Source organism: Paenibacillus sp. FSL R7-0331 (assembly GCF_000758645.1).
Classification (GTDB): Bacteria; Bacillota; Bacilli; order Paenibacillales; family Paenibacillaceae; genus Paenibacillus_AQ; species Paenibacillus_AQ camerounensis.
Map to the genome: position 1 here is coordinate 3,404,966 of NZ_CP009284.1, position 115,343 is coordinate 3,520,308.

At 50.2% G+C, this 115,343-nt stretch carries 101 protein-coding genes, 1 pseudogene and 1 other annotated feature (2 of these 103 running past the window's edge); of the genes and pseudogenes, 81 read left to right on the forward strand and 21 right to left on the reverse strand.

Features of this window, described 5'->3' with window-relative positions; genetic code table 11:
• From R70331_RS14295 to R70331_RS14315, 5 genes are all read left to right on the forward strand, one after another.
• Positions 1-216: the 3' end of a Gfo/Idh/MocA family protein gene (locus R70331_RS14295; RefSeq protein ID WP_042176566.1), read on the forward strand. It extends 873 nt beyond the left edge of the window; the window shows 216 of its 1,089 coding nt (coding positions 874-1,089); its start codon lies off the left edge, out of view; the stop codon is at positions 214-216.
• Between the two features lie 44 nt (positions 217-260).
• On the forward strand, positions 261-1,295 hold the full coding sequence (locus tag R70331_RS14300; RefSeq protein WP_042176568.1) for a Gfo/Idh/MocA family protein: 1,035 nt from the start codon (positions 261-263) through the stop codon (positions 1,293-1,295).
• A gap of 80 nt (positions 1,296-1,375) precedes the next feature.
• The gene (gene msrA, locus R70331_RS14305; protein ID WP_042176570.1) at positions 1,376-1,888 is read left to right on the forward strand and encodes a peptide-methionine (S)-S-oxide reductase MsrA; all 513 of its coding nucleotides are present in this window, start codon (positions 1,376-1,378) and stop codon (positions 1,886-1,888) included.
• Between the two features lie 215 nt (positions 1,889-2,103).
• Positions 2,104-3,462 (forward strand): glycoside hydrolase family 64 protein, encoded by a 1,359-nt coding sequence (locus R70331_RS14310; RefSeq protein ID WP_042176571.1) that lies wholly within the window; start codon positions 2,104-2,106, stop codon positions 3,460-3,462.
• 77 nt (positions 3,463-3,539) lie between these two features.
• Entirely contained in the window at positions 3,540-3,965 is a 426-nt protein-coding gene (locus tag R70331_RS14315) for a MaoC family dehydratase (RefSeq protein ID WP_042176573.1), read from the forward strand.
• Between the two features lie 71 nt (positions 3,966-4,036).
• Here the strand turns inward: R70331_RS14315 and R70331_RS31105 are convergent, their stop codons facing one another.
• Entirely contained in the window at positions 4,037-4,483 is a 447-nt protein-coding gene (locus R70331_RS31105) for a GNAT family N-acetyltransferase (protein ID WP_081947619.1), read from the reverse strand.
• A gap of 313 nt (positions 4,484-4,796) precedes the next feature.
• Between R70331_RS31105 and R70331_RS14325 the strand changes: the two genes are divergently transcribed.
• Both R70331_RS14325 and R70331_RS14330 read left to right on the forward strand, forming a co-directional pair.
• Positions 4,797-5,504, forward strand: coding sequence for a response regulator transcription factor (locus tag R70331_RS14325; RefSeq protein ID WP_197071432.1), 708 nt, complete (start codon positions 4,797-4,799; stop codon positions 5,502-5,504).
• A complete protein-coding gene (locus R70331_RS14330; RefSeq protein WP_042176576.1) occupies positions 5,501-6,916 on the forward strand; it encodes a sensor histidine kinase in 1,416 nt (471 codons plus the stop codon). Before R70331_RS14325 ends, R70331_RS14330 begins: the two co-directional genes overlap by 4 nt.
• Before the next feature lie 39 nt (positions 6,917-6,955).
• On the opposite strand, the gene R70331_RS14335 is transcribed toward R70331_RS14330, so the two are convergent.
• The gene (locus R70331_RS14335; RefSeq protein WP_042176578.1) at positions 6,956-7,441 is read right to left on the reverse strand and encodes a DUF6803 family protein; all 486 of its coding nucleotides are present in this window, start codon (positions 7,439-7,441) and stop codon (positions 6,956-6,958) included.
• Positions 7,442-7,587: 146 nt separating this feature from the next.
• Here R70331_RS14335 and R70331_RS14340 point away from each other — a divergent pair, with 146 nt between their 5' ends.
• From R70331_RS14340 to R70331_RS14385, 10 genes are all read left to right on the forward strand, one after another.
• Entirely contained in the window at positions 7,588-8,262 is a 675-nt protein-coding gene (locus tag R70331_RS14340) for an HAD family hydrolase (protein ID WP_042176580.1), read from the forward strand.
• 438 nt (positions 8,263-8,700) lie between these two features.
• Complete coding sequence (thrS, locus tag R70331_RS14345) at positions 8,701-10,614, forward strand: threonine--tRNA ligase (RefSeq protein ID WP_042176581.1); 1,914 nt, start codon at positions 8,701-8,703, stop codon at positions 10,612-10,614.
• A gap of 186 nt (positions 10,615-10,800) precedes the next feature.
• Entirely contained in the window at positions 10,801-11,397 is a 597-nt protein-coding gene (locus R70331_RS14350; RefSeq protein WP_156131128.1) for a GNAT family N-acetyltransferase, read from the forward strand.
• 245 nt (positions 11,398-11,642) lie between these two features.
• On the forward strand, positions 11,643-13,151 hold the full coding sequence (locus R70331_RS14355; RefSeq protein WP_042176582.1) for a hypothetical protein: 1,509 nt from the start codon (positions 11,643-11,645) through the stop codon (positions 13,149-13,151).
• Positions 13,152-13,162: 11 nt separating this feature from the next.
• Positions 13,163-13,921, forward strand: coding sequence for a DUF6063 family protein (locus R70331_RS14360; protein ID WP_042176583.1), 759 nt, complete (start codon positions 13,163-13,165; stop codon positions 13,919-13,921).
• A complete protein-coding gene (locus tag R70331_RS14365) occupies positions 13,908-18,389 on the forward strand; it encodes a coiled-coil domain-containing protein (RefSeq protein WP_042176584.1) in 4,482 nt (1,493 codons plus the stop codon). The genes R70331_RS14360 and R70331_RS14365 overlap by 14 nt, the downstream gene beginning before the upstream one ends.
• Before the next feature lie 235 nt (positions 18,390-18,624).
• Entirely contained in the window at positions 18,625-20,133 is a 1,509-nt protein-coding gene (locus tag R70331_RS30505) for a TPM domain-containing protein (protein ID WP_052419057.1), read from the forward strand.
• 183 nt (positions 20,134-20,316) lie between these two features.
• Complete coding sequence (locus R70331_RS14375; protein WP_042176586.1) at positions 20,317-21,465, forward strand: phosphodiester glycosidase family protein; 1,149 nt, start codon at positions 20,317-20,319, stop codon at positions 21,463-21,465.
• 85 nt (positions 21,466-21,550) lie between these two features.
• Positions 21,551-22,483, forward strand: coding sequence for a LysR family transcriptional regulator (locus R70331_RS14380; protein ID WP_042176588.1), 933 nt, complete (start codon positions 21,551-21,553; stop codon positions 22,481-22,483).
• Positions 22,484-22,498: 15 nt separating this feature from the next.
• Positions 22,499-23,617, forward strand: a complete 1,119-nt coding sequence (locus R70331_RS14385) for a 5-methyltetrahydropteroyltriglutamate--homocysteine S-methyltransferase (RefSeq protein ID WP_042176590.1) — start codon at positions 22,499-22,501, stop codon at positions 23,615-23,617.
• Positions 23,618-24,050: 433 nt separating this feature from the next.
• On the opposite strand, the gene R70331_RS30510 is transcribed toward R70331_RS14385, so the two are convergent.
• Positions 24,051-24,788, reverse strand: a complete 738-nt coding sequence (locus R70331_RS30510; protein WP_052419058.1) for a thermonuclease family protein — start codon at positions 24,786-24,788, stop codon at positions 24,051-24,053.
• A 153-nt stretch (positions 24,789-24,941) separates the two neighbouring features.
• Here R70331_RS30510 and R70331_RS14395 point away from each other — a divergent pair, with 153 nt between their 5' ends.
• The 8 genes from R70331_RS14395 to R70331_RS14430 all read left to right on the forward strand — a co-directional run bounded on the left by R70331_RS14395 (position 24,942) and on the right by R70331_RS14430 (position 31,289).
• Entirely contained in the window at positions 24,942-25,298 is a 357-nt protein-coding gene (locus R70331_RS14395) for a hypothetical protein (RefSeq protein WP_042176593.1), read from the forward strand.
• Positions 25,299-25,357: 59 nt separating this feature from the next.
• Positions 25,358-25,625 (forward strand) — a binding site (T-box leader).
• Positions 25,626-25,685: 60 nt separating this feature from the next.
• Positions 25,686-27,245: a lysine--tRNA ligase gene (gene lysS, locus R70331_RS14400; RefSeq protein WP_042176596.1), complete on the forward strand. Its 1,560-nt coding sequence runs from the start codon at positions 25,686-25,688 to the stop codon at positions 27,243-27,245.
• 92 nt (positions 27,246-27,337) lie between these two features.
• Positions 27,338-28,054, forward strand: a complete 717-nt coding sequence (locus R70331_RS14405) for a YebC/PmpR family DNA-binding transcriptional regulator (protein ID WP_039873029.1) — start codon at positions 27,338-27,340, stop codon at positions 28,052-28,054.
• A gap of 61 nt (positions 28,055-28,115) precedes the next feature.
• Positions 28,116-28,295 (forward strand): hypothetical protein, encoded by a 180-nt coding sequence (locus R70331_RS14410; RefSeq protein ID WP_039873030.1) that lies wholly within the window; start codon positions 28,116-28,118, stop codon positions 28,293-28,295.
• Between the two features lie 86 nt (positions 28,296-28,381).
• Positions 28,382-28,816 carry an NUDIX hydrolase gene (locus R70331_RS14415; protein WP_042176600.1) on the forward strand — a complete coding sequence of 145 codons (435 nt, stop codon included), beginning with the start codon at positions 28,382-28,384 and terminating at the stop codon, positions 28,814-28,816.
• Between the two features lie 64 nt (positions 28,817-28,880).
• Positions 28,881-29,645, forward strand: coding sequence for a TSUP family transporter (locus R70331_RS14420; RefSeq protein ID WP_042176603.1), 765 nt, complete (start codon positions 28,881-28,883; stop codon positions 29,643-29,645).
• Positions 29,646-29,668: 23 nt separating this feature from the next.
• Positions 29,669-30,127, forward strand: coding sequence for a GNAT family N-acetyltransferase (locus R70331_RS14425; RefSeq protein WP_042176606.1), 459 nt, complete (start codon positions 29,669-29,671; stop codon positions 30,125-30,127).
• On the forward strand, positions 30,120-31,289 hold the full coding sequence (locus tag R70331_RS14430) for an alanyl-tRNA editing protein (protein WP_042176609.1): 1,170 nt from the start codon (positions 30,120-30,122) through the stop codon (positions 31,287-31,289). Before R70331_RS14425 ends, R70331_RS14430 begins: the two co-directional genes overlap by 8 nt.
• Before the next feature lie 211 nt (positions 31,290-31,500).
• Here R70331_RS14430 and R70331_RS14435 read toward each other — a convergent pair whose 3' ends face one another.
• Positions 31,501-32,025, reverse strand: coding sequence for a YfiT family bacillithiol transferase (locus R70331_RS14435; RefSeq protein ID WP_042176612.1), 525 nt, complete (start codon positions 32,023-32,025; stop codon positions 31,501-31,503).
• Between the two features lie 81 nt (positions 32,026-32,106).
• On the opposite strand from R70331_RS14435, the gene R70331_RS14440 reads away from it, so the two are divergent.
• The 6 genes from R70331_RS14440 to R70331_RS14465 all read left to right on the forward strand — a co-directional run bounded on the left by R70331_RS14440 (position 32,107) and on the right by R70331_RS14465 (position 39,004).
• Positions 32,107-34,458 carry an ABC transporter permease gene (locus R70331_RS14440; RefSeq protein WP_042176615.1) on the forward strand — a complete coding sequence of 784 codons (2,352 nt, stop codon included), beginning with the start codon at positions 32,107-32,109 and terminating at the stop codon, positions 34,456-34,458.
• A gap of 16 nt (positions 34,459-34,474) precedes the next feature.
• Entirely contained in the window at positions 34,475-35,251 is a 777-nt protein-coding gene (locus R70331_RS14445) for an ABC transporter ATP-binding protein (RefSeq protein ID WP_042176618.1), read from the forward strand.
• A gap of 61 nt (positions 35,252-35,312) precedes the next feature.
• Positions 35,313-35,999 (forward strand): response regulator transcription factor, encoded by a 687-nt coding sequence (locus R70331_RS14450; RefSeq protein ID WP_042176621.1) that lies wholly within the window; start codon positions 35,313-35,315, stop codon positions 35,997-35,999.
• Positions 35,986-37,266, forward strand: a complete 1,281-nt coding sequence (locus R70331_RS14455) for a sensor histidine kinase (RefSeq protein WP_052419059.1) — start codon at positions 35,986-35,988, stop codon at positions 37,264-37,266. Before R70331_RS14450 ends, R70331_RS14455 begins: the two co-directional genes overlap by 14 nt.
• Positions 37,263-38,216 (forward strand): class I SAM-dependent methyltransferase, encoded by a 954-nt coding sequence (locus tag R70331_RS14460; RefSeq protein WP_052419060.1) that lies wholly within the window; start codon positions 37,263-37,265, stop codon positions 38,214-38,216. Before R70331_RS14455 ends, R70331_RS14460 begins: the two co-directional genes overlap by 4 nt.
• 206 nt (positions 38,217-38,422) lie before the next feature.
• Complete coding sequence (locus R70331_RS14465) at positions 38,423-39,004, forward strand: GNAT family N-acetyltransferase (protein ID WP_042176624.1); 582 nt, start codon at positions 38,423-38,425, stop codon at positions 39,002-39,004.
• Between the two features lie 383 nt (positions 39,005-39,387).
• Here R70331_RS14465 and R70331_RS14470 read toward each other — a convergent pair whose 3' ends face one another.
• On the reverse strand, positions 39,388-40,407 hold the full coding sequence (locus R70331_RS14470) for a hypothetical protein (protein WP_042176626.1): 1,020 nt from the start codon (positions 40,405-40,407) through the stop codon (positions 39,388-39,390).
• 144 nt (positions 40,408-40,551) lie between these two features.
• Here R70331_RS14470 and R70331_RS14475 point away from each other — a divergent pair, with 144 nt between their 5' ends.
• The 4 genes from R70331_RS14475 (at position 40,552) to R70331_RS14490 (ending at position 44,151) form a co-directional block, all read left to right on the forward strand.
• Positions 40,552-42,522: an elongation factor G gene (locus R70331_RS14475; RefSeq protein ID WP_042176629.1), complete on the forward strand. Its 1,971-nt coding sequence runs from the start codon at positions 40,552-40,554 to the stop codon at positions 42,520-42,522.
• Positions 42,523-42,625: 103 nt separating this feature from the next.
• Positions 42,626-43,027: an NUDIX hydrolase gene (locus tag R70331_RS14480; protein ID WP_042176631.1), complete on the forward strand. Its 402-nt coding sequence runs from the start codon at positions 42,626-42,628 to the stop codon at positions 43,025-43,027.
• 169 nt (positions 43,028-43,196) lie between these two features.
• Positions 43,197-43,622 carry a DMT family transporter gene (locus tag R70331_RS14485; protein ID WP_042176633.1) on the forward strand — a complete coding sequence of 142 codons (426 nt, stop codon included), beginning with the start codon at positions 43,197-43,199 and terminating at the stop codon, positions 43,620-43,622.
• A gap of 25 nt (positions 43,623-43,647) precedes the next feature.
• Positions 43,648-44,151 carry a DMT family transporter gene (locus R70331_RS14490; protein WP_042176635.1) on the forward strand — a complete coding sequence of 168 codons (504 nt, stop codon included), beginning with the start codon at positions 43,648-43,650 and terminating at the stop codon, positions 44,149-44,151.
• Positions 44,152-44,987: 836 nt separating this feature from the next.
• On the opposite strand, the gene R70331_RS14495 is transcribed toward R70331_RS14490, so the two are convergent.
• Both R70331_RS14495 and R70331_RS14500 read right to left on the reverse strand, forming a co-directional pair.
• Positions 44,988-46,043: an anthranilate phosphoribosyltransferase gene (locus R70331_RS14495; RefSeq protein WP_042176637.1), complete on the reverse strand. Its 1,056-nt coding sequence runs from the start codon at positions 46,041-46,043 to the stop codon at positions 44,988-44,990.
• 12 nt (positions 46,044-46,055) lie between these two features.
• On the reverse strand, positions 46,056-46,652 hold the full coding sequence (locus R70331_RS14500; protein ID WP_042176639.1) for an ANTAR domain-containing response regulator: 597 nt from the start codon (positions 46,650-46,652) through the stop codon (positions 46,056-46,058).
• Positions 46,653-46,995: 343 nt separating this feature from the next.
• On the opposite strand from R70331_RS14500, the gene nirB reads away from it, so the two are divergent.
• The 5 genes from nirB to R70331_RS14525 all read left to right on the forward strand — a co-directional run bounded on the left by nirB (position 46,996) and on the right by R70331_RS14525 (position 51,895).
• On the forward strand, positions 46,996-49,428 hold the full coding sequence (nirB, locus tag R70331_RS14505) for a nitrite reductase large subunit NirB (protein ID WP_042176641.1): 2,433 nt from the start codon (positions 46,996-46,998) through the stop codon (positions 49,426-49,428).
• 19 nt (positions 49,429-49,447) lie between these two features.
• Positions 49,448-49,759 carry a nitrite reductase small subunit NirD gene (nirD, locus tag R70331_RS14510; RefSeq protein ID WP_042182698.1) on the forward strand — a complete coding sequence of 104 codons (312 nt, stop codon included), beginning with the start codon at positions 49,448-49,450 and terminating at the stop codon, positions 49,757-49,759.
• A gap of 31 nt (positions 49,760-49,790) precedes the next feature.
• Positions 49,791-50,666 carry a formate/nitrite transporter family protein gene (locus R70331_RS14515; RefSeq protein ID WP_042176644.1) on the forward strand — a complete coding sequence of 292 codons (876 nt, stop codon included), beginning with the start codon at positions 49,791-49,793 and terminating at the stop codon, positions 50,664-50,666.
• A complete protein-coding gene (cobA, locus tag R70331_RS14520; protein WP_042176646.1) occupies positions 50,663-51,433 on the forward strand; it encodes a uroporphyrinogen-III C-methyltransferase in 771 nt (256 codons plus the stop codon). The genes R70331_RS14515 and cobA overlap by 4 nt, the downstream gene beginning before the upstream one ends.
• A gap of 129 nt (positions 51,434-51,562) precedes the next feature.
• Entirely contained in the window at positions 51,563-51,895 is a 333-nt protein-coding gene (locus R70331_RS14525) for an iron-sulfur cluster biosynthesis family protein (protein WP_042176648.1), read from the forward strand.
• Between the two features lie 93 nt (positions 51,896-51,988).
• On the opposite strand, the gene R70331_RS14530 is transcribed toward R70331_RS14525, so the two are convergent.
• Positions 51,989-52,747, reverse strand: a complete 759-nt coding sequence (locus tag R70331_RS14530; protein ID WP_042176650.1) for an SDR family oxidoreductase — start codon at positions 52,745-52,747, stop codon at positions 51,989-51,991.
• A 148-nt stretch (positions 52,748-52,895) separates the two neighbouring features.
• Here R70331_RS14530 and R70331_RS14535 point away from each other — a divergent pair, with 148 nt between their 5' ends.
• The 10 genes from R70331_RS14535 to R70331_RS30515 all read left to right on the forward strand — a co-directional run bounded on the left by R70331_RS14535 (position 52,896) and on the right by R70331_RS30515 (position 60,988).
• Positions 52,896-54,893 (forward strand): sedoheptulokinase, encoded by a 1,998-nt coding sequence (locus R70331_RS14535; protein ID WP_052419061.1) that lies wholly within the window; start codon positions 52,896-52,898, stop codon positions 54,891-54,893.
• Between the two features lie 166 nt (positions 54,894-55,059).
• Positions 55,060-55,515: a Crp/Fnr family transcriptional regulator gene (locus R70331_RS14540; protein WP_197071434.1), complete on the forward strand. Its 456-nt coding sequence runs from the start codon at positions 55,060-55,062 to the stop codon at positions 55,513-55,515.
• Between the two features lie 68 nt (positions 55,516-55,583).
• Positions 55,584-56,171 (forward strand): NAD(P)H-dependent oxidoreductase, encoded by a 588-nt coding sequence (locus R70331_RS14545; protein WP_042176652.1) that lies wholly within the window; start codon positions 55,584-55,586, stop codon positions 56,169-56,171.
• A gap of 300 nt (positions 56,172-56,471) precedes the next feature.
• Positions 56,472-57,227 carry a carboxymuconolactone decarboxylase family protein gene (locus R70331_RS14550; protein WP_042176654.1) on the forward strand — a complete coding sequence of 252 codons (756 nt, stop codon included), beginning with the start codon at positions 56,472-56,474 and terminating at the stop codon, positions 57,225-57,227.
• Positions 57,228-57,268: 41 nt separating this feature from the next.
• Positions 57,269-58,138 carry an aldo/keto reductase gene (locus tag R70331_RS14555; RefSeq protein WP_042176656.1) on the forward strand — a complete coding sequence of 290 codons (870 nt, stop codon included), beginning with the start codon at positions 57,269-57,271 and terminating at the stop codon, positions 58,136-58,138.
• Between the two features lie 14 nt (positions 58,139-58,152).
• Positions 58,153-58,560 (forward strand): cupin domain-containing protein, encoded by a 408-nt coding sequence (locus R70331_RS14560; RefSeq protein ID WP_042176658.1) that lies wholly within the window; start codon positions 58,153-58,155, stop codon positions 58,558-58,560.
• Positions 58,561-58,686: 126 nt separating this feature from the next.
• Positions 58,687-59,205, forward strand: coding sequence for a GNAT family N-acetyltransferase (locus R70331_RS14565; protein WP_042176660.1), 519 nt, complete (start codon positions 58,687-58,689; stop codon positions 59,203-59,205).
• A 44-nt stretch (positions 59,206-59,249) separates the two neighbouring features.
• Positions 59,250-59,843 (forward strand): DUF2441 domain-containing protein, encoded by a 594-nt coding sequence (locus R70331_RS14570; protein WP_042176663.1) that lies wholly within the window; start codon positions 59,250-59,252, stop codon positions 59,841-59,843.
• Between the two features lie 36 nt (positions 59,844-59,879).
• Positions 59,880-60,431 carry a dihydrofolate reductase family protein gene (locus R70331_RS14575; RefSeq protein WP_042176664.1) on the forward strand — a complete coding sequence of 184 codons (552 nt, stop codon included), beginning with the start codon at positions 59,880-59,882 and terminating at the stop codon, positions 60,429-60,431.
• A 131-nt stretch (positions 60,432-60,562) separates the two neighbouring features.
• The gene (locus R70331_RS30515) at positions 60,563-60,988 is read left to right on the forward strand and encodes a VanZ family protein (protein WP_052419062.1); all 426 of its coding nucleotides are present in this window, start codon (positions 60,563-60,565) and stop codon (positions 60,986-60,988) included.
• Between the two features lie 97 nt (positions 60,989-61,085).
• Here the strand turns inward: R70331_RS30515 and R70331_RS14585 are convergent, their stop codons facing one another.
• The gene (locus R70331_RS14585; RefSeq protein ID WP_042176665.1) at positions 61,086-62,327 is read right to left on the reverse strand and encodes an MFS transporter; all 1,242 of its coding nucleotides are present in this window, start codon (positions 62,325-62,327) and stop codon (positions 61,086-61,088) included.
• Between the two features lie 114 nt (positions 62,328-62,441).
• On the opposite strand from R70331_RS14585, the gene R70331_RS14590 reads away from it, so the two are divergent.
• Positions 62,442-64,223 (forward strand): SgrR family transcriptional regulator, encoded by a 1,782-nt coding sequence (locus R70331_RS14590; protein WP_042176666.1) that lies wholly within the window; start codon positions 62,442-62,444, stop codon positions 64,221-64,223.
• Between the two features lie 62 nt (positions 64,224-64,285).
• Here R70331_RS14590 and R70331_RS14595 read toward each other — a convergent pair whose 3' ends face one another.
• Complete coding sequence (locus tag R70331_RS14595; RefSeq protein WP_042182704.1) at positions 64,286-64,738, reverse strand: hypothetical protein; 453 nt, start codon at positions 64,736-64,738, stop codon at positions 64,286-64,288.
• 299 nt (positions 64,739-65,037) lie between these two features.
• A complete protein-coding gene (locus R70331_RS14600; protein WP_042176669.1) occupies positions 65,038-68,148 on the reverse strand; it encodes a beta-galactosidase, LacZ type in 3,111 nt (1,036 codons plus the stop codon).
• Between the two features lie 108 nt (positions 68,149-68,256).
• Here R70331_RS14600 and R70331_RS14605 point away from each other — a divergent pair, with 108 nt between their 5' ends.
• Positions 68,257-69,075 (forward strand): helix-turn-helix transcriptional regulator, encoded by an 819-nt coding sequence (locus R70331_RS14605; protein ID WP_042176671.1) that lies wholly within the window; start codon positions 68,257-68,259, stop codon positions 69,073-69,075.
• Positions 69,076-69,139: 64 nt separating this feature from the next.
• Here R70331_RS14605 and R70331_RS32495 read toward each other — a convergent pair whose 3' ends face one another.
• Positions 69,140-69,364, reverse strand: coding sequence for a DUF6199 family natural product biosynthesis protein (locus R70331_RS32495; protein WP_052419063.1), 225 nt, complete (start codon positions 69,362-69,364; stop codon positions 69,140-69,142).
• 187 nt (positions 69,365-69,551) lie between these two features.
• Between R70331_RS32495 and R70331_RS14615 the strand changes: the two genes are divergently transcribed.
• From R70331_RS14615 to R70331_RS14625, 3 genes are all read left to right on the forward strand, one after another.
• Complete coding sequence (locus R70331_RS14615) at positions 69,552-70,475, forward strand: NAD(P)/FAD-dependent oxidoreductase (protein WP_042176673.1); 924 nt, start codon at positions 69,552-69,554, stop codon at positions 70,473-70,475.
• Positions 70,476-70,585: 110 nt separating this feature from the next.
• Positions 70,586-71,191: a GNAT family N-acetyltransferase gene (locus R70331_RS14620; RefSeq protein ID WP_197071334.1), complete on the forward strand. Its 606-nt coding sequence runs from the start codon at positions 70,586-70,588 to the stop codon at positions 71,189-71,191.
• A 133-nt stretch (positions 71,192-71,324) separates the two neighbouring features.
• A complete protein-coding gene (locus R70331_RS14625) occupies positions 71,325-72,992 on the forward strand; it encodes a DUF6138 family protein (RefSeq protein ID WP_042176675.1) in 1,668 nt (555 codons plus the stop codon).
• On the opposite strand, the gene R70331_RS14630 is transcribed toward R70331_RS14625, so the two are convergent.
• From R70331_RS14630 to R70331_RS14640, 3 genes are all read right to left on the reverse strand, one after another.
• Positions 72,993-73,418: a MarR family winged helix-turn-helix transcriptional regulator gene (locus R70331_RS14630; protein ID WP_042176677.1), complete on the reverse strand. Its 426-nt coding sequence runs from the start codon at positions 73,416-73,418 to the stop codon at positions 72,993-72,995.
• Positions 73,419-73,508: 90 nt separating this feature from the next.
• Positions 73,509-74,147 (reverse strand): nitroreductase family protein, encoded by a 639-nt coding sequence (locus R70331_RS14635; RefSeq protein WP_042176679.1) that lies wholly within the window; start codon positions 74,145-74,147, stop codon positions 73,509-73,511.
• A gap of 258 nt (positions 74,148-74,405) precedes the next feature.
• Positions 74,406-74,993: a P-loop nucleotide/nucleoside kinase family protein gene (locus R70331_RS14640; protein ID WP_042176681.1), complete on the reverse strand. Its 588-nt coding sequence runs from the start codon at positions 74,991-74,993 to the stop codon at positions 74,406-74,408.
• A gap of 126 nt (positions 74,994-75,119) precedes the next feature.
• On the opposite strand from R70331_RS14640, the gene R70331_RS14645 reads away from it, so the two are divergent.
• Both R70331_RS14645 and R70331_RS14650 read left to right on the forward strand, forming a co-directional pair.
• Positions 75,120-75,596, forward strand: coding sequence for a GNAT family N-acetyltransferase (locus tag R70331_RS14645; RefSeq protein WP_042176684.1), 477 nt, complete (start codon positions 75,120-75,122; stop codon positions 75,594-75,596).
• Positions 75,597-75,616: 20 nt separating this feature from the next.
• Positions 75,617-76,183: a 5' nucleotidase, NT5C type gene (locus R70331_RS14650; RefSeq protein WP_042176686.1), complete on the forward strand. Its 567-nt coding sequence runs from the start codon at positions 75,617-75,619 to the stop codon at positions 76,181-76,183.
• 91 nt (positions 76,184-76,274) lie between these two features.
• On the opposite strand, the gene R70331_RS14655 is transcribed toward R70331_RS14650, so the two are convergent.
• Together R70331_RS14655 and R70331_RS14660 are read right to left on the reverse strand one after the other, a co-directional pair.
• Positions 76,275-77,996, reverse strand: a complete 1,722-nt coding sequence (locus R70331_RS14655) for an ABC transporter ATP-binding protein (protein WP_042176688.1) — start codon at positions 77,994-77,996, stop codon at positions 76,275-76,277.
• 151 nt (positions 77,997-78,147) lie between these two features.
• A complete protein-coding gene (locus R70331_RS14660) occupies positions 78,148-79,200 on the reverse strand; it encodes an ArsR/SmtB family transcription factor (RefSeq protein ID WP_042176690.1) in 1,053 nt (350 codons plus the stop codon).
• Positions 79,201-79,405: 205 nt separating this feature from the next.
• Between R70331_RS14660 and R70331_RS14665 the strand changes: the two genes are divergently transcribed.
• Both R70331_RS14665 and R70331_RS14670 read left to right on the forward strand, forming a co-directional pair.
• Positions 79,406-81,259: a glycoside hydrolase family 13 protein gene (locus R70331_RS14665; RefSeq protein WP_042176692.1), complete on the forward strand. Its 1,854-nt coding sequence runs from the start codon at positions 79,406-79,408 to the stop codon at positions 81,257-81,259.
• A 40-nt stretch (positions 81,260-81,299) separates the two neighbouring features.
• Positions 81,300-83,561 (forward strand): amylo-alpha-1,6-glucosidase, encoded by a 2,262-nt coding sequence (locus R70331_RS14670; RefSeq protein WP_052419064.1) that lies wholly within the window; start codon positions 81,300-81,302, stop codon positions 83,559-83,561.
• Positions 83,562-83,671: 110 nt separating this feature from the next.
• Here the strand turns inward: R70331_RS14670 and R70331_RS14675 are convergent, their stop codons facing one another.
• Positions 83,672-84,160 (reverse strand): hypothetical protein, encoded by a 489-nt coding sequence (locus R70331_RS14675; protein WP_042176694.1) that lies wholly within the window; start codon positions 84,158-84,160, stop codon positions 83,672-83,674.
• Between the two features lie 374 nt (positions 84,161-84,534).
• On the opposite strand from R70331_RS14675, the gene R70331_RS14680 reads away from it, so the two are divergent.
• The 12 genes from R70331_RS14680 (at position 84,535) to hydF (R70331_RS14735) (ending at position 99,935) form a co-directional block, all read left to right on the forward strand.
• Complete coding sequence (locus R70331_RS14680; RefSeq protein WP_042176696.1) at positions 84,535-84,783, forward strand: hypothetical protein; 249 nt, start codon at positions 84,535-84,537, stop codon at positions 84,781-84,783.
• 78 nt (positions 84,784-84,861) lie between these two features.
• On the forward strand, positions 84,862-85,527 hold the full coding sequence (locus tag R70331_RS14685; RefSeq protein WP_052419065.1) for a hypothetical protein: 666 nt from the start codon (positions 84,862-84,864) through the stop codon (positions 85,525-85,527).
• A 420-nt stretch (positions 85,528-85,947) separates the two neighbouring features.
• The gene (hydE, locus tag R70331_RS14690) at positions 85,948-87,024 is read left to right on the forward strand and encodes a [FeFe] hydrogenase H-cluster radical SAM maturase HydE (protein ID WP_042182710.1); all 1,077 of its coding nucleotides are present in this window, start codon (positions 85,948-85,950) and stop codon (positions 87,022-87,024) included.
• A 12-nt stretch (positions 87,025-87,036) separates the two neighbouring features.
• A complete protein-coding gene (locus R70331_RS14695) occupies positions 87,037-88,029 on the forward strand; it encodes a 2-oxoacid:acceptor oxidoreductase family protein (RefSeq protein ID WP_042176701.1) in 993 nt (330 codons plus the stop codon).
• Positions 88,030-88,051: 22 nt separating this feature from the next.
• Positions 88,052-90,343, forward strand: coding sequence for a thiamine pyrophosphate-dependent enzyme (locus R70331_RS14700; RefSeq protein ID WP_042176704.1), 2,292 nt, complete (start codon positions 88,052-88,054; stop codon positions 90,341-90,343).
• Positions 90,344-90,367: 24 nt separating this feature from the next.
• Positions 90,368-90,868, forward strand: coding sequence for an NADH-quinone oxidoreductase subunit NuoE (nuoE, locus tag R70331_RS14705; RefSeq protein WP_081947622.1), 501 nt, complete (start codon positions 90,368-90,370; stop codon positions 90,866-90,868).
• A gap of 40 nt (positions 90,869-90,908) precedes the next feature.
• Positions 90,909-92,786: an NADH-quinone oxidoreductase subunit NuoF gene (gene nuoF / locus R70331_RS14710; protein WP_081947623.1), complete on the forward strand. Its 1,878-nt coding sequence runs from the start codon at positions 90,909-90,911 to the stop codon at positions 92,784-92,786.
• An 8-nt stretch (positions 92,787-92,794) separates the two neighbouring features.
• Positions 92,795-94,540: an NADH-dependent [FeFe] hydrogenase, group A6 gene (locus R70331_RS14715; RefSeq protein WP_231576510.1), complete on the forward strand. Its 1,746-nt coding sequence runs from the start codon at positions 92,795-92,797 to the stop codon at positions 94,538-94,540.
• A 20-nt stretch (positions 94,541-94,560) separates the two neighbouring features.
• Positions 94,561-95,994 carry a [FeFe] hydrogenase H-cluster radical SAM maturase HydG gene (hydG, locus tag R70331_RS14720; RefSeq protein WP_042176707.1) on the forward strand — a complete coding sequence of 478 codons (1,434 nt, stop codon included), beginning with the start codon at positions 94,561-94,563 and terminating at the stop codon, positions 95,992-95,994.
• Positions 95,995-96,018: 24 nt separating this feature from the next.
• Positions 96,019-97,218: a [FeFe] hydrogenase H-cluster maturation GTPase HydF gene (hydF, locus tag R70331_RS14725; RefSeq protein WP_042176708.1), complete on the forward strand. Its 1,200-nt coding sequence runs from the start codon at positions 96,019-96,021 to the stop codon at positions 97,216-97,218.
• 12 nt (positions 97,219-97,230) lie between these two features.
• The gene (locus R70331_RS14730) at positions 97,231-98,652 is read left to right on the forward strand and encodes an aspartate ammonia-lyase (RefSeq protein ID WP_197071335.1); all 1,422 of its coding nucleotides are present in this window, start codon (positions 97,231-97,233) and stop codon (positions 98,650-98,652) included.
• Entirely contained in the window at positions 98,652-99,935 is a 1,284-nt protein-coding gene (hydF, locus tag R70331_RS14735) for a [FeFe] hydrogenase H-cluster maturation GTPase HydF (RefSeq protein WP_042176712.1), read from the forward strand. The genes R70331_RS14730 and hydF (R70331_RS14735) overlap by 1 nt, the downstream gene beginning before the upstream one ends.
• 326 nt (positions 99,936-100,261) lie before the next feature.
• Here hydF (R70331_RS14735) and R70331_RS14740 read toward each other — a convergent pair whose 3' ends face one another.
• Positions 100,262-100,783, reverse strand: a complete 522-nt coding sequence (locus tag R70331_RS14740; RefSeq protein ID WP_042176713.1) for a hypothetical protein — start codon at positions 100,781-100,783, stop codon at positions 100,262-100,264.
• A 198-nt stretch (positions 100,784-100,981) separates the two neighbouring features.
• On the opposite strand from R70331_RS14740, the gene R70331_RS14745 reads away from it, so the two are divergent.
• Positions 100,982-101,494 (forward strand): sigma-70 family RNA polymerase sigma factor, encoded by a 513-nt coding sequence (locus R70331_RS14745; protein WP_156131131.1) that lies wholly within the window; start codon positions 100,982-100,984, stop codon positions 101,492-101,494.
• Positions 101,495-101,507: 13 nt separating this feature from the next.
• Positions 101,508-102,965: a DUF4179 domain-containing protein gene (locus tag R70331_RS14750; protein ID WP_042176715.1), complete on the forward strand. Its 1,458-nt coding sequence runs from the start codon at positions 101,508-101,510 to the stop codon at positions 102,963-102,965.
• Positions 102,966-103,300: 335 nt separating this feature from the next.
• Here the strand turns inward: R70331_RS14750 and R70331_RS14755 are convergent.
• Positions 103,301-103,822 (reverse strand): annotated as a pseudogene (locus R70331_RS14755) (C40 family peptidase); the annotation flags it as partial.
• Between the two features lie 276 nt (positions 103,823-104,098).
• Here R70331_RS14755 and R70331_RS30520 point away from each other — a divergent pair.
• Positions 104,099-105,769, forward strand: a complete 1,671-nt coding sequence (locus R70331_RS30520; RefSeq protein WP_052419066.1) for a polysaccharide deacetylase family protein — start codon at positions 104,099-104,101, stop codon at positions 105,767-105,769.
• Positions 105,770-105,901: 132 nt separating this feature from the next.
• On the opposite strand, the gene R70331_RS14765 is transcribed toward R70331_RS30520, so the two are convergent.
• Entirely contained in the window at positions 105,902-106,759 is an 858-nt protein-coding gene (locus R70331_RS14765; RefSeq protein WP_042176716.1) for a helix-turn-helix transcriptional regulator, read from the reverse strand.
• Positions 106,760-107,021: 262 nt separating this feature from the next.
• Between R70331_RS14765 and R70331_RS14770 the strand changes: the two genes are divergently transcribed.
• The 7 genes from R70331_RS14770 to R70331_RS14800 all read left to right on the forward strand — a co-directional run.
• Positions 107,022-108,221 carry an MFS transporter gene (locus R70331_RS14770; protein ID WP_042176717.1) on the forward strand — a complete coding sequence of 400 codons (1,200 nt, stop codon included), beginning with the start codon at positions 107,022-107,024 and terminating at the stop codon, positions 108,219-108,221.
• 103 nt (positions 108,222-108,324) lie between these two features.
• The gene (locus tag R70331_RS32310) at positions 108,325-109,146 is read left to right on the forward strand and encodes a methyl-accepting chemotaxis protein (RefSeq protein ID WP_042176723.1); all 822 of its coding nucleotides are present in this window, start codon (positions 108,325-108,327) and stop codon (positions 109,144-109,146) included.
• 173 nt (positions 109,147-109,319) lie between these two features.
• Positions 109,320-112,001 carry a sensor histidine kinase gene (locus tag R70331_RS14780; RefSeq protein WP_042176726.1) on the forward strand — a complete coding sequence of 894 codons (2,682 nt, stop codon included), beginning with the start codon at positions 109,320-109,322 and terminating at the stop codon, positions 111,999-112,001.
• Positions 111,994-112,713: a response regulator gene (locus R70331_RS14785; RefSeq protein ID WP_042176729.1), complete on the forward strand. Its 720-nt coding sequence runs from the start codon at positions 111,994-111,996 to the stop codon at positions 112,711-112,713. The genes R70331_RS14780 and R70331_RS14785 overlap by 8 nt, the downstream gene beginning before the upstream one ends.
• Positions 112,714-113,261: 548 nt before the next feature.
• Positions 113,262-113,435, forward strand: a complete 174-nt coding sequence (locus tag R70331_RS31545) for a hypothetical protein (protein ID WP_156131133.1) — start codon at positions 113,262-113,264, stop codon at positions 113,433-113,435.
• A gap of 310 nt (positions 113,436-113,745) precedes the next feature.
• The gene (locus R70331_RS14795) at positions 113,746-115,227 is read left to right on the forward strand and encodes an Lsa family ABC-F type ribosomal protection protein (RefSeq protein ID WP_042176734.1); all 1,482 of its coding nucleotides are present in this window, start codon (positions 113,746-113,748) and stop codon (positions 115,225-115,227) included.
• Positions 115,228-115,328: 101 nt separating this feature from the next.
• Positions 115,329-115,343, forward strand: the 5' end (the start) of a protein-coding gene (locus R70331_RS14800; RefSeq protein WP_042176736.1) for a Cof-type HAD-IIB family hydrolase. Its footprint extends 843 nt past the window's final position; only the first 15 of its 858 coding nucleotides appear in the window; its start codon is at positions 115,329-115,331; its stop codon lies off the right edge, out of view.

Consider the following 115,343-nt stretch of genomic DNA (forward strand, 5'->3'; position numbering starts at 1 on the left):
ACGGAATCAGATCATGTCTATTGGGTTGACAGCGAGGGGGAGCATTACGAGCATGTGGCAGGTAAAGTGGGTTATCCGTTCTTCGGTGAGCTGATTCTCGATTGTCTGCACCGGACTGAAAAGGCAATGTCCCAGGAGCATGTATTCAAAGCTGCGGAGCTGTGCCTGATCGCCCAAGCCTCGGCATTGAATCTTACCCCGGAAACACTGAAGTAGGCTGAAAGTCAAACAGATGTGTAAAAAGAACGGATGGTGTTAACATGACTGCACTCGGAGCAGCAATCATCGGCTGCGGGGCAATAGCTCCGCTTCATGCCAATGCAATTGCTGCTATGGAAGGGGCACGGCTAGTCGCTGCAGCGGATAGTAATGACGCACAGGCGGCAGCCTTCAGCACACTGTACGGCTGTGAGACCGTGCCGGACTATCATGAGCTTTTGGAGCGGAAGGATATTGATGTTGTTCATTTGTGTACCCCTCATTATCTGCATGCGCAGATGGCGATCGACTGTCTGAATGCCGGCAAGCATGTCCTGACCGAAAAACCGCTGGCTGTTGATGTAGCTGCCGCCCGGCGGATTACTGAAGCAGCGGACCGCAGTAAGGGGCAGTTAGGGGTTGTATTTCAGAACCGTTATAATGAGCCCTCACAGAAGATAAGGCAGATTATAGTTAGCGGTGAGCTTGGACCGCTGTTGTGCATGAAGGCGGTTGTGACCTGGCACCGCAGTGAGCAGTATTACACAGAAAGCGGCTGGAGGGGCAAATGGGCTACCGAAGGCGGCGGGGTGCTGATTAACCAGACAATTCATACACTGGATCTGCTGCAATGGTTCGGCGGCGAAATAACATCCGTCAAAGGTAAGGTGAGCACAGATGTGCTGGATGACGTTATTGAGGTTGAAGACAGCGCGCACGCCTGCATTACTTTTGCTGATGGAGTCAAAGGGCTTTTCTACGGTACGAATGCTTATCCGGTAAATTCGCCTGTTGAGCTTGAGCTGGTGTTTGAGCAGGGGACGCTGCTGCAGCGCCGGGACTGTCTGTACCTGTGGCAAGACGGCCGTGAGAAGCTGCTGTGTGAGCCCGGTACCGTAACGAACGGCGGTAAATCTTACTGGGGTACGGGACATCAGCTGCTGATCAAGGATTTCTACCAGCATCTCCGGGATGGGCGTAAGTTCTGGCTGGATGGGCGGGAAGGCATCAAGGCGCTGGAGATCATTGCAGATATATACCGTTCATCGGACAGCAGAAAGCTTCCCGTAACCGCAGCTGCCATTCTCTCAAATTGACTTTACGGATAATTAGCCTTATCTTCATAACATGTGCTTTTATGATCTGCAGATGAGAGATAGGGAGAGGGAATGGGAGAATGGAACAGGCAATGTTTGCAGGAGGCTGCTTCTGGTGCATGGTTACTCCGTTTGAGGAGCTGCCGGGAATTCACGGAATCGTATCAGGCTATGCCGGCGGTACGGTGAAGAATCCGAGCTACGAGCAGGTTAAGACAGGAACAACCGGACATTATGAGGTCGTACAGATTACCTTTGATCCGCAGCTTTTCCCGTACGAGACTCTGCTGGAGCTGTTCTGGCCGCAGATTGATCCTACGGATGACGGCGGGCAATTTCAGGACCGGGGAAGCCAGTACCGGACAGCGGTATTCTACTATAATGACAGCCAGCGGCAGGCGGCAGAGGCCTCCAAGGAGCAGGTTGCGTTAAGCGGGAGATTTGAGGGGTCGGTCGTAACTGAAATTTTGCCGGCGCCGGTATTCTACCGTGCTGAGGAATATCACCAGGATTATCATAAAAAGAATCCCAAGCATTATAAAGAGGACCGCGAGCAATCGGGACGCGATACGTTTATATCAAAGCACTGGTAATGTTACGCTAATGTGAAGCCTTATTTCTTCTGACTTCTGGAGAAATAAGGCTTTTTGATTTTTTTGCAGCAAACCGTTTCACCCCAAATTTTGGGTGCGAAAACCGAAAATCTGCGCCTATAAAATAGGCCGAACCAAGCTTATAATCAGTGTTGAAAACGTAACCATAATTGGTTCGTGATTGATTATAAACCATAAAATGGAGGAAAAATGCGATGAGGAAAAAATGGCTTATGTCTGTGCTCATGCTTGTGCTCCTGCTCTCCTGTCTACCGTTGTCTGGTTCCAAAGCTTCCGCTGCCGATTATACTCAAGGTGCCAGTCTGTCAGGAGCAACGGCAACAATCTGGTTCAAATCTGCAGTCAGCACCTCATGGGTCGATGTACATTATAAAGTTAACAACGGTACACAGTTTAACTACCGTATGACCTACAACAGCAGTACAGCACGTTATGAGCAGGCAGTGAGCGGAATTCCAGCCGGAACAGCGATCAGCTATTTTTTCACATACAACAATGGCACTCCGGCATACGATACAGGCTGGTTTACCTGGACGGCCTCAGGCACAACACCAACCACACCGCCTAATTCTTCGAATTCCATCTATTCCATCACCGCAGCCTCCATACCTACAGCTCCAAACGGCTCGATGTCCCTCAAAGTAATGAACGGAACAGGTGGCACTTATCCCGATAACCAGATTTACTGGGGAGTTATCGGAATCAATCCGGCAAACGGTAAATGGAGCTATCTGGATCTAAGCGGCAATCTGCTGCCGATTTCAACTGCGCTTAATGATGCTTCCGGGCACCTGACTAAAAACGGGGTTAACTATGCCAACATTTATCACACCGTAAGCCAGGCCTCCTGGGTCAACCTGCCCAAAATCACCTCCGGGCGGATGTTCCTCAGTGTCGGCACCCCGCTCTATATCAAAACCTATGATGACGGCTTTGCCGGTCCGGATATCAACAATCCGACTGATCCGAACCGCAATATCTACTTTGATTTCATAGAGTTTACCGTTGATGCAACCGGCTACCATGGCAATACTACCCGCGTGGATGCCTTTGGATTCCCGATCCAGCACCGGCTGGTCAATACCAGCGGCTCCTTCGACCAGACTGTCGGTGAGCTGGAGTCAGAGACACGGGCTGGAATCTTCACGAAATACTCAAATGAAGTGCCTGCGGCATTTAAACCGCTTGCTACCCTCCAGGCTCCATACCGGATTGTTGCACCGATTTACGGGTCTTTTGCAGCCGGTGGTGCGAACGCCAATTATTTTGCCGGATATTCCAGCTACAGCACGCAGGATATTCTCCGCTGTGACGGTGCTCTCACCGATGCCGCTACCGCTGCTGCAATCAACCGCCATGTCTATACCACCAGCAACTGGAACAATGTAGCGAATTACTATAATGCAGCTCCAGCTAATTACTATGCGAAATTCTGGCATGACCATAGTATAAACGGTCTGGCTTACGGCTTTCCTTATGATGATGTCAACGGCCAGGCGGCATACCTGGAGTCCGGCAATCCCAAAGGCCTGATTATCCGCGTAGCCTGGTAAACTTAGCTCAAGTCTTGCTTCATTCTATCACCTTGATCTAATATAGTTACATACACAGACAACCAAGAGGTGGAAGAATGAAGTTTCATGAATTTAGCACCGGCCAGACCTTTAGAACGAATTCATTAAGTATAACTCCTGAGAATGTTAAGAGCTTTGCTGCAGAATTTGATCCGCAGTATATGCATCTGGACGAAGAACGGGCGAAGCAGGGGAGATTCGGCGGTATCATCGCATCGGGCATTCAGACCCTGGCCGTTTCCTTCAAGCTTTGGGTCGAAACCGGCACCTATGGTGAGGATATTGTAGCGGGGACAGCGATGAATAACATCCGGTTTATCAAACCCGTATTACCGGGAGATGAATTATATTGCATTGTGGAAGTAATAGATCTGGCCGAAAAGAAGAATGAGACAGGTCTTGTCACGGTAAGGCTGTCAACGTTCAATCAGACAGAGGTTAAGGTGTTTGAGGGCGAATTGACGGTGCTGGTGCAGAAGTAGAAGAATATCTGAAATGAAAAAACGGCAGTCCGGATCTTTAGAATCCGGCTGCCGTTTTTTGTCACATCATGTTAACTAATTTGCAGCAGACGTATGATTTCACCGTCTATTCCTTCTTCACTGACTTTATTAAACCCCAAGGATTCGTACAGCCTCCCCGCAGCCAGATTGTCCGGCCGGTGTCCGATCATGATCCGGGTACAATTGGAACTGCTCATAAGCTGAATCAATGCGTTCATTGCCGCTTTGCCCAAACCGTTACCCTGATGTTGTTCGTCGATCATAACGGCGGGAATCCAACAGTTACCGTCTTGATCCGGCTTCATACAAAATACGAGAAATCCGACCAAGGCCCCTTCTAAGTAAACGGCACGCAGTTCAAAGTCAGCAACATATTTCGATTCCGCGATCCAATAAACCACAGGTGCAGGAAAGATGTCCAACTGTCCGGGTTTGACTTTAAGCTTGGTGCATGCGTACCAGTTATCAGCCGTTACAGGCTTCAATTCAACGTTCATTTGATTGACCTCCCGAATGTAAATTCGCAGAGGAGCCCGTCCTCCGCAATTATGGTGCAATTCCTCTCGTATCAACAACTACATGGATATTCTTCATACCACATCACTCCTCTCGAAATGGAACCTACTGGTTATAGTATTCGCTTGTTAGGATTAAACCTCCTCTTACGGTTTGATTCCACATGCTTTCTACATATTTATGGGCTAAACTGCAGCTAGTGAACTACACAATGGAGCTGCTGCCGGCTTGTGCTTTTATTAAGGTATAATAAAAGAAAAGTGTAGTTCAGTACAATCACAAAGGGTGAATAGCTTGACGAAGCAGCAAGTACTGATCGTTGACGATGAATGGAATATGCGGAATCTGCTGCGGATTTATTTGCGCAGGGCAGGTTTTGACACAGAGGAAGCAGCCACAGGCCATGAAGCACTGCAGAAGATAGAACAGCAGGCGTTCAGTTTAGTGCTGCTGGATGTCATGATGCCGGATATGGACGGGTGGCAGGTCTGCAAGTCGGTCCGGGCCCGAAGTGATGTGCCCATCATTATGCTTACAGCACGATCAGAGACTAGAGATAAAGTGCTCGGGCTCGGGATTGGCGCTGATGATTATTTGTCCAAGCCGTTCGAGCCGGAGGAGCTGCTGGCCCGGATTCATTCTTTGCTGAGGCGTTCTATGTTAAATCGTACGGCTGTGCCGCAGAAGGAGGTTCTGAGCTTCCCGGAGCTGAATATTTATCCGGAAGCCCGCGAGGTGGAAATTAAGGGGGAGAAGGTTGTTTTTACGCTGAAGGAGTTTGATTTGCTTGCTGCGCTTGCCCGCGGCGGACAGCGTGTATATACCAGAGAGGAACTGGTTGAGCAGCTGTGGGGGAATGATTACGGAGGAGAAACACGGGTGGTGGATACCCATATCAAGAATATCAGAGAAAAGCTGCAAAAAGCGGAGCTTCCCTATCATCCGGTGCAGACGGTATGGGGTCTGGGCTATAAATTTCAGGCACCGGAGCATGCGGAATGAGGGGCAACAGAATTGGTTTTAAGCTTGGTCTGGCGATTATGTCCCTCTTTCTAGTCGTACTCCTGTCGCTGGGTGTGATGATCGACCGGATGTTCAGCAGCTTTTATTACCGGGAAATGCGGACTCAGGCCATGGAGCTGGCCTCACATTTTACAGCCATGGCTGAATCCGGCGATACGACCAATGAGCTGATGATGGGGTCTTTTGCAGAATTCACGGATGTCAGTATCTTTAATATTTCCCGGGACGGCAATGTAGAGCTTCACTCTGGTCTACATGATGCTGCGGACCGTACGTTTATACAAGACGAGGACCTTGAGCATATTTTTGCCGGAGCGGATAGCAGCTTTGTCTATTCTGATCCCGTCGGTCACCGTTATTTCGTTACGGCCCAGCCTATTAAACAGGGAACCAGCATCATTTCTGCGTTATATGTTATGTCCTCGATGGAGAATATGGATCAGACCCTTGCGGCTGTAAGGGATATTCTGCTGCTGGCAGGCGTTAGTGCCTTTGTGCTTGCATTGCTGATTACGCTGGTTATCGCCAGGATTTTGTCGCGTCCGCTTGTGCAAATGCAAAAGGCTACCCGCAAAATTGCAGCAGGTGAGCTGGAGACGAGGCTTACGATCAGCAGTAACGATGAAATTGGATCGCTGGCAGGAGCAATCAATGATCTTGCTGTCGATCTGCAGCGGTTCAGGGATACACGCCAGGAGTTTCTCGCTAACATTTCACATGAATTACGCACTCCTGTCACCTATCTGCAAGGCTATGCGAAGGTGGTACGGGATGGACTGTACGAAACCGAAGAGGAGCAGCAGCTGTACCTGAATATCATTCATCAGGAGGCGCACCGTATCCAGCATCTGGTGGACGATTTGTTCGAGCTGGCCAAAATGGAAGAGGGACAGATTCCGCTGCATATCGGACCGGTGGATTTTTCCGGCATAGCCGGACAGGCAGTCCGCAAGCTGGAGCTTACAGCCAGAGATAAGGGGATCAGGCTTCTTTTTAACGTAAGCGGAGCGGCTGCTCCTATACCCGGGGATGCGAAACGGATGGAACAAATTGTAATGAATATACTGGAAAATGCTGTCCGCTACACGGACGAGGGAGAGGTCCGGGTCCTGCTGCAGTATGATAGTGATAAGGTTAGTTTCATTGTGGAGGATACCGGGATTGGTATTCCTGAGGAAGAGCTTCCCTTTGTGTTTGAGAGATTCTACCGGGTGGAGAAATCTCGCTCACGGCAGTACGGCGGAACCGGGCTCGGTTTGTCCATTGTGCATAAGCTGGCGGGGCTATTAGGAGGAACGGTGAGTATATCCAGCAAGCCGGGGGCGGGCACGAAATGTGAGGTTGTATTTGAAAAAACAGATAAAACTCAAAAAGCAGAGCTTGTCCGGTAACCGGAGCTCTGCTTATTTGAGTGTTGTCAGGTCAGGCCATCAGTGGTTCATCCCGGCCATCCCGCTGATAATTTCCGGATTGATCATACCAAAGATCATCGCAATATGCGCTACCACCAGGAAACCGCTGACCAGCAGAAAATGGAGCTTCAGCTTGTCCTCTTCCGTACGCTTGCGGGCAATCAGGCCGAGATCGAGCAGCGCCAGCGGCAGGAGGAACAGAACTCCGCTCAGGTAGAAGCCTACAGCAACAACATCAACCCAGGTATGCCATTCACCGTTAACAGTAAGCGGTACAAAGGCGGTCGGGAACAAATAGAGAAAGATTCCGGTGAAATAAAGACCGGCGAGAATACTGCATACCCGGTTAAAGGCTCTCAGCGGGCCGTTCAGTTTTTTGGTGAACAGAATAAAGAATTCGGTTACAGTAATCGTCTCTGCGAAAATAACCGGAATCGCCATAAAAAATATCAGGTTCCATGGCTGATTGTCCGCCAGCAGCGACATGTAGTGTGTCATTGTCATGTTACATCCTCCAATAGCAAAATAACTTACTCCGAAATATTAATAGATAAGTGTGTGGAAAGTATGTAGAAACAGGGGTATGATGGAACGAGCTGTGCGGTTAAGCACCGGTGAGTAACAATACATATTGCGGGAGGAGCAGCAAGATGAATGGAGAGCTGAAGCATATTTTATTTGACCTGGACGGTACACTGACTGATCCGAAAGAGGGGATTACCCGGTGTGTGGAATATGCACTGAACAAGTTCGGAATAACGGTGGAGCACCTGGACCTGCTGCTGCCGTATATCGGGCCGCCGCTGTATGACTCTTTTGTGCAGATTCAGGGGTTAACGGAGGAGCAGGCCGCGCAGGCGGTAATCTATTACCGTGAACGCTACAGCACTGTCGGGATGTTCGAGAATGCCGTCATTCCCGGAATTCCTGAGCTGCTGGAGGCTCTGCAAGCCAAGGGTTACACCTTGTATGTGGCTACGTCCAAGCCTACGGTATTCGCAGAACAGATTCTTAAGCATTACGGGCTGGATAAGTATTTCCGGCATGTAGGCGGCAGCAATCTCGATGGCACCCGCTCCAAAAAGGCTGAGGTGATCCGCTACGTGCTGGAGCAGGGAGGTATTACACCTGAGGAGGCTGTAATGATCGGCGACCGGGAGCATGACATTATCGGGGCAAAAGCCTGCGGCGTAGCCTCTATCGGCGTACTGGTCGGCTATGGCTCAGAAGCGGAGTTGTCCGCCAGCGGCGCGGATTATATAGCAGCAACCGTTGAGGAAATCGGACAGATTATTACACGGATCGGTGTGCCGGCTGCCGGTTGACCTTACCGGGTGTTTGAATTATTTTTTATAATGGCTATTGACTTATCAGATTGTCATTGAGTAATATGTAACCATCAACACCAAGCAACATCATAACCAAGGCATTGACCAAAGACAGGATATCCTCCAAGGACTGACCAGAGAGAGAAGTGAGTGGTGAGAGCTTCTTACAGAGACCGGCCGGATGTTACCCCTTTGCAGCCGTGGCACTGAACCCTCCCTGCTGTCAGGGCGGCTGTAAATGCCACCGACTTATCCCCGATACCGGATACCATGAGGATTATGCGACTTAGCTTCCGCCTGACAGCAGGGGGTTGTTACAGCGCAGGTCAAACTAGGGTGGAACCACGAGCTTAAGCGCACTCGTCCCTTTTCGGGAGAGATGCGTTTTTTTGCGTTCAAATGTTCAATTACCTTAAAGAGACGGAGGCTATAATCATGGAGATCAAAGTAAAACTGCCGGATGGACAAATAAAAGGGTATTCGTATAACACTGATATTAGTGCAGTAGCAGAATCTATTAGTCCCAGTCTGAAGAAAAATGCAGTGGCAGGCAAAGTAGACGGAAAGCTCGTTGACCTGCATCATCCGCTTGTTAAGGACAGCCGGGTTGAGATTGTGACACTGGACAGCAAGGAAGGCCAGGACGTACACCGGCACAGCACTGCACATCTGATGGCCCAGGCCATTAAACGGATCTACGGCGGCAAAAAGGTGAAGCTGGGCATCGGTCCGGTCATCGAAGACGGCTTCTACTACGATGTTGATATCGAGCAGCCGTTGTCGAGCGAGGATCTGGCGGCAATTGAGCAGGAGATGAATGCCATCGTTAAGGAAAATCTGCCGATCGTCCGCCGGGAAGTCAGCCGTGATGAGGCGGTTAACCTATTCGCAGATTTGGAGGAGCCGCTCAAGCTGGAGCTTATCCGTGATCTGCCGGAGGAGGCCGTAATCAGCATTTATGATCAAGGGGAATTCTCCGATCTGTGCCGCGGCCCACACTTGGCTTCAACTGGCCAAATCAAGGTGTTCAAGCTCATGAGCGTGGCGGGAGCCTACTGGCGCGGGGATTCGAATAATAAGATGCTGCAGCGGATTTATGGTGTGGCTTTCCTGAAAAAAAACCAGCTCGATGAGCATCTGCACATGCTGGAGGAAGCCAAGAAACGGGATCACCGCAAGCTCGGCAAGGAGCTGGAGCTGTTCATGTTCTCCGAGGAATCACCAGGCATGCCGTTCTATTTGCCCAAAGGGATGATTATCCGCACAGAACTGGAGGATTTCAGCCGCGGACTACAGCGCGAGCGGGATTACAGTGAGGTCCGTACACCTCTGATGATGAACAACCGGCTGTGGGAGCAATCCGGTCACTATGATCACTACAAGGACGATATGTATTTCACTCAGGCGGACGAAGCAAAGTTTGCGCTGAAGCCGATGAACTGTCCCGGGCATATGCTGATCTTCAAAAATAGCCTGCACTCCTACCGGGAGCTGCCGATCAGGCTGGCCGAATTCGGGCAGGTGCACCGCAACGAGTCCTCCGGCTCGCTGAACGGGATGATGCGTGTCCGCACTTTTTGCCAGGATGATGCCCACCTGTTCGTGCTGCCTGAGCAAATTGAAGCTGAGATCGGCCATGTGCTGGACTTGATCGACCATATCTATAATGTGTTCGGCTTCGAATACAAGGTGGAGCTGTCCACTCGTCCGGCAGATTATATGGGTGAGGAGTCACTCTGGGATCAGGCGGAGGCTGCGCTGGAAAAAGTGCTGCAAAACCGCGGCCTGCCGTACCGGATCAATGCGGGAGACGGCGCTTTTTACGGGCCGAAAATTGACTTTCATATCCTCGATGCGCTAAAAAGGAGCTGGCAGTGCGGCACAGTGCAGCTTGATTTCCAGATGCCGCAAAAATTCGACCTGACTTATGTCGGCGAAGACGGCCAGAAGCACCGTCCGGTAGTCATTCACCGCGCGGTATACGGCTCGATCGACCGTTTTATCGGGATTCTGACTGAGCATTTCAGCGGCGCTTTTCCGGTATGGCTGTCTCCGGTCCAGGTGAAGCTGCTTCCAGTATCGGTGAATCATGCAGACTATGCCTTCGAGGTGAAGCAGGCGCTGGCAGCTGCCGGAATCCGGGTAGAAGCGGATGTGCGTAATGAGAAGCTTGGACTGAAGATCCGGGAAGCCCAGCTGGAAAAGGTGCCTTATATGCTCGTGCTTGGTGACAATGAGCGTAATTCCGGCACAATCTCTGTGCGGAAGCGGGACGGTGGAGATGCCGGTTCAATGAGTATTGATGAGCTGGCCCGGCTGATTGCCGCAGAGATTGCCGAGCGGAAATAAAAAGTTTCTTCATTAATATGTAACAGCTCCGTTTTTACACAAACGGGGCTGTTTTTTTATCAAAACCATACAGACAGAGGACAGGCAGATCGTTTACAATTTAAGGGCAGCTGATCTTTTAAGTGGAGATCGGCGTTTAGTTATGCAGCGTGCTTTGAACTCATCCGCATCTTAGGAGGCAATTGTGTGATCTCGGAGAACATCAGACCTTTAAACGGCACGTACATTCAAATGGTTCCCATGGAGGCAGCGCATAGGGCGGAGCTTACAGCGATTCTAAGCAACCCGCAAATCTGGGAATTTACCTGGAGAAAAATCACCTCCGCCGCACAGGTAGAGCAGCTTATCGATACGGCGCTTATGAACAAAGACAAGGGTCACGATCTGCCGTTTGTTATGCTGGACCGTTCTACCGGACGGATTGCCGGGACCTCGCGGATTATGCATATTGATCATGCCCACCGCAACGCGGAAATCGGCTGTACCTGGATTGCCCCTGAATACTGGAGAACACCGGTGAATACAGAAGGCAAAGCGCTGCTGCTGAAGCACTGCTTCGAGGAGCTTGGACTGCTCCGGGTGAATTTTACAATTGTCCGCGGCAACCTGCGGTCACAACGAGCGATTGAACGCATAGGTGCCACAAAAGAAGGTATCCTCCGCAAGCACCGGATCAGCTCTGATGGTAGTGTAGTCGATAATGTGCTGTACAGCATCATTGATGAGGAGTGGCCGGGGGTAAAGGCGAATTTGCATTATCTTTTGCAGGAGAAATATATCTAAAGTCATTAATGTAGTATTGATTGCAACGGGCTCTGCTTCCAGCGGAGTCCTTTTTAACGTCATCGCGGAATCCTCCACAAGGATCATAGCCAACTCTTTATTTCATTGTTATAATAGAAACATATATTCGTAAGGAAAATGTTAGTTATCTGTGATTGCTAACCCATATTTCCCTCTTTGGGCTGATATGGGTTATGTTTTTTTGTCACCAATTATGAAGTGATGGCGGGGTTGGCTTATACATTATGAACTGGTCTGATTTTGGGGAACGGAACAAGCGGCTTAATCCGCTGTGGAGCCTTGGCGCGGGGATGAATCTCGGTGAGCTTCAGCCGTACAAGGAAATGATCGCACTCAGTGTGCTCCTGCAGGTCTACTATCTGGAGCTGGAATCGAATGAGCAGCGGTCCAAGGAGGATATCGTCGGTCTGGCCTGGAGCTCACTGGAGCGCTTTAAGATCACCGGGCTGGGAACCGCAGAATCGGTGGAACGCCTGGTGGACGGATTACTCTGGAGCGGCAACGGCGGCGATTTTGAGGCGGTATATTACGATGACCACACGCGGCAGATGACCATGCAGAAATATAAGTATTTTACCGTGGACGAGGATGCCACACGCAGCAGCTGGGAAGAGAGCGGAACCACTATCTACCGGCTCTCCGAGCATGCGATGGAGCTGATCTTCATGAGCCACGAGATTATTGAGGAATTCCAGATCAGCATCAAGCTGCTGGAGATTCAGATGCATATCAAGCATGGCCGGGTAACGCGTGCGCTGCAGGATGTGAATGAGCTGATCTCACGTGTACGCAAAATGACCCAGCAGCAGCAGGAGTACCGGAACGCGCTGCGCCGTAATCCAAAGCATATGTTCAGCGAATACGGGGTGATGCGCCATCAGCGGCTGGAGGAAATCCACCAGCAGTTTGACGAGGAACGCAGGCACTTTGACAGTATTCACCGCTCGCTGGCGCGGCTGGTTAATGACGAGAAGGATCTGATCGATTTCAACGAGCTGCGGCTGCTGTCTGAACGGGTGGAGCTGTCACGGAAAGTCCATGATGAGCTGGCCGAGGTGGTGCTGGGCATTTTTGAGGCTGAAACGAATCTGCGGCTGAACTTCCCTGAGCTGTTCTGGGGGGCGGCCGGCTTTAACTTCCGGATCAATGTATGGGAGGAATGGGTCAAAAGTGACGGGCTTCCTTCCGGGGACAGTCTTGAGCTGCTTGTAGGCGGCTTGTTCGCACCGCAGCAGGATTTCATTTATCCGCTCGCCTGGGCATGGGAGGAGCAGGAAACCGGATTCTTGCCTGAAGAATGGCTGGAGGAGCCGGAGGATACCGGTGAAGAGCCGGAAGAAAGCTATATTCCCAAAACGATACCCTGGCCGGAGATTGCCGGGCTGTGGCTTCCCGTATTTGCGGGGCTTGCAGCAGAAGGCAGGTTCACCTTTGCTGCAGAGGCTTTTACTGAAGAAGAAAAGCTTGGCTGGACGAATAACCCTAATGCGGTTGATTTATGGGCACAGTTTTTTCATGCTGAGGTGAAGGTACAGGAAGCCGGTGAAGAGAATACGGCTGGAACAGATGAATGCCAGAGACTCATTCAATACCTGCTGGACAAGCACCCTGAGCTGGAGGTTCTGCGGGGCAAGGTGCTAAGAACAAAAATTAGCGGTACCGGGCAGCAGCCGGCAGTTAAGTGGCCGGGGCTAGAGATGAGTCCGTACACTATTACTATAGAAGAAAGATGAGTGGTCCGAACATGAGTTATACATTGGAACAACTGCAGCAGGCGTCACGGCTGTTCTTTGACCTGCTGCGGCGGAAGGTCATTTCGCTGGATGATCCGGCGGCAGCGGAGTGTCTGCAGGACACTGGCGCTTATGATGCACTGCAATATCTGGCTAAAGAGGGAGGCTGCCGGATCATGAACTCCGGTCACCGCCTGCATCTGCTGGTCAATCCGTTAGGGTCGGGCTTTGCGACTAACTTCACCCAGCTGCGCAATAAATATTCGCGGATTGAGCGCAAGACGCATTTACATATCATCAACGTCATCATCCTGGTGTTTTTGGCAGAAATGGATCAGGACGAGCAGCATTTCAAACCCGGGCAGGATAGTATGTCTTACATCCAGCTGGCTGATCAGGTGTCGGCTGTTTTGAAGGCCTGGTATGAAATGGATGAAGAGGGCAGGTTCAGCAAGCAGTGGCGTCTCGACATTCAGGCAATGTACAAGGTGTGGGCCAGCCTGTATATGCAGACCAAAAGCCAGGAGGATGCCGACACACTGTCCAGAGGCTCCGGTTCACGGATCGGGCTGATCCATGAAGGGATGAAGCTGCTGGAGGATGAGCATCTGGTATTCATTTCCGAGAATGAAAAACGGATTTTCCCGCGGGAGGAATTGTACGAACGGATGCGCTACCTGTATCACGATGTAGAACGCTACAAAGAGCTGAAGGCGCTCATCGGCAGCACACTGGCGGAGAAGGAGGGGGACGCCCATGCCGCGCATTGAACGGATCCGGATCGCCGGACTGAAGTATGAGAAAATGCTCAAGAAATACGACGATATGGTGCTTGACCTGTGTAATGAGGAGGGGCCGGCAAATACCCTGATTACCCTGATGAACGGCGGCGGGAAAGGGGTGCTGCTGCAGTCGATTTTTCAGCTCCTGATTCCAAAGACTTCATGGGGGAAGGATAACGAGAATCAGGTTGAGGCCTTTTTCCATAATCATAAAAAACAGCTGAAGCCCTACACCTTCCACGTCGCCATTGAATGGAAGCTGGACTCCGGTGACCGTAATGAATATATTACGACCGGGATTGCCATGACAGCCCATAGCTCGGCAGATCAGCTTGAGATTAAGGTCGATTATCTGCTGTACACACTGACCGATTACGATGAGCATGCGGACCTAACGTTATCTACGCTGCCTCTCTACAATGCTGAGGAGGGCGGTCCGGCAAGCTTTGAGGCGATTCAGCAGTTTGTTCGGGAACGGCGCAGTGAGATCATCTACTACGGAAGCAGCCAAGCGGAGCTGAAGAAATATTATGCGTTCCTGGCCGGACGGGATATCCATATCGGCGAATGGCGTAATATGAAGAAGATTAACGGTGAAGAGGGCGGGATCAAGGGCTATTTTCAGAAAAATGATGCCTTCACGAACCACAATCTGTTCGAAAAGCTTATCATTCCGGAAATCGGCTCCAGCCTGAATGACGGGTCGCGTGAGGAGGACGGTTCACTTCAGCGGATGTTCACCGATACGGCAACGGTAGCCCAGCGGCTTCCGATGCTGGAGCAGCGGGAGAAGGCTTTTGCCGAGTTCACGGCGCTTGCTGCTCCGCTGCATGAGCTGGTCAAGCAGGGCGCGGAAGCGGAGCGGAGCTTTCAGGAGACGGAGCTGCTCGGCCGGCAGATTTATACGGTCATTTATGACGAGCTAAGATCAGCCGAAGACAACCGGGGCAGACAAGCAGACGAGCTGGTCCGGCTGCAGTCTGAGGCGCGGCAGCTGCGCTTTGAGGCGGATAACCTCAGCTATCTGCGCGGCAAAGAGGAGCATGATCAGAAGCAGGAAGAGTTCAAGTCCATCAGTGATAATCAGGGGCGGGCGCGTTCGCGGCTTGATGAGTCCAAAGAGCAGGAGAAACGGCTGGAAGTGGCGCAATATCTGGCCAAACGCCAGGTGCATCAGCGGGAAATCGGCCAATGGCAGAAGGAGATCGAAGCGATCGAAGGCTCACTTGAAATGAAGGAGCGCCAGGAGGTTATCCAGAGTGCCAAGGTGGAGCTGCGCTCTCAGTGGGATCAGGTTTTCCGGCTGTGGCAGCAGGAGCTTGCCGGCTTCGCAGGACGCCAGCAGACACTCTCAGCTGAAGAAGCCGGGCTGCGTAAAGAACGGGAAAGTTATGTTCTGGAGCTGGGCGGACTGGAGAGCCGGATTAATGAGCTTACCGGCTCCATTCGTCAGTTTACCGAGGAAGCAGGCGTGTTCGGCTCCCGGCATGGACAGGAAGCAGCCAGTGCGCCTGGGCCGGCGCTGCAGCGGACGCTACTTGCCGCCAACTCTATTGCAGATTCCATTGCAGACCGCGCCTGTCTGCGTAGCCAGGGGGAAGCGCGCAGGCTTAGCCTGCGCACAAACCTGGCGGAGCTTCAGGCTAAGCTTGCCGCTGAACGGCGCCAAAAGGGTGAACTGAACAATCAGCTGGAAGCGCAGATAGGCCGGGAATCGCAGCTGTGGTCACAGCTTGTTGTGCTGCTTGAGCTATACGAAGAGCATCAGATCCTGGGGGCAACAGCGCTGTTTGAAGCAAAAGCTTTGATTCAGGAGCGGTTCATCCGTAGACTGGATGATACAGAGCAGCAGACCAAGCGGCTGCGCAGAGAGTATTATCATCAGCAGCTGGACGTAGAGCTGCAGCAGGAAGCTTATTGGCTGCCTAATGCGGATGTGCTTGCCGTTAAGGACAGGCTGGATGCACTTAAGATCAGCTCCATGCCCGGCAGCTCCTATCTGAATGATCTTAGTTATCTGCAGCGTGAGGAAGAGCTCGGACGTCATCCGCTGCTCCCTTACGGACTAATCGTCACACAGCGTGAGGCGGACAAAATCCCGCCGGATGCACTGAAGAATGTCATTCTCAAATCGGCGGTTCCGGTCTTTATCCGTGAGGAGATGGGGGCAACAGCGGTGGAGCCGTTCCTCCTGCTGGCCAATCAGGGGCCGCAGATGGTTCTGCAGCCGGAGCAATTCCACGACTGGAAGCGCGGGATTGCCTCCCGGCTGAAGGAGCAAGAAGAAGAGCTGCAGGATGCTGAGAATTACATGTCCAAGCTGAAAACAGCCCGGCAGGAGTTTGAGCGGCTGTTCCAGACTGAGCATACGGTAATTTTGAAAGCCAAGTCCCGTGAGCTGGAGCTGGTTGTGAACGAGCTGGATGGAGCCGTTGCCGGTCTAAAGACAGAGATCAGTGAGAATGAAGAGCTGCTTGCTTCCATTCAGAAGGAGCTTAATGAATATGAGCAGGAAAAGACCGGACTGGAGCAAAGAGCCCAGGCCCTGCGGCTGTGGGAAGAGCGGACCCGGAAGCAGGAGCAGGATTACAAGGATAAGCAGAGAGCGGTAGACCGCAGACAGGCGCTGGTTAAGGAAATCTCTGTTAAAGACCAGGGGCTGGTTCAGCTGAAGTCGGAGATGGAAAGCGCAGCACAACTGCGGGAGCAGTGGATCGGGGATACCCGTTATTCTCTGTTCCCAAGGCTGCAGAGCTGGTTCCCGGAGCTTCTATTTCCAAATGACCGTCAGAGTGAAATTGGCGCGGCAGAGGAAGAACTGAACCTGGATGCCCAGAATAAAATGCTGCAGCTGCTCAGTACAGTGGAGAGTCTGCAGCAATCGCTGACCCATAATGAGCTGGAAATCCGTACTCGTCAGGGTAACATCAAGCGTGCAGGTGAACAGCTGAGAGAGCTTGAGGCTGCTGTCTATCAGGTTGACCGTGACTGGCATGGCGCGCCTGAGCCGCAGGATTCACCTGAAGCAATAACGGCAGCGCGGGCACGGCAGAAGAATGAGACGGTATATCTGGAGGAGGATTACCAGAGCGTACGCGAATCGTACATCCGCTGCCAGACGATCCTTGAGAATCTGCAGAAGGATCTGCGCAAAACCGAAAAGTCAATCAAAGAGAAGCATGAACGGCCTGTGGAATTATGGACCGACGCGCTCTCTGTCAAAGAGCAGGAGATCTCGGAAGATACCCGTGAGAACGAACGGCAATTAAGCCTATGTAAACAACGTCTCACTGCGGTAGATCAATGGCTCCAGACGCTGGGCAATCAGAGACAGATTCTCGACACGCATGTCGAAGGCCGGGTTCAGCTCCGTGATGTGCCGGAGGAAGTGCAGCAGCAGGTGAGAGAAAGCTGTGAGCGTACAGTCTCTGACTGGCTGCTGCAGAGTAAAGAAAGCCGTGCACAGCGTACGGAGCTTACCCGTAAAGTGAAGGAAGAGAAAAATGACTTGAGTGCCAAGCTGGCCAAGTGCGGCTGGAGCAGCGAGCTGGAGACCAAAATCCAGGAGCGGCTGAATACCGTGCACTGGGAGGACTTCTCCATTGCCGGGCAGGTGCTGGATTCGATGCTGCAGAGCTCGCGCGATCAGATTGAGAGCATCCGCAGCGACAAAGAGAGCATGGAGCTCTCGCGTAAGCTGTGGGTCGGACGTGCGGCCAAGCGGGTCGTGCAGATTACGGATATCCTGAAGCGCATGGAACGGCGGATGATTATTCACAACGAGAACGGTCATGCTTTTCCGCTGGTGAAGCTGAATTACAAGCATATTACTGTTCCCAAGACGACGGATGATATCGAGCCACTGGTCAGCGACTATTTCAACCGCTGCATCAGCAGCCTGCTGGAGAAATATCCGAAGATTGAGCAGGTGCCGGCGGCAGCGGTCAAAGATCTGATCAATGACGGCAAACTCGTGTACGCAGCCATGCAGAACCGCTTCCCTGTGCTTCAGGTGTACAAGCCGGTTACAGAGAATTATTTCCTGTATGCGGCACCTGAGGAATTCCACTACTCCGATTGGGAGGTCATCAACCGGGGTGCGCTTGACGAAGCTGTCGGCAGCGGCGGCCAGCGCCAGTCGGTGCAGCTGCTTGTGGCAATGATGATCATGACCCATAAGCGGGTTAACCGTGAGAACAAGGGCTGGACCGTCTTCCTCTACGACAACCCGTTCGGTGAGATGGTCTCCAACAACGTGCTTGATCCCGTCTTCGAAATCTCCAAGGCGCTAAGGTTCCAGTGGCTGATCGTGACTCCGCCGGAGCTGGTAAAGAATGATGTCAGTGTGCGCTTCGGCGTCTACTGGCAGCTGTACTTTGGCGGGGACAAAGGTGAGATGCTGGAGTCTACGCTGGTAAAAGGCGGCAGAAAGATGATCCCGGCATCGTTATTCTAGTTGTAACTTAAAAAGGACCCGTCTGGCAGATGCCTGGCGGGTTTGTTTTGAGTTAGGGTGAGCGGGAGAAGGAGATCATAGGGATTAATATTAGTAATGAGTAATAGAATACAGCATATAATTAGTAGCAGATAGTCTCGCAGAATTCATCAGCCCACTAGAAATTGTAGAATTTTAACAATGACCGCAGGCAAAGCCGATATTAAGACTAGAATAGACAAGCAGGGGGATTTATATGAAGCACAAAGGTATCATAGTTATGCTGGTTGCGATGCTGCTGAGTGTTATGCTGCTGCCGGAGGTAAGCCGGGCCAAGCCGGCCGTGCCGGAGCATACGGATGCTTTTTATGTGAATGACTTTGCCGGGGTTATTGACTTGAAAGCAGAGAATTATATGGTTAACTACGGTGTTAAGCTGCATCAGGAGACGGGAGCACAGGTAGTGCTGGTTACGGTAGATTCCACCGGTGGAGCTACCATGGAGGAGTATGCGAAGACGCTGTTTAACAGCTGGGGAATCGGCTCGGCGGATAAGGATAATGGTGTGCTGCTGCTGCTCTCCATCAAGGATGATGATTACTGGGTGCTGCAGGGAGACGGTTTAAAAAGCTCGCTAACCGACAGCATGCTGTCGCAGATTCTCGCCCAGTCGCTGGAGCCGGATTTTGCCCGTAAGGAATATGCAGCCGGGGCACGCAAGACCTACGGTGCATTGATTGAAAGCCTGGGCGGGGTATGGACGGAGCCGCTCGGGACGCGGAATTTTGTAGCCGACAATGCCGGTGTGCTTCCGCAGGTTACCCGACTCTATCTCAACCAGTCCAGCAACCGCTACAAAACAACGACCGGCAGCGGCGTTTACTTCGTAACGGTTAAGAATTCCGGCAGCAGGACGCTGCAGGATTATACCTATGCCAAATACGCCTCGGTCGGTGCAGGACCCAGGGATGTTATGCTGGTGCTCGATATTGAAGGCGACAATTATCATGTGCTGCAAGGCAAGGATGTAGATACTACCCTGACGAATGAAGTGATCGGAGATATACTCAGCAGGGCATTAGAGCCTCAATTCGCAGCCCAAAAATATGCAGCAGGCGTTACGGCAGCAGCCAATGAGATATTCAGCTTCTTTTTGGCCAGAGCCGATCACAGTCCGGCAGCTATTGCGCCTCAGGAGGCAGCTGGCACTGCAGCGGCCGGAGTTGCAGGAGGTGTTACGAATAAAGCTGTTGAGTCTGGTGAAGCCGTTGTGAAGGTACCGGAGCGCATTTCCAGAGGCAAGGGCTTTGCGGTAATAGGTATTTTTCTGGGCATTGTTGGCTTGATCAGCCTGGCAGCATCCCGGCGCAACAGTTACATCGCCCGCTATGGATTGCCTGTTAATCCTTATAGCCGGCGTAACATCCGCCGCTACGGGGTATGGCAGGGCCAGCCTGGATACGGCTACGGCAGCCGCTGGTACAACCGCCGGCATCGCCCACGCCGCAGCTCAGCCTCTCATCGGCGTAGCAGCTTCTGGGAGACTAATCACGGAGGCGGAGGTTCGAGCAGTGGAGGCGGAGCCGGACGCTACACCGGGAGTGAAACGAATCATGGAGGCGGAGGCTACAGCAGCGGCGGCGGAAGCGGACGGCATTCGTCACGAAGCAGCAATGAGGACCGATCCTCAAGCTCTTCCAGTGGAAGCTCCTCCGGCGGCGGAGGAAATGCGAGCCGCGGAGGCGGAGTTGGAAGGCACAGCTAGGCTGATGCTTTTCATCCCGTAATTAAGCCCTCTTTTTTTAAGAGGGTTTTCTTTTTTTTGTTACATATTATGGATAATAAAATGAAAATACTGAAACCTTTGCCTTTGGAAGATCGTCTATCATGGGAGAATATGAGACTATTACATTTTGCATGAGATGCATGACCAGGGAGGAACTTAGCAGTGAGCACTTCATCATATCCCCAGCGCAACGGCGCTCGCAAGAAGAAGCCTGTCAAAAAGAAACGCAAGAAAGTAAGCTTTCTGCGCAGACTCACCAGAGTGTTTATGTTCTGCTTATTCATGCTGACTATTGGAATGGGCTGGCTGTATTTTGCACCGTCTGCTAATAACTTTCGTTATCTGATTGCAGATACATTAATTACGACACAGCATCGCTATATGGCCAAGTATATTATCGGCGAAGATGAACTGAAGAACAGGGTTGCAGAATATAACCAGCGTTTTGATAATATGGGGGACGAGCTGGATACCCATACTATTGCAGCACCTAACCCTGAAGCTGATGCGGACTCGGACGCAGAAGCTGCAGCAGTGAAACCCCTTGTGGAGATTGAAAAAGTCACCGGAACCGGCTATTCGGGTTACATAATGATCGTCAATGATCCGACCAAAGTACGGCTCGGCATCCCGGATAAAGTAGGCTCAGGCGAAAAGGTATCCAGCATGGTAAAGCGTACCGGAGCAATTGCCGGAGTGAACGGCGGAGGCTTCGCAGATCCGGAATGGAAGGGTAACGGATTTAAGCCGATCGGACTGGTCATTTCCCAAGGAAAGCTTTTTTACAACGGGCTTGGGGGAAAGGATTCAACACAAATTGTCGGGCTTGATAAGCATGGCAAAATGATTGCAGGCAACTATACGCTGGGAGAGCTGAGCAAGCTCGGGGTACAGGAAGCCGTTTCCTTTCAGCCGCGGATTATCGTTAACGGCAAGGGGCTGATCAAAAATGCAGCCGAAGGCTGGGGAATCGCCCCAAGAACGGCTATGGGCCAGCGCGCAGACGGCGCTCTGCTGTTCGTAGTGATTGACGGGAGACAGCCGGGCTATAGCATCGGTGCCAATCTGTATGATGTCCAGCAGATTATGCTTAAGCATGGTGCGGTGATCGCTGCCAATCTGGACGGAGGCTCATCCACGGTGCTTGTAAAGGACAATGAGATCGTCAACAAACCGTCTTCGCAATACGGCGAACGTTATTTGCCGACAGCCTTTCTGGTGTTCGAGCATCCGGAAGAGGCACAGATCATGAATATCTGGGAAGGGCTTGACCCCTCACAGATCGACGCCGCAAAAAAGCGGACGCAGTAGACACCGGACCGGAATTAAAGGTATTCTACTAACTAGAAGCCAGAAACGTAGAGGGCGGCAGCCTTTGGTAAGAGGAGGAACAGGTTTGACATTGCAGCAGCTCCGCTATGCCATTGAGATTGCGAACAGCGGCTCGATGAATGAGGCGGCAAAACGGCTTTTTGTGTCACAGCCCAGTCTCTCCAATGCGATTAAGGAGCTGGAGAACGAGCTGGGAATTACTATTTTTGAACGGACCAACCGCGGAATCAGCATATCAGCCGAAGGCGTTGAGTTTCTCGGCTATGCCCGGCAGATCATCGAGCAGACCGAGTTCATGGAGAACCGGTATACCGGGAAGAAGCGCAGTCCGGTTTATTTTTCCGTGTCTACCCAGCACTATGCCTTTGTTGTAGATGCCTTTGTACACCTGATGAAGGAGCGGCAGCTTGCCGAATATAATTTCAGTCTGCGGGAGACCCAAACGTATGAGATCATTGAGGATGTGCGTACCCTGCGCAGTGATCTGGGCATCCTGTATATTAATGAGAGCAATTACAAGGTTATGAATAAGCTGTTCAGTGACGGAAATCTGAAATTCACACCGCTGTTCAACACGAACCCGCATGTCTATGTCAGAGCCGCCCATCCACTGGCTGCAAAAGAAATCATTGTGCTGGAAGACATCCTGCCGTTTCCGTACATTACATTTGAGCAGGGGGATAACAACTCACTGCATTTCTCGGAAGAGATGCTTAGCTTCACGCAGATTGAGAAAAATATAAAGGTAACGGACCGGGCAACGCTTACTAACCTGCTGCTCGGCAGTGATGCTTATACGATCGGGACCGGCATAATGGCTTCCGAACTGAACGGCAACGGTATGCTGACCATTCCTTATGAGAGCAACGAAGTGTTTACCGTCGGCTGGATTGCCCATAAGGACCGTAAGCCGAGTGAAATTATGTCCGCTTTTATCGATCTGCTGAACGATCTGGTTGCCAGCAGCTATTTTGATATGAACCAATTCTTACTATAACAGCAGGAGGGTCGTATGATCAGTCCAATTACCGGTTCCGCCAGAAACGCCCCGCCCTTTCGTTATGATATTGTAGGCAGTTTTTTGCGCAGTGAGGGTATTAAGGCAGCGCGCAGTCAGTTTGAACAAGGTGAATTAACCTCAGCACAGCTGGGTGAGATTGAGAATAAAGAGATTGCTGAGCTGGTGAAGCACGAGAAGGCTCTGGGGCTGAAGGCTATTACCGACGGCGAATTCCGCCGCTCCTGGTGGCATCTTGATTTCTTTCTTGGTATAACGGGTACACAGAAAATCATTCTAAACCAGGGAAGCGGCTCAGCCAAGGAAAATACGCAGCGGGCGGAGAGCTTTAAGATTACGGGGAAAATATCGTTCGGGGATCACCCGATGTTAGCTGATTATATGAAGCTGCAGCAGCTGGCCGGTGACACGTTGGCTAAAATGACGATTCCCGCCCCGTCGTTGTTCCACTTTGTGCAGGATTATAACGGAAATGAGATCTATCCTGACCGGGATCAGCTGTTCCAGGATATTATTGCGGTGTACCGTTCAGCTATCCAGGCATTTTATGATGCGGGCTGCCGCTATCTGCAGCTGGATGATACGACCTGGGGGACCCTGTCGAGCGGCAGGCACCGGGCACATCTCCGGAGCAGAGGCGTTGATCCGGATCAGCTGGCCCGGGACTATGTTCGGCTGATTAACGAAAGTATCGCTGACAAGCCTGGGGATATGACGATAGCACTGCATGTATGCCGGGGGAATCTGCGTTCTACCTGGTTTGCTGCGGGCGGATATGAGCCTGTTGCCGAGGCGCTGTTCGGCGGGGCCCGGGTGGATGCTTTTTTCCTGGAATACGACAATGAGCGCTCCGGTGACTTTGCTCCGCTGCGGTTCATTCAAGACCAGTTCGTGGTGCTGGGTCTGGTAACCACTAAGCATGGCGGGCTGGAGAATAAAGAGCAGCTAAAGCTGCGGATTGCTGAAGCTGCGCAGTATGTGGATATTGACAAACTGTGCCTGAGTCCGCAATGCGGCTTTGCCTCGTCGGAGGAAGGCAATATTCTGACCGAGGAAGAGCAGTGGGACAAAATCCGGCTTGTGATCGAGACTGCAAACGAGGTATGGGTGTAATAAGTAAGGTATGGTTTACAAAGGTACAGGGATGTCTTAAGCAGCCGGAAGGGCTGCGGGACATCCCTGTTTTTTGTTTTGCTGATACCGTGTAACTTTGCCGTTGCCGGAAACACTGCTGTAAAGAATAGCTGCACTCTGTACACTTAAAAAGCGCGAAAGTTTGCTCCGGCTCCATTTAAATGTATTTTGTGCAACTATTCCTGCCCGAAATAACCAAAATGAGCATTTTGCGGATTTTTAATTGTACAGAATACACTTATATGTGTAATCCGGGGAGAAACAGGCATTTTAGTTGTATAATGTGCAGTTATCCCTGGTATGTGCAAAGTGTAAGTTACCCGCCAGCACCTTGATACAGCCTGCTAACCAAGCTAAGCGGACAATCGCCATCTGAATCTCTATCAGTCCGTTAATCGGTATCATTCGCCTACTACTGGCCTGAAGCAGCCGCATTTGTATTAAATCCCCTGTTAGTCACGTAGTTGTCGATACTCCAGATCCTGAGCCCGGATTCCCGTGCCCTCGATTCAATCATCCTAAAGTCATCTAAGTACAAGGTATCCGGCGGAAAAACAGCGACTCTGGCCAGCCCTTTCTCCAGCAGCAGCTGATTAACCATCTGATCATTCACGTATACGTAGGCTAGCAGTCTTCCGTATTGATCTCGCTCTGATTCGTCAAATTCCAGATGTACGGTTTGTCCGTCGAGCAGTTCTTTAGTATAGTCACGTGCTTCCAGCGCATAGGGCTCTGGCTGTTCTCCTATCTCCGGCGTGTCGATCAGCAGCAGACGAACCTTCTCGGTATCACCTTCGTTTGTACGGATTCGGAAGGTATCGCCGTCGATGACAGAGGTAACTTCGGCGTCCATTGTTTTCGAAGTGTATATAAATGTGCCAGCTACTTCATAATCTCTTAATATGAAAAAATTCTGTATTGAAATAGCCTTCTCAAGCATTGTGGTTCCCGGTGCAGTAATAATAGAGAGAACTAAACTTACAGCCACTGTAAGTAGAGAGATTTTTTTAACACGTTTACGGGATTTCCGGGCAGAAACATTCCTGCGGCTAAGCATCGACGGTTTGATGAAGCTGATCGCCCAGACGATGATTGCCAGTATGGTTAGTAATAGAAATAATACTGCCGTATAAGATTCAGTGAATAACATCCATCAGAGCTCCTCTAGTAACAATAATGATGCCAGTGTAGCAGAAAATAGCAGCATTGAATACCCGATTGCAGCATTCAGCTGTGCTAAACCCACACAATCATCATTTACATATATCCCCAAATGCTTTATTGTTTTAGCGGGAGGGATAATATGGATCCATATGTTGAACGGCAATATGAACGGCGCGCAAAGCCGGGAAGAATCAGGAACCTGCTCATTGTACTGGTGATTTTAGTAGGAGTGCTTGCGCTGCTTAATCCTGCTATTGAGGATTTTGCTGAATATGCCGTTGATGACCTGCAGGATACGCTGGGCGCTTCGCTGCCGGAAGGTCTTGGTCAGGCAATGATCAAACCGCTGGTGCAGAGTCTTGCAGACAGGGAGAATTACATAATCTTTTCTGTTTTCAGTCTGCCGGATATTCAGGACAGCAGCACCTTTATTGGCGATATCACTGCGAAGAAGCGTTACCTTGGTTTGTTCAAAATCTTTTTTATCGAATTGTAGCTTGAAATTTAAGCTTGAAAAAGCACAGCAAATCATGTTTAAATGGTTTTAATCGGATATGAAAAGCGATGATGAGAAGAGTAGTTAAGCAAACGTTGTTCCCAGAGAGCTCCAGCCGGTGAAATGGAGCAGCAATGTGCCTGACGAAAAAAGTCTCTGAGCTGCATACGGAATTATGCGTACTGAACGCCTAAGGATGGTATGACGGGAGCTCCCGTTACAGAGCTAGGGTATAAGCGTTATGGCCGTACCCGAAGAGGCGGGCCTGGCAACATGTCCGCGAACAGAGGTGGTACCACGGTGCTTATGACAGCTCCCGTCCTCAAGATGACAATCTTGAGGCGGGGGCTTTTTTGTTTTTATTTCAAAATAGAGGAGATTATTAACATGCATTGGGCACAAAAAATCGCAAACGACTTGATCAGCAGCCATCCTGAGCGTCAGACTTTTGTATGCGCATCGGGAATTAGCCCGTCGGGCTCGGTTCATATCGGCAATTTCCGCGAGATTGTCACTACTTATTTCGTCACTCAGGCGCTTCAGAGAGCCGGGAAAGAGGTCCGCTTTATTTTCTCATGGGATGATTTCGACCGGTTCCGTAAGGTTCCCGCGCAGCTGGACGCTTCATATGAGCAGTATATCGGCCTGCCGTACACTAGGGTTCCATGTCCATGCGGTGACCATACTTCCTATGCTGAGCACTACGAGCAGGAGTTTGAACAAGCGCTGAGCGCTTTTGGCATCCTACCTGAATTTATCTATCAGAGCCGTGAATATCAGTCAGGCAGATATAATAAGGCCATACTCCACGCCCTGCGAAGCAGAGGGGAAATTTACGATATCCTGATGATGTTCAAAACAGGCAAAGCCACAGAGGAGGCCAGGGCAGCCTTTTACCCGGTTCAGATCTATTGCGAGCGCTGCGGAAAAGATTCGACCAGCGTTCATGCATTCGATGAGGAATCAGAGAATATTATCTACAGCTGCAAATGCGGCTGTTATAACACGCTTCATGTTCCTCAAGCCTCAAACATCAAGCTGCACTGGAAAATAGACTGGCCGATGCGCTGGGGAATGGAGCAGGTTGTGTTCGAGCCCGGCGGACGAGATCATTCGTCTGAGACGGGGAGCTATAATGTTGCCAAGGTCATGGCGGAAAAAATATTCGGAAATCAGCCGCCGTATTACGTTCCCTATGAGTTCATCAGCATTAAGGGCAGCCATGCCAAAATGTCCAGCTCGTCTGGCCATAACTATACGCCTGAGGACCTGCTGAAGGTATACGGGCCGGAGCCGATCCTGTTCATGTTCGCCAAATACCAGCCGGATGCGGCCTTCAGTATCGGCCTGGATGAGGATGTGCTGCGGAACTACACGGAATTCGAGCGCTTGCGTAAAGCTTATGCCGCAGGGTTGCTGGAGAGTGAAGACATGCGTGCGGCTCTTGAGCTGGTCCGGAGAAATCCTGAAGAGCTGGAAGCGCCGGGCTTCAGCCAGGCTGCGGCCCTGCTGCCGCTGATCAACTGGGACAGCGGGCTGCTGCAAAAGCTGCTGGACCAGGATAGCGGCGCTGCCGGTCAAGCCGAATTATTCCGGCAGACCGCAGAACGGGCCGAGCACTGGATCAGACATTATGCCCCGCATAAGCTGGTTACTGTGAACATCAGTCCGGACCGGGTGCGGTTTCAGTCACTGCAGGCTGCTGAACAGGAGCGCGTAATGGCATTCTGCAGCTTGCTCCGTACCGGCTTTTCCGATGAAACGGAGTTTATGCAGCAGGTGTACGCTATTTGTCACGATGCTGACAAAAAGACGATGAGGAGCAATCAGAAGGCGCTATTTTCCATCCTTTATCAGCTGATTCTGCAGCAGCCGGAGGGTCCAAGGGTTCCTGTACTTGTGCAGGCACTGGGCAAAGAGCGCGTGCTGGCGCTGCTGGAGTTCTAAACAGAGCGCCTATGCCCTTTACGGGATCGTCCCAAGAGAGGTATAATATAACGGACTGTTTATAACTTATGTTGGAAAGTGAGTCGAACACTATGGGCCGTAAATGGAATAATATTAAAGAGAAGAAAGCATCGAAGGATGCCAATACAAGTAAGGTCTACGCCAAATTCGGCGTTGAGATTTATGTAGCAGCTAAGAAAGGCGAACCGGACCCGGAATCGAACCGTGCACTCAAGGTCGTTCTGGAACGCGCCAAAACTTATAATGTACCGAAGGCCATTATCGACCGCGCTTTGGAAAAAGCTAAAGGAAGCGGCGACGAAAGCTATGTGGAGCTGCGCTATGAAGGCTTCGGACCAAGCGGCTCGATGATTATCATCGATGCATTGACCAATAACGTGAACCGTACGGCTCCGCTTGTCCGTTCTGCATTCAGCAAAAACGGCGGCAACATGGGTGTCAGCGGATCCGTAACGTATATGTTTGATCCGACAGCTGTTATCGGCCTGGAGGGTAAATCTGCTGAAGAAGTAATGGAGCTGCTGATTGAAGCCGATGTGGATGTACGTGATGTGCTGGAAGAGGACGAGGCGGTCATCGTATACGCTGAGCCTGACCAGTTCCATGCTGTACAGGAGACGCTTCGCGGGGCCGGTATTACAGAATTCACCGTAGCCGAGCTTACAATGCTTCCGCAGAACTATGTGGAGATCCCGGAAGATGCTGAAGCACAGTTCGAGAAGCTGATCGACGCACTGGAAGAGCTCGACGATGTACAGCAGGTCTATCACAACGTTGACTCCGAATAATCAGGGCTGCCGGTTGCCATAATAAGGTGAATCATTTTAGTAACCTTAAGGAGGCAGCGCAGTGACAGATCACGCCAAACCGGATAAGAACCTGATGAACACTGTGGATGAGCTGGACCATGCGGCAGTAACCAGCCAGCAGGCACAGCAGATGGAGCAGAAGAAGCTCGACATCCGCAAGGAGTCCCTTAGCGATGACAAGACAACTTATAAGAAGAACGAACAGAATTCTTATAAGTGACTACTGCATCAAGACGGGCTTTAGGGAGCGGCAGGAGATGATCCTGCTGCTCTTTTTTTATTCCACAGGGAAGGGAGAGATTCAATATGCCGGACTTCCGGGTGCTTAGTGTTGTACATATCATGCTGTTCAAGGGCGGCCAGGTGCTGCTGCTTAGACGCTGCAATACAGGACATATGGACGGTTATTACGGTTTTCCTGGCGGGAAGCTGGACGGAGGGGAGACGCTGCAGATGGCAGCGATCCGCGAAGCGCGGGAGGAAACAGGTGTCAGGATTGACCCGGCATGTCTGCATATGCTGGGGACAATGCATATCAGGACTCCGGGCGGGGAACGGATTGATTTTTTCTTCCGGGCTGAGGGGTGGTCGGGAGAAGTGAGTAACCTGGAGCCTAATAAATGTGATGACCTGAGCTGGTTTGACGCGGATAAGCTCCCGGACAATACCCTTCCCTTCATGAAAAAAGCTATGGATACATTCGGCCGTGGGGAATGGTTTATGGAGCATGGCTGGGATTAAGCTGTCACAAGCCTTTCGGATTACAGTTTAATATATTCATTGTAAATATAGCAGGAGGCCGGGGATGGATCATATAAGTACTGGAATGATCATTGTTTTGGTGGTGTGCGGCTTTCTGGCCGGATTTATTGATTCTGTAGTGGGCGGCGGCGGACTGATCTCGATTCCGGCGCTGCTGTCGGCGGGCATACCGCTGCATCTGCTGCTTGGAACGAACAAGCTGGCAGGCACCATGTGCTCTTTTACCAGTACGGCTTCCTTCATTAAGTCCGGTAAAATCAACTTTCAGCTGATCAGGCTGCTTATTCCCTTCTCCATTGCCGGTGCGGTTGCAGGCTCATTTACCGTCCGGCAGGTGCCGTCGGAATTTCTGAAGCCGCTGGTCATCGTGATGCTGGTGGTGATTACGGTCTATACCTTGTTCAAAAAATCGTGGGGTGATGTGTCCACCTTCTCCGGCAGCAGCAAAAAAACACGGCTGACCGGCATGCTGGTCGCCCTGATCATCGGGTTCTATGACGGTTTTTTCGGTCCGGGCACGGGATCGTTCCTGATCTTTGCTTTTCTGATGCTGGGCTTTGAGTTCGTGACAGCAGCCGGCAATGCCAAGGTGCTGAATTTTGCCAGCAATATCTCTAGTCTGCTTACATTCATTGCACTGGGCTCGGTCAGCTATTCTTACGGGCTGCTGCTGGGCGTTCCTATGGTTGCCGGTGCAATCATCGGTTCCAAATTCGCGATCCGCAAGGGGGCCGGGTATATCCGCCCGCTGTTCATTGCCGTAACGGTGATCTTGATCGGCAAGCAGATCTGGGATACGATGCATTAAACAGAAGTAATCGAGGTGGAAATATGGATATCAGGCTCATTTCTAAAGAACAGGCATGGCAATTGAGGCATGAGGTGATGTGGCCGGAGCGTGAGCTGGATTATGTAAAGCTGGACGATGACGATGCGGGAGAGCATTACGGGCTGCTTGAGCAGGAGCGGCTGATCTCCGCAGTGTCTTTGTTTATTGAAGGCGATGAAGCGCAGTTCCGCAAGTTCGCCACTCTTGAGCCGGAGCAGGGCAAAGGATTTGGCAGCAGGCTGCTGCAGTATGTGCTGGAGGAGGCGGAGGCGCGCGGAGTCCGGAGAATCTTTTGTAATGCACGGAGCAATAAAGCCCCCTTCTATCAAAAGTTTGGACTGGCTGCAACCGGTCAGTCATTTAGTAAGGGCGGCAAAGACTATATCATCATGGAGCGGTTCTTCAGACCAGCAGGAGCCGGTGCCCTAGACAGAAATGGAGTGGAACAGACTAATGACTGATAAATTATATTATGAATCAGCTTATATACAGGATTGGGAGACAAAGGTAAGCCGGATTGAGGAAAAAGATGACGGGCTGTATCTTGTCCTGGAGCAGACAGCCTTTTATCCGCATGGCGGCGGGCAGCCATGTGATACCGGAACGATCGGCGGCATTCCGGTGCTGGATGTCATCCTTGAAGGAAACGAAGTGTTCCATAAGGTGGAGAGTCTTCCCGGAAGCGCTGAAGTCAGCTGCAGAATCGACTGGGAGCGGAGATTCGATCATATGCAGCAGCACAGCGGCCAGCATCTGCTGTCAGCGGTGTTCCGTGAGCTATGCGGAGCAATGACGTTAAGCTTCCACCTCGGAACTGATTATGCTACGATCGATGTGGAACTGACTGAGCTGTCACCTGCCCGGATGCTGGAAGTGGAGGCCGGGGTTAACCGGCAGATTGTTCTGAACCGCAGCATCACCAGCTATTTCGTGAACGGGGAAGAGCTTGCCCGCCTGCCGCTGGTGAAGCAGCCTACAGTAACCGGGAATATACGGATCGTGGAGATCGAGGGCATTGAATATAATGCCTGCGGCGGCACGCACGTCCCTTCAACCGGAGCGATCGGCATGATCAAGCTGCTGAGAGCGGAGAAGCAGAAGGGCAACATCCGGGTGACCTTCAAATGCGGCGGCCGCGCACTGGCCGAGTTCAATGACAATGTACGGATTCTGGGCGCCTTGTCCGCCAAATTCAATACCGGCAAGGACGAGATTATGGACCGGATTGAAAAAATGGAGCAGGAGCAAAAGCAGCTTCAGACCGAGCTTACAGCGCTTAAAGAGCTGAATGACGGCTATGCAGCACATGAGCTGCTGGCCGCGCAGGCACAGGACAGCCGTATCATCGCCCGGAGCTACGAACAGAAATCGCTTAAGGATCTGCAAAGCCTTGCGGCCAAGCTGACTGCCCTGAGTGATCTGCCGGTGCTGCTGCTGTCAGCGGCTGAGAATAAACTGGTGTTCGCCCAGAGCGGAAATGCCGGGCTGTCCTGCGGAGCGTTCTTTAAGGAGCACCTGGGCAGCTTCGGCGGCAAAGGCGGCGGCAGCGATAAGCTGGCCCAGGCCGGCTTTACGGACTATGAGCAGGCACAGGCTTTTTACGAATTTGTACAACAGCAATAACACATATAGCCTGCCATGGGGAAAGGGACAGACGGAGTGTCCTTTTCCCCTGGCAGGCTTTTTTTAAATATAAGAATTTATATGTTTTACGCTATCAATAATCCTTATATTTCTCGCAGAAACGGTTACCGCCTTCTCTGAAGGACGGCATACCCGTTTCTACTTGGAAATACATAATCAGCTAAGTTAAATTCCAACTTGTGGGGTTGTTTTACCAGCCCATCCGGCTGCATAACGAGGTAATATGGGCAAGATGATGCTTGCCGTGCCAGGCATAAATGCCGATATTCCTGCCTAATGAAACTACACCCGATTCCGGATGGATGAAGGTCTTGCCCAGCTCAGCAGGCGTTAACTCACGTAAAACGGTAACCCAGCGCTGGTGCAAGGTTTCAATGAGCAGAAGTGAAGGCTCAACCGGCAAAGCATAATCCGGCAGCTCAGCCCATTTCGCCTCGTCGTAAGGCTTAATAACCGGCTTGTCTTCAGTAAGAGCCAGTTTAAACCGTACATAGGCGTTCATATGACTATCTGCAACATGATGGACAACCTGACGTACCGACCATCCGCCCGGACGATAGGCAGTATCCAGCTGTTCATTATCCAGACTTTTAACAGCTTCCCTCAGTAACTCCGGTAATGCTGCAATCTCATTGATCCATGCAGCTGTAACACTGCCGGTAATGTCCCCGGAATGGTTAAAAGTGCCAATCGGATATTTCAAATCAGCCTCCATACTAATTCCCCCCAGTTAAGGATTATTTAATAACTTCCCCATTATAATCACTTCAGAGGATATGAGAAAGGGGAACGAAGCGTGTTTCTGAACATTCTGAAAAAGGATCTGCGCCGTAAAAAAACGATGAATATCGTACTGCTCGTGCTGATCACACTGGCAACAGCCCTGGTGGCAAGCGGAACAAACCTGATGTATACCACCACGTCAGCCATCGGGTATTTCATCGACAAGAGTAAGGTGGCAGACCATAATGTCACTATTCCTGATACTCCGGAGAACAGGCAGAAGATCAGTGACTGGGCTTCCGGCCAGCCTATTATTGCAGAAGTAGTCCCGGAACTTCAGATCGGTGTAACCAGCAGGGAGATTACACTGCCGGCAGGCCGCAACGGTTTTTCAAGCAGTCTGGTGCTTACACTGGCGACGGTTCCTGACAAGGTGAATCTTATTTATGACCAGGAAAATCAGCGTTTTACATTGGAGAAGGGCGAAATCGGCATACCGGCAAGCATCAAAATTGCAACCGGAATGGAACTGGGTGACAGCATCAAGGTTGATTTTGATGGTATTTCCAAAAGCTTCAAGCTTACACAAATCTTTAAGGATGCCTATATGGGCGCCGATCTGCTGGGACTGAAGCGGCTGGTCATTTCACAGCAGGATTTTGACGATATTCAAGATGCATTACCAGAAGAGGCCCTATTGGTGCAGTATAGTTTTGTGGCTGCTGCAGGAGTGGAGTCTGCGGCGGTGACGGCAGCTTTTGCCAAACAGGATTTGCCCGCTAACGTCCAGATTGACAAAGGCGTGGTGCGGATGGCATTCATGACAGATCAGATTATTTCCGCTATGTTGTTTGTAATCAGCCTGTTTCTGATCTTCATCGCCTTTATGACGCTGAGATTTACCATTGTGTCTACGCTGCAGGATGAATACCGGGAGATTGGCGTTATGAAGGCCATCGGCTTCAAGAACGGATCGATCAAGGGACTGTACCTGGCCAAATATTCAGGCCTTGCAGCTATAGGCGGAGCCATTGGGTTGCTTGCCAGCTTTCCGCTGAGTGCCCTCATGTCCCGCAAAACGGCAGAATATATTATTCTGCCCGGCGGTTTTACCAACATTATTATTTCCATAATCAGTGCAATAGCTATTGTCCTGCTGACCTTGCTGTTCTGTGTCCTGTGCATGCGCAAAATTAATAAAGCCTCGGCGATTGACGCGATCAGACAGGGGCATAACGGTGAAAGGTTCAAGCCTTCACGCAGTATCCATCTTCACCGCAGTAAGAGACTTCATCCTATGCTGTTTCTGGCCATAAGCGATGTTGTAAGCCGGCTGAAAAGCTATACCACGCTAATTTTTACCTTTATTTTGAGCGCAGCTATCATCATCATTCCTATTAATCTGACAAATACGATTCTGACCCCGAAATTCATAAGCTATCTGGGAACAACAGAAGCGGACTTCTATACGAAAGCTGTCGTAGCCGATAAACCGCTGAATGAGATCCATGAGGAGCTGTCGAAGGTAGAGCAGCAGTTTAAGGAGCAGCAGTTCGATGTACAGCTTTCACTGGAGTATACAGCATTGACAAAGTATATCTCCGATGACGGGGAGAGCAACCGAAGTATTACAGGAACCAAAAATGAGCCTGCGGCCAGTCTTGAATATTTACAGGGAACTGCTCCCGAATTGGCTAATGAAATAGCGATCACCAGCATTATGTCAGAGGTCTACCATAAAAATCTTGGTGATAATATTGTATTTGAAATAGACGGGCGGCAGCAGACCTTCCTGATCACCGGTATTTTTCAGGCCATCTCGAATGAAGGCTATATGGTCCGGCTGGCCGAAGAATTCTACCCGCAGATGACAACGTCCTATATGATTACCGGCATGATTAATGCATCGGATCAGGACAAGGCTGCTATAACAGCAGAAATGAAGGAGTTATTCAGCCAGTATGAAATCAAGACTGCTGATGAAATGCTGAAAGACGTAATCGGCGGTTTTATCGGTCAGCTGAAAGGCGTCATCAGCCTGCTTACGGTCATTGTGTGTCTGATTATCTTTTTTATTACAAGCTTGTTTGTACGGCTGCTCATCAGCAAAGAGATCCAGGGCATTGCAGTTATGAAAAGTCTTGGCTTTACAGACGGGCTGATCCGGCTGTGGCAGGTGCTGCGGATTATGATTCTGCTGACAGGTTCGCTGATCATAGGGGTGCTGGGAGCCAATATTCTTGGTGAACGGCTGTTCGGTTTTGTCTTCCGGATGTTCGGGCTTACCAAGCTTCATTTTCAGATTATGCCGCTGCAGGTTTACGTGCTGTATCCGCTGATCATTCTTGCTGTAGTTGTAATAGCGGTATATACGAGCTGCGGACAAATCAAAAAAATCCATGTTTGGAATATGAATAAAGAATAATCAGGGGGAATGAAGGATGAGTACTGTGCTTGAAGTTACGAATCTGTGTAAAACGTATATCGTGAACAAAAGCCAGCATAATGTGCTGCGGAATATTAATTTTACCTTGCATGAGGGGGAGTTCGTATCCGTTATGGGCCCGTCCGGTTCCGGCAAATCGACACTGCTCTATACGGTCAGCGGAATGGACCGTCTCACGGCGGGAGAGGTGCTGTTTAACCGGAAGAAGCTGTCCGTGCTCTCACAGAATGAGATGGCCGAGGTCAGGCTGCAGGAGATGGGTTTTATTTTTCAGCAAATGTATATGCTTGGGAATCTGTCGGTCTATGATAATATCATATTATCGGGCTATCAGGCGATTAAGGACAAAAAGGATAACCGCAGCCGCAGTGATATCAACGAGTATGCTGACAAGCTGATGCGGAAGCTGGGAATTATCGAAATAGCCGGATATGATATTGCCGAGGTGTCGGGCGGACAGCTGCAGCGGGCCTGTATCTGCCGGGCTCTGATCAACGCTCCCAGGATGCTGTTCGCCGATGAGCCGACCGGAGCACTGAACTCCAAAGCCGCTAAGGAAGTGATGGAGGAGCTGTGCCGGATTAACAGGGAAGGTACGACGATCATGATCGTTACCCATGATGTAAAGGTTGCCGCTCAGACCGACAAGGTTCTCTATATGGTGGACGGCAACATCCAGGGCGAGCTGAAGCTTGGTAAATTCGCTGAGGCGGAAGGTGTCAGGGAACGCGAGCGCCGGCTAAATGAGTGGCTGATGGAGCAGGGCTGGTAGGCGGCGGAAGGGATAAAGGCTGATAGCCGCCCTGCCCTATAAAGTGAAGGATACAGGAGGGATGGCATTGGCTGATATTTTGGTCATTGAGGATAATCTGGAGCTGTCTGCGGTTATACGGGATTTTCTGGAGGCGGAGGGTTACTCTGTAGCATCGGTTTCCAGTGCCGAAGAGGGACTGGAGCTTCTGAACAGCAAGGCGGTAAAGCTGCTGCTGCTCGATATTATGCTGCCAGGGATTGACGGCTTTGCTGTGTGCAGGCTGGCAAGGGAAACATACAATCTGCCGATTCTGATCATGAGTGCCCGCCACGGGGATGACAACAAGATCATCGGGCTGGAGCTGGGAGCGGACGACTATCTGGAAAAGCCGTTTACCATTCAGCTGCTGATTGCCAAAGTAAAAGCGCATATGCGCCGGAGCTATGAGATGAATGACAACAGGCAGCTGCTGACGGACGGCGATCTGCTGGTCAACCGCTCCTCCATGCAGGTATTTTTGGCGGAAGCGCAGGTGTCTATGACGATGAAGGAATATGAGCTGCTGGTGCTGCTGCTGAATAACCGGGGCAAGGCGCTGCGTAAGGAATGGCTGTTCCAGCAGGTGTGGGGTGCGGACAGCTTCAGTGAGCCGTCGACCCTTACAGTACATATTAACAAGCTGCGGGAAAAGATTGAGCTTAATCCGAAGCAGCCGAAACGGATCGTAACGGTGTGGGGAGTGGGCTACAAGTATGAGGCGGTTTGACCGGCTGATTCTCTGGACGATTAGTATCGGAATTGCGGTAATTTGCCTGTTTGCCGCCTATGGCTTCAAGCTTGCAGTTGACTCAGGAGACAAAACATACCGGATCGAGGTTAACCGGATTACCCGTGAGATCAGTGACGGACGTAAGCCGGATGAGCTTAAGCTGGAGGAATACAATCGGGTGCGCAATCTCGCCTGGCTGGAATGGAATGCGGAGCCGGAGGCAGTTCGCAGCTTTTTTGACGGTACAGGTGTGCAGAACAATGCTGAGTATACAGTTAAGCCTATATATCGCGGCGATGAGCCGGCAGGTTATTTGAGGCTGGAGTATGTGTCCGGCACAAGCCGTTCGCCGCTGCTGCTGCTGACGGTCATTCTGCTTGGTGCAGTGCTTGCGGCCATATCCAGTCTGCTTCTGTACATCCGCCAGCAGATCATCAGGCCGTTCCATACGATCGAGGAGCTTCCTTACGCATTGTCCAAAGGTAATCTGACCCAGGATATGAAGGAGAGTAAAAGCAGGTTTTTCGGCAAGTTTATATGGGGACTGAATCTGCTGCGCGAGACATTGGACCGGCAGAAGCAGACCAACCTGCGGCTGGAAAAAGACCGGCAGACTCTGATCGCCTCCCTGTCGCATGAGCTCAAAACACCGGTCGCTGCGATTAAGCTGTACTCCAGTGCACTGGCGGAGGGACTCTACGACAACGAAGACAAGCGCAGGGCATCCGCCGGTCTGATCGGGCAAAAGGCCGCACAGATTGAAGCGATGATCATCAGCATCATTTCTGCTTCCGTATCCTCCTTGCAGGAGACAGAGGTGCATGTAACGGAATTTTACCTGAAAGAATGGATCAGGCAGGTGGTGGAGCATTATAAGGAACGCCTTGCTTTGCTGAAAATTCCATTTGAAGTGGCGGTACCTGATGACAAGCTGCTGCTGGGTGATCCGGATAAGCTGCTTGAGGTTATGGACAACCTGCTGGAGAATGCGATCAAGTACGGCGACGGCTCCCTGATCAGAATCAGCTTCCGGGAAGAGGATTACCGCCAGCTAATCATCATTGAGAACACCGGCAACCCAGTTCCGGCTACAGAGCTGCCGCATATCTTCACCAGCTTCTGGCGCGGCTCGAACAGCGCCGGCAAGCAGGGCAACGGCCTGGGCCTGTTCATCTGCCGCCAGTTGATGCGCAAGATGGACGGGGATATTTATGGCGAGGCTTATGCGGAGGGAATGCGGTTTGTGCTGGTGCTGCGGTATTGAGTGATAATATTATCAAGGCAGAGGATGAAGTTAAAGACAACGGAGGACGTTTCTTGTTTCCGTCTGCGGACGGAGATAGGAAGCAGGCCGTGGACGGATGTTCAGCCCTTGTATCAGAAGTATACTGGGTACATATGGAATTCGCATGCTGCACTGAAGGGCTGCGCAAGAAGGAGACAATACATATGCTGCAGGATACAATGCTTAAGGCCCCGTGCACTCAGGATAGGCTTCAGCTGACGCCTGCCGGAGCTGTTAACCAAGTGAGTGGACAACTATATCCGTGGCAGCACGGATATTTTGTGTTTTCAGCAGAATCAGACGCAGAAGGCAGCAACAAAAAATATCTTGAGTTATACAACAGAATTGCCCGTTTCTACCGACTGTCCAATAAACTATACTTCGCGCTGAAATTCGGCGGGGAACGCCGTTACAGACAGCAGTTTCTGTCTTCATTGGAGCTGCACGACGGGGACTTGATCCTGGAGACCTCGGTAGGCAGCGCAGATAATTTTCCCTATCTGGGTGTAAAGGCTGAGCTGTACGGGCTGGATATCTCCAGCGGAATGCTGAAGCAAGCGGTACGCAATCTGCGGCGCTGGAAGCTGCAGGCCAAGCTGTTTCAGGGACAGGCGGAGCAGCTGCCTTTTGCGAGCGATGTCTTTGACTGCGTCTATCATGTGGGGGGGATCAATTATTTCAGCGATCCGGCCGCTGCGGTTCTGGAGATGATTCGGGTAGCGAAGCCGGGCTCGAAGCTGATGATTGCCGATGAGACGGAGCAACTGGTCAAAGGGACGTATGAGAATACGCCTCTGGTTAAGGAGTATTTTCAGCAAGACAGAAAGTTACCGGAGATTGCCGGACTTATTCCGCAGGAGATGCTGGAGCTGGAATATAAGGAAGTGTGTAAAGGCTTGATGTACTGTATTACTTTCAGGAAGCCATAAGGATATTTGCCCCCGCAAGGGCTTAAGAACGCAATGCCGGATCTTAGGAGGTGCAAGATGAAAGAAATAAATGCTGAAGAGTTTAATCAGGCAGAGGCATTTTTCAATAAGAAAAAACAGCACATTCCTGCGCTATCAGTCTTGCGGGGACATTATCCGGGACGTGTGTTTGTAGATCAGCTGCATAATCTGGAGCTGGCAATCGTATGGGCTACCGGCAGATGGATGTATGCGGCTGGAGCGCCGCTTGGTTTGAGATTTATGCTGATGACTCGGAAGCCTGGGATAGGCTGTTGCTTGGCGGGATGCCGGGTGTGAGAGCGGATAAGCATTTTGAAACCGTCTACGAGCTGCAGACCGGTCTTTTTAGAAGCTTGCAGGAGCTCCTTCGGGCAGATCAAGGTGAATTTGAGATTGAGATTGCTGCGTACCCGATTGTCGGTGAGTGCGACAGTCTTCCGCCGGGTGCGGATCGTCATTTTATGGAAGAGAAAACGGTTGGAGCGCTGGTGAAAGTAGGCGGACATCCTGTTTCGTTGTGCAGAAATAACGGCTTTACAGTGGACAATGAATATTTCATTGATGCAGATACATACGCGACGGCTGAGCGGAACAAGGGATACGGGACTCAGGCAGCTGCGGCTTTGATCGGATATTATCTTGAACAGAACATGCTTCCTTTATGGGAGACAACGCAGGACAATCTGGCTTCACAACGTCTCGCCTTAAAGCTGGGTTTCCTCCCGGCAGAACAGTACCCGGTCTATACTTTTGAATTGCAGAAATAACAGCTACAATACATAACGTCCGTCTTTTAGAGTGAATTTCATAACTGTACTGCTTCTGATTTCGTTTGTAATCGGTGGCACGGTAACGCTTCCCTGGTTTATTTTTATTCCTTTGTTTGTGCTGGTCTGGGCGCTGGCTGTTTATCATGAGGGCCGTAACCGGTCTGGACAGGGATAGACAAGCAGGCAGATTCAGCTTCATAGGATTGATCATACACGGCAAACCGCCCATAATGAGAAGGGATGGTTTGCCGTGTATTTTGTATGAGGTACATAATGGAACCTATTTCAAGCGAGAACGCTCTCAACCATAGACTATTAAGCTTATAAGGAATAGTTAGTTTGCAGGCGTAACGAAAGAGCGAACACTATATTTGATTAGTTTAGTCGTTACTAAAATGTGGAAGGCGTAACCAATTAATAATTAGGAACGAGGTAGTGAAATACCAAAGTTTAAACATATTTAAAAATTGTTCATCATTGGGTAGTGTATGATTGTTCTTCCATTTATCAATCGTCGTTTTTAAATCAATATCTACCAGTGTATTTACACCTGAAATACCGGCAATTTCATTGCTACTATGCCGGGAGTAGGCACCTAATAAATCCGAAGCATTGAATATACCGAAGAAGTATTTTCTCCAGGACCCTTTATCTACTTGACGAATAATTGAATTAACAAGTTGATTTACCTTCTGGTTTTTAGATTTTTTAGTATATTCTTCTGTATTTCTATATACATCATTAATTATTACTTCTAAAATATTACTCAGTCTTTTAATAAAATCAGATTGAACAAAACTATTTATGTTAGCCCACTCATATAATACTACGCTGATTTCCTTCTTGACGATGGCTCCTTTAAATATATAGCTTGACTTCAAAATGCTCTTTTCTGCTATTTCCACTCTATCAAAGGGAGATATATTATAAGATTCTAAGAGTTCACTCATTTGTATGGACCATAAATATTCTTGAAAAGGATTTGTCTCGATATATTTTTTCACGCCATCATTAGATATATAATTTGCATATTTTAAAATCTTTGAATCATTAATAGAGACATTATAAGAATTTAACATAGTTTCTATATCGCTAATTAACAATGTATCCTCTTTGTCGAATATTTGCTGGGGAATCCCAAAGTTCCAAAAATCTCTTAGCTTATTGAATGCTTCGTAATAACTTAGAAAAACACGATGTATAGAAAAGAAGTTGCTTTCTCCCATTTTAGATATGAATTCATTTAGTTGTTTATGATTTATCCAAAAATAACGTTCGGACTTAGTGTCATAGCCACCTTCAATATTTTCTGAATCTTCATCCTCGTATTCCAGATAAAAACTATTCAGTGAGGGTAACGTACGACTTTTTGTAGCAACAATAAGACCGTATTCATACATTTAAAAAGCCTCCCAACCATTATTTTTACTATACAATCTTAACAGTTTAAGTAGCTTATATTAAGCTAAGTGTGAATTCTTATGTCCTTTGGTTAATTAATTTTTTATTTTGAAGTTTTAATTGGAGGTGTACTAATAACAAGAATGACAAAGAATATAACAATCGGTCTGCTTGCCCACGTCGATGCCGGGAAGACGACCTTCGCCGAGCAGCTGCTCTACCATACAGAAGCGATCCGCAGCAGGGGGAGAGTGGATCATAAGGATACTTTTTTGGATACCCATGAGATTGAAAAAGCGCGCGGCATCACTGTATTTGCTGATCAGGCAGAATTCAGCTACGGCGGCTCACACTACTTTCTACTGGATACGCCCGGCCACGTCGATTTTTCACCTGAGATGGAGCGGGTGCTGCAAATTCTCGATTATGCCGTTGTAATTGTCAGTGCAGTTGAAGGAGTGGAGGGTCATACGGAGACGGTATGGCAGCTGCTGCGTAGTCACTGCGTCCCTACCTTCTTTTTTATTAATAAAACAGACCGTACCGGCGCTGACCCGCTGCGTGTGCTAAATGAGATCCGCCAGCTGCTCAGCAGTGATGCCGTTATGCTGCCTGAGGCTGAGGCTGAGGCTGGTGTTGTGGGTGAGGAGCTTCGTTCTTTTTTGGCGGAACGGGATGAAACGCTCTTCGAGGCTTATCTGGATGGAAGCTTGGACGGGCCTGCATGGACCGGTGCCTTAATCAGGCTGGTGGGGCAGGGTAGAATCTTTCCGTGTATGACAGGCTCCGCCCTGCTGGATGAAGGAATCGGCAGCTTCCTGCGCAATCTGGATACGCTTGCGGTAACGGAGTATGATTACCGTCTGCCTTTTGCCGGAAGGGTCTATAAAGTCCGTTATGATGAAAAGGGTACCAGAATTACTTATATTAAAGCGCTGCAGGGTGTGCTTAAAGCACGGGAAGAATTGACCTATGGCCTGGAGGAAAAACGGATTTCAGAGCGGATCACCGGTATCCGCCGGATTAACGGGGCAAAGACGGCAGCAGCTGACTGGGGTGCGGCGGGTGAATTATTTGCAGTTACCGGGATAACGGCTGCCGGACCGGGCGAAGGTGTGGGAGAGCTTAAGGATACTGTAGGCAGCCGACTCATTCCCGCCCTGAGATCCAAAGCCTGCTTCGAACCGCCGGTTCATCTGAAAGAGGTGATTCAGGCGTTTCAGCAGCTTGGGGCAGAAGACCCGTCATTGAATGTAAGTTGGGATGAAACGCTTCAGGAGCTGCAGATCCAGGTTATGGGGCAGATCCAGCTGGAGGTGCTGGAGCAGGTGCTGCGCGAGCGGTTCCGTCTTCCGGTAACCTTTGGTGACCCGGAGATATTATATATGGAGAGTATAGAATCGGTAGCCTATGGCTGTGGACATTTTGAACCGCTCGGCCATTATGCCGAGGTCCATCTGAAGCTTGAACCGGGTGAAGGCGGCAGCGGCGTAACGGTACATAACAAGTGTCATCCTGATCATCTGGCAGTGGGTTATCAGAATCAGGTTCTTCAGGTGCTGCTGGAAAAAGGGCATCACGGCCTGCTGACCGGCTCTCCGCTGACCGATGTACAGATTACGCTGCTTAGCGGCAGGGCCCATAACAAGCATACCTCCGGCGGGGATTTCCGGGAAGCCGCACTGCGGGCCTTGCGTCAGGGTCTGGAGCAGGCGGAGAATGTGCTGCTGGAGCCGTTTTATGATTTTAAAATACGAATTCATGCGGATCATGTGGGCAAGGTGATGTCGGATATTCAGCAGGCCAGCGGCAGCTTTGCTGCACCGGAAATAAACGGGGAAACAGCCATCCTTACCGGAACGGTGCCGGTTGCCACCTTCATGAATTATCCGGTCAGGCTGGCCTCTATGACCCAAGGCAAAGGAGCCCTGTCTCTGCGGGCCGGCGGATACCAGACCTGTCATCAGACTGAGCATATCATCAGCATGAAGCAGTATGATAAAAATGCCGATCCGGCGTACCAGTTGGCTTCGATCTTTTGCTCGAAAGGACAGGCCTATCCGGTTCCCTGGGATCAGGCAGCCGGGCATATGCATGTGAAGATAGAGTACTGAGACATTGGCCGGACAAACTGTGTAGGACATCTGTCCTTTAAGGAGCGGCAGAGATCGCTTTTAATAAATAAAAGCGAAGGCCAGAATTTCAAGGAGGATAATGATGACCACAGTGATAGACAAGATTGCCTGGATTCATATTGTAGATGGTAAGGTGCTGGGGGCACGTTCTCACGGTAAAGACACCTACTACTTCCCCGGCGGTAAACGGGAAGCGGGCGAGACGGATAACGAAACGCTGATCCGTGAAATTGAAGAGGAACTGACTGTTCAGATTATACCGGAGAGCATCGCACAGTTTGGGACATTTGCAGCTGAGGCGCATGGTAAAGAAAGCGGTGTGCAGGTGCAGATGACCTGCATGACAGCAGAATATAACGGCACACTTGCACCGGCAGCGGAAATTGCTGAGCTGGCCTGGCTTACGTTTGCTGACAGGGAGCAGGTATCGGCGGTCAGCAGGCTGATTTTTGACCGGCTGCATGAGCTGAAGCTGTTAGTTTAATGGAGTGTGCGTGTATACTCGGCCCGTTTCAGCCTCTTAAGAAGAGGCTTGAAGCGGGCCTTTTCATATAGTGCAGAACAGTAAATTTTATTTTAGGACATATGTCCTTCACGGATAACGCCGGATGTCATTTAATTAAGTCAGAGATCACATAGAGGAGAGAGACGAGATGAAGGGGATTATTTTTGCCTTTATAGGCGGGGCATGCATTACGCTGCAGGGGGTTGCCAACGCAAGGATCAGCCAGGATATTGGCACATGGCAGGCAGCAACGATTACACAATTAACCGGTTTTATTATGGCCTTTGCTATTCTGATGTTTGTCCGGGACGGGAAGAAGCAGGGCTTCAAAAAAGTAAATCCGCTGTACCTGACCGGAGGCGCGCTGGCAGCGTTCATAATTTTCAGTGAGGTTACCGCTATTCAGCATATCGGGGTTACGCTGACTATATCTGCACTTTTGATAGCACAGCTGTTCATGACCTTCATGATCGACAGCAACGGCTGGTTCGGGGTCATGAAGCAAAAAATGCGCCTGCCGCAGTTCATCGGCATCGGGATGATGATTGCCGGCGTGCTGATTCTTAAACTTTAATGTACAGCGAAGGAGATAACATTTTATGATAATTGGAATTATATTGGCACTAGTGGCCGGGGCGCTTGTGGGCCTGCAGAACATTTTTAACATTAAAGTCAACGAACATACAGGCTCATGGTCAACAACGACGCTAGTACTTGGCATGGGCTTTATCGCTTCACTGGTTATGGGGCTGATTACTCAGGGGACAGGGATGTTTACACTCCAGCATATGCAGCTGTGGTACTGGTTCAGCGGTGTGATCGGCGTCGGCGTGGTTATCTGCCTGGTGCAGGCCACGAAGCTGCTGGGAGCAACCTTTGCGATTTCGATTGTGCTAACCTCACAGCTTGGGTTCGCGCTATTGTGGGATTCTCTAGGATGGATGGGTCTGGAAAAGGTTCCGTTTAGCTTCAACCAGCTGCTTGGCGTTCTGGTTATCGTCGGCGGGATTCTGGTCTTTAAACTGGGCGGAAGAGGAGAGAAGGGCGGGCAGGAAACTGTTGCGGCGGATAAAAAGCGTCAGACTGCGCTGGGTACGAAATAAATAGAGGCCGGAGCTTCCTGGGATGGGGGCTCCGGCCTTTTGTTGTCTGTTTAGTTGGCTGTCTAAGGAGGGTGGAGGTATGTGTGAGGTGGGAGGAGTTGGCTAGAAGGCGGGGGAGAGTGATTTGAATAAAGGGGGAAATTCCTTTGATTGGGCAGTCGGCGTGCGAAAGGGGTTCATCAAAGGGAAAAATCCCTTTGATTAGGCAGTCGGCGCGCGAAAGGGGGCCAATCAAAGGGAAAAATCCCTTTGATTGGGCTGTCGGCGTGCGAAAGAGGACCAATCAAAGGGAAAAATCCCTTTGATTAGTCTGTCAGCGCGCGAAAGAGGGCCAATCAAAGGGAAAAATCCCTTTGATCTGGCGTCGGCGTACGAAAGAGGACCAATCAAAGGGAAAAATCCCTTTGATTAGGCTGTCGGCGTGCGAAAGTGGCTAATCAAAGGGAAAAATCCCTTTGATCTGGCGTCGGCGTGCGAAAGAAGGCCAATCAAAGGGAAAAATCCCTTTGATTAGGCAGTCGGCGTGCGAAAGAGGACCAATCAAAGGGAAAAGTCCCTTTGATCTGGCGTCGGCGTGCGAAAGAGGACCAATCAAAGGGAAAAATCCCTTTGATTAGGCAGTCGGTGTGCGAAAGAGGGCCAATCAAAGGGAAAAATCCCTTTGATTAGGCAGTCAGCGTGCGAAAGAGGACCAATCAAAGGGAAAAATCCCTTTGATTAGGCTGTCGGCGTACGAAAGAGGACCAATCAAAGGGAAAAATCCCTTTGATCTGGCGTCAGCGCGCGAAAAGCGCCCCTTCCCGCGCCTAGCGGCCTGCCGTCCGCCAAAAGCCGGCTTACACCTGGCCGACCCGGCCCACAAATGGCGCTTTGCTGCCAAGCAGCGCACTCCGCCATTGCTCGTACACCGCCCAGGCCTTACCGTTGTCGAGCAGATGCTTGCAGGTGTATACGCCTTCCTCCAGCGAACCGGCTTTGCCGGCCAGATGCAGCCTGGCCCCGCCGTTCAGCAGGGTCTGGTTATAGAAGGCCATATGGCCGCCGCCCTGCAGCACCGCTTCCGCGGTCCGCAGCTGAAGCTCCGGCGTCCAGTCCAGCTCCGGCACCTCTGTTTCAAGCCCCAGCAGCTCAGGGTCAATAATATCGAGCTGAGCCTGGCCATCAGCTACTGTGTACACACGGTTTGGCCGGTCAATGTACAGATCCTCGGACCCTTCAACCCCCTGGACAACAAGCCCCTTTTGGTAACCAAGCTTGATGATCAGCCTGGAAATACGGTCGAAGACGGTATTATGGTAGATACCGAATACAATGAAGGGAGAGCAGGAGTAGTCGATCAGCTTCTCGGCGGTATTCAGAATCGTCCGCATGCCAATATCCTCTCTTAACGGCCGCAATGCTCCGAGCGGCGGACACCACTGATCCGCTTGGGCGAACAGCACACCGCTCTCTGCTGCCGCTGCAATGGCGTCATCCCGGGAGAGCCCGGCAACACGGACGCCCGCTGCCTCAATAATATCCTGCAGCGTAATGCCCCATTTCGGGGGAAGCGGCGCTGCACCGTGCAGCGTAACAGGAACGCCTGCCGCAGCCAGCAGGAAAGCAGTCGGGAAGGTAGCAATGAAGGAGTTCCTCCGGCCGTCATACGGTCCGGCACAATCCAGTCCCTGCTGCACAGGCTCACGGCTGGCATACTTGCGGCATACTGCGACAAAAGCCTCCAGCTCCTCAATACTCTCCAGCTTAATCCGCTCGGCGATCAGAAAAGCGCCGATCTGCACCGGAGATGCTGTCTGGCAGAGAATGGCTTCAGCCGCTGCCAGCGCTTCGTCATAGCTCAAATCCCGGGCGCCGCGCTTACCCCTGGCTACTTCTTTTAACAGGTTGATCATATCGGATTCTCCTTAAGTTTGATCCTGGAGCAGCTGGTAGACCTTGACGATCGAGGTGGCTACATCCACCATCCGTTTGCGTTCATTCATCGCCTGCTTGCGCAGGAGGTCGTAGGCTTCGGATTCACTGATGTTTTTGGCTTTGGACAGAATGCCCTTAGCCATATCAATCCATTTGCGTTCCTCTATCCGTGCGAGCAGCTGCTCCTTCTCCTTATGCCACTGCTGGCGCTCGAAGCACTGCCTGGAGCTGAAATGAAGAATCCAGTGAATCTCCTGCTCATGCATCCAGGGGGATAGAATACCGTCCACAATAATATTGTCGCCGCAGGCGGAGACAGACAGATTAGCGGTAGCTTGAGTGCACCACCAGAGGAGCGGGGCGATTTTGTGCCGGAGCAGTTTTTTTCTCCATCCATTAATTTCGGTTATCGGCATACATAAGAGGGTGGCATCGGCATCCTGTATCATAATAGAAGCCTGCTCCTCGTCAGTTGCCGTCCAGATCACGTACCCGCAAGCCTCAAGAATACTTCCGGGACTGTGCTCGGAGCGCGCCTCTGTGTCGTTCTCTGTTCTGCCGTTCTGAATCAAGAGCAGGGAATGCATAGCCAGACGCTCCTTTATAGGATCTTCAAGATCTCATTCTTACTACATTTCCATACTGTCCTTTTAAACTATATGTAATAATATATAACACGGAGATGGCCCTTTTGTCGATGAATTAAATTATTCAAAATTTATATGTCATAATTGTTGACGTTTTGGGATGTGCTGTAGTATAGTCGATTTAACAAATTCATCAAATCTACGGATACAACGGTGTATCCGGCTCTAGCGGCAACGGCGCCTGCTATCACTTTTATCGCAACGGGAGATGTATGTTTCCGGGCGGAGTGTAGCGGGCTATTTCTGTTGATTTCTGTTGTTTACATGGAGAGGAGAGAGACATATGTCAGCTGTACGCAAAAAACTGGTGTTAGTCGGAAACGGAATGGCGGGGGTTAGGGCGATTGAGCATTTGCTCAAGCTTGCACCGGAGGCTTACGAAATCACGATTTTCGGTACAGAGCCGCATCCCAACTACAACCGGATCATGCTGTCATCTGTCCTGGCGGGCGGAGCGGATCTGAACGATATCATCATTAACGACCTGGAATGGTACCGCAGTAACGGCATCCGGCTCTATACCGGACATACGGTAACTTCTATTGATACGGTGAACCGGAAAGTACACACCGATAAGGGAGTGGAGGCCGGCTACGATGAGCTGATTCTGGCAACCGGGTCCAACCCGTTCATGCTTCCGCTGCCCGGAGCGGATAAAGAGGGCGTTATCGCCTTCCGGGACATCAAGGACACGCAGATTATGCAGGAAACAGCCAAGACCCACCGCAAAGCGCTGGTCATCGGCGGCGGACTGCTGGGTCTGGAGGCGGCCAGGGGGCTACTGCATCTGGGTATGGAAGTGTCGGTCGTTCACATCAACGAATATATAATGGAACGCCAATTGGACGAAGCCGCTGCGGTCATGCTGCAGAAGGAGCTCGAAGCGCAAGGCATGAAGTTCCTGCTAAAGAAGCAATCCGAAGCCATTCTCGGCAAAAAAAGAGTCAAGGGCCTGCTGTTCGCAGACGGCGAGGTAGCAGAGACGGACTTAATCGTCATGGCGGTCGGCATCAAGCCGAATGTGGAGCTGGCCCGGGGGAGCGGCATCAATGTGAACCGGGGAATCATGGTCAATGATTACATGGAGACGAATATTCCTGGCATCTATGCTGTCGGGGAATGTGCCGAGCACCGTGGAATTGCCTACGGGCTGGTCGCCCCGCTGTATGAGCAGGGAGCCGTTCTTGCCAAAAGACTGGCCGGAGCACAGACCGAAGGCTACGCCGGTTCCGTTACATCAACCAAGCTGAAGGTATCCGGGGTCGATGTGTTCTCAGCAGGCCAGTTCATTGAACAGCCAGGTACACGATCACTGCGGTATCAGGATGAAATCGAAGGTGTCTATAAGAAGCTGGTAATACAGGAAGATAAGCTGATCGGTGCAGTTTTGTTCGGGGATACCAGTGACGGAGCGCCGCTGTTCTCCATCATCAAGAACGGTGAGAATATCAAAGGCAAGGAAAAAGAGCTGCTGCTCGGCATCTCTGCTGATGCACTGGGTTCAACCAAAGGGAATAACCGCCTCGAAGTAATGGCTGATGATGAGATTATCTGCGGCTGTAACGGGGTCTCCAAGGGAGCGATTGCCGAGGCGATAGAGTCCGGCGGCTGCACCAGTGTGGGTGATATAAAAGCCTGCACGAAAGCTTCTGCCTCCTGCGGCGGATGTAAGCCTATGGTAGAAGGTCTGCTCCAGCTGTATGCCGGAGATAAGGCCGTTAAGGTAAAAGAAGGGATCTGCGGCTGCACCACACTTGGGCGCGACGAGATTGTGGCCGAGATCAAACGAATGAAGCTGATGACCGTCAAGGAAGTTATGAACGTGCTGGACTGGAATAACGAGGAGGGCTGCACCAAATGCCGTCCTTCCCTGAACTATTATCTGGGCATGCTGTGGCCGGAGGAATATATCGATGAAAAAGAGTCCCGGTTTACGAACGAGCGCTATCACGCCAACATCCAGAAGGATGGGACCTATTCGGTTGTGCCGCGTATTTACGGCGGAATTACAACCCCGGCTGATTTGATCAAAATTGCCGAGGTTGCCGTTAAATTCGATGTTCCGATGGTGAAGTTTACCGGGGGCCAGAGACTGGACCTGCTGGGTGTCAAAAAAGAGGATCTGCCGAAGATGTGGGAGGAGCTGGATATGCCTTCTGGCCATGCTTACGGCAAGACGCTGCGTACGGTTAAGACCTGTGTCGGCTCGACCTTCTGCCGCTTTGGTACACAGGATGCGATCGGAATGGGAATCCGGCTGGAAAAAGCTTTTGAGCGGCTGAACGCACCGTCCAAGGTAAAGCTGGCTGTATCCGGCTGCCCGCGTAACTGTGCGGAAGCGACAATCAAGGATTTCGGCGTTGTGGCGATTGACGGAGGCTGGGAGCTGCATATCGGCGGCAACGGCGGGGTTCATGTCCGCGCAACGGATTTGCTCTGCGTAGTGAAAACCGATGATGAGGTGCTGGAATGGGCAAGTGCTTTCCTGCAATATTACCGGGAGAATGCGGTCTGGAACGAGCGGACATCAACATGGGTCGAGCGCGTAGGTCTGGAGAGCATCAAGCAGGCACTTGAGAACCGCGAGGAGCGGCTTGCCCTCAAGGAACGGATTGAAGCAACACTGGCCCTGACCACCGACCCGTGGAAGCAGATTGTCAATGAGCCGGAGCTGCGCAAAAACTTCACCCCGATCACAGAACCCGAAACGGTATAAGGAGGCCCTATCCATGACAATGACCAAAGTGCTGGTAGGCAATGTAAAGGATATCGATATTAAAGGCTCACGCAAGCTGCAAATGGCGGGCACAGAGATTGCACTGTTTCGTCTAACAAGCGGAGAAGTTCTCGCTATTGAGAATAAATGCCCTCATAAAGGCGGCGCCTTATCGGAAGGGATGGTGTGCGGCTCAAAGGTTCACTGTCCGCTTCATGACTCCCGGATTGATCTGCACAGCGGAGAAGTTATGGCTCCCGATACTGGACATGTAAGGACCTATGAAGTGGAAGTTGACCAGGCCAGCGGACAAATTTATCTGACGATCTGATAAAGAATGATATTATACAGGGGGAACCGTTATGGATTATGTGAAACCGAATGAAGTGCTGTCTTCCATGATTGAAGCCGGAAAAACAAAAGCAGAGCTGTCCATTATGCAGCTGATTGTTCGCGGCGGCCTCGGCGGGGCAATCCTTGCCTGTGCGACCACACTTGCCTTTACTGCTGCTGCGCAGACGAAGCTGCCTATGATCGGAGCGCTTCTATTCCCTGTAGGCTTTGTGATGATTATTCTGCTCGGCTTCGAGCTGGTTACCGGCAGCTTTGCCCTGATCCCTCTGGCGGTTCTGGAGAAAAAGACGACTACGGCACGGATGCTGAACAATTTCTTCTGGGTTATCATCGGACATCTGATCGGCTGCGCAGCTTATGCTGCACTATATGGACTTACTATTACTAAGATGGGCACGGACATGTCAAATCCGATGATCCAGACCCTTATCTCAACAAGTGAAGCCAAGACGACTGCTTATAAAAGCATGGGGGCAGACGGATTGGGCCTGGCCTTCATTAAGGCGATCCTCTGCAACTGGATGGTTACCCTTGGTGCGGTGCTGGCGATGACCTCCAAATCCACTGCCGGCAAAATAACCGCAATGTGGCTGCCGATCCTGACCTTTTTTGCCCAGGGCTTCGAGCATACGGTTGTCAATATGTTCGTCATCCCGGCCGGAATGATGCTTGGAGCGAATGTCAGCTTCGCTGACTGGTGGATCTGGAACGGCATTCCTGTACTGCTCGGCAATCTGCTTGGCGGCGTGCTGTTCACCGGCCTGATGATCTATCTCTCCCAGAACGGCTTCCGTGCCAGACGCTCCGTAACATCAGTCACAGTGCCGTCGGGTCATGGCGAAGGCGCGATTGCCAAGACAGCGACACTGGAGAAAAGCCTATGAAACAAGGTCATATCTCTATAGTTGGCGCAGGCCCGGGAGACCCGGAGCTGATCACGGTTAAGGCTATGCGCCGCATTCAGACGGCGGACGTTATTCTCTATGACCGGCTGGTGAACGAGGAGCTGCTGAATTATGCACCAGAGAAGGCTCTCCGCATCTATTGCGGCAAAGCGCCAGGCCAGCATTCCATGCCGCAGGAGTCCATCGAGCGGCTGTTGATTATGCACGCTGCCGCAGGAAACAGGGTGGTCCGCCTGAAGGGCGGAGATCCGTTCGTCTTTGGCAGAGGCGGGGAAGAGCTGCTTGCTGCCGCAGACGCCGGAATTCCCTTTGAGGTCATTCCGGGAATTACTTCAGCGGTCGGTGCGGCTGCTTCAGCCGGGATTCCGCTGACTCACCGCGGTGTAGCTACTTCGTTCGCTGTTGTCACCGGAAGCCGCTGCAATGACGCCGCTCAGCCTGTCCGCTGGGATATCCTGGCTCACAGTGTCGATACCTTAGCCGTCTACATGGGGATGAGCCAGCTGGCTGAGATCACGGAGCAGCTGATCAGGCACGGCAAGGATGCACAGACGCCAGTGGCTCTGATTGAAAAAGGCACTACGGCGGAAGAGCGGACCGTTACAGGGACGCTTGCTAACATCGTTAAGCTGGCAGCTGTAATGAAGATCAGCAATCCGGCGATGATTATCATCGGTGAAGTGGTTAATATAAGGGAACAGGTATTCAGTCTGCAGCAGCATGCAGCCCGTTACCGGACTGGCTGAACTCGCAGAAGTGAGTGCCGTCACACGGCAGGTAGCCTCGATAGGACTATACTTGTTATAAAAGAATGTATATGTGCTTTGTGATATACTCTATATACATTTTGTACAGCGCCAAGGAGGTAATTACCTATGCAGGTTCAACTGGATTCACTTACTACTGAGCGGCTTCAAGCAAGCCTGGCCGGACAGTCCGGCGCCTTTAAGCTATTTTATGACACCGAGGATTGCGGCTGTAACGGTGTTCTCGTTGTGCAGATCGTAGACGGGCCGAACGCCACTGACATTGTTTATGAGCAGGAGCCGTTCACTTTTATCGTAGACCGCCAGCAGGAATCGTTATTCGACAAGGTTATGCGGATTCAGGCGGAGGAGAACTACCCTTCTTATAAGGTGACCAGTGATTCCACGCTGTTCGGCAGTAATGTCAGATTACGGGATACGCGTCAGCAAGCGGTACAATAAAAGAAACACTAAGACAGCAGCCCTCAATTGAAGAGGAGCTGCTGTTTTTTTGTTGCAATGAGTTGTGCTTGTATCGACGCACCCTAATAAAGCCTAATAAGCCGTCCACCCGCCGTCGGCCGTAACGACCGCCGCGTTCACAAAGCTGGCTTCGTCGGATGCCAGGAACAGGGCAAGTACCGCGATTTCCTCAGGCTTGCCGTTGCGCGGATTAAGCGCGAGTCCTGCTTGTATGCGGCCCATCCCGAATTCGTTAATATGCGTCATGGTCGAGCCGATATTCGTTTCGACTCCGCCGGGCGCAATGGCATTACAGCGGATGCCTTCCTTGGCATACATGAACCCGGTGTTCTTGGTGAAGCCGACAACTGCGTGTTTGGAAGCCGTATAAGCAGCGCCTGCGCGGGCACCGAACAGTCCGCCTGCGGATGCGATATTGATAATCACGCCAGCTTTCTTTTCCAGAAAAATAGGCAGTACCTTGCGGGTGGCACGCATGACCGAAGTGGTATTAACAGCGAAAATCTTATCCCACTGATCATCCTGTATGTCACCTGCCGGCTCAAAATTGTCCATTATACCAGCATTGTTCACCAGAATGTCCACGGTACCATAGGTGCTGACTGCGGTATTAATCAAGGTTTGAATGTCTGCCTCATCAGCAACGTTGGTTTTTACGGCGATGGCATCGCCGCCCCCGGCCTTGATCTCCTCAGCCGTTCCCTGAGCTGCTGCCTCATTAATATCCGAGACTACGACCTTTGCGCCTTCTGTGGCAAACAGAATAGCAATTGCCTTGCCCATTCCTGAGGCGGCTCCGGTTACTACTGCTGTTTTGTCTTGAAGTCTCATGCTCATCAAGCCCCCGTATTTTATTTGCGCATCAATCAGATAGTATTCATTACTTCAGCAGAAAATATTCAGCAGCTAACCAGGAAATTGAACCATGCTGCATGTGTTGTATATACTAGAGTTACTTATGAGGAGAAGAGGATCGCTGATGAAGTTTGTCGGATTGGATATCGGGACTACATCTATTACGGGACTGGTGTATTCCCTTGAGCACAAAATGGTGCTGTGCAGTATTACGGAAGAATGTGATACAAGGATCTCCGGACATCTGGAGGCTTGGGAAAAGCTGCAGGACCCTGAGGTTATCTGGGCAAGTATCAGCCGTATTATTGAGGAGCTTATTCTGACGGAAGAGGACATTATAGGGATCGGACTTTCCGGCCAGATGCACGGCATTCTCTATACCAATAACAGCGGACAGCATGTCAGCCCGCTGTATACCTGGCAGGATGGCAGGGCGGGACAGATTAATGGGGACGGCCTATCCTATTCCCGTAAGCTTAGCGCTTTGACGGGCTATTCTGTTCCTGCCGGCTACGGGCTTGCTACCCATTACTATAATCTGCAGCATGGGCTGGTCCCGGACACTGCCGTCAGCTTATGCACCATTGCCGATTATGTTGCCCTCCGGCTGACCGGCAGCACAATACCTGTTGCTGATGCTACCCAGGCTGCAGCGATCGGGTGCTATAGCTTTTCAAAGGAGGATTTCGATTACACTGCTATTAGACAGGCTGGGATCGAACCGGGAATGCTCCCCAAGATCGTACCTTCCAGCACGCTTGCCGGATATACTCAGGGCGGAATCCCGGTTTACAGCTCGCTCGGGGATAACCAGGCCAGCTTTCTAGGAAGTGTACCGTTTCCGGGGCAATCGGTTCTGGTTAACATCGGTACGGGAAGCCAGCTGTCCGCGCTGCTGCCGGATGGAGAGCCTAACACCTCTGAGATGGAGACGCGGCCCTTTCCCGGCGGCGGCAGACTGGTTGTCGGAGCAGCGCTGAGCGGGGGGAAATCGTATGCGCTGCTGGAGCAATTTTACCGGGATGTGATCCGCAGTTATACCGGGGAGGAGCCGGGTGAAATATACAGCTTCATGGAGCAGCTGCTTAATAGCGGCAGCCCGCCTGCGCAAGGAGTGGCAGTGAATACCCAATTCTTAGGAACACGAAGTGATCCGGAGATGCGCGGGAGTATCGGACAGATTACGCTGGACAATTTCACACCGGCTAATCTGGCACATGGATTCCTTCAGGGGATGGCGGATGAGCTGTATGCTTTTTATGAGGCATTAATCCGGGCAGGTAATATTTCGTACAGTTCCATCATCGGCTCAGGCAATGCGCTGAGGCTTAATGATACTTTGCGCGAGAAGGTGAGCATGACCTTTGGGCTGCCGTTTGCGTTCAGCCTGTCCCTTGAGGAAGCGGCAGTTGGAGCAGCATTATGTGCTGCTGTAGGCAGCGGCAGCATTCTCAGCTTCCGTGAGGCCGGTCAATATATAGAACTGGCTCACCCGGAAGTATCAGCGACAAGAGTACCGGAAGCAGACAGACAGCGGCTGATGGACATTTACGGGTTGTCTGCACAGCCGGAAGAACCGTTACCTGCATTGACTAAGCAGATCAGCACTTTAAAGGTGAGTTATTCAGCATCGGAAGACATACAGGACGAAGAGGAAGCTTCCGCAGCCTCTTACCGGATTATGTTACAGCCGGGGGTGTCGATCGGACCGCTGTTTCTGGGAATGACGCAGAGTGAGCTGGAACGGGCCGGGGCAGATTTTCCGGTTTATTTTAGAGCAGAGTATGACCATGCCGGCTTCGCTGCCTTCATTGAGATTGCGAATCCATGGGAACACGGGTATTGTATATATGCTTCGGAGGATCTGTTCCGCACACCTGCTGCAGAGCTCACCGCCAGACTTGATCTGACAATACCTTACGAGCGGAGCCATACAGACAATAACACTCTGTATACAGTTCCTGAGCTTGGATTTACACTCTGGAGATCCGGCACACTGACAGAAGCAGACCTGCTGACAGAGGAGTACTTAGCACTTCCTGCGGATATTTATGAGGATGAGAAACGGTATTTATTTTTTGAATCCCTCGCTGTTTTTCCGGCTGTCCGGCCTGAAACATAAATAAATAGCCGGGTGACCCGCGGACTATTTTAAGGAGCAGAACAATGCGATGAATGCACATTTTTATGACAACATGCCTGATCTGAAGGAACACTGGGAACAAATCAAAGGGATGTTTACCGAAATTCAAGTCCCTGCCAAGACCACCCTGCTCAGATAAGGTGATGTGGCTAATGATTTATATTTTATAAATCAGGGCTGCTTGAGATTATGGTTTAATGACGATGGAAAGGATATTACCTTTCAGTTTTTTGTCGAACAGCAAGGGGTTTCTTCTTTTGAAAGTTTTCACAATAATGAGCCCAGCCTGTTTAATCTGGAGACTATTGAGTTTTCACATCTTATGGTGATTAAAAAAGAAGACTATAAAAAATTGCTTGATAGGTTTCCTGATTTAAAAGAATATTCTATTCAAATGCTGCAAGAGAGATTTGTTTTTTATACTAAATTATTTTTGTCCAGAATAAAAAATTCACCGCAAGAGAGATATATGGAACTGTGTTCACTTAATCCTGCGATTCTAAATCGGGTCCCTAATCATTACATTGCTTCATATCTAGGAATTACCCCTGTTTCTCTAAGCAGAATTCGCAAAAGAATCTCAAACATTAACAATGGTTAATGCCTCAATGTAGGATAAGGAATACACTCATAACGAAAGATCAAATGGAAACATTGGAGGGTTCGGTTATGAGAATTGCAATTGTTTTTAATCATCCGTATAAGGGGAGTTATTGCAGCGCGATCCTGGATTCAGTTAAGAGCGGACTGGAAAAGGGCGGGCATGAGATAGATATCATGCATCTAGATAATGACGGGTTTAACCCGGTTATGACGGCAGACGATTTATTAGCATTTAGAAATAAAAAAGCTATTGATCCCCAGGCTTCGGAGTATGTGCAGCGCATAAAGACAGCGGATCATCTGGTGTTGATATTTCCTATCTGGTGGGAGCTGATGCCGGCGTTAATGAAGGGCTTTATAGATAAAGTGATTTTTCCTGGGGAGCTCTATGACTATACAAAGTCAGGGTTGGGTATGGTTTCACTGATGGATAATATTAAGTCAACAACTATAATTACCACCATGAATACACCTTCAATAATGTATAAGCTAATATTCGGTGATGCCATTAAAAAGGCATTAATCACAGGCACCTTTAAGAAAACAGGCTGTAAAAATGTAAAGTGGCTGAGCTTAAACATGGTAAAAGCCAGTTCTAAAGCCAAAAGAGAAAAGTGGCTTAAACAAATAGAGAACAGGTTCGCGACTGTATAGTATTTTATTGGCTACCGTTGAGCTGACGAATTTCAGGGATTCGATCCTGATCTCCGTTCAGCTCTTCTTTTGTTTTGCCTACATATGCACTTCCCATGTGTTGAAGTATGCGGAAGGAAGGAGCACCTTTACTCGCCAGCATCGTCTTAAATGATTGACACTTTTGCCCGATCTGTCGAGTAATAGACGAATACGCGGAAATTAACGATTGTATCTGCCGGAGATTATTTTATTATAGACATATGTCGAATAGACGAACAATATCGATTAATTATTAAGGCATCTGAAGGAGGCATCCCTTTGAACCGAGTAGAAAAGAGTAAAGAGAAATACAAGCAGCTGTTCGGCGGCACTGCACCCGCAGTCTACGCGACGGACCCGGATTTTCAGGATATTCTGAACGGTTTTATCTTCGGTGAAGTCTTTTACCAGGGGGATCTGGATGATAAACAACGTGAGCTTATCACGCTTGTGGTGCTTACTACGAACCAAACCATGCCGCAGCTAAAAGCCCATATTCAAGCCGCCCTGAACATTGGGATTACGCCAGTCGAAATTAAAGAGGCGGTTTATCAATGCGCACCGTACCTGGGATTCCCCAAAACGCTCAATGCAATAAATGAGATCAATGAGGTTTTCGAAGACAAGAATATTGCACTGCCGCTGGAGAGTCAGTCGCAGACTGAAGACAATACCCGCTTCGACCATGGACTTGCCGTGCAAATGAAGATTTTTGGCGATACTATTTCTACAATGCGTGAGACTGCTCCGTCTAACCAAGTGCACATCCAGGACTATCTCTCATCATTCTGCTTCGGTGATGTTTATACCCGGGGCGGGCTTGATTTGACAACAAGAGAGCTGCTGACCTTCTGTATCTTAAGTGCACTGGGGGGTGCTGATAGCCAGGTCAAGGCTCATGTGCAGGGCAATGTAAACGTTGGTAATGACAAAGACACCCTGATCGCCGCGATTACCCATTGCCTTCCCTATATTGGCTTTCCGCGGACGCTGAACGCATTGGCTGCTATAAATGAAGTAATACCGGAAGCATAGGGATACTATGAACCCATTTTAATCATAAAGGAGACACCAATATGTTTACCGAAGCTTTTAAATTAGCAAATGGTATAGAAATTCCAAAGTTAGGCTTGGGCACCTGGCTGCTTAATGACGAGCAGGCTGCACAGGCAGTACGTGATGCGGTATCGCTCGGCTATCGCCATATTGATACTGCTCAGGCCTATATGAATGAAGCCGGCATTGGCGAAGGAGTCCGTTCCAGCGGCGTCTACAGAGAAGAGCTTTTTATCACGACTAAGGTTGCGGCAGAAGCAAAAAGCTATGATGCTGTAATGCAATCCATTCATGAATCTTTAGCAAAAATGGGGCTGGACTACATCGATCTTCTGATTATTCACAGCCCGCAGCCCTGGAGTGAATTCCGCGGGGAGAAGCGTTATTTTGCGGAAAACAAAGAAGCATGGAGAGCCATGGAGGATGCTTATAAGGCAGGCAAGGTTAAGGCCATCGGACTTTCTAACTTCCTGCAGGATGATTTGGAGAATATTCTTGAGAGCTGTGAGATTAAGCCGATGGTCAATCAAATTCTGGCTCATGTGAGCAATACTCCATTCCAATTGATTGAGTTCTGCCAGAAAAAGGACATCCTGGTCGAGGCCTATTCACCGATCGCGCACGGGGCTATTCTTGATCATCCAGAGGTTAAGGAAATCGCGGCGAAGTATGGGGTATCTGTAGCCCAGCTCAGCCTGCGGTACGATATTGAGCTTGGTCTTGTGGTCATTCCTAAGACGGCGAATCCGGAGCATATGCGAATCAATGCCGAGCTTGATTTTGTCATCAGCGATACGGATATGGAGACTTTGAAGAATGTTGAGACCATTCAGCATTATGGTGAGCACAACTTCTTCCCGGTGTTCGGCGACAAGAATAAAGTGAATTAATTGGAGGGTGCAAAATGGCAAAGCATGAAGAAGTCGCAAACGGCGTGATTTTCCCTGTTGGCGAGAAGAATGAAGCATTTGCAAAATACTTTATCGGACAAAGCTATCTCAAAATGCTGGTTGCCGATCCTGAAATTAATGTAGGGGTAGGGAACGTGACCTTTGAACCGGGTTGCCGGAACAATTGGCACATTCATAGAAGCGGGTATCAGCTGCTGCTTGTAACTGGCGGCGAAGGCTGGTATCAGGAAGAAGGGCAAGCGGCCCAGCTGCTGAAAGCAGGCGATGTTATTGTTACCCGTGATGGTGTAAAACACTGGCACGGCGCAACAAAGGACAGCTGGTTTGAGCACATTGCCATCACTGCAGGCACACCAGAATGGCTGGAGCCAGTCTCTGATGGGCACTATAACGAACTTTAAGCTATACCAATTCCAGAGTATTGCAAAGACAGCCGGTCTAAATGATCGGCTGTCTTTGCCTATGTACCTTGTGATATTCTAATGGATAGAATGAACCGACAGATCCAGGAAAGGCAGGAATATGTTATGAAACTCATGTTCACACACGTGAATACAGCGGAAGAAACCGCCGAGATAGCCCGGTTGGCAGCAGAAATATGGCACGAGTATTATGTATCCATTATTTCAGTTGATCAGATTAATTACATGATTGGAAAGTTTCAATCGGTTCAAGCGGTTACGGATCAGATCCATCTGCAGGGCTATGAATATTATCTGATCCATGACCATGACTCCGCAGTGGGATATGTCTCGGCCAGAAAAGAAGAGGGAAAGCTCTTCTTAAGCAAGTTTTATATCGTCAAGGAATACCGGGGCCGCGGCTATGCCAGCCAAGCAATGGAATTCCTGGAGCAGCTGTGCCAAGAACGAAATCTAAGTCATATTTGGCTAACGGTCAATCGTCATAACAGCTCAAGCATTGCGGTCTATGAGAAAAAAGGTTTTCGGACCGTGCGGGAGCAAGTTTCGGACATTGGCAACGGATTCGTTATGGATGATTGTGTTATGGAGAAAGAAATCCTTATTGGGGCTGAAACGATTTGAAGTTAACTGAGTCAAAAAAATTACCTGATGTGAGGGGGCAGGATATGCAAGAAAGAGAATTCTATGCTTATCACCTTGTAACCAGGAAGAAAATGAGCTTAGGGCAAGTAATCAGCTTTGAAAAAAATCAAAAAAACACGCTATATCATTTCTTTTTTGATAAAGAACAGCTAAATTCCAAGGGTGAAGACTTTATTCAAATCTTGGAGGGGAATTTTACTAATAAGGGATTAAAGCTGGATAAAGAGGATGCAGATGTAGCTATTAGGTATGTAGGACAAACGATCAGAGCTGTTAGAGAAGTAATCGTTGAAATGGTAAGACTGCAAGAGTACCCCGAATATCCTTCACGTTTGTCTTGTTTATATGCAGCGAAAAGCTATCAGGATGCTCTGAAGTGGAAAGAACTATTTGATTCTTACGATCGAAGGGTTTTGCAGATAGTGAAGCTTAGGGTTATCGGGACTTGCTTTGAGGGTGACGGAGGTCTTTTACCAAAGGAAGACGGTGCTCCTTTTTCCCTGAAAATTGAACAAGCCAGAGAATATTGGCAAGGTAATAAAAGCAATGAACTACCAGAGTTACTGATTAATGGACGAATCGAAATAACAGAAATTATTAATGAATTCTACTCTTAATAGAAAAATCTGAATGTAAACCTAAGGAGGCTGCACATGGGGCGTGTAATCCTGCAGATGAATGTGACGCTGGACGGCTGCGTTGACCATACACAGGTAGTTGCGGACGAGGAGCTTCACCAATATACGGTGGACTTGATGGAGCAGTCTGACGGACTGCTTTTGGGACGCAAAGTTTATCAGCTTATGGAAAGTGCCTGGCCGGCTATTGCCGCCAGCGGAGATGGACCATCATATATGGTCGACTTTGCACGCAAGCTTGACCGAAAACCAAAGTATGTCTTTTCGCGGACGCTGGAGCACGTGTCATGGCAGAACTCCTTTTTGCTGAAGGGGCCAGTCTTGGAAGAAGTGCAGCAGCTTACAGCAGAAGGAAAGAGTCTTATCGTTAACGGCGGTCCCGGCCTTGGCTCCACATTGGCCCAGTCTGGCTTGGTGGATGAATATCACTTTCTGGTACAGCCGATCGTTGCCGGACACGGTCCTCAATTATTGGGAGGAATCCGTGATCGGTTAAAGCTGAAGCTGAGCGGAACCCAAACTTTCGGCTCCGGCGTTGTGGTGCTTCGCTACACATCGACAGTTTAGGACGTTGCTTTCTCACCGCCGGCTGCCGCTGTTGGACTTTGCCAAAGGCCCGTAAAATTGCTTATGCTGCCCGCAGAAGGCTATAATAGCTACTATATCTGTTCTAACCTGCATCAGAAAGTAGGATTACTATGAAAGCCTTAATGCTGTTTCTTTGGGGAATTGTCCTGTTTATTTTCACCTGCGCCGCTGATTCCAGCTTCTGGAGCAAAGGGGCAATGCCGTATTTTCACCTGACGCCGTCCCCGGATTTCCGCAACCTGCTCCAGATGGACATAAGGTATACCGAAATCTTCATCACCCGCAAAATCGGCCATTTTGTAGGGTTTGCAATCTTCGGAATGCTGCTCTACCGGATTAATAAAAGCTACATACAAAGTATTGTCTGGTCTATTCTGTTTGCTGTTTCCACAGAGATTTTCCAGCTTTATTTCGGGCGGGACGGAAGAATATACGATATGGTCAATGACTCCGCAGGTATTGTTACCGGAATAATCCTTATTGCCGTGGTGAAAAGATGGAATAGAGCTGCCGGATTGCAAAGCAGACGCAGGTGAATTTGAAGCTATCACAGAACCATAGCCGAATAATTAGCAGGTACAAAACGACGTCCATTCAAAGAAACAGAATGGACGTCGTTTTTACGTATTCATTTTAACTGGATTCGCGCTGTCTCCACAGCGGACTTAACAGGCAACCGCTGAAAATCAGCAGATTAGCCGTAATGGTGATCAGGAACACGGTACGGGGACCTGACAGCTCAGAGATCCAGCCGGATGCGATGATCGCAAACGGCATACCCAGCTTAAAGATAGAACCGGTAATCCCGCTTACCCGGCCAATCAGATGATACGGTGTTGTCTCCTGGCGGAACGTCCAGATGCTGACTGTACTTACGGTCTCGAAGCAGCCATACAGGAACAGGCCTCCGGCGAGCAGATACACGGAATGCGACATATAGAACAGGATGCCTGTCAGCCCGGTAAATAAGCACGATAGCGTGATTAAGCGCCCAACCGGAAACAGCGTCCGTAACTTAACAATCAGCAGGCTTCCGGCCAGTCCGCCGAGCCCTGCAGCCGAGAATACGATTCCCAGCTCAAGGTTGCTCAGCATGAGTTCATCCTTGGCGAAGAAAATAATAGTGGTATCCACCATACCTGATGTACTGTTCAGGAATACCACGGCAATGCTCATCGACAGCAGCAGGCGATTGCTTCGCAGCTCGGCCCAGCCTGCCCGCAGCTCCTTCCAGAAGCCCTCTCTGCTGCCAGCCGCAGATTGTTCGGGCTCATTGGTTCTGATAAAGCTTAAGGTTACGAACGCCAGACTGAAGGCAACTGCAGTAAGCAGCAGGGCTTCATGCATTTTCGGCAGCATCAGCAGTAATCCGCTCAATACCGGACCGGCAATGCTGATAAAGGTTGTGACGAAATTATAGGATGCATTCGCAGGTGTTAACAACGCCAGGGGAAGGGAATTCTTGACCATCGCTACCCGGGCATTGGAATAAGCATAGCCGAAAGTCATTAGCAAAAAGCCGGCCGCATAGAACATAGAGGCAGACTGGTGCCCGCGTTCAATAGCCACATATAAGGCAGCCAGAATAACAATCTGCAGTAGAATCGCAGTTAAAGACCATCTTTTCTTATGTACCCTGTCGACGATTACACCGATGAACATCGCCAGCAGCAGGTTCGGCAAGAACTCAATTCCGCGCATCGCAGACATGATTACCGAGGATTTCGTGAATTCGTAGAGGATCAGGGGGAGCGCAAGCTCGTAAATTTTGTTTCCCAATGCCATAACGGCCCCGGTGCCAAGCAGAATCATAAAGGCCGGGCTGCGCCAGATTGAAGGGGCTGGTGATTCTGTCTGTATTGTTGCTTTGATCATTATAATGTCACACTCCTCTTTACTAACGGGTTGCCTCAAATTATACTTTTACAAAAGTGGAACAAAAATAGAAAGATTATTTTCACCCTTTCGCCTTTTAGAGGAGGAGTAGATTTGGATATAGAGGAATATTATCTGCAGCTAAAAAAGCGTTTCGAAGCACAAGCTGACGGCGAATGGTTTCCGGTTACGATAGATGAACTTGCGTTAGTCTTTGACTGTACCCGCCGTAATGCGCAATTTCTGATTCAAAAGCTGAGAGAGCAGCACTTCATTGGCTGGAAATCCGGGCTGGGAAGGGGCAATTCCTCACAACTGGCCTTGCTGCGCAATAAAGAGGAGCTGATTCTGGCGAGGGCACAAAGCCTAAGTCAAAAAGGGCAGTTAAGTGAAGCTTTTGCATGCATACAGACGAGTGAACGGGAATCAGTTCATGCTGAATTCCATACATGGCTGGGGAACAGGTTCGGTGTGCAGAAGGAGCGGAGTGAGCAGGATATTCTGCGTTATCCGTTTTACAGGCCTGTCCCGGATCTGGACCCGATGAAGGTAATTCGGCGTACAGAAGCGCATATAATCAGCCAGCTGTTCGACACCTTGACACAGTATGATCCGTCCGGCAAAAGGCTGAAGCCTGGCCTGGCTCATCACTGGGAGCATGATGGAGCATTCACACGATGGACCTTTTATCTGCGTAAAGGTGTGCTGTTTCATCACGGTAAACCGTTTAAGGCGGAGGATGTACAGTATACCTTTGACAGGATTCGGGAGTGGAACGGAGAGGACTGGCTGATTAACAGTCTACAGTCTGTAGAGGTAACCAGTTCGTACAGTGTCAGCTTTGAGCTGCGGGAAAGGAATGCGCTTTTTGCATATTTTATTGCTGCTGAACGGTTCTCCATTGTACCGGCTGATCTGGAGCAGCTCGAAGCCAGACATGACTATGCACGGCTGCCGGTAGGCACCGGACCGTTTAGTATGCGGATCAATACAGAGTCGATGCTGATCATGGAAGCCAATGAGCATTATTTTGCCGGCCGTCCGTTTTTGGATGCCGTTGAAATGTGGGTCTGGCCTGATTATGAGGAGGAGCTGCGGCATACCCAGCCTTCCGGACAACCGCAGCTGCTGTATTTTGAAGCGATGGATAAGGGGGAAGCCAAACAAACATTGAATCAGCTGGAAGCGGGCAGCACAGTACTTACCTTCAACCTCTCTAAGCCGGGAATTCTTCAGGACTATAGTCTGCGTAATGCTATACATCTGGCTCTTAGCCGTGAGCAAATGATCCGTGAGCTGAAAGGAAGAAGAAATAAGCCCTCATCAGGATTTCATCCCGGCTATTATGAGGCTGTCTATGGAAGCGATGCATCAATTGCAGCAGCAAGAATAAGCCTAGAACATTCCACTTATAACGGAGAAGCGCTGCAGCTCTATACCTATGAATATTTCAGTAATGAGGAGGATGCCCGCTGGATTATGGCAGCATGCAGCCAAATTGGTGTGCAGATAGAACTGACCGTCCTGACGATCAGGGAGCTGTCACAGGCCGAGATGATCCTCCAGGCGGATATGATCTATGCCGGAGAAGTGCTGGGAGACCAGCCCGTGATCACCTTAATAGAAATGTATCGCTCTCAGCACGGGTATATCCGCAATCATCTGCACGCCCCGCTCAGGGCTAAAGTGGATGCCATGCTCGCTGATGCTTTGACTGAAACAGGCGAGGACAAGCAGCTGAATGTGCTTAGAGCAGTTGAGGAGGAGCTGAAGCAGCAGCTGAATGTACTGTTTTTATACCACAGTGTCCAGGAAGTCGGTTACGACCTCTCTCTTCATGGCATCTCTCTCAATGCTTGGGGGAAGATCAACTATAAGGATGTCTGGGTAAAATAATACCGGAAAAACCTCCCTGGAATATGAATCCGGGAGGTTTTTTGCTTGCGGTACATGGTATATCAGCACACGTACAGATATCTCCACAGGATATCCGCCATCATCAACGCTTCCTGTTCAATCCGGTCGTACAGCCGGATGCTGGCAGCATAGTCTTTATTCAGCATCGTAACAGCTTCCTCTTTGGTCATTGCAAGATGCTCATAGAACATTTTCCGGAATTGCTCTTTCGGAAAATAAGGGTTCAGCTGAGTGAGGAAATCTATAATTTGGTCAGCATTCTCATACCAGCGTTTTTCTGCTGCTGCTGCGGCTGCGGAGTCGCCTGCTTTGGCTGCTTTTACCAGGTCGGAGGCGATCACCAGATGATCTTTGATCAGCGCGCTGTAAGTATTGGCTGCAGCATCTCCGTGAAAGGGCCGTATCGCGTTGCCCATATCGGTTGCATTCCGAAGAAGCCGGGCCAGCACGGCATCTGTATCCGGTAAGCCGAACACGAGACTTGTGATCGCCATGCGGGTCCAGGCCACATGCTGCTCCCACAGGGTGCGTGTCAGGTTCTTGAAGGCTACCTGTGCATGGGTCAGGCAGACAAGCTGCGGCCCGTAATAAGCCGGAAAACAGTGTGAATTACCATGAGCAGTAGAAGCGGCATAAGGGCTGACGCCCCTGTAAGCATACATTAAAAATCCCCCTCGGACATTGATACCCTATCCTATGGTACATCCGCCTAATTGGTTCTAAGCGTCTGCTGTGCGGACAGCAAAAAGGAGAGCCTGCGTAATGCAGGCTCTCCTGTAACTAACGATACAGCTTATTTAGGTGCAATAGTAAAGCGGAAGAAGTACGGGCGGTTAGCCGGCAGCATAAATTCTTTGTGAATCGGTGCTCCCCAGCTGTCATCGCCGCCGACACCCATCTGCTTGTAATTCACTCGCAGTACAGTTTTGTCTGAGGCAGGCAGCTTATAGACATGGTCGCTGGCTTCAAGCTCATCCGGGGTCCAAGGCATTGCATTAAGCTCGAACAGGGAAGGAGCATCAATCTTGAAGCCCTTGCCGTCTGCACCACTGGTTAGCGAGGCGAATCTGACATCGGTTTTGTTGCCTGATTCCTGCGGACGCAGGTAAGGGGTGAACTGGTCACTCACCTTGCCGCTATAGCTGCCGACAGCTGCACTGGTGTTACGGTCCCAATGGTTCTCATGCGGGCCGCGGCCGTACCAGGAGATCGTATCAAGTCCGCTGTCCAGCACAAACATCATACCGAATTCCGGAAGCTCAGGCAGGCTGCTGCTGCCCGGGTTCAGCTCCTGGCTGATTTCTACAGAGCCGTCACTGCGGACATCGTATTTCACGCGCAGAATGGAATCCGGACCAGTGAACAGCACGTAGTCTGCAGAGATGGTGCAGCGGTTGTCCTGAGCCTCAAAGCTGAAGCTGATCAGGCTTTGGCTGCTTGAAGCCTCTTTCCATACAGCACTGCGCTTGTCGAGACCGTTACCCAGGTCGTTGTCGGTTACCGCTCTCCAGAAGTTGGTTCTGGCCGGCTGCAGAAGCTGCTCCTTACCGTTTGCAACATAGGAGTAAAGCTCTCCGCTTGTTGTATTAAAGGAAACAGAGAAGGCTTCCCCGGATACCGTAACATTATCATCCTGCTCAGTCACCTGAAGGGACCCGCCGGCATTAGTCCGGCTGGAGGCAATCCATGGCACCAGGACGAACTGCTCCCAGGCAATTTCATGACCTGCTTCCGACCAGGCTGTAGCTTCAGCCTGTGTGAAGGAGAGGGTTAGTACAGCTTCCTTATCGTTCAGCAGATCGCTGGCTTCATAAGGAACAGATACTTCGATAGTTTCACCTGGAGCAGCAGATACCTGCAGAGTGCCTTGCTGAGCCGTTTCACCGTTCAGGGATACATTCCACTGCAGCTGATATTCACTCAGATTGCTGAACAGGTAGTTGTTCTTGATCTGGAAGCTGCCTTTTTGCAGGTCAAGGGCAGTGAGCTTGATGTACTGATAGCATTTTTTGACCTCAAGCAATTTCGGGGTTACCGCGCGGTCAGCGAACAGCAGTCCGTTACCGCTAAAGTTGCCGTCATGCGGGCTTTCGCCGAAATCACCGCCGTAGGCCAGATACTCGACTCCATCCGCCGTTTTGGTCCGGATCGCCTGATCCACCCAGTCCCAGATGAATCCGCCCTGGATGATGTCGAATTGATCGAACAGCTCGGTGTAGAGGTGCAGCCCGCCGCAGGAATTACCCATTGCATGGCTGTACTCGCAGAGAATGTACGGCTTTTTCGGATTGTTTTTGGCATAGTGCTCAACTTCATTGGGTCTGATATACATAGTGGATTCGATGTCGCTGGCCGCTTCGGAAGGTCTGTAGTGGAAAATCCCTTCATAATGCACCGGACGGGTCGGATCTGCTTCTCTCAGGTAATCGTGCATGGCAATGAAATTGTCTCCGCCAAAGGACTCGTTGCCGAGTGACCAGATGATGACCGACGGATGGTTCTTGTCGCGCTGCATCATGGCATTACAACGGTCGATAACATTTGCCCGCCATTCCGGTCTGCTTGCCGGTACGTTGGTTTCTACCAGCTCTTCCTGGCCGTATTTCCAGGAGCCGTGAGTCTCCAGGTTGGTCTCATCGATGACATATAGGCCGTATTCATCGCACAGCTCATACCAGATGGACTGGTTCGGATAGTGGGAAGTACGCACAGAGTTGATATTATGGGATTTCATCAGCTGGACATCGCGGATCATATCCTCTTTGGAGAGGGCGCGTCCGGTGTCACAGGAGAATTCATGGCGGTTGGTGCCCTTCATGACAATGCGCTTGCCGTTGATTTTCATCAGGCCGTCTTTGATTTCAAAGGTACGGAAGCCGACCCTGCTGCTGACCAGTTCCTGCACCTGCTGCTGATCGTCAATAACGCTGATGACTGCAGTGTACAGGTAAGGCTTCTCGGCGCTCCATTTCTCAGGGTTTACGATATGCCGGCTAAGCTGAATCTCCTGCACATCTGTTCCGTTAAAAGTAACAGCGGCAGACAGCGGCTGCTCCCAAAGCGCCTGCTTTTGTGCGTCATAGAGCTGTACTTCAACCGAATAAGGATTTAATTCACTGTTAAAATAATTCTCCAGCTGGAGCTTCACTTTTAGTTCAGCATCTGTAAATGCTGTATCAAGCTGTGTTACTACAGAGAAGTCGGTAAGATGAACCTGCGGAGTAGTATACAGGTAGACATCGCGGAAAATCCCGCTCAGCCGCCAGAAATCCTGATCCTCCAGCCAGCTTGCATCACACCAGCGGTATACTTCTACAGCCAGCTTGTTTTCGCCTTCCCGCAGGTAAGGGGTAAGATCATATTCCGATGGAGTAAAGGTATCTTCGCCGTAACCGACCAGTTCACCGTTCACCCAAACATAGAAAGCGGCTTCCACCCCTTGGAAGCTGATGAATACGGGCTGACCAGCCCAGCCTTCAGGTACTGTAAACGTACGTGTGTAAGAGCCGACCGGATTGTATTTGGTTGGTGCAAACGGCGGCTTCAGATCCGGTTCGGATTCAGCCCACGGGTAACGGACATTGGTATATTGCGGGTAGTCAAAGCCCTGGAACTGCCAATGTGAAGGCACAGGGATCTCGGCCCAGCTGCTGTTATCGTATTCCAAGGTATAGAAATCCTTAATGCGCTGCTCCGGAGTCTCTGCAAAAGCAAACTTCCAGCTGCCGTTAAGGGAATGATAGTTAGGTGATGCTGCAAACTCGCCTTGAAGTGCCTGCTCTACAGTTGTATAGGAGATCATAGAGGCATGAGCCGGCAGGCGGTTCAGCTGAAAAATTTCGGGATTGTTATTCCATTCGGGATAACCGTTGGCTGGTGGTTGGTAGTCTAGCTTCTTGCGCACATTAACATCTCCTTGTATTGTTATATTCATATTATAGAGCGCCAAAAGGATATAGGATATAAAAGGATATTAGTGTCTTATAATAAAATATGAAACAGGAGGACAACTATGGAGAGCATGATGGTGTTCTGCGCGGCGGATGATACGCTTCAGCTGCCGCTGTACGCTACAACGATCGGATACTGGGAGCATCAGGAAGAAACGGCCCGTCCTGCCGGGTTTCCAGATTACCAGCTGCACCAGGTTCTGAGCGGCAAAGGTGAGCTGACAGTCGGGGAGAGGAGGTATGTGGTCGGACCCGGTGAGGTGTTCTTCACCTTCCCTGATATTTCTCATTCCTACACCCCGATTACCCGGGAGTGGGAGCTGGCCTGGATTTCGTTTAACGGAAGGGAGGCTGGAAGCATGCTGTCATATGCGGGAGTCCGTGAAACGGGAGTCCGCAGATTGAGGGATTCAGAGCTGATGGTTCCGTTTCATGAGCTGCTTCAGCTGCCGGATGCCAACGATCTGGAGAATAATCTGGAGCGCTCCAAGCTGCTGTACGCGATGCTGCTCGACCTGAAAAGGAATCTGCCGCCAGCAAGCGAGGAAGATGAGCTGGTGCGGATAAAACCGGTGCTGGAGCATATTGAGCTTCATCTGCACCGGGCGCTGTCTCTAAAGGAGCTTGCAGAGGTCATTTCTGTTTCCCCGCAATACCTGTGCCGGCTGTTTCAGCGGACGGTTCATGACCGGCCGGTAACCTATATCAACAAGCAGCGCATCAATCGCAGCAAGCAGCTGATGTTTCAGCAGCGGGAGAAGAAGCTGTATGAGATTGCCCAGCTGACCGGCTTCGAGAATGCCAGCTATTTCTGTGCTGTATTCAAACGGTTGACGGGGATGCAGCCGGAGCAGTTCAAGCAGCTGCACGGGCTGGATTGAGTGAAACGGGAAAAAGGCACGTTCCGCATTGTCCGGGATGGACAGCAGAACGTGCCTAAGCGTGTTAAAGAAACTGAATAAGGCCAAATACTATGAATAGTGGGCCTATACAGATACAAACTGTGCCTCTAAAGGTCATGAGACTAATATATGTACCGCTGGGCTCTGAATCCCCCTGCACCTTCCAGCCCTCATTCGTTTTCCAGGCAAAGTCAGGGTGCTTGCGGATGTATAAGCCAAATGCGATCAATCCGATACCAAGTATAAGCAAAAATATCCCGAGTATCATACCATCAGCTCCTTTCAACGGTTATACGTCATGGAGCGGGGATTGTTGCTGTTTATTTTAAAATATACCGGGATGGCCAGACTAAGACTTGCTAAAAGGGACATCATGGAGTATCGTAGACATAAAGAGTCTGTAATAGCTTTTTTTAATATTGCGGACATTATAACTCTGGAAAAGGCGGGATATTATGAGTGGGAAAGTAGATGTCGTTATTATCGGAGGAGGACCTGCAGGTCTAAATGCGGCATTGGTTCTGGGACGGGCCCGGAAATCTGTTATTGTGATTGACGATCTGCAGCCAAGGAATATCGTTACCCGCGAGACGCACGGATTTCTTACAAGAGACGGAGCAAGTCCGCGGGAATTCAGGAAGGCGGCGCATAAGGAGCTGGCGGCATATCCGTCAGTAAACCGTGCCAGTGATACTGCTTCTGCCGTTACAGGGAAGGATGGGGCTTTTGAAATTACAACAGTCTCAGGTGCTGTGTATTCTTGTAAGAAGCTGCTTTTTGCTGTTGGAAAAAAGGATCTTCCGTTGTCCATTAACGGACTCGCTGAGGTCTATGGCAAAAGCGCCTTTGTCTGCCCGTATTGTGACGGCTGGGAGCTCCGGGACAAGAAGCTTATTCTCCTTGTGAACGGAACTCACGCCCTGCACTTGGCTAAAGTAATCTCCGGCTGGACGAAGGATTACAGTATTTGTACTAACGGACCGGCGGAATTATCGGATGAAGAACGCGGAGAGCTGTCGCGGCATGGGGTGCTTGTGCATGAAGCAGCAATAGAAACGATAGAATCGGAGGAGGGAATGGTACAGCAGGTTCTATTGGAGGATGGAGCGCGGCTAGCGTGTGACGGTATTTTTTTCGCTCCCAAGCTGACAAGAGGCTCGGATCTTCCTCAAGCTTTGGGCTGCGAGATGAATGAAGCGGGCAGCGTTCTCACAGATGATTACGGCAAAACAAACATTCCCGGGGTTTTCTCTGCCGGCGATGCCGCCTCTGAGAAGTATCAGGCAATTGCCGCAGCTGCATCCGGCGCACTGACCGCTATAATGATTAACAGTGAGCTGAACGGGGAGGCCTGGGATGCGAGTGTGTCGGTGGAATAGAACAGTATGGAAGTCTAAATATACTGCAGGTTAGTGCATGGCCGCTTATATAATCTGCCGGTAAACTGGATGTATCTGCAGAAGAATCATGTGAAGCTGGAGGGAAATCATTGCGGGCGGCAACTGAAAATATAGATACCGTAAGGCTTATGCTAAGACCATTTACATTGCAAGATGCCCTGAGTATGCATGCTAACTGGATCAACGACAGGGATGTCCAGAGAAACTATGGTGAACCAGTTTATAGTAGTATACCTTTAGTAGAAGAGTTACTGCGTGAGTGGCTGCTGTCCTATAATAGAGAGGATTTTTACCGGTGGGCAATCATACTTAAGGATGATGAGGAATGCATTGGACAAATCGCCTTTTGTAAGGTTGACGCGGATCATCGTTTTGCAGAGATCGAATACTGTATCGGCCGGCCGTATCAGAATAAAGGGTATGCCACTGAGGCTTTAACAGCAGTAATACAGTATACCTTTACCCGTACTTCACTGCAGCGGCTGCAGGCATATCACCGCGGGCAGAATGCGGTATCTGGAAAGGTGATGCAGAAAGCTCACATGCAGTATGAAGGTACACATAAAGAAAGTTACTATTATAGCGATACTGGAGAATACGATGATAGGCATTACTATGGAATCGTAAAAAGGAACGATATGATTATCATTAAGAGAAGAGCAGCCCCCGGCTGCTCTTTGTCTTATTCACCGTAAATAAATAGCTCCACCCTTTCTGGAGCAAATTTGAACAGTATGTAAGGATACTGTACTATTTAATGTAATGATTAATAGAGTAGACTTGACACCCTCACTTCCGATATTGCTGTGTAAAGGAGCAGGTAATGCTATGGATTATTCACTGCAACCGATTATTGAGGAAATGAAGCAGGAAATAGACAAGTGGATCGCATATATCAACGATAAGGATGCTGAGAAAATTGTAAAACGAACTACGCTTCAGGCGGGCATTCACGGGTACGCGCTCCTTAAATATGAGGGTGGCAGAGTGGATGTGACGGATTACCCGCTGGATTTATCTATGCCGGGCAAAAGCCGGCTGAGTACCAGCGGCGGGCTTACAGAGGAGCAGGTGCGGGAGCTTATCGTTCCTGAGCTTGCTCACTATATGCAGCATAAATTAAAGGCACTCCCTCCGGCAGTACTGGACTACCGGTTTAATTTTGAAGGGAACTTCGAAGTCGTAAGCGGCGGCACTGTCAAAGTGCTTATTCTCAAATATGTGGACGAGGCGAAGAAGCAGCAGCTGCTGGACCGGATCAGCTCCTATATCTCGAGCAAGCTCGAAGCCGGCAAATATCCGACCAAACCGTTAGAAACGTTTTTCTTAGCCCGGCATCTGCTGGATGAAGAATTGTTTCCTGTCTTAGATTCCGGAAGAATCGTGGGTCTGTATGAGCGGATACAAGAGCTAAATAAAGGAAGTAAGCTTCTTGCAGAGCACCGCAATACACTAACCGTGGCCCTAAGGAACTGGGTTGAGGAGCAGTGGCTGCCAAGATACTTTGAGCTCACCGGCAGTGAATGGCAGAAAGAATATAAGAAGAAGAGCGGTATTGTGCTGGAGGAGAGCGGGAGCGAACAAGAAGCGGAGAAGCTGGTGATCTACGGTGCAGTAAGCATCATCAGATATGAGCCTTCTTACAGCAGAATTACGGGGCTCACCTTCCTGAATTGCCTGACTGCCCTCGGCAGCACCCGGGCTGAACAGCTGATCCGCGAGGGCAGCGGAGCCTTCGCTGAGGAGGTTACCAGATTGAGGGCTGAACTGGTGGATTGTACTGCTAATGATGTGTTTGCTGAGGTAAGCATCCATATGAAGCAGGAATCAGGGGAGAGCTATGGTCAGGCACTCCGGTTCCTGACTAAGCTGCTTAAGCTGGGCTTTCCCATAAGCTATCAGATTAAGCTGAAATCCGCAGTTAAGCGCTGGCTGCCGCTCAAGGGACTGGCCAAATCGGGCACGCACCGTTTTTTTGCAAATGCGCTTGAGTATCCGGAGGTCCACCCGTTGCTTGAAGAGTACGCCAGGGCAGCCATGGAAACCTTCGAATGGTATACGGATACGGAAGGGGAGAAGTGCTGCATGCCTGGCAGCTATGCGGTCTTTGGTCTTGGTCTCACAGACCGGGCATATTTCCCTTTGGTCAGAGAATACATGGAGAAGGTAGACGTTGAACATCAGTCGGTCCAGAATGGGTTCACAGCAGCATTATATGGGCATTACGGAATTAACACGGAGACGCTTCCTATACTCGTGACGTGTATGCTGTATAGTACAGATTCATTAAAGCTAAAGATGATGAAAGAGATGGAGGATGAACGGCTGCTCAGACTGATGCTCAATCAGGTCCGTAGCCTCCAGTACTACCAGGTGGAGCATCTTGTGTACCTTATTTGGGGCGGAAAGGACAAGCTGAAGAAGCTTGCTGACAAGGCTGAAGGGGAAAAGAAGCCGGTTTTTGAAGAGCTGATGCAAGCTGCCGGACGCGGCTAACTAAAGATCCTTCAGATTGTGATGCAGCCTGGTGAGCATGTCTGTCAGCAGATTCGTCTCCTGTTCACTGAAGCCGTTAAGCAGCTGCTGGATAAATTGGGTCCGTTCCTTGTTAAAGTTTATAATAAGGCTACGGCATTCCTCAGTCAGCCGTACAAAAGTCACCCGCTGATCTTCCGGGTTGCGTCTTCTGGTCACCATGCCTTCCGCCTCAAGCTGCTTTAGATGACGGGTAATTGCAGCACTGTCGATGTGAATGGCCTTTTGCAGATCACTCTGGGTAACCTCATCCGCAAGATATAGCTGATAGAGCAGATCGTACCTCGAAGAGCCGATCCCGGTGCAGCGCTCGAACTTCGGGCTAAGCTCATTACCCATTTTTTTGAGCAGGTACAATACAGCTTCTTGTTCCATTGAACAATTCATAGTGTTCCCTCCTTGATGATATGTTAAAAGAAGACGGAGCTGTTCTCCGTCTTCTGCAATAGCTGTTCAAGTAAGCAGATAATGTTTAACTTAAGCCCAAACCGTTGTTTGGTCAACTGGCAGACGGTAAGAATTGAAGCCCTCACTGGCAGCCTTACCGATAGTCAACAGCATAACCGGCAGATAGCGCTCTTTGTCCATACCGAAGGCATCAGCGATCTGGTCCTTTTCATAGCCGCCGATCGGATTCGTGTCATATCCGTGGGCACGCGCAACCAGCATCAGCTGCATGGATACCAGGCCGGCATCGAGCAGAATAATATCGCGCATATCTTTATCGCTGATCTGCGAATACAGCGGCTTAAAGGCATTCAGCTGATATTCTTTTACATCTTGCGGCATATAGCCGAGCTCCACGGCCTTGCCATAAATTTCTTCGGAGTAATCGAAATTGTTCATGTCTCCAAAGACTGCAATGACAGCAGAAGCCTGAAGTACTTTATCCTTATTGAAACGTGAGAGGGGAGCAAGCTTTTGCTTGCCTTCTTCACTGTCAATCACCAGGAAGCGCCATGGCTGCATATTGATAGACGAAGGAGCCGTACTTGCTTCCTTCAGAATTTCCGTCATTTCTTCTCTGCTGATTTTCACAGAAGGATCATAGGTTTTGATGGAACGGCGTCCATAAACAATCTCATTGAAATCATTGGTTTGCTGGAATTCTTTCATGCTGGTTCTCTCCTTGATGTTATATTTTATTTATTTGATCCGTCAATAATTGAGGGGTCAACTATTTATGTGTTCAATATATTTCAAATTCATTGCGATTGCAATAGTCTAATTAAAATGAATCACAAAAGAAAGTTACCTGTTCAGGAACAATATTACATCTGTGCTATTCTCATCAACTTAATTTGTGCCTGTCGGGTTAGCCTTTCCGCACATTTCATCCCTTATTCATCCCGGCGGCACTTCGTTAATCCAGGTTCATTCCCCGTAGATAAAATGCTCCACTTTGCCCGCAGTCACATCCAGCTCAGGTCTCGAATTGTCGATTACCGTTACACTTCCTTCCGGCAGCGGCCAGGCGACTGTGCGGGGGCTGAAGGCTGAGCGGAACTGCTCCCAGTTACGGAATTTCCAGCCGTCCAGCGGGGAGTTGCGGCTGGTAATCCGCTCGCGGAACAGCGATTCATCCGCCAAGGTGACCAGCACAACCTTTACATCAACCTCCTCCAACGTTCTGCCGATCCGGCGCAGCTCAGCTCCGATCCATTCCGGGTCGGCGGCTTCCTTGGTAAAGGGTCCGACCACATAAATATCAGCGGCCAGGCCGATGTTATCAAGTGCGGCATCCATCGTGATCCGGTAGCCCAAATCGCGGCATAAGCTTTTATATTCATCCGAATCGCGGTCATTGGGGTCAAGCCCGTGCATGGTCAGGATGGCGGTAGCCGCAGGCCTTAACAGGATATCCATATCCACAACGGCCGCTTTGCGGCGGGCAGCAACTGCTTTGGCCAGTGTAGTTTTGCCTGCGCCGCCCGGACCGAAGAAAAACACAAGTTTGTTCATGAAAGACACTCCTTTATGTAAGTCAGACTGTATATATCCTAGCATTTTTTGCAGGTTAAGTTCACTCTGCAGATTTCATGTATAATAGACAAAAGAAAATAGAAGCTTACTTTGGAGGCAGTGCAGATGAACATAAGACCGATTGAACCTTCAGACAACAGTGCAATTGAACAGGTCATCAGGGAATGCCTGATTGAATTTGGAGGCAACCGGGAGGGGCTGGCCTGGGCAGACGACAGTATGCGGGATCTCTATAGCTATTACAACGAAGCGGATAACCGGGCATACTGGATCGTAGAAGAAGGCGGAACTGTTCTGGGAGGCTGCGGAATTGCACCCTTTACTGGGTCGGAGCAGGTCTGTGAGCTGCAGAAAATGTATCTCGCCAGCACCACGAGAGGGACCGGCATCGCTGCTGAGCTATTGCAGACTGCGCTTGCTTTTGCCGGACAGCACTACAAGCAATGTTATCTGGAAACCCTGCAGACAATGGGAGCAGCGAACCGCTTCTATCAAAAGCACGGCTTCACTGCGCTTGCTGAGCCAATGGGGGGTTCAGAGCATTTTGCCTGCGATGCCTGGTATATTAAGGATTTAAGCTAACTAAAGGACAGGAGATACATATGAAGAAACCGATCATCGCCGTTGATATGGACGATACCATCTGCCATCTCGTTAAACGGGCCATATACCATAATAACAATGAATTTCCGACGCATCTCCTGCGCTATGAGGATATGATCGACTGGAACACAGACCATCTGCGTCATCCGGACAGCACGCTGGATATTTTTTTCGGGCGGCCGGGGCTGTATGAGGAGCTTGAGCTGTTCGATGAGCATGTGGTGGAAGAGATGGAGAAGCTGCACAATGCCTATGATGTCATTATCGTTACTGCTGCTGTCCCCAAAACCGTAGCCGAAAAATGGAATTGGCTGCAAAAGCATATGCCGTACATCCCTGCCGAGAACTTCTTCACCTGCAAACGGAAGCATCTGATCAATTTCGATCTGCTGATTGACGACGGTCCGCATAATCTGCTGCCTGCAGTGCAGGAGGGCAAGAAGGTGCTTTGCATCCCGCATCCGTGGAATCTCAGAGCACGTGAGGAATATGCGTTTCCGCTGATGACCTCCTGGAAGGGTGCGAAGGAGCGGATTGATGAAATCCTGCAGACTGGTCAATCGTAATTAAGGTTTTGAAAAAAAAGGACGCCTCCGGCACACTGCCCGCTACTTGATGGCAGCTGTGCATGGAGGCGTTTTTGTCATTGACAGTGAATTAGCCGTTCACCAGCTGCGGCCGTGAAACCGTTTCTGTCCTTTGGGCAAAACGGCCGAAGGCGTCTTCGCGCTCCAGTAATTCCCTGAAGCTCCCGGCTTCGGCAATCCTTCCATCTTCCATATACAGGATTTCATCATACTGTTCCAGCAGTTCATCATTAATGTTATGGGTGATGGTAATCAGGGTGAGGTCCGGCATGGCTAACAGGCTGCTCTCAATCTCATGGGCGGCCCTGTTGTCTACAGCTGAGGTAGCTTCATCCAGAATCAGGACCGGCTTGCTGCGGATGAGCGCCCGGGCAACCGCTACCCGCTGGCGTTGACCGCCTGAGAGCAGGGTGCCATTTTCCCCGACTGCGGTAGAGAGTCCTTCTCCAAGGTGCTGCACATAGGCGTACAGGCTGCTGCCGCGGAGCGCTGATTCCAGCACGGGTTCCGGGAATTCCTCGCCTAGACAGATGTTGTGCTTAATATCTGAATCAAACAGATATACATTCTGATGAATTATAGAGGTTAGCTGAAGTAGGGATTCGTGATCCTGCCTGCTGACCTCCCTTCCGTCCACTGATATGGAACCCTTGTAATCATCGTAATATCCGCTAAGCAGCTTGATAAATGTTGATTTTCCGCAGCCGCTGGGTCCCAGCAGGGCGTACTTTTTTCCTTTTTCAAAGGTGAAATGGATATCTCGGAGGACAGGCTGCTCCTGCTGATAAGCAAACTGTAGCTGGCGCACCTCCAATGATTGTTTGAATATTGTTGGCTCCTGCTGCTGAGCGTCTGATGATGCTTTGCTCTCACCGGCCAGTGCCTCAAAGCGTTCCAGAATGGGCTTGACGCTTGTAATTCGGGGAATATTCTGCATAATGACAAGCACAGGGCCGACCAGTCCGCCGCTCAGCTGAACCAGTGCAACCAGACTTCCGGCAGAAAGGTTTCCGGTAATGATCAGGTAAGCAGCGACAAACATTACAGAGAACTGGCTGAGCATAGCCAGTGCTTCAGAGATACTCTCGTTAGCGGCGAACAGCCGGTCTGCTGTAAATCTGACATTGGCGGCCGTACGGTTGGCGTGCTGAAAGCCCTGCTCGGTTTGCTTTTTAAGTCCAAAAGAACGGATAACTTCAAAGCCTGCCAAGAGATCCTTAGCGTATGCGGTGAACCGGGACATCTGGACGGACACGGCATTCAGCCTGCTTTGCAGCAGCTTGCCAAACAGGGAGGGTACAAGAAACATAAGAACCATGCCTATGACCAGAACAAGCGTAATCAGCGGACTAATCGAGAGTAGAACAAGCAGGGAGGCAGTAAAAATAATTGCATTTTGGAACGTGCTGAGGAGTGGCTGAAGGGCATTTTCTTCAATCAGCTTGATGTCATTGGTCAGCGCCGACAGGTAATCAGCGGTATTGGCTGCTTTGAATTCAGCTGTTCTTTTATGAAGTACACCGCGGAATAGCCTCTCCCTGACCGATATTGTAACATTGCGGATCAGAACCTTGCTGCATAGGGAATACACAAAGCTGACCAGGCAGAGCCCCAGCAGATAAACAGCCGACAGAAACAGAATACGCTGGAAAAGCTGCATATTCCCCTGAAGCGCAGCATCTATAACCTTCTGCAGAATAATAGCAATCAGTACCCCGGCAGCGGCAGCAACAATACTGAATAGCAGTGTGACAGAGAGAACCAGCTTGTTCCGGGCTAAGGCATGTTTCACTTTTCATCATCTCCATAATTAGATTGAGGTATAATTTGTAAGATGAAGATAACACATAAATTCAATAGACGTCAAACAAATAAGATGATTATCAAACTTTAGTTGTGAAAAAGCTCCCCACAGGATAACGTTACGGGAAGCTAAGGGAGATCTATAAAAGAAACTGCTGCAGGTCAGAAATCAGCTCCTGCAGATTCTCTGAATCCAGATGATAATAGACTCTGCCGTTATTCTTTTCCACACGTACCATCTTGCAGGCAAGCAAAACATTCATATGATGAGAAATGGTTGCTGCCGTAAGTCCCAGCTGGTCGGCAATTTCCAAATTGTACTTTGGGCTGACCTTAAGTGAAGCTAAGATCTGTAGCTTACTGTTGTCGGCAAGCGCCTTCATCCGCAGCAGCATCAGCTCCCTGGAGTCCTCCTGATTCTTACTGGCATTAGGCATCAGATGTATTAATAAGCCATAATAACATCGCGTGGACAGCATAATCAGTGCCAGCGGGGTAATAAGCGCAGGATGTACGATCACCTGCTTATCACTTAACTGCCTGACAAGCTTGATATAATGCTCGTCCTGTTGCTTGTCAAAGGCTTGAACGTAATTGGCTAACAGGTTGTTTAATGGCTTTTCTACCGCTTGGCGGGCCATTTCAAATGCCGGAAGATTCAAGGATACAACTTCTGTCAGGGTGATCAGATGCCGGTGCGGATGCTGCAGCAGAGTCATCAGCTTCCATTTGGCTGCTTCTTTCAGAGGACTTTCATTAAGAAAGCCAACAATCTCATCAAGTGACTGGAAGGAGGCTGGTGCGGATTCACTACAAGAATGATTCTGCATCGTCTCCATCTCATTCACTGCTTTTATAATCGTATCCCGCAAAGCCTTCTCGGTGATGCTTTCCAGTGAAGTAAGCCACTCCGGATTTTGACTCAGCAGCTCATGCAGGAGATTGAAAAACACACTGTCCTCGTCATTGAAAAAGAATTCAGCATGCTTATCAACAATCCGGTGTCTGCTGAAGGTTGTAGTGTATTTTTCCATGAATTTCAGATGCTTGTTGTAAAAAGCTTCTCCATTCAGACCGAATGTGTCCAGTTCCCCGATACTCTTCTGCAAATAGGACTCAGGCTGATAGCTTACGTACAACAGCCCCATCGTTTCAAACACCGGGTCCAGCTGTTCATTTATCTCCAGGTTCATAATGCCTCCGTCAGCTAAATAGTTTGGTCATCATCTAATTTATTATAGTTTGGTCATCATCTAATTTATTATATTTTGGTTGAATTGTATTGGCAAGCCTGCAGCACTTTTATTCAGGAAAAGGCAATTGACAGAGCTTCGGAGGAAACGATATACTTACATCACTTAAACGTATAAGTTAATATTCTATGAGGAGTGTGCTGCTGTGGATTTGGCCTGTTTTGTACATGAACCCAAGAGCCCTTTATCCTATGCCTTTGATGCTGAAACCCTGCATATCCGTGTAAAAACCAAAAAAGATGACCTGAAGTCGGTCACTGTGCTGGCGATGGACCCTTTTAACTGGAAGCCGGTGCCTGGAGATTCGCATGTCTATGAATTTGCTGTTGATATGATGCAGCGGGTTGAGATGAAAAAGGAATATGTCACCCGTTACCACGACTGCTGGTTTGCCGAGCTGACCGGCTTTAACTGGAGAAGAATCAAATACGGCTTTGTGCTGGATGACGGGGAGGAATGCTGCTTTGCCGGCTGTCAGCGGGTGACTCCGCTTGCTCAGGACTGGACAGCGCCCAAGGATTATACGAACTATTATAATTATCCGTACATCCTTGAAGAGGATTTATATGAGGCGCCTGAATGGGTAAAGGAGACCGTCTGGTACCAGATTTTCCCGGACCGGTTCAACCGCAGCAGCTCGTCCGCGCCTTCGGACCATATTCTGGAGTGGGGCAGCGATCAGCTTGACGGTAATGGTAAAATATTCGGCGGCAACCTGCAGGGTGTCACCGAAAAGCTGGACTATATCCAGGGGCTGGGCTGCACCGGGATCTATTTTACCCCTATATTTGATTCGCCCAGCTCTCATAAATACGATACAAAGGATTATTTTAATATTGATCCCGTCTTCGGTGATAACGAAATCCTCGGCAAGCTGGTGGAGGAAGCGCATAAACGGGGGATTCGGGTCATGCTGGATGCGGTTTTTAATCACTGCGGGTATGAGCATCCGTTCTGGCAGGATGTGCTGAAGCAGGGACGTAACTCGCCATATTTTGACTATTTTTATATACTGAATGGAGATAAGGAGGTTGTACCGGACACGGAGCTGGCTGCGAGGGAAGGCTATTATTTCGGGGAGCATCTAAATTACCGGACGTTTGCCTACACTGAAATGATGCCCAAGTGGAACACGGGAAATCCGGCAGCGCGTGAATACCTGATCAGTGCGGCAGTCTACTGGACAGAACGCTATAATATCGACGGCTGGCGGCTGGATGTGGCCAACGAGGTATCCCATGATTTCTGGCGGGTGTTCCGCAAAAGGCTGAAAAGCATCCGCAGTGACATTTACATTCTCGGGGAAAACTGGCTTTATTCCAATCCGTGGCTGCAGGGCGACCAGTTCGATGCGGTGATGAACTATGAGTTCACGTGGCCGGTTACCCGGTTCTTCGGTACAAGAATGCCTCTGGAGGAAAAATACAGTGCCGAGGATTTCAGGTATGCCATCAACCAGCTGCTGGTCAGCTATCCCAAGCATGTGGCCCTGAACATGTTCAATCTGCTCGACAGCCACGATACGGCGCGGATTCTGCATCTTTGCGGAGATAACCCGGAGCTTGTCAAGCTGACTTATGTCTTCCTGCTTACTTACGGAGGATCGCCGAGCATTTATTATGGCGGTGAGGTAGGCGTTGGCGGCGATGAGCATCATAACCGGCAGTGTATGCCGTGGAAGCCGGAGGAGCAGAATCAGAATCTGTATGAGACGGTCCGCAGGCTGATCTCGCTCCGGCGGGAGCATCCGCAGTTCAAAGAGATTGACCTGGAATGGCTGTCTGCAAAGGGCCAAGAAGAAACATTGATTTATAAAAAATCCAGCGCAGATAAAGCACTATACGTGCTGCTTCATAACGCTTCTGTTGCTGAGGCAGTAGCGCTGCCTGAACAGTTGCGTAACCGGAAATTAAGTGATTTGTATACTAACTTGGAGCTGGAAACGGGCGAGGAGATTACGCTTCAGCCGTATTCTTTCCTGCTGCTGGCAGATAGCTGACAGGGAACTGACATTAATAGAGCAGGAGGATTTTGCGAAAATGACAGACGGGTACGTATCTGATTCTTTGGAGCAAATGAAGATTAAGGTAAGCCGTGAGGCCAACCGTGCGGTTTCCTTTACCAATAAAGAGGCCTGTTTTTATTACACGCAGACCCATGTGAATGATCATCCTGAGCATGCTTACTTTGAAGGGATGAATGTGGCGAAGAACCGGATTTTTGGCGGATATACGCTTTATGCTGACCATCAGGAGCTGGATAATGAGCTGGCTGAGGTCCAGGTCAGTCCTTATTCACTGGTTCGTATCCACGGGAGCATTACGGAAGAGCTGTGCCTGTTCGATTACCGGAATGTGCTTGAGGTCAGTCTGACGGGGGGTGTCGGCAGCATCGGCATTTCCTTTAAAGGCGAGGAACTGGAGTTCCTGGAGCTTACTAAAGATACGGTTTACTTCAAGGCAATGGAAGGGGACTGGATCATTGCTCTGCGCGCCAAGGGCAACGGGCCGTTAATGATGGACAGGGAAGTCTTCCAGACCAACGGTGCAGCAGGAGGATTCTTTATTTCTGCCGCCGCCACCGCGGAAGAAGCTGCGCTGCTGATTGAGGATACGGAGCGGCAGGCGGCTGCGCTGAAGGCTGAGCGTATACGCCGGATGGACGACTTTCTGCAAAATAATGTGTATCTGGACAGCAGTAACGAGGAGCTGAAGCTTGCGCTGAACTGGATCAGCCTGACCATGGATCAGCTGGTAACGCGGCAGCAGGGGGAGGGGATCTACGCCGGACTGCCGTGGTTCAATGAATATTGGGGACGGGACCAGTTCATTGCAATGCCGGGAGCGGTGCTGGTCAGCGGCCAGTTTGAGACGGCGAAGCAGATTCTGCTGTCTTTTGCGGAATACCAGAACACGGACGAATCGTCGAAATATTACGGCAGGGTTCCGAATATACTGGCTCCTGAAAACATTGACTATCACACTACAGACGGTACGCCCCGGTTCATTATGCAGCTGCAGGATTATGTGAAATACTCCGGGGATACGGGCATCATCAAGCAGCTGTATCCGGCAGTGTGCAGCAGTATCGAGGGCTCCATCCGTCACTGGGTGGACGGCAAGGGTTACCTGACCCATGACGATAATGAGACTTGGATGGATGCGCGGGATGCAGAGCTTAACTCCTATTCCCCGCGTGATACACGGGCCAATGATATACAGGCATTATGGTATGGCCAGCTGCGGGCGGGTGTTTATTTTGCTGAATATATGGGTGACCGGGAGAAGGCTGAGCAATGGGGCAGTCTGGCTGACGCTTTAAAAGAGCATTTTGCCGCCGATTTCCGTGCTCCGGCTTACCCTTATCTGGCAGACAGGCTTGATGCGGACGGTGCTCCGGAGTTCTCGCTGCGTCCGAACCAGCTGTTTGCCTTTGACCTGTTCGATGACCGGGAATTCAAGAATAAAGCAGTCCGCACAGCCTGGGAGGAGCTGGTTTATCCATGGGGCACTGCGTCCCTGGACAGACGGCATCCGTTCTTTCACCCGTTCCATCTGACGGAGGATTATCACAAGGACGAGGCTTACCATAACGGTACGGTATGGACCTGGCTCAACGGGATTGCTATGCAGCGGATGATCGAAGCCGGGCAGGAAGAGACTGCTTACGGGCTGTTCAGGAACATGAACCGGCAGGCACTGGAGCTTGGCGTAGTGGGCGGACTAAGCGAAAATCTGGACGCATACCCGCAGGAAGGAGCTGACCGGGCGAAGCTGACCGGCGCTTATCTGCAAGCCTGGTCGAATGCCGAGCAGCTGCGGGTCTGGTATCAGTATTTCCTGGGCATCCGCCCGGATATGATTGCAGGCAAGGTTCTGCTTGCCCCGCGTATGCCGCAGGAGCTGACCGATGTGCGGTTCCGGGTAAAAACGGGAGAGGGTCTGATAGATGCTGTGTATTCCTCCTCCGGCGGTGAGCAGCTGTATACTTACCGTTTCACAGGAGTGACACTGACCGCTATCGTTGATATATCGGTGTTTGAGCTTGTGGAAATTCCGGTCTCGGACGGCAATGAGCTGCGCATCCGCATTAGCGGGGATCGGCTGACAGCTGAACTGCTGGATGGTAGCGGTGAGCGGATGGGTCAATGGGTATTGGAAAGATCTGCTGACAGAGCCTTACAGCAGCGGCAAAGTGACCTGATGATTGGCGGGGTGCAGTTTGCTGAGCCGCTGGCTTTATCAGAGCATCCGGTGATGGAGCGGCAGGCAGCTGCGGTGGGCGGAGAGACAGAAGAGTAAAATTGAATCAGCTTTAGCACACCTGCTGGTGCGGCGGAATTAGAGCTGGTAGAGACCGTGTGGGACGCCGACGATGCGGGAAGTGAGTACTTTGAAGTGATAGGGCTCCATCAAAGGGAAAAATCCCTTTGGTGGAGCCCGTTTTGGGTTGAGAGAGTGGAATCAAAGGGAAAAATCCCTTTGGTGGAGCCCGCTTTGGGTTGAACGAGTGGAATCAACGGGAAAAATCCCTTTGGTGGAGCCCGTTTTGGGTTGAGAGAGTGGAATGAAAGGGAAAAATCCCTTTGGTGGAGCCCGTTTTGGGTTGAGGGAGTGGAATGAAAGGGAAAAATCCCTTTGATGGGGCGCGCATTGGGTTGAACGAGTGGAATGAAAGGGAAAAATCCCTTTGGTGGAGCCCGTTTTGGGTTGAGGGAGTGGAATGAAAGGGAAAAATCCCTTTGGTGGGGCGCGCATTGGGTTGAACGAGTGGAATCAAAAGGAAAAATCCCCTTGATGGCGATCAGGCTGATGGACAGCGCAGCCGTCAGCATGCAGGCGAGGATAATCACCAACATTTTGAAGCGGATTTTATGCATAAAAAGCAGTAGCTTTCTCATAGCCGTCGTTCTTCCGCATTTTTGACCTGTAGGTCCAGTCTAACGACCCATTTTCGCCGCTGTTAATGTGTGATGGAAAGTGGATAGATTTCTCCACCTTTTTGTATCTGTGTAGGATATACCCCGGACTTAGACAAATTATGACATGCATACGTTCTTGATCGTGGTATCATCTATTAGTCTATTATTATAGTTTCGGGTGCTGCTTGGATTGTGGCAGATATTGCTTCATTTACTGATCCGACAGGGGCAGCTCCACTGCTGCACATGGTACTAGAGCTGTTTCTGCTGTTACCAAGGGAGCACGTGTTGCGGAGCGTGTTGAAGAAGCTGCAAAAGTTGTAAGTAAGGTAAAGGGTGGGAGCTTTAAGGCCGTGGATGCAACGAAGAGTGGAAATGAGGTCGGCCACCATATAGCTCAAAATACATTTAATAAAAAAATTGGTATAAGTAGAGATAGAGGGCCAGCAGTGTTAATGAGCAAGACTGATCATGCGAAAACACGAACTTTTGCAGGTAAGGGTAATAAATCAATGAGAGATGATACCTTACTTGCCTCAGTACTAGACAGAGAATGGAAAAAATGTATGGTGCGTAAAAAGAAATTTTGGACGAAAGTATAACGAAAGACTTAAGGAAGCTACACGATATGGGCAAACGCTTTATAGTAGCCGCCTTAAAAAATAATAATGGATGAGAGGATGGTAAAAGTGAAAACAAAAGGGTTTAGAGCTTTGAAAGGAAAGAGTGATTTTTCTCATCGCTTTGGTGGGGAAAGGTGGAAAACCCCGGTTTGTCCTAACTGCAAAACACATATTCATTTATTACTAACATTTGACTTGCTTGATGAGAATTTGAGTGAGTTGTCGAATGAGAAATCGATGGAACTTCCTCTCATATCTTGTCTGAATTGCTCTTCATACTGGTCACCGCAGCAATTCAAATTGAATGTTGTGGAACATAACGTCTCTATCATTACGATGGAGGATGAGGAACATTGGATTGCAGAGGAGGAAGACATTGTTGTGTACCCTCTGCCTGAAGTAGCGATGAAATTAATAGAGCTGCAAAAAAAGGATAACCCTGATCCAAATGATGATCATGCAATGGATTTAGCCTTTAATGCTTTTGGTTCAGAATACATTTGTAGAGTACTAGATAATCCGTTAATTCCTCTTGAGTCAACAGAAACTAATTGTCCTAGTTGTGCAAGTGAAATGAGGTATGTTGCAACTATATGCAGCGAAGATTATGGTTCCGAGGGACTAATATATGAAGAACTTGTCTTCCGTTTAGGGGAGGCTTATCTTAACTTCTATTTTTGTAAAGAATGTTTGATTGTACGGACTAGTATGCAGAGTACCTAACATTATATAAATGATAGCACTTGAATACTGCCATTATGGCAGGTTCAGGTGCTTTATTCACGTGAAAAGATTTATCCAAAATTCTGCGAATGTAGTTACCTGGGGGCTAATATACGGGAGATCAGCAACAGGTTGAATTTTGTTCCGTGCGGATTTTCTATTTAAGTAGAAGCAATCCACCCCGATTCTCAATTAGACTGAGAATGACACATCTCCGACAAACCCTGTCGGCATACCCGTTATGCATAAACTTTTCAACAATTCCCAAAAAGATCATAAGCAGCAGTCAAAACCCGGCATTTAAAATTCGGGTGCGGCATAGTCTAAAGTATTCTTACCGAGTAAACTTTTTTAGTATTTATCGAGGAGCAGACATCACTATGGATTTAGCCTGCCGCAAGGGACGGTGGCCACTGAATGATGGAAGCATTGCTTAGCAAATTATCAGAGCAGCAGGAGCTGACAGCAGAAGAAATCGTCTGGTTTCTCAAGAACCTTACTCCTGAACTGAAGCAGCAGCTGTATGGCCGGGCTTCAGAGGTTCGTAAGCAGTATTATGATGTAAGCGTTTACTCTCGCGGATTGATTGAATTCTCCAGCTATTGCAGACAGGATTGCCTCTATTGCGGACTGCGCAGGTCCAATCTGAATGCGGAGCGGTACCGGCTCACAGAGGAAGAAATTCTCGAATGTGCGGTGGAAGGCTACAAGCTTGGTTATAGGTCAATTGTGCTTCAGAGCGGGGAGGATGCTTTTTACACTGAAAAAGTAATGACCTCCATCGTCCGCAAGCTTAAGCTGTTCTTCCCGGATACTGCGATAACACTGTCGGTTGGTGAACGGAGTGAGGCTTTTTACCAAGCATTATATAATGCCGGGGCGGACCGCTATCTGCTACGTCATGAAACGGCATCACGCACACTGTACGAATCGCTGCATCCGGGCATGTCGTTCGATAACCGCATGGAGTGCCTGCGCATCCTCAGGGAGATCGGCTATCAGGTGGGGGCGGGCTTCATGGTCGGGCTTCCCGGCCAGACACACCGGCATCTTGCCGAGGATCTGCTGTTTCTAAAAGAATTCCATCCCGAGATGATCGGCATCGGCCCGTTTATCCCGCACAGCGCAACACCGCTTAACGGAGCGGCGGGCGGGACGGTGGAAGATACGCTGGTGATGATCGCGATGGCCAGACTTATGGTGCCGGATGCTCTAATGCCTGCAACGACTGCTATGGGCACACTGGACCCGTCCGGCCGTGAAAAAGCGATCCAAGCAGGAGCAAATGTCGTCATGCCCATCCTGTCACCGCTACAGATCCGCAGCAAATATGCCCTGTATGAGCAAAAAATCTGCATGGGCGATGAACCGGAGCATTGCCGCAGCTGCCTTGAAATGCGGATCGCCGTCTCCGGCTACCGGATGGAATTTAGCCGGGGGATCACTACAGATTTAACGTACAACTATAAAACAGTAAGTGAATATTTTCACTATTAAGGAGGAAACCCGTTGTCTACCTTGACCAAGAAAAATGCACTCGGCTTCTATGAAATCCGCCTGGAATCCATCGGCGGACTTGGCGCCAACCTGGCCGGCAAAATGCTGGCCGAGACCGGAGCGCTGGAGCTGGGCTTCAATGCCGCGAACTTCTCGTCCTACGGCTCGGAGAAAAAAGGCTCACCCGTCAAAACCTTTGTCCGGTTCTGTGATCCTGAAATGGAAATACGGGATCACAGTCCGATTGAGCAGCCGCATCTGATTGCTGTTTTTCATGAAGCGCTCTACAAGATTGTGAATGTTGCCAGCGGCCTGCAGCCGGACGGGGTGATTCTGGTCAATACCACCCGCGGCTTTGCTGAGGTGCGGGCCAGTCTGACGGTGGAGTCCGGCACAGTTGCGCTGATTGATGCGATGGGAATTGCAGTGGAGGAGAAGACCAAGATTAACACAGCCATGCTCGGGGCCATGTTCCGTATCTGTGATTTTCTTGATCCCGAAGCGATGCGCACCGTTATCCGCCGGACCTTTGAGAAGAAATATCCGCAGCTCGTGGAGCCTAACCTCCGCACGTTCGACCGGGGCTACAATGAGGTGCAGTTCATGACCTATGAAGTACCGGAGGGTTCACAGATCAAGCCCTTTAAGCGGGTGCAGTCCTTGCTCGGATATAAAACACAGCTGCCTGGCGGCGTAATTACGGCACAGGGAAACAGCATATTGAAGGATCTGGGCGGCTCACGGGCCGGACTGCTGCCGGAGTTCCATGCTGATACATGCATCAGCTGCGCAGCCTGCGATAATGTGTGTCCGGATTACTGCTTCGTGTGGGAAGCGGAAGCCGATAAACGCGGGCGGATGCAGCAGGTATTGAAGGGTATCGATTACCAGTACTGTAAGGGCTGTCTGAAATGTATTGAAGCCTGCCCGACCGATGCGCTGACCAGCCTGCGTGAAGAGCCTGGATATGCCGAGCAGCACCGTGTTGCCCAAGTGTTCTGTTAATTGAAGAGGGAGGAACTCACCAATGGCTGTTAGTGAAAATCAATTATCCGGAGCATTGCCGGCTGAGCAGGTCACCTGCTTCGAATCCGGCAATGAAATGGCGGCTACCGCTGCTGCACAGATTAACTATCATATGATGGGCTATTTTCCGATTACCCCCTCGACCGAGGTTGCCCAATATCTTGACCAGATGAAAGCCCGCGGCCAGCATGATATTCAGCTCGTTGCCGCAGACGGTGAGCATGGCTCGGCGGGAATCTGCTATGGGGCTGCGATGGCAGGGGCGCGGGTGATAAACGCAACCAGCTCGCAAGGCTTCCTGTACATGCTGGAGCAGCTGCCCACCCAGTCGGGCACCCGGTTTCCGATGGTGCTTAACCTTGTAACCCGTGCGGTCAGCGGACCGCTGGATATCCGCGGCGACCACTCAGACCTCTATTACGGATTGAACACGGGCTGGGTCATTCTGACGGCAAGCACACCGCAGGCGGTCTATGACATGAACATTATGGCGCTGAAAATAGCGGAGCATTCAGAGGTAAGGCTGCCGGTAATGGTCGCGTATGACGGATTTTTCACCTCGCATCAGAAGCGTAAGGTGAAATATTTTAAGGACAATAGCGTCGTTCAGAGCTTTGTCGGGCCGAACCCGAACCACAGCTATCCGAATGTGTCCGACCCGGCCCGTCCGGTAACCATCGGCGCCCATATGGGCGGGGATGATCTGCTGAACAACCACTATCAGCTGTCTGAAGCCTTGGAGAAAGCGGGCGACGTGTACAGCGAGATTGCCAGAGACTATGCGCTGTTGTCCGGCCGTGAATATAAGGTGCTCGATCTGTACCGGATGGAAGATGCTGAATACGCTGTATTTCTGCTCAATTCTGCCGGAGAGACAGCGAAGGATACCGTTGACCAGCTGCGTGACCAAGGAATAAAGGCCGGGCTGATCCGTCCTAACATCATCCGTCCATTCCCGGCTGAACAGCTGCGTGCCGCACTGAAAAATGTCAAAGCGCTGCTGGTAGGCGAGCGGGCTGATTCCTACGGCGCCCAAGGCGGCAATCTCACCCATGAGATCCGTTCCGCGCTGCAGGCTGATCCCGATAACAGCACGGTTGTCCTCTCCCGGATCTTTGGACTGGGCGGCAAGGATTTTTATGCCGACGATGCAGCAGCCTTTTTCCAGCTGGCAATCGATGCGGCCGCAAAGGGCTATGCAGAGAAGCCTTTTGACTACTACGGCTACTATCCGGGCGAAGAAAAGGATGCACTTGCTCCGGTAATGGAGCCTCTGCACGGGAATGCCTACAAAACGGGGCTGATCCAGGTCACACAGAATGAAGAAACGGGACTGCTCAAGGTGAAGCTGCCGCCGCTGCGGCAATTGACCGTAAAGCCGCACCGGCTTGCTCCCGGACATGGCGCTTGTCCCGGCTGTGGTGCGCTGTCAGCGCTGGAGCTCTTTTTTAAAGGAATAGAAGGGGATATGGTTGTGCTCTTCCAGACCGGCTGCGCTTATGTAGTTACTGCAAGCTACCCGTATTCCTCGCATAAGCAGACCTTCGTGCACAATCTATTCCAGAACGGGGCAGCAACGCTGGCCGGCATGGTGGATGCGTTCTATGAACTGAAACGGCGCGGCGAAATTAAGGTTGCGGATGATGTCACCTTTGTCATGGTCTCCGGGGACGGCGGCATGGATATCGGGATGGGGGCAACCGTAGGTGCAGCGCTGCGCAATCATAAAATGATCATTCTGGAATATGACAACGAAGGCTATATGAATACCGGATCGCAGCTGTCTTACAGCACCCCGGTGGGGCATATGACCAGTACATCTGGCGTCGGTGTTGCGCAAAAGGGCAAAAAAGGCCATCACAAGGATACCGCCCAAATTCTCGCTGCCTGCAACATTCCTTATGTGTTCACCGGAGCGGAGAGCAATCCCCAGGACCTGCTGCAAAAAGCGGCCAAAGCCCAGTGGTACGCCAACAACGTCGGAACCGCCTACGGTAAAATACTCTGTGCTTGTCCGCTCAACTGGAAAACGCCGGATGATCAGGGCAATGAGCTGGTGAAGGCAGCGGTGGATTCCTGCTTTTTCCCGCTGTATGAGATTGAACAGGGTATCACCCGCATCACCTATAATCCGGAGGACAAAGGCAAACGTATCCCTGCGGTCGACTGGCTGAAGCGTATGGGCAAAACGAAGCATCTGGTGAATGACGCGGAGCAGCTGCAGGATTTTGAGAATGAAATCGAGCGCCGCTGGAGCCGCCTTAAGCTTAGACATGAGCATGAGCTGCTCTAAATCGGATCGAAGGGAGCCGTCTGAGTGGAACAACATCAACCTTGCAGCAACAGCACCATAGCCGAAGCCGACCGGAAGCTGGAGCAGATCAAGCTGGCAATCGGCCAGTTTAAGCAGATGAAGGGTGCTTTAATTCCTGTATTGCATGAGGTTCAGGATGTATACGGATTTTTGCCTGAGCCCGTGCTTCAGGTGGTGTCCGCAGAGCTTGATTTGCCCATGAGTGAAATCTACGGCGTTGCGTCGTTCTATCATTTTTTTTCGCTTACTCCGAAGGGGGAGCATGTTATCCATGTCTGCATGGGCACCGCCTGCTACATTAAAGGGGCTCAAGGCATACTGGACCGGCTCAGCACAGAGCTGAAGGTTCCGGTTCAGGGGACAACAGAGGACGATAAATTTACGCTGGAAGCAACACGCTGCCTGGGAGCCTGCGGGCTGGCCCCTGTTCTGACCATTGGGGAAAAGGTGCATGGACGCCTGACGCCGAACGCCGTGCCTAAAATGCTTAAGGAATATAACTAGTTCCGGCAGTACACGCAAAATGTTAACGGGAGGTATCGGCATGAAGCTGTTAACGGATCTTGATGCCATCCGCACGCTTACCCAGGGACGGCTGGATAACCGGAGGATTAGCGGGGCATCAGGAGAATCGGTTTCGTTCAGATCAGTGATGGTATGCGGAGGCACAGGCTGCACATCGTCGGATTCCAATAAAATCATTGCTGCGCTGGAGCAGGAAGTCACCGGCCGCGGCATCCAGACTGAGGTGGAGATCGTCCGCACCGGCTGTTTTGGGCTGTGTGAGCTGGGCCCGGTTGTGATCGTCTATCCTGAGGGGATTTTTTACAGCCGGGTGGAGATCAAGGATATTCCGGCGCTGGTCGAGCAGCATCTGGTAAACGGCAAGCCGTATGACAAGAAGATTTATGAGAAGACCCGCCAGGGCGATGAACTGCTGAATTTCGAAGAAACCGATTTCTATAAAAAACAGGTGCGGATTGCGCTGCACAACTGCGGTGTAATCGACCCTGAAGTGATAGATGAGTATATCGCGAGTGACGGCTACCGTGCGCTGGCCCAAGTGCTTACAACAATGAGCACCGAGCAGGTTATTGACATCGTAAAAAGGTCCGGCCTGCGCGGCCGGGGCGGCGGCGGCTTCCTGACCGGACTGAAGTGGGAGTTCGCTGCCCGGCAGAACAAACCACAGAAGTATGTCATCTGCAATGCTGATGAGGGCGATCCGGGGGCGTTCATGGACCGTTCGATTCTGGAGGGTAATCCGCATTCCGTTATTGAGGCGATGGCGATAGCAGGTTATGCCATAGGTGCGAACCAGGGGTTCATCTATGTACGGGCAGAATATCCGATTGCTGTCCAGCGGTTCTCGAAAGCGCTGGATCAGGCCAGGGAATATGGACTACTGGGCGATGATATTTTTGGCACGGGGTTTGCTTTTAACATTGAGGTGCGTCTTGGCGCAGGCGCATTTGTCTGCGGGGAAGAAACTGCGCTGATCCACTCGATTGAAGGACATCGTGGGATGCCGACGCCGAAGCCGCCGTTCCCGGCCGTTGAAGGGCTGTGGGGCCAGCCGACCATTATCAACAATGTGGAGACGCTCGCCAACATCGGACAGATTATTCTGAACGGCGCAGATTGGTATGCCGCAATCGGCACGGAAAAGTCGAAGGGCACCAAAGTATTCGCGCTTGGCGGCAAGGTGGTGAATACAGGCCTGGTTGAGGTCCCGATGGGTATTACGCTGCGTGAGGTTATTTTTGAGATTGGCGGCGGTATTCCCGGAGGCAAAAAATTCAAGGCTGTCCAGACCGGCGGCCCGTCCGGCGGCTGTCTGACTGAGGAGCATCTGGACTGTACGATTGATTTTGATACCTTGACCAGCCTTGGCTCGATGATGGGCTCAGGCGGAATGATCATTATGGATGAGGATACCTGCATGGTCGATGTTGCAAGGTTCTACCTGGATTTCACCAGAGATGAATCGTGCGGCAAATGTACCCCGTGCCGGATCGGAACCAAACGTCTGCTGGAGATGCTGGATAAAATCACTTCCGGTAAAGGTACCCTGGAGGATCTTGAACATATGGAGCAGCTGTCCCTGCAGATCAAGAATGCTTCCCTGTGTGCACTGGGGCAGACGGCTCCGAACCCGGTACTGTCCACTTTAAAATATTTCCGTGAGGAATATCTCGCTCACATAACGGACAGCAAATGCCCGGCAGGTGTCTGTAAAGCGCTGATCTCCTATGAGATTGATGCGCAGCTGTGCCGCGGCTGCAGCCTGTGTGCCCGGAAATGCCCGAGCGACGCGATTTCCGGCAAGATGAAGGAGCCGTATGTGATTGATAAGGCGGCCTGCATCAAATGCGGAGTCTGCTTCGATGTATGCAAGTTCAAGGCGGTAGCGATAGTCTGACGATAGGAGTGATCAGCTTGAACACGGTCAAAATCATGATCGACGGGATCGAGACGGAAATCGTCAAAGGCACCACTGTGCTGGAAGCCGCCCGGGATCAAGGTATAAATATCCCTTCCCTCTGTTATCTGCAGGGAGTTAATCATTCCTCCAGCTGCCGGGTCTGTGTGGTCGAGGTCGGACCGCGGCTAATTGCCTCCTGTACGCTGATCGCCGAGGAAGGCATGAAGATTCAGACGAATACCAAGAAGGTCCGCGATGCCCGGAGGACATCAGTCAAGCTGCTGCTCTCCGATCATGACCGGGAATGCCTCAGCTGCTCACGCGGCGGCAATTGCGAGCTGCAGAGTGTATCGAATTCGCTTAACATCCGCAAAGTGACGTATACCGGTGAGCATTCCAGCCGGGAAAAGGATTATTCGTCCCCGGCAATTGTACGGGATGCCTCCAAATGCATCCTCTGCGGACGGTGTGTCGGCGCCTGCGGTACAGTGCAGACCGTTGGCGCTATCGGTTTTGCCAAGCGCGGCTTTGACACTGTAATCTCTACAGCCTTCGGCCGTCCGCTGGCAGAGTCAACCTGTGTCAACTGCGGCCAGTGTATTATGGCCTGTCCGGTCGGCGCTTTGACCGAGCATGAGAATATCCGCGATGTATGGGATGCTATCGCTGACACCGGTCAGTATGTCGTTGTGCAGACGGCCCCGGCTGTAAGAGTAGCCCTTGGAGAAGAGTTCGGACTGCAGGTCGGTACCCGCACAACCGGCAAAATGGTTGCCGCGCTGCGCCGGCTCGGCTTCGATAAGGTATTCGACACCGTCTTCGGGGCGGATCTGACCATTATGGAGGAAGGCACCGAGCTGCTCTCCCGGCTGGCCAGCGGACAGAAACTGCCGCTGATGACCTCCTGCTGCCCGGGCTGGGTGAAGTTCATGGAGCATAACTTCCCTGATATGCTGGATAACCTGTCCACTTGCAAATCGCCGCATGAGATGGAAGGGGCGATGGTTAAATCTTATTTTGCCGGCAAGCTTGGACTAGATCCGCAGAAGATCACCGTTGTCTCCATCATGCCCTGCACGGCCAAGAAGTTTGAAGGTGCACGTGAGGAGCTGTCTAATCATGACATGCAGGATGTGGACTGGGTGCTTACGACCCGCGAGCTGGCCGCGATGATTAAGGAGGCGGGGATTGATTTTGTAAATCTGAAGGATGAGGAATTTGATAATCCGCTCGGTGTAGGCTCTGGAGCAGGTACAATCTTCGGGGCGACAGGCGGAGTATCCGAAGCGGCGCTGCGTACCGTCTTTGAGCTGGTCTCCGGCCAGCCGCTCGATTCTATTGAGTATACCGCTGTACGCGGGATGGACGGCATTAAGGAAAATACGGTTGAGCTGCCGGACGGCCGCAAAATCCGGACAGCTGTAGTCCACGGGCTTGGCAATGCCCGTAAATTAATGGAGGCCATGCAGCGCGGAGAGAAGAGTTATGACTTCATGGAAGTCATGGCCTGCGCCGGCGGCTGTATTACAGGCGGAGGACAGCCAATTCTAAACGCTGCGGACAGCAGCCGGATCGATGTCAAAGCGCTGCGCGCCAAAGCGATCTATTCCGAGGACGAAGCCCAGACTGTCCGCAAATCCCACCACAATCCGTTCATTAAGCAGCTGTACGCCGAGTTCCTCGGCGAGCCGAACAGCCATCTGGCCCATGAGCTGCTGCATACGCATTATACGGTGCGGACGAAATACTGAGCAATTATATGCTAAGGAGGATGGCACATTTGCGCAAGGATTGGGAACCGGCGGACTTCATCGACGACGCGGAGATTACAGCCAGCCTGCAGGAAGCGGGGCGGACGGCCGGAAACCGGAGCGTTGTCCAGTCTATTTTGGATAAAGCAAGAGCCTGCAAGGGGTTAAGCCACCGGGAAGCGGCAGTGCTGCTGGAGGTCAGGGATGAGGATATTCTGCAGGACATTTACAAGTCAGCGAAAGTCATTAAGGAGAAAATCTACGGTAACCGCATCGTCCTGTTTGCGCCGCTGTATATCAGCAACTATTGTGTCAATAACTGCGAATACTGCGGGTATAAGCACTCTAACCAGGATTTTGTGCGCCGGAAGCTGAACAGGGATGAGCTTGCAGGTGAGGTGCGTGTGCTTCAGGAGCTAGGCCATAAACGTCTGGTCATTGAAGCGGGTGAAGATCCCGTCCACTGTGATATTGATTATGTAACCGATTCCATTAAAACGGTGTATTCCGTCAAGGTCAACAACGGCAGTATCCGCCGGGTTAATATCAATATTGCGGCAACTACAGTCGAGGATTACCAGAAGCTGCGGGATGCGGAGATCGGGACCTATATTCTTTTTCAGGAGACCTATCACAGGCCGACTTATGCTGCGCTGCACAAGAACGGGCCGAAGCATGACTATGACTGGCACACAACAGCGATGGACCGGGCACAGCTGGGCGGTATTGATGATGTTGGTGTAGGCGTATTGTACGGACTGTATGACTACAAATACGATACGGTCGCTATGCTGATGCATGCCGAGCACCTGGAAGAGCGGTTCGGCGTTGGGCCGCATACTGTTTCTGTACCGCGTCTGAGGGAAGCGGCCAATGTAAGTCTTGAAATGTATCCTTATCTGGTTAAGGATGAGGAGTTCAAGCAGCTGGTTGCCGTTCTGCGGCTGGCGGTGCCTTATGCGGGCATGATCCTGTCCACCCGGGAGGAGCCGGCCTTCCGGGATGAGGTTATCCAGCTCGGGATTTCCCAGGTCAGTGCCGGATCAAGCACCGGGGTCGGCGGCTATATGGAGGCGAAGCAGGGCACAGCGGGGGCGTCAAAAGAAAAGCCGCAATTCGAGGTGGGCGACCACCGTTCACCGGAGGAGATTATCCGGGGGCTGTGCAGGGACGGCTATGTTCCCAGCTATTGTACAGCCTGCTACCGGGAGGGGCGGACGGGCGACCGGTTTATGCGGCTGGCCAAGTCAGGGCAGATCCATAATGTCTGCCAGCCGAATTCGCTGTTGACCTTCAAGGAGTATCTGCTTGATTATGCCGATGCAGAAACCCAGGCGCTGGGAGAAGAAATTATCCGCAAGGGGCTTGATGACATTCCGAAGGAAGCAGCACGAAAAATTACCCGTGAACGGCTGCAGCGGCTGGAGAACGGCGAACGGGACCTGCGCTTTTAATAGAACCATAAGGAGAGATTGGCCATGCAAACCACACCGCAGCCGGGCAAGATGCACATCGCAGTCTTCGGCCGGCGCAATTCCGGGAAGTCCAGTCTGATCAATGCGCTGACCGGCATCCCCTATCAGGTTGTCGGCGATCAGCCGGGCACAACGTCAGAACCGGTGTTTCAGGCATATGAGCTGCCCAAAATCGGCTCCGTCATCATTATTGATACGGCAGGCATCGATGGGGATCACGATACAGGGCCTTTTCGGGTCCAGAAGACCCGCGAGGTTATGGATCTGACCGATCTCAGTCTCCTGATCTTCTCCGGGGAAGAGGATGATTACAAGCTGGAGAAGGAATGGTACCAGGAGCTTGCCAAGCGCAACATTCCGGTGATCGGCGTTATTGCCAAGGTAGATGATCATTATGTGGATCTCGATCAGTTGAAAAGCGAGCTGAACATTCCGTTTGTCAAGGTCAGCTCGCGCAGAAACATTAACTTTGGCAGTCTGCGCCATGCGATCCGTGAATATGCCCCGGCAGAATTTGAGCGTCCTACCATTCTAGGCGATCTGGTCCATCCGGGGGAAGTGGTCGTAATGGTCATGCCGGATACGATTCCGGCACCCAAGTACAGGCTGGTTGCTTCCCAGCAGCAGATCCTGCGGGATTTGCTCGATCATCATGTAATGGCTCTGTCCGTTACAGAGGTTGAGCTGCCTACACTGCTGATGAATCTAAAGGGTATGCCGGATCTGGTCATTACGGACTCCCAGGTGTATGACAGTGTGAACGAGATCCTGCCGTCCAATGTGCCGCTGACCACCTTCGCGATCCTGATGGCAAGGTTTAAGGGGGATCTCACCACCTTCGTCACAGGGGCAGAAGCTATTTCGAGACTACAGCCAGGGGATAAGGTGCTGTTGTCGGAAGCTTGTATCCATCATCCGCATAATGGTGAGATTGACCGCGAGCTGGTGAAAAGAAAGCTGCAGGATACAGCCGGCGGAGGTCTGGAAATCCGCTCTAGCGTCGGTCCTGACTTTCCCTCAGATCTGTCTGAATATAAGCTGGTTGTCCACTGCGGCGGCTGCATCTTCAACCGTAAGCAGCTGATGAACCGGCTGACAGACTCCGGTGCCCAGGGTGTGCCGATTACGAATTACGGTATTGCCTTTGCTTACTTCAAAGGCATCCTGCCGCGCGTGCTGGAGATTATGCACGTTAATTCATAAGGGGCGATCTTCGTGGAAACAAGCGGCGGATTTCGTCTGGAACAGGATGCGCTAGGAACATTGGAGGTACCGGTGTCTGCCTATTACGGGATTCATACTCTACGTGCGCTGGAGAATTTTGCAGTAAGCGGAAGGCTGGTTAATCCTCATCAGATTAGAGCAATGGTAACGGTGAAAAAAGCGGCAGCATTAGCTCACTTGAAGCTGAACAGTTATCCGCCTGAGATCGCAATAGCGATTGTGCAGACTTGTAATGAGATTCACGCAGGCGGACTTGCCGGCCAATTCGTTGTAGATGCACTGCAGGGCGGGGCGGGTACGTCCACTAATATGAATGTCAATGAAGTTGTGGCGAACCGGGCGGTTGAGCTGCTTGGCGGAGTACGGGGTGATTATACGGTGGTGCATCCGCTGGATCACGTGAACTGCTGCCAGTCTACCAATGATGTCTATCCAACCGCCCTTAGAATTGCCGCAATCGGTCTGCTCCGCAAGCTTAGCGAAGCCTGTGCTTCCCTGCAGGAAGCGCTCCAGGAGAAGGAACTGAAGTATGCGGAGGTGCTTAAGCTCGGACGAACCGAGCTGATGGATGCGCTGCCAGTGACTGCAGGCCAGAGCTTCGGTGCATATGCCAGGGCTGTTCAGCGTGACCGCTGGCGTCTTTATAAGGCAGAAGAAAGGCTTCGGGAGATCAACATCGGCGGGACGGCGGTCGGTACCGGAATGAATGCTCCCGTCAAATATACATTTTATATGACAGAACTGCTGCAGGAGCTGACCGGATTCGGATTAGCCCGGAGTGACTTCCCTATGGATGGTACACAGAATATGGATGTGTTCACCGAAGTATCCGGTTTACTGAAGGCAGCAGCAGTGAATCTGCTGAAGATATCGGGCGACCTGCGCCTACTGGCAAGCGGTCCCGCCGGAGGTCTGGGGGAGCTGAAGCTTCCTCCGGTACAGGCCGGATCTTCAATTATGCCCGGTAAGGTCAATCCGGTGATGGCAGAAATGCTCGGAACAGCAGCGATGCGGGTGATCGCCAATGATACTGCTGTAACAATGGCCTCAGGCAGCGGACAGCTGGAGCTGAATGCCTTCCTGCCTTTAATTGCAGATGCACTGCTTGATTCTCTAGAGCTGCTGCAGCGTGCGGTTACCCATTTTACTGAGCGCTGTGTACGGGGCATTATTGTTAATGGTGACAGGTGCACCGAGCTGCTGGAGCGCTCCGGCGTATATGCCGCCGCATTCATTAGCCATATCGGCTATGACAAAAGCGCGGAAGCTGCAACAAGGGCAATGGAGGAAGGGAAGACGATCAGGCAGGTGCTGCTGGATTCCGGACTTTTGCCCGGGGAGAAGGTGGAACAGATTCTGAATCCGAATCAGCTCACAAAACCCGGTATTCCCGGAAAAGGGAGAGATCAGTAATGAGCTTGAATGATTCCCCGCGGGCAAGCCGTCTGCATATTGCTGTCTTTGGGAAGCGGAATGCCGGTAAATCCAGTCTCATCAATGCTCTGGCCAGACAGGAAATCTCTGTTGTGTCACCTGTACAAGGAACAACAACAGACCCGGTATATAAATCGATGGAGCTGCTTCCGCTCGGGCCGGTGGTGCTGATTGATACCGCAGGGCTGGATGATGAAGGCGAGCTGGGCGAGCAGCGGAAGAAGAAAACGATGGAGGTATTGTACAAAACCGATGTGGCGCTCCTAGTAATTGACGCACTTGAAGGAGCTACGGCGCATGATGAGCAGATTGCCGGCTTGCTTAAGAGCCGGAATATTCCTGTCATCGGGGTTTTAAATAAAACGGATCTGCTGCCAGCGGAACATGCAGACCGGAATGCTGCTCAGCAGGCTGATACATGCCGGGAGCGATTCGGATTCCGGTTCATGCCTGTTTCTGCTGCGACGCAGAAGGGAATTCATCCGCTCCGGCAGGTGCTGTCTGCCGCTGTGCCTGCTGAAGAGGACAAATTCCGGATTATCGGCGATCTGCTCTCGCCGGGAGACCTTGTTGTCCTGGTTACTCCAATCGACAAGGCGGCACCCAAAGGCAGGCTGATCCTGCCACAGCAGCAGACCATCCGGGATATTCTTGAAAGCGACGCCATTGCTCTTGTTACCAAAGAGCATGAGCTGAGGCTGACACTGGAGAGCCTCGGGCGTAAGCCGCGTATGGTTGTGACGGATTCTCAGGTGTTCCTGAAGGCAGCCGCTGATACGCCGCCGGAAGTTCCGCTTACCTCATTCTCGATCCTGTTTGCCCGTCACAAGGGCAATCTGGAGGAGCTGGTCCGGAGCGCCAGGACTATTGACCGGCTGCAGGACGGTGACAAGGTGCTGATAGCCGAGCCGTGCACTCACCATACCCAGCCGGATGACATCGGCAGCGTCAAGCTGCCCCGCTGGATCAGGCAGGCGACCGGCCGGACGCTTGAGTTCCATCATGCGAACGGGATGAGTTTTCCCGGCAATGTGCAGGATTATGCACTCATTGTTCATTGCGGCGGCTGCATGATCAACCGCCGGCAGATGCTCTGGCGGATGGAGCAGGCAGCAGCAAGCGGAGTGCCCATAGTCAATTATGGTGTAGCCATTGCCCATGTCCAGGGGATACTGGAAAGGGCGATCTCTCCGTTTCCGCTTGCCCGGCTTGCCTGGGAGGAGGAACAGGCTACGTATAGCCGGTTAATTGTTGAGGGATAGGTAGTTATGACGACTAGTTAATTCAATAAATAAGGCCAGCCCGTCAATCCGGGTCTGGTCTTGTTTATTTCGGATCAAAGTGAACGCATTCAACGGTAAAAGTGCCTTTGATTTCGGCGGAAGCGGCTGGATGGGCGAAATAAGCGGTAAAAGTGCCGTTGATTTCAGCGAAAGCGGCTGGATGGGCGAAATAAGCGGTAAAAGTGCCGTTGATTGGCTCGGGTGTGGCCGAGGTAGACGCATTCAGCGCTAAATATCTCGTGGTTGTATGCTGAGACCTAACGTGCCCCAAACCAGGAACTCTTTTAACCATACCAGCTAACTATTTACCTGACACCAGCATCATCCAGCCGGATCTCCGCCACCTCGCCGCTGCCGTTTACACACCAGAACTCCAGAGTCAGCTTTTGTTCCCGGTCAATATAGCCGATGATGTCTGCTCCCTGTTCACCTGATTTGTAATATTTATTTCCGTAGAGCGCCAGTACTTTTTCTTTGGAGTCACCGGTATGTATGCCTTTCGCAGTCTGCAGAGGGTTATCCGGGCCGGAGATGATCAGCCGCAGGATGGTACCCTTTTGTGAACCACTGTTAATAGAAGCAGTACTTAAGCCGCCTTCCCATCCATAGTAGTCGTACATCTCATTATTTTGTTTGTCCAGCGGCTGCTGATACATGTCTGTAAAAGAACTGCTGCTGATGTTATCCCGTACCTTTACGCCGCCGATTGACTCCGCTGAAAGGTCAGTAGAGCGCGCCAGCAGCTGTGGCCGGATCAAGAAGCAACTAATCAATAGTACTGCAATCAGTCCGGTAGCCGCACTCCACATCATTTTTTTAGTATGCATAATCCCTCCGTCTTCAGAAATGTACATATAATGGAATAGCTTATAATGTCTATGTCAGCTTATCATAGATAAATAATATGAAAAAGTTTACAGAAATCAATCGTTTTGCACACGCACGGCGTCTTACATATAGATACACAATATAGGGGGCCCCTATATAGAAGCTGTATTCCTAAAGGAGAGGGGGAGCAGAATAGGATGGAGCATACAATGCATGAGATCCGTCAGGCGGATATTGCCTTATTAGATGAAGAGGCTTTTTTCAAACGGCTGTATGTCGAGCACCGCAAATTGTATGCCATTGCCTACAGTTATATGCGGAATGAAGCGGACGCGCTGGAAGTGGTGCAGGAGGCATCCTGCCGGGCATGGATCAAGCGCAAAAAGCTAAAGGACGGGCAGTCCTTCACACCCTGGCTGATCCGGATTACCATCAACTGCTGTATGGACGAGCTGAGGCGCAAAAAACGGGTATTCCCGGCGGAAAAGCTGTCAGAGGAAGCGGCTCAGGAGATGCAGAGCAACGAGCGGATTGATCTGGAGCGGGCGATACACCGGCTCAAGCCGAAATACCGGCATACGATTGTGCTTAAGTATTACCAGGACATGACGGTGCCGCAAATTGCAGAGGTGCTGAAGAAGCCGGAGGGTACGGTCAAAACCTGGCTCCGCGACGGACTGAAGCAAATGCGTGCCTATCTGCAGAAATAAAGGAGGCGAAACGATGAAGGAATTAGAAGAGCAGCTGCTGCAGCAGAATGCAGATGAAGTGAAGCAGCTGACGGAGGCTATGCCGGAGATGAAGATTTATCAGGCTATGCAAAGCGGCGTCAGGACTGGAAAGCAGTTATCCCGGAGAAAAAGGATGATGTCGGGTCTGAAAATCACAGTGGCCGCTGCTGCGGTTGTTGTACTGTTGTTTACTTTTTTGAAAATCCCCGATGAAGCTGTGGAATATACGGTCCAAACGGAAAATACGGCTAACACCGGTATGAATTTCAGCCAAATTGATACTTCACTTATCAGGAGTAAGCCACTGCTTAATGCACTCAATCAGAATCTGCTCCAGCCGGTAAATAAAGGAGTGGAAAAAGCAGGATTCAAGGTGGAAATTACAGGTGCAGTAAGTGACGGAAGGCAGGTATACATTTTGTACAGTGTGCAGAATCAAACGAAACAGACGGTTACCCATGCCGAGTTCGGGCTGGAGTTTGGTGCCTTAAAGGCGGCTAACATCGGTGCAAGCCTTGAGATGCTGGGTAATGACAGCCAGATCCGCGCAGGAGAAACCCTGTACTTTGTCTATTCCAATATTCTTTCACCTGAAACGGATTATCCGGAGGAGGCAAAATACAACGTCGTCCTAACCCAAACCTCGGATATAGCATTAAGCTCCAGCAGCAATAAATACCGTACAAGTCTGGAGGTCTCCTTTAAGCTGGATACGGATATGATGCAGGACCGCAACCGGTCATGGACTGCCAGGCAGGATCTGACTGTTGCCGGACAAAAGCTTACAGTCAACCAGGTGCTGTTTACCCCATTAAGCACTTACGTGGATATTAAGGTGGATGAGCGTAATACCAGTCAGGTTTTTGGACTGATTAATCCTGTTCTAATAGGCAGAAGCGGAGAAAAGATTATTAAGTCGTATTATCCAACCGCTATTACAGCAGACAATTCAGAGCTCTGGAATGACCGGTCCAGGTTCACGCTTGTGTATACCAGTAAAGAGTACCTTGCGCTGGATAGCCTGTCTCTGAAAACCTTCGGCATCGCAGCGGCTGATAAGAATAAGCTGAAGCTCGTAATTGATCTGAACAGGGGTGAGTTGATTGAGGCACCAGACGGCCTTTCAGTAAAAAGTCAGTCTGAATCAGCAAAATCAGGTGTGATTACCTTCCAGAACAAACGGGAATCCGTTGAGACGCAAGGCAGTTTCATAATGCGACTGGCAGAGAATTATACGGATGCAGACGGAAAAGTGTACACAAGACCGGGAGGGGAAGGGTTCTTTTCACAATCAATGTCCCGGGGGGCTAAAACATTTGACGAGGAGTATGATTACAACTTTGGATTGCAGGCTATTGATTATCCGCAGCCGTTGACTGTAGAAATCGAGCGCTACTGGAATCCGGTGATGGATACCCAGTCAGTAAACCTGGTTCCTGAACATAAATAAATGTACTTTGCTTCAAGATACAAACAAGCCGATCCTGTTAATAACAGAATCGGCTTGTTTGCTGTAACGGTATTGTTACGCCTGACGGCTTAACGGAAATTGCTGAACCATCCCCAGCCGAAACCGGAGGCTTGATCCTGCGAAGAACTGCCGGATGAATCTGATGCTGTGTCAGCTGCAGTATCCGTAGCAGGAGCAGTCTGTGGTGCGGTTTCTGTTTCGGTTTGTGGTTTGTCCGTGCCTGATGTATTCTTCTCTGAACCGGCAGCTGAACCGCTGTTGGTGTCTGTTTTTGATCCGGCGTCTGCTTTACTGATGTCTTGACTATCTGACGGCAGCACTCTCCGTGCAGTGGTGTAGTGCTCATCCCACCAGCCGCTGTCCAGATCCGTAACCGTTACGCCGCCTTCTCCATAAGTGTGCAGGATTTTACCGTCTCCGATATAAACGGCTACATGATGAATGGGTGAATAAAAGAATACCAGGTCACCCGGCTGCAGCTGATTTCTGGCGATATAGGTTCCGTCTGTTGACTGCTGCTTGGAAGAGCGGGAAAGCGAAATGTCATGCTGCCCGAAAATGTACTGGGTGAACGAGGAACAGTCAAAGCTGCTCGTATTCCCTGCCTCAGCACCGTATTCATACTTGACTCCTTTGTACTTCATGCCGGTTGCAATAATTTGCTCAGCAAGGCTGGTATTGGAAGTTGTACTTACAGTACTTTTAGCAGTAGCGGTTGCTGCATAGGCTGTGCTGCTGTTATCAATAAAGCCTGTCCCGGCTGTCAAAAGAGCCGTACCCAAGCTTACGCCAACGACGAGAATGCGGAACCGGTTATTACGTTTAGTTGTATACATGTGTTACCTCCTGTGTGAGTCTGTCTGGGAATCTTCTGAACCCACTCTAACACAGATAGAAATAACAGAAATTGCTAGAGAATGTAACTTCTCAGTAATGGCAAGGGGTTAACTGCATTTATTAAGAAATGATGACAAAATTTTAAACGAATTATTCTTGACTAAAGGCGTATAATATGTTAATAACGAGAAGCGAATGACAAAAAATATATATTGAGGAGGGGTAAAGCGAATTTAAGCAAATGATAATTAATACGAGTTTTGAAAGGAGCTACAATGTTAAAAAAATTTTACGTATCATTTCTAATACTAATTTTTTGTCTGAATTTATTTTCATTTCAAGCTTTAGCTCAAGTAAATACAATTACAAGCAATGGGAAATTGACTATTGATAGTATCAACACTACAAAAAATTATTTTGAAGTATCAGTGAGTGACCTTTGGTATATGGGTTGGTATAAAGCAGATAGTTCTAATGACAGCAGTCCTTATTTTGCTGTATATAAGAAATCAGAAGGGCCTGAATCGGCAATATGGTACTCGATGCAGAAAGATCTTACTAATTCTAATCGGTGGGCCTCTAAAGTGTATTTTAGCGATTTTAATAATGAAATTGGGGAGTATTTGATAACTGTTTACCAAAATGGGATTACTAATTATCAAGGGCAAACTAGCACTAGGTCAGAGTACTTTCTTGGCGAACTTAAGGTTAACTATTTAGATGTTACAACAAGTGAAACCAATACAACAAAATCTAATGTTAACTTGTATGCACGAAATATAAATAATGTTAAAGGGATGTTTTATGCAGTTTGGAGAAGTGAAGATGGTATTGATACAGCAAAATGGTTTGGAATGATAAAAGATTCTAACGAACAGTATGTGAGTAATATTGATATTCAAAACTTTGATTTTAAAGTAGGTGAATATCAAATAAATGTATTTAAAACCAATGCAGATGATTCAAGCACATTCGTTTCAAACGTTAAAGTTACTATAAATCCTGTAACCTCTAGCAATGAAATTCATGAAAAGTCATTTCCTGTTTACGCGTACAAATTAAACCCGGATTTAACAAGTGCTTATATGGCGGTATGGAAAGAGGAGGATGGAATTGATGCTGCTAAGTGGTTTGGGATGAGATACGATGCCATACATAACAGATGGGACTACGATATCAATATTTCAGATTTTAATAACCGTGATGGTGTCTATTATGTAAATGTTTTCGGTAAAATAAAAAATGAATCTGATGTATTTTTAGGTCAGACTAAAATTAATGTCCATGCAAAAAAAGTACCAGTATTAATGTACCATGAAATTGGTGACCCCCAGACAGGTGCTGTTTCAAAAGAAGATTTTCAACAACAAATGGAGTATCTTAAAGATAACGGCTTTACAATGTTAACTTTTGATCAATTAGCATCATATGAAAACTATGAGAAGCCAATCATAGTTACATTTGATGATGGATATTCAAACAATATACAAGCATATCAAGTACTCAAGGAGCTCCAAACAAGCTCGTTCCACCCAAGAGCAACTATCTTTATGATCGGTGCGTATATCGATAATCCACACCCCAACTATTTATCTGTTAGTCAAATAAAAAGTATGAGCGATAGTGGGATTATTTCGTTCCAAAATCACACATACACTCATATCGATCTACGGCGAACAAATTTCGATGAAAATGCTGAGTACATTGTGTCAGCACAAAAAATCAATTCAATAACTAATAAACCCGTTAATGTAATGGCATTTCCAGTAGGGGGATATAATTCAAAAGTAATTAGCATTATTAAGAATAGTGGGTATATATATGCGGTTACAACTGATGATGGTAAGTATGTAAATACTGATGATTCTGATGAAAATTACCAAATTAAACGAATCGGAATTTATGGAAAGCTATCGATTAGCGAATTTGCTAAAAAAATTGAGTAAAATATAAAATCTTAAACGCTAATTTAAAGAAAGTCCGGATAATTAAGAATCCGGACTTTTTTAATTGAGCATAAATAATCAGAGCTTTGTTAATTCAATGTAATATTTAACGTAATAAGAAAAATGATTCCATCAGTTCTCAAACATATCACGCTGATTACTTTCCCGGAATTTCCGGGGAGAGATGCCGATGACTCTGGTGAATAGGATAGAGAAATAGTTGGCATTGTCATATCCGACCAGCTTGGCGATTTCCCAGATTTTTTTATCGGTGACAGCCATCAGACGCATCGCTTCGCCCATCCGGCGCTGAATTAAATAGCTGATGGGAGAGATGCCGAAATTATTTTTGTACATATGGACCAGGTAATAGGAGTCGATGTGAAAAAGCTGGGCCAGATCGGCGAGCGTCAGCTTGCGCCGGTAATGAGTGTCCAGATAAACCTTGATCTGATTGGCGAGCGAAGCCTTTTCTTCCTTGGCAGTACGGTTCTGTAAAAGAATCATCCGTTCCAGTAACAGCAGGATGGTCTCCAGCAGATGCTGGGAGATCCGCTCATATCCTTTATTGCGCAGTGAAAATTCACTGTACAGAACCTGAATCAGCATAGCTAGCTCCCCTGTATAATGATTGGCGCGGATTACCGGCTCCCAGCCGGGCGGAACGACCCAATCCCGCAGTCCGTCTACCGGATGAAGAAACCGGAAATTGAAGTAATAGGTAGACAGCGGCTGATCAGGGTGGGATTGTTCCTGATGCAGCGTACCCCGGTTATAGATAAGCACATCCCCTTTTTGTGCCGTATAGGCTTTACCGTCAATAACATAGGAGCCGGCACCATCCACGATATAGATTACCTCATGCAAATCCTCATGCTTGTGCAGCGCAAACTTCCATTCCGGATTGGCACTCATCTTACCTGCATAGATCAGCTCGCTGTTAAAAGCTCCGGTGTTCATGTTCATCAGCAATCCAGCGTTATCGTCCATACCGTATCCTGCTTTCATTAAGGGTTGTAATGACAAGATATATCATCTTTTGGGGAAAGACAACAATAACGTTTATTGTTCCGGTAACGGTTCGTTTGTACAATGAAGCTCAGAATCAAAAAGCGCTGGCAGCTCCAGAATGATCTATTTCCCGTGAAAGCGGAAACAAATAGGGCGGAGCCTGTGTTGAAAGCGTGAAACAATATATATAACATTTTTGCGTGAGGATTGAAGTGGATCTGATCAGCATCCGGGGGGAACTATGAAAAAAGGAAATGAACGCGGCCTGGTATTCTCTTTTACCTTTATGGCCTTTCTGCTTGGAACCACAGAGTACATTATTGTCGGCCTGCTGTCTGAGATTGCCGCTTCGCTGCAGATTACGTTAGCTGTTGCCGGCAGCCTGGTATCCGGCTTCGCCATCGCCTATGCCCTGGGGACACCCGTATTAATGACGCTGGTCAGCCGGCTGCCGAAGAAGCAGACTATACTTGCCGCTATAGCCCTGATTGTTGTGTTTAACCTGTTCAGTGCAGTATCAGGCACCTATGGACTGATGTTATTCACAAGAGTTGCGACAGCGGTGCTGTGCGGTCTGGCAATATCACTGTCCCTGTCGGCGGTCAGTGAAGTTGTTACTCCGGCCAAGCAGGGGAAATCCGTCTCATATATTCTGGGCGGGTTTGGTATTGCGAATGTGCTGGGCGTGCCGATCGGCACCTTTGTAGGCCAGCATTTCGAGTGGCAGGCGGCGTTTATTCTGACCGCAGTGATGGGCGTTGCCGCTTTTGTGCTGAATCTAATGGTTATTCCATCTAATCTGACTAACACCAAGGCCTCGCTGAAGGAACAGCTCAGGCTGCTTGCTGACAGACGCATTATTCTGGCCTTTCTGATTCCGGTATTCGGGACCGGTGCGGTCTTCAGTATCTACACTTATATCAGACCGCTCATGGATCAGGTAATGAATATATCTGCAGCATCGGTAAGCTGGGTGCTGCTCGCTTACGGGCTTGCTACCATTTTCAGCACATGGCTCGGCGGGCTTGTCGCTTCCGGCAATGCACTCGGCAGATTAAGAATTGTGTTTCTGGTGCAGGCGGCGATCTATGTGCTCTTTTTCTTTGCAGCCCCTATTCCGGTTCTCGGACTTGTTTTTCTGATTCTAAGTGCATGTGTATCCAATATCCTGAATGTTACGGCACAGCTGTATCTGATCGAGCTGGCTGTTGAGCATTCTCCGGGCTCGCGGGACTTCGCTGCTTCGCTGAATCCGGTCGCGGCCAACACCGGCATCGCCGGCGGATCAGCCTTAGGCGGGGTGGTGGTGGGAACGAGCGGTCTGGCTGCCTTGTCCTGGACGGCTGCAGGCATTGCGCTCGCCGCTTTTGCGGTAACGGCAATCAGCTACCGTCTGAAGCAACGGTCTGTCCATCGTAAAGCGCAGGCAGCCGCTGCATAATACTGACGGATTACAAGTTTCCAGAATGTTCTCTTGAAAATACCCTCCCAAGTGTCGATAACATAATTGGTAGACACAGAATATACACTTTTAGGAGAGAGCCATGGATAACCTTACTGCACTTGTATTAGCAGCACCGATGTTCAAACAGATTCATGCCCAGGATATTATGATTGGCATTACAGACAGAGAGATTTTTCATTACTATGCACCGAGCAAGGTGCTGGACTTTGGCCTGACTAAGGGCAGTCCTGTTTCGCCGGATGACCCCTCACTTGGCAATGCCCTTGCAGGACGTGCTACAACCAACCGTTTATCAGCCGAGCTCTATGGAGCTACAGTGATCTCCTCGGCCGTTCCGGTTTATGGAGCGGAAGGTGAAGTCATCGGCGCCTTTGCAATTGCCTATACCTTGGAAAATGAGGACAAAATGGAGCAGCTGACCGGGAATATCAATCTGATCAGCGGCCAGCTGGTAGATATGGTGCAGAATGTGGCTGCCCAGTCTGAGGAATTATCGGCAACAACAGCCCAGATTCTTGATAATTCACGGCAAACGGTTGAAGAATCGAAGCAGGTGAATAAGGTGGCCGGCTTCATCAGGGAGATCTCGGAACAGACCAATCTGCTGGGATTAAATGCGGCAATTGAGGCGGCCCGGGTCGGCGAGCAGGGAGCAGGCTTTGGTGTCGTAGCATCGGAAGTCCGTAAGCTGTCTGTCAACACCAAGGAAGCGACAAAGACAATTGAGGATTCACTGGCGCTGGTCCAGCGTTCCATCCGCCAGATGGAGCAGGAAATCGAAGCCATTGCCGCTTCTTCCGCTGCACAGGCAGAGCTCGTTACCCAGTTCAGTGATGTCATTGAACGGCTGAACGAAACCAGCGGCGAAATGACCCGGTTCATTTCCTCGATCATTCAGTAAATAAGGATACTCAAAGATGCTCCAGGGCTGTTAAACGGCTGGTCTGGAGCATCTTTTTTGTGTGCGGTAATCTTAATGCAATCTTAATGCGGTGACTGAAGTTGTAATACAATGCTGATTTTGAGCATGATATACTAGCTAACAGCAACCATAATGCCGGAAAGGGAAGTAACATGGCACAACACAGCATACAAACGAAAAAACGCGGCAGATTGAAAATCTTTTTCGGATATGCCGAAGGCGTCGGCAAAACCAGCGCCATGCTGAATGCCGCACATGACGAGCTGCGGGATGGAACAGACGTCGTTGCCGGATTCATTGAAAGTCACGGCCGTCCGGAAACGGGAGTCCTTCTGAATGGGCTGGAGCAGCTGCCTGTGCTGGAGCTCCGCTCTAATCCGTCAAGCCGTCAAGAGCTTGAGTTCAATCTGGATCAGGCGCTGCGCAGGCGTCCGGAGCTGATTCTGGTAGATGAGCTTGCACATTATAATGCTGCCGGCTGCCGCCACAAAAAACGGTATCAGGATATCGAGGAGCTGCTGCGCGCGGGGATTAATGTATATACAACAATTAATGTGCAGCATATCGAAAGCCTGCATGATGTTGTTACTGCCATCACCGGCATAACCGTTCATGAGCGGATTCCGGACAGTGTATTTGACGGAGCTGACCAGATTGAGCTTGTGGACCTTCCGCCTGACGATCTGCTGGAACGTCTGAACAAGGGGAAGCTGGCATCAGAAGGATTAGCGGAACCGGGCGGGCCGGCGGCGTACCTTCCGGTTTTTGTCCGAACCAAATTAATCGCCCTGCGGGAAATTGCCTTGCGTTATACCGCCGATCAGCAGGAGCGGATCACCCGTGAATCCGGCAGCAGATCAGGCAAAGACACCTATTCGACAGCAGACCACATTCTTGTCTGTCTATCCTCTGCGGCCTCCAGCAAAAAGGTCATCCGCACAGCGGCCAGAATGGCGGAAGCGTTCCGCGGGTCTTTTACCGCATTATATGTGGAAACGCCGAAGAGCAAAGAGCTGACGGCCAAAAGTAAAGCCGAGCTCCGCGACAATCTGCGCCTTGCTGAGCAGCTCGGAGCCCAGCCGGCTACCGTGTACGGAGATGATGTAGCTGGACAAATTGCAGAATACGCCGTCTCCAGCAGGGTAACCAAGATCGTGATCGGCCGTTCCCGCAGCGGTAAAAAAAGATGGATTGCCAAAGGTAATCTTATTGATAAGCTGACAGAGCTGGCTCCGAATATTGACATACATATCATTCCGGATAATCAGCCTGCGCGGCATAAGCGTCCGTTCCTCTTTGTCAGACCGCAGCGCTTTTCGCTGCCGGACACACTGAAGACGCTTGGGATATTGGCAGTATGTACGCTGATCGGACTATGGTTTCAATATCTGGGCTTCCGTGAAGCGAATATGATCATCGTGTACATCCTTGGCGTTCTGCTCAATGCCATCGTTACAAGCGGAAGACTCTACAGCGCGGCCAATTCGGTCCTCAGTGTACTTGTGTTTAATTATCTTTTTACAGAACCCTATTACTCTCTGTGGGCAGCGGATTCCGGTTATCCGGTAACGTTTCTGGTCATGCTGACCGCCTCCTTCATCAGCAGTACGCTGACAACACGGATCAAGGAACAGGCCCGCCAGAACGCACAAAAGGCTTACCGGACAGAGGTACTTCTGGAAACGAGCCGGATCTTACAGCAGGCTGAGGATGCAGAGGCCATTATCAATGAAACGGCAGTCCAGATGGTCAAGCTGGTGGACCGGACTGTTATTTTTTACCCTGCCGGGCAGGAGGGGCTGGCTGATCCGCTGGTTTATCCGAAGCCGGAAGCTGACCTGGATCCGTCTAAGTATACTGGTATGAACGAATGGGCTGTTGCCGACTGGGTATACAAGAATAATAAACGTGCAGGTGCGACAACGGATACTTTTTCAGCCGCCAGCTGTCTGTATCATGCAGTAAGGGCCGGAGAGACTGTATTCGCTGTAGCTGCCGTCGTTATGGATCAGGAAGAGCCGCTAGGGATTTTTGAGAAAAGCTTGCTGATTGCGATGCTTGGTGAATGTGCCCTTGCACTTGAGAAGGAGCAGCTAAGCAACACGCAAAAGGAAATTTCCATCCAGATCAGACAGGAGCAGCTCCGCGCCAACCTGCTGCGGGGGATATCGCATGATCTGCGCACACCGCTGACCAGCATTTCCGGCAATGCCGGTATACTGATGGCTAACTCAAATGTACTTAGCGATGCACAGCTAAGGGGGCTGTACACAGACATTTATGATGATTCGATGTGGCTGATTAACCTGGTCGAGAATCTGCTCTCCATCACCCGGATCGACAACGGCAGCCTGAACCTTAATTTCCAGGCAGAGCTGCTGGACGAGGTGATAGCCGAAGCGCTGCTTCATGTGAACCGCAGCAGTGTTGAGCATAACATTCAGGTAAAGCTGGAGGATGAGCTGCTGATGGCCCGGATGGATTCACGGCTGATCATACAGGTGCTGATCAATCTGGTGGATAATGCCATCAAATATACCCAGACCCGTTCCACGATAACCATCACTGCGGGACAGGAACAGCAGACGGTAAGGGTTAGTGTTGCCGACGACGGTCCGGGCATATCGGAAGAAGCTAAGGCCAAGCTGTTCGAAATGTTCTATACAGCAGATAATCTGCGGGGGGACGGCCGCCGCGGGTTAGGGCTCGGACTCTCGCTGTGCAAATCCATTGTGCATGCCCACGGAGGAACGATAGAGGTTATGGATAATAATCCGCAGGGAGCGGTATTTACCTTTACCCTGCAGGCTGAAGAGGTGAACGTACTTGAATAAACCTTTGATTCTGGTTGTAGAGGATGATAAGCCGATCCGCAAGCTGATCACAACTACCCTTGAGACACAGGGCTATAAATACCATACGGCTGAGACCGGGGAAGCGTCCATTCTGGAGGCGGTATCCAGCCAGCCGGACCTGATGATTCTGGATCTGGGACTGCCGGATATGGACGGGGTGGAGATTATCCGCAAAGTGCGGGCCTGGTCGAATCTCCCGATTATCGTCGTCAGTGCGCGCAGCGAGGACCGGGATAAGATAGATGCGCTGGACGCCGGGGCGGATGATTATCTGACCAAGCCGTTCAGCGTGGAGGAGCTGCTCGCCCGCCTGCGTGTCAGCCTGCGCCGTATCCGCTATGACAGTGAGAAGCTGCAGAAGGATTCGTCCGTTTTTATCAACGGAAATCTGCGGATTGATTATGCTGCCGGCTGTGTGTACATGGGCGAGGAAGAAATCCATCTGACCCCGATTGAATACAAGCTGCTCTGCCTGCTGGCCAAAAATGCCGGGAAGGTGCTGACCCATAATTATATTTTGCGGGAAATCTGGGGAAGCCTTACGTATGACGTACCTGCGCTGCGCGTTTTCATGGCAACCCTGCGCAAAAAAATTGAAAAGCCCCCTGTACAGTCCAAAATTATTCAGACTCACATCGGTGTGGGTTACCGGATGCTGCAGAGCGGTGAGGAGAGCAAGATAACGCAATAACAGGATTAATGCCGAATCAACAAGGCCATACTCTTTTGAGTATGGTTTTTTTTGTTGTATAGGAAATTATACAATGCAAAAAAATGTGGATAACTCTTATGAAAAATAAAGGAGGGGTGGACGTGAAGAATCAGGAGACATGGAAGAAACGACCTGATACCAACCCCCACATTGTAATTGTTTTTTCGCATACATTTGGCCAGTTTACCCTTATGGTGGCAGAATGTAATCGTTTTTTCGCATACATTAGGCCAGGGTATGTGCCTATATCCGCTATTTCAATACAGCTGCCAGCTGCCAAGAACAATGAACTCCTTAAGTGGGTAAGACCAAATTAAAGTTAAGCAGCTGCTAGAAGTCAGCAAATTAGGTTCTTAAGTACTCTATATATAGATCCACCCTTCGGGTGGATTTGTTCTTCTTGTGAAGGCTTTATTAATGCAATCCCAATTGTCCGGGTTAAACTCTAATCCTGAACTAACGGCAGAAGTAGTACAATTGTTACATGAAGCTTAATACACAGTGCTAAGGCAAAGGGAGTCCTTACTATGGAAAAAGGTTTACAATTAGCAGGTCTGGCTGCTGTTATGCTGGTGCTGCTCTATTCTGCCAAAAGTTTCTTTTACCGCCGTGATTTAAGGATGTTGGGGCATTTGGAGGATGAGGCAGCTGTCAGGAAAGCAGAGGAGGTTGTGCAGGAGCTGATCGGGCACAAGGGTTGATTTTTAATGTCTGCCAAGCGATGTTTTTACTTCCGATTATGTGTATAATAAACAAGACTATACTTATGACAGGAGCTGACAGGATAATGTAGGATTTCTTGCGCTTATATAAAACGATAAAACAGAGTTCCGCGAGGCGTCTTTTGCTTTGCGTGTTTTATGCTTTATATGCAGGAAGGTCCTTTATCCTCTCACTCATAATAATAGCCTGAGCCGCCTTTTTACCATGAGGACGGGTTAGCTGTATTTATTTGAGCTGTGAGAAGCTGGCCTTCTTGCAGCTCATTTTATTTGTACAGGAGGTTATTGTATGTCTTTGATTAATGTGACTAATCTGACTTTTGCCTATGAGGGCAGCTACGATAATATATTTGAGCAGGTGAGCTTTCAGCTGGATACGGACTGGAAGCTTGGCTTCACAGGCCGAAACGGAAGAGGGAAGACGACCTTTCTGAATCTGCTGCTCGGCAAATACGAATACAGCGGAACCATTTCAGCAAAGGTTGGCTTTGACTATTTCCCGTTCCCGGTGGAGCATCCGGAGTACCTGGTATCGGATATCTTTGATGAAATCTGCCCGGATGCGGAGCGGTGGCAGTTCGCCCGGGAGCTCTCATTACTGCAGGTTGAAGCGGACGATGTGCTGTACCGGCCGTTTGAAACACTGTCTAACGGGGAGCAGACCAAAGTGCTGCTGGCGGCGCTTTTTCTGAAGGAAGACCGGTTTCTGCTGATCGATGAGCCTACCAACCATCTCGATATGGAGGCAAGGCAGCTGGTAAGCCATTATCTCGGGAGTAAAAAAGGCTTCATCCTGGTATCCCATGACCGCGCTTTTCTGGATAACTGTGTGGATCATATTCTGTCCATTAACAAAACCGGAATTGAGATTCAAAAGGGCAGCTTCTCCGACTGGTGGGACAATAAACAGCTTCAGGATGCCTATGAGCTGGCGGAAAACGACAAGCTGAAATCAGACATCAGGCGTTTATCCGATGCGGCGAGACGAACCGGCGGTTGGTCGGATGAGGTGGAAAAAAGCAAAAACGGCACCCGTAACTCCGGCTCCAAGCTGGATAAGGGCTACGTTGGGCATAAGGCAGCCAAAATGATGAAGCGCTCCAAATCAATTGAACAGCGCCAGCAGAGCGCAATAGAAGATAAATCTAAGCTGCTCAGAAACATTGAAACCTCTGACAGACTGAAAATCACACAGCTGCCCTATCACAAAAAACAGCTGGCCGAATTCGATCGGGTCTCGGTCTCTTTCGGGGAGCGGACGGTGTGCAGCGGCATCAGCTTTTCGGTTGAGCAAGGGGAGCGGATTGCTGTCTCCGGTAAAAACGGCTCTGGTAAATCCAGTGTGCTCAAGCTGCTTACCGGTGAACTTAACGGCTACTCCGGCACACTCCGGACGGGCAGCCAGCTGAAAATTTCATATGTCTCCCAGGATACCTCCTGTCTGAAAGGCAGCTTAACCGAATACGCCCGGAAGCATGAAGTTGATGAAAGCCTGTTTAAAGCGATTTTGCGCAAGCTTGATTTTTCCAGGGTCCAGTTTGAGAAGGATATGGCGTCCTTCAGCGGAGGCCAGAAGAAAAAGGTGCTGATTGCCCGGAGCCTTAGCGAACAGGCACATCTGTACATCTGGGATGAACCGCTGAATTTTATTGACGTTATTTCACGTATGCAGATTGAAGAGCTGCTGCTTGAGTCAGCGCCGACGCTGCTGTTTGTGGAGCATGACCAGGAGTTCTGCAGGAATGTTGCAACTAAAGTTATAGAGCTCTGAACCCTTTTGTATGAAATCCGTCTCTGTAAAATAGCACTTGACCTGTAACCCGTTACACCATTTAAAGTGCAGTTAGACGAGTACAAGGAGATGGAATGCCGATGCTGCCAAATAAG

What these genes read in the sequence shown, in the direction of transcription:
- R70331_RS14300 (WP_042176568.1), top strand. Translation starts at nt 261, where the DNA reads ATGACTGCACTCGGAGCAGCAATCATCGGCTGCGGGGCAATAGCTCCG.
- msrA (WP_042176570.1), top strand. Translation starts at nt 1,376, where the DNA reads ATGGAACAGGCAATGTTTGCAGGAGGCTGCTTCTGGTGCATGGTTACT.
- R70331_RS14310 (WP_042176571.1), top strand. Translation starts at nt 2,104, where the DNA reads ATGAGGAAAAAATGGCTTATGTCTGTGCTCATGCTTGTGCTCCTGCTC.
- R70331_RS14315 (WP_042176573.1), top strand. Translation starts at nt 3,540, where the DNA reads ATGAAGTTTCATGAATTTAGCACCGGCCAGACCTTTAGAACGAATTCA.
- R70331_RS31105 (WP_081947619.1), bottom strand. Translation starts at nt 4,483, where the DNA reads ATGAACGTTGAATTGAAGCCTGTAACGGCTGATAACTGGTACGCATGC.
- R70331_RS14330 (WP_042176576.1), top strand. Translation starts at nt 5,501, where the DNA reads ATGAGGGGCAACAGAATTGGTTTTAAGCTTGGTCTGGCGATTATGTCC.
- R70331_RS14335 (WP_042176578.1), bottom strand. Translation starts at nt 7,441, where the DNA reads ATGACAATGACACACTACATGTCGCTGCTGGCGGACAATCAGCCATGG.
- R70331_RS14340 (WP_042176580.1), top strand. Translation starts at nt 7,588, where the DNA reads ATGAATGGAGAGCTGAAGCATATTTTATTTGACCTGGACGGTACACTG.
- thrS (WP_042176581.1), top strand. Translation starts at nt 8,701, where the DNA reads ATGGAGATCAAAGTAAAACTGCCGGATGGACAAATAAAAGGGTATTCG.
- R70331_RS14355 (WP_042176582.1), top strand. Translation starts at nt 11,643, where the DNA reads ATGAACTGGTCTGATTTTGGGGAACGGAACAAGCGGCTTAATCCGCTG.
- R70331_RS14360 (WP_042176583.1), top strand. Translation starts at nt 13,163, where the DNA reads ATGAGTTATACATTGGAACAACTGCAGCAGGCGTCACGGCTGTTCTTT.
- R70331_RS14365 (WP_042176584.1), top strand. Translation starts at nt 13,908, where the DNA reads ATGCCGCGCATTGAACGGATCCGGATCGCCGGACTGAAGTATGAGAAA.
- R70331_RS30505 (WP_052419057.1), top strand. Translation starts at nt 18,625, where the DNA reads ATGAAGCACAAAGGTATCATAGTTATGCTGGTTGCGATGCTGCTGAGT.
- R70331_RS14385 (WP_042176590.1), top strand. Translation starts at nt 22,499, where the DNA reads ATGATCAGTCCAATTACCGGTTCCGCCAGAAACGCCCCGCCCTTTCGT.
- R70331_RS30510 (WP_052419058.1), bottom strand. Translation starts at nt 24,788, where the DNA reads ATGTTATTCACTGAATCTTATACGGCAGTATTATTTCTATTACTAACC.
- R70331_RS14395 (WP_042176593.1), top strand. Translation starts at nt 24,942, where the DNA reads ATGGATCCATATGTTGAACGGCAATATGAACGGCGCGCAAAGCCGGGA.
- lysS (WP_042176596.1), top strand. Translation starts at nt 25,686, where the DNA reads ATGCATTGGGCACAAAAAATCGCAAACGACTTGATCAGCAGCCATCCT.
- R70331_RS14405 (WP_039873029.1), top strand. Translation starts at nt 27,338, where the DNA reads ATGGGCCGTAAATGGAATAATATTAAAGAGAAGAAAGCATCGAAGGAT.
- R70331_RS14415 (WP_042176600.1), top strand. Translation starts at nt 28,382, where the DNA reads ATGCCGGACTTCCGGGTGCTTAGTGTTGTACATATCATGCTGTTCAAG.
- R70331_RS14420 (WP_042176603.1), top strand. Translation starts at nt 28,881, where the DNA reads ATGGATCATATAAGTACTGGAATGATCATTGTTTTGGTGGTGTGCGGC.
- R70331_RS14425 (WP_042176606.1), top strand. Translation starts at nt 29,669, where the DNA reads ATGGATATCAGGCTCATTTCTAAAGAACAGGCATGGCAATTGAGGCAT.
- R70331_RS14430 (WP_042176609.1), top strand. Translation starts at nt 30,120, where the DNA reads ATGACTGATAAATTATATTATGAATCAGCTTATATACAGGATTGGGAG.
- R70331_RS14435 (WP_042176612.1), bottom strand. Translation starts at nt 32,025, where the DNA reads ATGGAGGCTGATTTGAAATATCCGATTGGCACTTTTAACCATTCCGGG.
- R70331_RS14445 (WP_042176618.1), top strand. Translation starts at nt 34,475, where the DNA reads ATGAGTACTGTGCTTGAAGTTACGAATCTGTGTAAAACGTATATCGTG.
- R70331_RS14450 (WP_042176621.1), top strand. Translation starts at nt 35,313, where the DNA reads ATGGCATTGGCTGATATTTTGGTCATTGAGGATAATCTGGAGCTGTCT.
- R70331_RS14455 (WP_052419059.1), top strand. Translation starts at nt 35,986, where the DNA reads ATGAGGCGGTTTGACCGGCTGATTCTCTGGACGATTAGTATCGGAATT.
- R70331_RS14465 (WP_042176624.1), top strand. Translation starts at nt 38,423, where the DNA reads ATGGGCTACCGGCAGATGGATGTATGCGGCTGGAGCGCCGCTTGGTTT.
- R70331_RS14470 (WP_042176626.1), bottom strand. Translation starts at nt 40,407, where the DNA reads ATGTATGAATACGGTCTTATTGTTGCTACAAAAAGTCGTACGTTACCC.
- R70331_RS14475 (WP_042176629.1), top strand. Translation starts at nt 40,552, where the DNA reads ATGACAAAGAATATAACAATCGGTCTGCTTGCCCACGTCGATGCCGGG.
- R70331_RS14480 (WP_042176631.1), top strand. Translation starts at nt 42,626, where the DNA reads ATGACCACAGTGATAGACAAGATTGCCTGGATTCATATTGTAGATGGT.
- R70331_RS14485 (WP_042176633.1), top strand. Translation starts at nt 43,197, where the DNA reads ATGAAGGGGATTATTTTTGCCTTTATAGGCGGGGCATGCATTACGCTG.
- R70331_RS14490 (WP_042176635.1), top strand. Translation starts at nt 43,648, where the DNA reads ATGATAATTGGAATTATATTGGCACTAGTGGCCGGGGCGCTTGTGGGC.
- R70331_RS14495 (WP_042176637.1), bottom strand. Translation starts at nt 46,043, where the DNA reads ATGATCAACCTGTTAAAAGAAGTAGCCAGGGGTAAGCGCGGCGCCCGG.
- R70331_RS14500 (WP_042176639.1), bottom strand. Translation starts at nt 46,652, where the DNA reads ATGCATTCCCTGCTCTTGATTCAGAACGGCAGAACAGAGAACGACACA.
- nirB (WP_042176641.1), top strand. Translation starts at nt 46,996, where the DNA reads ATGTCAGCTGTACGCAAAAAACTGGTGTTAGTCGGAAACGGAATGGCG.
- nirD (WP_042182698.1), top strand. Translation starts at nt 49,448, where the DNA reads ATGACCAAAGTGCTGGTAGGCAATGTAAAGGATATCGATATTAAAGGC.
- R70331_RS14515 (WP_042176644.1), top strand. Translation starts at nt 49,791, where the DNA reads ATGGATTATGTGAAACCGAATGAAGTGCTGTCTTCCATGATTGAAGCC.
- cobA (WP_042176646.1), top strand. Translation starts at nt 50,663, where the DNA reads ATGAAACAAGGTCATATCTCTATAGTTGGCGCAGGCCCGGGAGACCCG.
- R70331_RS14525 (WP_042176648.1), top strand. Translation starts at nt 51,563, where the DNA reads ATGCAGGTTCAACTGGATTCACTTACTACTGAGCGGCTTCAAGCAAGC.
- R70331_RS14530 (WP_042176650.1), bottom strand. Translation starts at nt 52,747, where the DNA reads ATGAGACTTCAAGACAAAACAGCAGTAGTAACCGGAGCCGCCTCAGGA.
- R70331_RS14535 (WP_052419061.1), top strand. Translation starts at nt 52,896, where the DNA reads ATGAAGTTTGTCGGATTGGATATCGGGACTACATCTATTACGGGACTG.
- R70331_RS14545 (WP_042176652.1), top strand. Translation starts at nt 55,584, where the DNA reads ATGAGAATTGCAATTGTTTTTAATCATCCGTATAAGGGGAGTTATTGC.
- R70331_RS14555 (WP_042176656.1), top strand. Translation starts at nt 57,269, where the DNA reads ATGTTTACCGAAGCTTTTAAATTAGCAAATGGTATAGAAATTCCAAAG.
- R70331_RS14560 (WP_042176658.1), top strand. Translation starts at nt 58,153, where the DNA reads ATGGCAAAGCATGAAGAAGTCGCAAACGGCGTGATTTTCCCTGTTGGC.
- R70331_RS14565 (WP_042176660.1), top strand. Translation starts at nt 58,687, where the DNA reads ATGAAACTCATGTTCACACACGTGAATACAGCGGAAGAAACCGCCGAG.
- R70331_RS14570 (WP_042176663.1), top strand. Translation starts at nt 59,250, where the DNA reads ATGCAAGAAAGAGAATTCTATGCTTATCACCTTGTAACCAGGAAGAAA.
- R70331_RS14575 (WP_042176664.1), top strand. Translation starts at nt 59,880, where the DNA reads ATGGGGCGTGTAATCCTGCAGATGAATGTGACGCTGGACGGCTGCGTT.
- R70331_RS30515 (WP_052419062.1), top strand. Translation starts at nt 60,563, where the DNA reads ATGAAAGCCTTAATGCTGTTTCTTTGGGGAATTGTCCTGTTTATTTTC.
- R70331_RS14585 (WP_042176665.1), bottom strand. Translation starts at nt 62,327, where the DNA reads ATGATCAAAGCAACAATACAGACAGAATCACCAGCCCCTTCAATCTGG.
- R70331_RS14595 (WP_042182704.1), bottom strand. Translation starts at nt 64,738, where the DNA reads ATGGCGATCACAAGTCTCGTGTTCGGCTTACCGGATACAGATGCCGTG.
- R70331_RS14605 (WP_042176671.1), top strand. Translation starts at nt 68,257, where the DNA reads ATGGAGAGCATGATGGTGTTCTGCGCGGCGGATGATACGCTTCAGCTG.
- R70331_RS32495 (WP_052419063.1), bottom strand. Translation starts at nt 69,364, where the DNA reads ATGATACTCGGGATATTTTTGCTTATACTTGGTATCGGATTGATCGCA.
- R70331_RS14615 (WP_042176673.1), top strand. Translation starts at nt 69,552, where the DNA reads ATGAGTGGGAAAGTAGATGTCGTTATTATCGGAGGAGGACCTGCAGGT.
- R70331_RS14625 (WP_042176675.1), top strand. Translation starts at nt 71,325, where the DNA reads ATGGATTATTCACTGCAACCGATTATTGAGGAAATGAAGCAGGAAATA.
- R70331_RS14630 (WP_042176677.1), bottom strand. Translation starts at nt 73,418, where the DNA reads ATGAATTGTTCAATGGAACAAGAAGCTGTATTGTACCTGCTCAAAAAA.
- R70331_RS14635 (WP_042176679.1), bottom strand. Translation starts at nt 74,147, where the DNA reads ATGAAAGAATTCCAGCAAACCAATGATTTCAATGAGATTGTTTATGGA.
- R70331_RS14640 (WP_042176681.1), bottom strand. Translation starts at nt 74,993, where the DNA reads ATGAACAAACTTGTGTTTTTCTTCGGTCCGGGCGGCGCAGGCAAAACT.
- R70331_RS14645 (WP_042176684.1), top strand. Translation starts at nt 75,120, where the DNA reads ATGAACATAAGACCGATTGAACCTTCAGACAACAGTGCAATTGAACAG.
- R70331_RS14650 (WP_042176686.1), top strand. Translation starts at nt 75,617, where the DNA reads ATGAAGAAACCGATCATCGCCGTTGATATGGACGATACCATCTGCCAT.
- R70331_RS14660 (WP_042176690.1), bottom strand. Translation starts at nt 79,200, where the DNA reads ATGAACCTGGAGATAAATGAACAGCTGGACCCGGTGTTTGAAACGATG.
- R70331_RS14670 (WP_052419064.1), top strand. Translation starts at nt 81,300, where the DNA reads ATGACAGACGGGTACGTATCTGATTCTTTGGAGCAAATGAAGATTAAG.
- R70331_RS14675 (WP_042176694.1), bottom strand. Translation starts at nt 84,160, where the DNA reads ATGAGAAAGCTACTGCTTTTTATGCATAAAATCCGCTTCAAAATGTTG.
- R70331_RS14685 (WP_052419065.1), top strand. Translation starts at nt 84,862, where the DNA reads ATGGTAAAAGTGAAAACAAAAGGGTTTAGAGCTTTGAAAGGAAAGAGT.
- hydE (WP_042182710.1), top strand. Translation starts at nt 85,948, where the DNA reads ATGGAAGCATTGCTTAGCAAATTATCAGAGCAGCAGGAGCTGACAGCA.
- R70331_RS14700 (WP_042176704.1), top strand. Translation starts at nt 88,052, where the DNA reads ATGGCTGTTAGTGAAAATCAATTATCCGGAGCATTGCCGGCTGAGCAG.
- nuoF (WP_081947623.1), top strand. Translation starts at nt 90,909, where the DNA reads ATGAAGCTGTTAACGGATCTTGATGCCATCCGCACGCTTACCCAGGGA.
- hydG (WP_042176707.1), top strand. Translation starts at nt 94,561, where the DNA reads ATGGCACATTTGCGCAAGGATTGGGAACCGGCGGACTTCATCGACGAC.
- hydF (WP_042176708.1), top strand. Translation starts at nt 96,019, where the DNA reads ATGCAAACCACACCGCAGCCGGGCAAGATGCACATCGCAGTCTTCGGC.
- hydF (WP_042176712.1), top strand. Translation starts at nt 98,652, where the DNA reads ATGAGCTTGAATGATTCCCCGCGGGCAAGCCGTCTGCATATTGCTGTC.
- R70331_RS14740 (WP_042176713.1), bottom strand. Translation starts at nt 100,783, where the DNA reads ATGCATACTAAAAAAATGATGTGGAGTGCGGCTACCGGACTGATTGCA.
- R70331_RS14745 (WP_156131131.1), top strand. Translation starts at nt 100,982, where the DNA reads ATGGAGCATACAATGCATGAGATCCGTCAGGCGGATATTGCCTTATTA.
- R70331_RS14750 (WP_042176715.1), top strand. Translation starts at nt 101,508, where the DNA reads ATGAAGGAATTAGAAGAGCAGCTGCTGCAGCAGAATGCAGATGAAGTG.
- R70331_RS30520 (WP_052419066.1), top strand. Translation starts at nt 104,099, where the DNA reads ATGTTAAAAAAATTTTACGTATCATTTCTAATACTAATTTTTTGTCTG.
- R70331_RS14765 (WP_042176716.1), bottom strand. Translation starts at nt 106,759, where the DNA reads ATGGACGATAACGCTGGATTGCTGATGAACATGAACACCGGAGCTTTT.
- R70331_RS14770 (WP_042176717.1), top strand. Translation starts at nt 107,022, where the DNA reads ATGAAAAAAGGAAATGAACGCGGCCTGGTATTCTCTTTTACCTTTATG.
- R70331_RS32310 (WP_042176723.1), top strand. Translation starts at nt 108,325, where the DNA reads ATGGATAACCTTACTGCACTTGTATTAGCAGCACCGATGTTCAAACAG.
- R70331_RS14780 (WP_042176726.1), top strand. Translation starts at nt 109,320, where the DNA reads ATGGCACAACACAGCATACAAACGAAAAAACGCGGCAGATTGAAAATC.
- R70331_RS31545 (WP_156131133.1), top strand. Translation starts at nt 113,262, where the DNA reads ATGGAAAAAGGTTTACAATTAGCAGGTCTGGCTGCTGTTATGCTGGTG.
- R70331_RS14795 (WP_042176734.1), top strand. Translation starts at nt 113,746, where the DNA reads ATGTCTTTGATTAATGTGACTAATCTGACTTTTGCCTATGAGGGCAGC.